The organism is Halosimplex rubrum (assembly GCF_013415885.1).
Taxonomy (GTDB): Archaea; Halobacteriota; Halobacteria; order Halobacteriales; family Haloarculaceae; genus Halosimplex; species Halosimplex rubrum.
Window position 1 is genome coordinate 1,790,208 of sequence record NZ_CP058910.1, and the last position, 109,174, is coordinate 1,899,381.

126 protein-coding genes (2 of these 126 only partly in view) are annotated in these 109,174 nt (G+C 68.4%); 48 read left to right on the forward strand and 78 right to left on the reverse strand.

Features of this window, described 5'->3' with window-relative positions; all coding sequences use genetic code 11:
* Together HZS55_RS08780 and HZS55_RS08785 are read right to left on the reverse strand one after the other, a co-directional pair.
* Positions 1-1,681, reverse strand: the 5' portion of a protein-coding gene (locus tag HZS55_RS08780; protein ID WP_179911309.1) for a DNA topoisomerase I. 920 nt of this gene lie to the left of the window's left edge; the window shows 1,681 of its 2,601 coding nt (coding positions 1-1,681); it begins with the start codon at positions 1,679-1,681; its stop codon lies off the left edge, out of view.
* 208 nt (positions 1,682-1,889) lie between these two features.
* Complete coding sequence (locus HZS55_RS08785; RefSeq protein ID WP_179911310.1) at positions 1,890-3,026, reverse strand: hypothetical protein; 1,137 nt, start codon at positions 3,024-3,026, stop codon at positions 1,890-1,892.
* Positions 3,027-3,268: 242 nt separating this feature from the next.
* Between HZS55_RS08785 and HZS55_RS08790 the strand changes: the two genes are divergently transcribed.
* Complete coding sequence (locus HZS55_RS08790; RefSeq protein ID WP_179911311.1) at positions 3,269-3,754, forward strand: hypothetical protein; 486 nt, start codon at positions 3,269-3,271, stop codon at positions 3,752-3,754.
* 64 nt (positions 3,755-3,818) lie between these two features.
* On the opposite strand, the gene gatB is transcribed toward HZS55_RS08790, so the two are convergent.
* The gene (gatB, locus tag HZS55_RS08795; RefSeq protein ID WP_179911312.1) at positions 3,819-5,309 is read right to left on the reverse strand and encodes an Asp-tRNA(Asn)/Glu-tRNA(Gln) amidotransferase subunit GatB; all 1,491 of its coding nucleotides are present in this window, start codon (positions 5,307-5,309) and stop codon (positions 3,819-3,821) included.
* A 162-nt stretch (positions 5,310-5,471) separates the two neighbouring features.
* Here gatB and HZS55_RS08800 point away from each other — a divergent pair, with 162 nt between their 5' ends.
* From HZS55_RS08800 to ppsA, 6 genes are all read left to right on the forward strand, one after another.
* Positions 5,472-5,738: a DUF7518 family protein gene (locus tag HZS55_RS08800; protein ID WP_179911313.1), complete on the forward strand. Its 267-nt coding sequence runs from the start codon at positions 5,472-5,474 to the stop codon at positions 5,736-5,738.
* 23 nt (positions 5,739-5,761) lie between these two features.
* Complete coding sequence (smc, locus tag HZS55_RS08805) at positions 5,762-9,334, forward strand: chromosome segregation protein SMC (RefSeq protein ID WP_179911314.1); 3,573 nt, start codon at positions 5,762-5,764, stop codon at positions 9,332-9,334.
* Complete coding sequence (locus tag HZS55_RS08810) at positions 9,327-10,463, forward strand: segregation and condensation protein A (RefSeq protein ID WP_179911315.1); 1,137 nt, start codon at positions 9,327-9,329, stop codon at positions 10,461-10,463. The genes smc and HZS55_RS08810 overlap by 8 nt, the downstream gene beginning before the upstream one ends.
* Positions 10,464-10,632: 169 nt before the next feature.
* Entirely contained in the window at positions 10,633-11,814 is a 1,182-nt protein-coding gene (locus HZS55_RS08815) for a tubulin/FtsZ family protein (protein WP_179911316.1), read from the forward strand.
* Between the two features lie 165 nt (positions 11,815-11,979).
* Positions 11,980-12,897: a PhzF family phenazine biosynthesis protein gene (locus HZS55_RS08820; RefSeq protein WP_179911317.1), complete on the forward strand. Its 918-nt coding sequence runs from the start codon at positions 11,980-11,982 to the stop codon at positions 12,895-12,897.
* Positions 12,898-13,091: 194 nt separating this feature from the next.
* On the forward strand, positions 13,092-15,413 hold the full coding sequence (ppsA, locus tag HZS55_RS08825) for a phosphoenolpyruvate synthase (protein ID WP_179911318.1): 2,322 nt from the start codon (positions 13,092-13,094) through the stop codon (positions 15,411-15,413).
* On the opposite strand, the gene HZS55_RS08830 is transcribed toward ppsA, so the two are convergent.
* From HZS55_RS08830 to HZS55_RS08840, 3 genes are all read right to left on the reverse strand, one after another.
* Positions 15,414-15,839 carry a type II toxin-antitoxin system VapC family toxin gene (locus tag HZS55_RS08830; protein WP_179911319.1) on the reverse strand — a complete coding sequence of 142 codons (426 nt, stop codon included), beginning with the start codon at positions 15,837-15,839 and terminating at the stop codon, positions 15,414-15,416. It abuts the gene before it with no gap.
* A complete protein-coding gene (locus HZS55_RS08835) occupies positions 15,836-16,105 on the reverse strand; it encodes an AbrB/MazE/SpoVT family DNA-binding domain-containing protein (protein ID WP_179911320.1) in 270 nt (89 codons plus the stop codon). The genes HZS55_RS08830 and HZS55_RS08835 overlap by 4 nt, the downstream gene beginning before the upstream one ends.
* A gap of 76 nt (positions 16,106-16,181) precedes the next feature.
* Complete coding sequence (locus HZS55_RS08840) at positions 16,182-16,925, reverse strand: SDR family oxidoreductase (RefSeq protein WP_179911321.1); 744 nt, start codon at positions 16,923-16,925, stop codon at positions 16,182-16,184.
* Between the two features lie 192 nt (positions 16,926-17,117).
* Here HZS55_RS08840 and HZS55_RS08845 point away from each other — a divergent pair, with 192 nt between their 5' ends.
* The 6 genes from HZS55_RS08845 to HZS55_RS08870 all read left to right on the forward strand — a co-directional run bounded on the left by HZS55_RS08845 (position 17,118) and on the right by HZS55_RS08870 (position 20,866).
* On the forward strand, positions 17,118-17,519 hold the full coding sequence (locus HZS55_RS08845; protein WP_179911322.1) for a DUF7344 domain-containing protein: 402 nt from the start codon (positions 17,118-17,120) through the stop codon (positions 17,517-17,519).
* Positions 17,509-18,249 carry a DICT sensory domain-containing protein gene (locus HZS55_RS08850; protein ID WP_179911323.1) on the forward strand — a complete coding sequence of 247 codons (741 nt, stop codon included), beginning with the start codon at positions 17,509-17,511 and terminating at the stop codon, positions 18,247-18,249. The genes HZS55_RS08845 and HZS55_RS08850 overlap by 11 nt, the downstream gene beginning before the upstream one ends.
* A gap of 54 nt (positions 18,250-18,303) precedes the next feature.
* Positions 18,304-19,353 (forward strand): tyrosine decarboxylase MfnA, encoded by a 1,050-nt coding sequence (gene mfnA / locus HZS55_RS08855; RefSeq protein WP_179911324.1) that lies wholly within the window; start codon positions 18,304-18,306, stop codon positions 19,351-19,353.
* Between the two features lie 53 nt (positions 19,354-19,406).
* Positions 19,407-19,976, forward strand: coding sequence for a YqaA family protein (locus HZS55_RS08860; RefSeq protein WP_179911325.1), 570 nt, complete (start codon positions 19,407-19,409; stop codon positions 19,974-19,976).
* Between the two features lie 103 nt (positions 19,977-20,079).
* Entirely contained in the window at positions 20,080-20,367 is a 288-nt protein-coding gene (locus HZS55_RS08865; RefSeq protein ID WP_179911326.1) for a winged helix-turn-helix domain-containing protein, read from the forward strand.
* 196 nt (positions 20,368-20,563) lie between these two features.
* A complete protein-coding gene (locus tag HZS55_RS08870; RefSeq protein WP_179911327.1) occupies positions 20,564-20,866 on the forward strand; it encodes a hypothetical protein in 303 nt (100 codons plus the stop codon).
* A gap of 26 nt (positions 20,867-20,892) precedes the next feature.
* Here HZS55_RS08870 and HZS55_RS08875 read toward each other — a convergent pair whose 3' ends face one another.
* Positions 20,893-21,030, reverse strand: coding sequence for a hypothetical protein (locus tag HZS55_RS08875; protein WP_179911328.1), 138 nt, complete (start codon positions 21,028-21,030; stop codon positions 20,893-20,895).
* 484 nt (positions 21,031-21,514) lie between these two features.
* On the opposite strand from HZS55_RS08875, the gene metG reads away from it, so the two are divergent.
* Positions 21,515-23,632: a methionine--tRNA ligase gene (gene metG / locus HZS55_RS08880; protein ID WP_179911329.1), complete on the forward strand. Its 2,118-nt coding sequence runs from the start codon at positions 21,515-21,517 to the stop codon at positions 23,630-23,632.
* Positions 23,633-23,671: 39 nt separating this feature from the next.
* Here metG and HZS55_RS08885 read toward each other — a convergent pair whose 3' ends face one another.
* Positions 23,672-25,300: a hypothetical protein gene (locus HZS55_RS08885; RefSeq protein WP_179911330.1), complete on the reverse strand. Its 1,629-nt coding sequence runs from the start codon at positions 25,298-25,300 to the stop codon at positions 23,672-23,674.
* 103 nt (positions 25,301-25,403) lie between these two features.
* Positions 25,404-26,168 (reverse strand): ABC transporter ATP-binding protein, encoded by a 765-nt coding sequence (locus HZS55_RS08890; RefSeq protein ID WP_179911331.1) that lies wholly within the window; start codon positions 26,166-26,168, stop codon positions 25,404-25,406.
* 271 nt (positions 26,169-26,439) lie between these two features.
* Here HZS55_RS08890 and HZS55_RS08895 point away from each other — a divergent pair, with 271 nt between their 5' ends.
* The 4 genes from HZS55_RS08895 (at position 26,440) to HZS55_RS08910 (ending at position 29,771) form a co-directional block, all read left to right on the forward strand.
* Positions 26,440-26,886 carry a DUF7312 domain-containing protein gene (locus HZS55_RS08895; protein WP_179911332.1) on the forward strand — a complete coding sequence of 149 codons (447 nt, stop codon included), beginning with the start codon at positions 26,440-26,442 and terminating at the stop codon, positions 26,884-26,886.
* A gap of 74 nt (positions 26,887-26,960) precedes the next feature.
* Positions 26,961-27,611, forward strand: a complete 651-nt coding sequence (locus HZS55_RS08900; protein ID WP_179911333.1) for an NfeD family protein — start codon at positions 26,961-26,963, stop codon at positions 27,609-27,611.
* 124 nt (positions 27,612-27,735) lie between these two features.
* Positions 27,736-28,953 carry an SPFH domain-containing protein gene (locus HZS55_RS08905; protein WP_179911334.1) on the forward strand — a complete coding sequence of 406 codons (1,218 nt, stop codon included), beginning with the start codon at positions 27,736-27,738 and terminating at the stop codon, positions 28,951-28,953.
* A gap of 215 nt (positions 28,954-29,168) precedes the next feature.
* Entirely contained in the window at positions 29,169-29,771 is a 603-nt protein-coding gene (locus HZS55_RS08910; protein WP_179911335.1) for a winged helix-turn-helix transcriptional regulator, read from the forward strand.
* Positions 29,772-29,868: 97 nt separating this feature from the next.
* On the opposite strand, the gene HZS55_RS08915 is transcribed toward HZS55_RS08910, so the two are convergent.
* From HZS55_RS08915 to HZS55_RS08930, 4 genes are all read right to left on the reverse strand, one after another.
* Positions 29,869-30,120 (reverse strand): DUF7123 family protein, encoded by a 252-nt coding sequence (locus tag HZS55_RS08915; protein WP_179911336.1) that lies wholly within the window; start codon positions 30,118-30,120, stop codon positions 29,869-29,871.
* A 219-nt stretch (positions 30,121-30,339) separates the two neighbouring features.
* Positions 30,340-30,735, reverse strand: coding sequence for a TRAM domain-containing protein (locus HZS55_RS08920; protein WP_179911337.1), 396 nt, complete (start codon positions 30,733-30,735; stop codon positions 30,340-30,342).
* 105 nt (positions 30,736-30,840) lie between these two features.
* Positions 30,841-31,575, reverse strand: coding sequence for a YkgJ family cysteine cluster protein (locus tag HZS55_RS08925; RefSeq protein WP_179911338.1), 735 nt, complete (start codon positions 31,573-31,575; stop codon positions 30,841-30,843).
* A 64-nt stretch (positions 31,576-31,639) separates the two neighbouring features.
* Positions 31,640-32,434 carry an MBL fold metallo-hydrolase gene (locus HZS55_RS08930; protein ID WP_179911339.1) on the reverse strand — a complete coding sequence of 265 codons (795 nt, stop codon included), beginning with the start codon at positions 32,432-32,434 and terminating at the stop codon, positions 31,640-31,642.
* A gap of 126 nt (positions 32,435-32,560) precedes the next feature.
* Here HZS55_RS08930 and HZS55_RS08935 point away from each other — a divergent pair, with 126 nt between their 5' ends.
* The 3 genes from HZS55_RS08935 to HZS55_RS08945 all read left to right on the forward strand — a co-directional run bounded on the left by HZS55_RS08935 (position 32,561) and on the right by HZS55_RS08945 (position 35,438).
* A complete protein-coding gene (locus HZS55_RS08935) occupies positions 32,561-33,085 on the forward strand; it encodes a hypothetical protein (protein WP_179911340.1) in 525 nt (174 codons plus the stop codon).
* Between the two features lie 95 nt (positions 33,086-33,180).
* Positions 33,181-34,611, forward strand: coding sequence for a tRNA pseudouridine(13) synthase TruD (gene truD, locus HZS55_RS08940; RefSeq protein WP_179911341.1), 1,431 nt, complete (start codon positions 33,181-33,183; stop codon positions 34,609-34,611).
* A 101-nt stretch (positions 34,612-34,712) separates the two neighbouring features.
* Complete coding sequence (locus HZS55_RS08945) at positions 34,713-35,438, forward strand: DUF2103 domain-containing protein (RefSeq protein ID WP_179911342.1); 726 nt, start codon at positions 34,713-34,715, stop codon at positions 35,436-35,438.
* A gap of 23 nt (positions 35,439-35,461) precedes the next feature.
* Here HZS55_RS08945 and HZS55_RS08950 read toward each other — a convergent pair whose 3' ends face one another.
* On the reverse strand, positions 35,462-36,001 hold the full coding sequence (locus HZS55_RS08950; protein WP_281373087.1) for an NUDIX hydrolase: 540 nt from the start codon (positions 35,999-36,001) through the stop codon (positions 35,462-35,464).
* Positions 36,002-36,148: 147 nt separating this feature from the next.
* Between HZS55_RS08950 and HZS55_RS08955 the strand changes: the two genes are divergently transcribed.
* The 6 genes from HZS55_RS08955 to HZS55_RS08980 all read left to right on the forward strand — a co-directional run bounded on the left by HZS55_RS08955 (position 36,149) and on the right by HZS55_RS08980 (position 41,587).
* Positions 36,149-36,427, forward strand: coding sequence for a 50S ribosomal protein L37ae (locus tag HZS55_RS08955; RefSeq protein WP_179911343.1), 279 nt, complete (start codon positions 36,149-36,151; stop codon positions 36,425-36,427).
* Positions 36,424-36,558, forward strand: a complete 135-nt coding sequence (locus HZS55_RS08960; RefSeq protein WP_015408900.1) for a DNA-directed RNA polymerase subunit P — start codon at positions 36,424-36,426, stop codon at positions 36,556-36,558. The genes HZS55_RS08955 and HZS55_RS08960 overlap by 4 nt, the downstream gene beginning before the upstream one ends.
* A gap of 10 nt (positions 36,559-36,568) precedes the next feature.
* A complete protein-coding gene (locus tag HZS55_RS08965) occupies positions 36,569-36,820 on the forward strand; it encodes a KEOPS complex subunit Pcc1 (RefSeq protein ID WP_179911344.1) in 252 nt (83 codons plus the stop codon).
* A 115-nt stretch (positions 36,821-36,935) separates the two neighbouring features.
* A complete protein-coding gene (locus HZS55_RS08970; protein ID WP_179911345.1) occupies positions 36,936-39,602 on the forward strand; it encodes a bacterio-opsin activator domain-containing protein in 2,667 nt (888 codons plus the stop codon).
* A 131-nt stretch (positions 39,603-39,733) separates the two neighbouring features.
* Entirely contained in the window at positions 39,734-40,138 is a 405-nt protein-coding gene (locus HZS55_RS08975; RefSeq protein WP_179911346.1) for a DUF7344 domain-containing protein, read from the forward strand.
* Between the two features lie 135 nt (positions 40,139-40,273).
* Positions 40,274-41,587, forward strand: a complete 1,314-nt coding sequence (locus tag HZS55_RS08980) for a site-specific integrase (RefSeq protein ID WP_179911347.1) — start codon at positions 40,274-40,276, stop codon at positions 41,585-41,587.
* Here the strand turns inward: HZS55_RS08980 and HZS55_RS08985 are convergent.
* From HZS55_RS08985 to HZS55_RS22930, 8 genes are all read right to left on the reverse strand, one after another.
* The gene (locus HZS55_RS08985) at positions 41,506-41,715 is read right to left on the reverse strand and encodes a hypothetical protein (RefSeq protein WP_179911348.1); all 210 of its coding nucleotides are present in this window, start codon (positions 41,713-41,715) and stop codon (positions 41,506-41,508) included. The genes HZS55_RS08980 and HZS55_RS08985 overlap by 82 nt on opposite strands.
* Positions 41,712-42,122, reverse strand: coding sequence for a hypothetical protein (locus tag HZS55_RS08990; protein WP_179911349.1), 411 nt, complete (start codon positions 42,120-42,122; stop codon positions 41,712-41,714). The genes HZS55_RS08985 and HZS55_RS08990 overlap by 4 nt, the downstream gene beginning before the upstream one ends.
* Positions 42,115-43,656 (reverse strand): hypothetical protein, encoded by a 1,542-nt coding sequence (locus HZS55_RS08995; RefSeq protein ID WP_179911350.1) that lies wholly within the window; start codon positions 43,654-43,656, stop codon positions 42,115-42,117. Before HZS55_RS08995 ends, HZS55_RS08990 begins: the two co-directional genes overlap by 8 nt.
* 403 nt (positions 43,657-44,059) lie before the next feature.
* Positions 44,060-44,287 carry a hypothetical protein gene (locus HZS55_RS09000; RefSeq protein WP_179911351.1) on the reverse strand — a complete coding sequence of 76 codons (228 nt, stop codon included), beginning with the start codon at positions 44,285-44,287 and terminating at the stop codon, positions 44,060-44,062.
* Positions 44,280-45,158 carry a hypothetical protein gene (locus HZS55_RS09005; protein ID WP_179907708.1) on the reverse strand — a complete coding sequence of 293 codons (879 nt, stop codon included), beginning with the start codon at positions 45,156-45,158 and terminating at the stop codon, positions 44,280-44,282. Before HZS55_RS09005 ends, HZS55_RS09000 begins: the two co-directional genes overlap by 8 nt.
* Complete coding sequence (locus HZS55_RS09010; RefSeq protein WP_179911352.1) at positions 45,155-45,613, reverse strand: hypothetical protein; 459 nt, start codon at positions 45,611-45,613, stop codon at positions 45,155-45,157. Before HZS55_RS09010 ends, HZS55_RS09005 begins: the two co-directional genes overlap by 4 nt.
* The gene (locus HZS55_RS09015) at positions 45,610-46,983 is read right to left on the reverse strand and encodes a DUF7344 domain-containing protein (RefSeq protein ID WP_179911353.1); all 1,374 of its coding nucleotides are present in this window, start codon (positions 46,981-46,983) and stop codon (positions 45,610-45,612) included. The genes HZS55_RS09010 and HZS55_RS09015 overlap by 4 nt, the downstream gene beginning before the upstream one ends.
* A complete protein-coding gene (locus tag HZS55_RS22930; protein WP_343063156.1) occupies positions 46,983-47,510 on the reverse strand; it encodes a hypothetical protein in 528 nt (175 codons plus the stop codon). Before HZS55_RS22930 ends, HZS55_RS09015 begins: the two co-directional genes overlap by 1 nt.
* 258 nt (positions 47,511-47,768) lie before the next feature.
* Here HZS55_RS22930 and HZS55_RS09025 point away from each other — a divergent pair, with 258 nt between their 5' ends.
* Entirely contained in the window at positions 47,769-48,011 is a 243-nt protein-coding gene (locus tag HZS55_RS09025; protein WP_179911834.1) for a winged helix DNA-binding protein, read from the forward strand.
* Positions 48,012-48,016: 5 nt separating this feature from the next.
* Here HZS55_RS09025 and HZS55_RS09030 read toward each other — a convergent pair whose 3' ends face one another.
* A complete protein-coding gene (locus HZS55_RS09030) occupies positions 48,017-48,265 on the reverse strand; it encodes a hypothetical protein (protein ID WP_179911354.1) in 249 nt (82 codons plus the stop codon).
* A gap of 56 nt (positions 48,266-48,321) precedes the next feature.
* Entirely contained in the window at positions 48,322-49,350 is a 1,029-nt protein-coding gene (locus tag HZS55_RS09035; protein ID WP_179911355.1) for a Cdc6/Cdc18 family protein, read from the reverse strand.
* Positions 49,351-49,531: 181 nt separating this feature from the next.
* Here HZS55_RS09035 and HZS55_RS09040 point away from each other — a divergent pair, with 181 nt between their 5' ends.
* Positions 49,532-49,993, forward strand: coding sequence for a hypothetical protein (locus HZS55_RS09040; protein WP_179911356.1), 462 nt, complete (start codon positions 49,532-49,534; stop codon positions 49,991-49,993).
* 2 nt (positions 49,994-49,995) lie between these two features.
* On the opposite strand, the gene HZS55_RS09045 is transcribed toward HZS55_RS09040, so the two are convergent.
* Genes HZS55_RS09045 through HZS55_RS09075 form a run of 8 tightly spaced genes read right to left on the reverse strand, consistent with a single transcriptional unit; the run spans position 49,996 to position 52,837 of the window.
* Positions 49,996-50,802 (reverse strand): hypothetical protein, encoded by an 807-nt coding sequence (locus tag HZS55_RS09045; protein ID WP_179911357.1) that lies wholly within the window; start codon positions 50,800-50,802, stop codon positions 49,996-49,998.
* A 53-nt stretch (positions 50,803-50,855) separates the two neighbouring features.
* On the reverse strand, positions 50,856-51,314 hold the full coding sequence (locus HZS55_RS09050) for a hypothetical protein (protein ID WP_179911358.1): 459 nt from the start codon (positions 51,312-51,314) through the stop codon (positions 50,856-50,858).
* Positions 51,311-51,577: a hypothetical protein gene (locus HZS55_RS09055; protein WP_179911359.1), complete on the reverse strand. Its 267-nt coding sequence runs from the start codon at positions 51,575-51,577 to the stop codon at positions 51,311-51,313. The genes HZS55_RS09050 and HZS55_RS09055 overlap by 4 nt, the downstream gene beginning before the upstream one ends.
* Positions 51,570-51,875: a hypothetical protein gene (locus HZS55_RS09060; protein ID WP_179911360.1), complete on the reverse strand. Its 306-nt coding sequence runs from the start codon at positions 51,873-51,875 to the stop codon at positions 51,570-51,572. The genes HZS55_RS09055 and HZS55_RS09060 overlap by 8 nt, the downstream gene beginning before the upstream one ends.
* Positions 51,872-52,006, reverse strand: coding sequence for a hypothetical protein (locus tag HZS55_RS22805; RefSeq protein WP_281373091.1), 135 nt, complete (start codon positions 52,004-52,006; stop codon positions 51,872-51,874). The genes HZS55_RS09060 and HZS55_RS22805 overlap by 4 nt, the downstream gene beginning before the upstream one ends.
* Entirely contained in the window at positions 52,006-52,149 is a 144-nt protein-coding gene (locus tag HZS55_RS09065) for a glycyl radical enzyme family protein (protein WP_179911361.1), read from the reverse strand. The genes HZS55_RS22805 and HZS55_RS09065 overlap by 1 nt, the downstream gene beginning before the upstream one ends.
* Positions 52,149-52,457: a hypothetical protein gene (locus HZS55_RS09070; RefSeq protein WP_179911362.1), complete on the reverse strand. Its 309-nt coding sequence runs from the start codon at positions 52,455-52,457 to the stop codon at positions 52,149-52,151. The genes HZS55_RS09065 and HZS55_RS09070 overlap by 1 nt, the downstream gene beginning before the upstream one ends.
* Positions 52,457-52,837, reverse strand: coding sequence for a hypothetical protein (locus tag HZS55_RS09075; protein WP_179911363.1), 381 nt, complete (start codon positions 52,835-52,837; stop codon positions 52,457-52,459). Before HZS55_RS09075 ends, HZS55_RS09070 begins: the two co-directional genes overlap by 1 nt.
* A 207-nt stretch (positions 52,838-53,044) precedes the next feature.
* Between HZS55_RS09075 and HZS55_RS09080 the strand changes: the two genes are divergently transcribed.
* The gene (locus tag HZS55_RS09080) at positions 53,045-53,296 is read left to right on the forward strand and encodes a MarR family transcriptional regulator (RefSeq protein ID WP_179911364.1); all 252 of its coding nucleotides are present in this window, start codon (positions 53,045-53,047) and stop codon (positions 53,294-53,296) included.
* Positions 53,296-53,472 carry a hypothetical protein gene (locus HZS55_RS09085; RefSeq protein WP_179911365.1) on the forward strand — a complete coding sequence of 59 codons (177 nt, stop codon included), beginning with the start codon at positions 53,296-53,298 and terminating at the stop codon, positions 53,470-53,472. Before HZS55_RS09080 ends, HZS55_RS09085 begins: the two co-directional genes overlap by 1 nt.
* A 435-nt stretch (positions 53,473-53,907) precedes the next feature.
* On the opposite strand, the gene HZS55_RS09090 is transcribed toward HZS55_RS09085, so the two are convergent.
* From HZS55_RS09090 to HZS55_RS09135, 10 genes are all read right to left on the reverse strand, one after another.
* Complete coding sequence (locus HZS55_RS09090; protein WP_179911366.1) at positions 53,908-55,104, reverse strand: PQQ-binding-like beta-propeller repeat protein; 1,197 nt, start codon at positions 55,102-55,104, stop codon at positions 53,908-53,910.
* A 3-nt stretch (positions 55,105-55,107) separates the two neighbouring features.
* On the reverse strand, positions 55,108-55,608 hold the full coding sequence (locus HZS55_RS09095) for a hypothetical protein (RefSeq protein WP_179911367.1): 501 nt from the start codon (positions 55,606-55,608) through the stop codon (positions 55,108-55,110).
* 71 nt (positions 55,609-55,679) lie between these two features.
* Positions 55,680-57,167 carry a hypothetical protein gene (locus tag HZS55_RS09100; RefSeq protein WP_179911368.1) on the reverse strand — a complete coding sequence of 496 codons (1,488 nt, stop codon included), beginning with the start codon at positions 57,165-57,167 and terminating at the stop codon, positions 55,680-55,682.
* Positions 57,168-57,169: 2 nt separating this feature from the next.
* Positions 57,170-58,609, reverse strand: a complete 1,440-nt coding sequence (locus HZS55_RS09105; RefSeq protein WP_179911369.1) for a hypothetical protein — start codon at positions 58,607-58,609, stop codon at positions 57,170-57,172.
* Position 58,610: 1 nt separating this feature from the next.
* Positions 58,611-58,868 carry a hypothetical protein gene (locus HZS55_RS09110; protein ID WP_179911370.1) on the reverse strand — a complete coding sequence of 86 codons (258 nt, stop codon included), beginning with the start codon at positions 58,866-58,868 and terminating at the stop codon, positions 58,611-58,613.
* A 26-nt stretch (positions 58,869-58,894) separates the two neighbouring features.
* Positions 58,895-59,248 (reverse strand): hypothetical protein, encoded by a 354-nt coding sequence (locus tag HZS55_RS09115; protein ID WP_179911371.1) that lies wholly within the window; start codon positions 59,246-59,248, stop codon positions 58,895-58,897.
* Between the two features lie 16 nt (positions 59,249-59,264).
* Positions 59,265-60,539: a hypothetical protein gene (locus HZS55_RS09120; protein ID WP_179911372.1), complete on the reverse strand. Its 1,275-nt coding sequence runs from the start codon at positions 60,537-60,539 to the stop codon at positions 59,265-59,267.
* Positions 60,540-60,603: 64 nt separating this feature from the next.
* Positions 60,604-60,942, reverse strand: coding sequence for a hypothetical protein (locus HZS55_RS09125; RefSeq protein ID WP_179911373.1), 339 nt, complete (start codon positions 60,940-60,942; stop codon positions 60,604-60,606).
* Positions 60,932-61,087 (reverse strand): hypothetical protein, encoded by a 156-nt coding sequence (locus HZS55_RS09130; protein ID WP_179911374.1) that lies wholly within the window; start codon positions 61,085-61,087, stop codon positions 60,932-60,934. The genes HZS55_RS09125 and HZS55_RS09130 overlap by 11 nt, the downstream gene beginning before the upstream one ends.
* A 2-nt stretch (positions 61,088-61,089) precedes the next feature.
* Positions 61,090-62,049 carry a hypothetical protein gene (locus HZS55_RS09135; protein WP_179911375.1) on the reverse strand — a complete coding sequence of 320 codons (960 nt, stop codon included), beginning with the start codon at positions 62,047-62,049 and terminating at the stop codon, positions 61,090-61,092.
* A gap of 138 nt (positions 62,050-62,187) precedes the next feature.
* On the opposite strand from HZS55_RS09135, the gene HZS55_RS09140 reads away from it, so the two are divergent.
* Entirely contained in the window at positions 62,188-62,934 is a 747-nt protein-coding gene (locus HZS55_RS09140) for a site-specific integrase (protein ID WP_179911376.1), read from the forward strand.
* Positions 62,935-63,066: 132 nt separating this feature from the next.
* On the opposite strand, the gene HZS55_RS09145 is transcribed toward HZS55_RS09140, so the two are convergent.
* The 25 genes from HZS55_RS09145 to HZS55_RS09260 all read right to left on the reverse strand — a co-directional run bounded on the left by HZS55_RS09145 (position 63,067) and on the right by HZS55_RS09260 (position 83,361).
* Positions 63,067-64,197, reverse strand: a complete 1,131-nt coding sequence (locus HZS55_RS09145) for a sulfatase-like hydrolase/transferase (RefSeq protein WP_179911377.1) — start codon at positions 64,195-64,197, stop codon at positions 63,067-63,069.
* Positions 64,198-64,245: 48 nt separating this feature from the next.
* Positions 64,246-66,120 (reverse strand): polysaccharide deacetylase family protein, encoded by a 1,875-nt coding sequence (locus HZS55_RS09150; RefSeq protein WP_179911378.1) that lies wholly within the window; start codon positions 66,118-66,120, stop codon positions 64,246-64,248.
* A gap of 8 nt (positions 66,121-66,128) precedes the next feature.
* Entirely contained in the window at positions 66,129-66,572 is a 444-nt protein-coding gene (locus HZS55_RS09155) for a hypothetical protein (protein WP_179911379.1), read from the reverse strand.
* Positions 66,573-66,599: 27 nt separating this feature from the next.
* Positions 66,600-67,133: a hypothetical protein gene (locus tag HZS55_RS09160; protein ID WP_179911380.1), complete on the reverse strand. Its 534-nt coding sequence runs from the start codon at positions 67,131-67,133 to the stop codon at positions 66,600-66,602.
* A 119-nt stretch (positions 67,134-67,252) separates the two neighbouring features.
* Complete coding sequence (locus HZS55_RS09165; RefSeq protein ID WP_179911381.1) at positions 67,253-67,648, reverse strand: hypothetical protein; 396 nt, start codon at positions 67,646-67,648, stop codon at positions 67,253-67,255.
* A complete protein-coding gene (locus HZS55_RS09170) occupies positions 67,641-68,096 on the reverse strand; it encodes an HK97-gp10 family putative phage morphogenesis protein (RefSeq protein ID WP_179911382.1) in 456 nt (151 codons plus the stop codon). The genes HZS55_RS09165 and HZS55_RS09170 overlap by 8 nt, the downstream gene beginning before the upstream one ends.
* A complete protein-coding gene (locus tag HZS55_RS09175) occupies positions 68,093-68,458 on the reverse strand; it encodes a hypothetical protein (protein ID WP_179911383.1) in 366 nt (121 codons plus the stop codon). The genes HZS55_RS09170 and HZS55_RS09175 overlap by 4 nt, the downstream gene beginning before the upstream one ends.
* A 6-nt stretch (positions 68,459-68,464) precedes the next feature.
* A complete protein-coding gene (locus HZS55_RS09180) occupies positions 68,465-68,830 on the reverse strand; it encodes a hypothetical protein (protein ID WP_179911384.1) in 366 nt (121 codons plus the stop codon).
* Between the two features lie 2 nt (positions 68,831-68,832).
* On the reverse strand, positions 68,833-69,699 hold the full coding sequence (locus HZS55_RS09185) for a phage major capsid protein (protein ID WP_179911385.1): 867 nt from the start codon (positions 69,697-69,699) through the stop codon (positions 68,833-68,835).
* Between the two features lie 11 nt (positions 69,700-69,710).
* Positions 69,711-70,106 carry a hypothetical protein gene (locus tag HZS55_RS09190; protein ID WP_179911386.1) on the reverse strand — a complete coding sequence of 132 codons (396 nt, stop codon included), beginning with the start codon at positions 70,104-70,106 and terminating at the stop codon, positions 69,711-69,713.
* A 2-nt stretch (positions 70,107-70,108) separates the two neighbouring features.
* The gene (locus tag HZS55_RS09195) at positions 70,109-71,647 is read right to left on the reverse strand and encodes a hypothetical protein (RefSeq protein ID WP_179911387.1); all 1,539 of its coding nucleotides are present in this window, start codon (positions 71,645-71,647) and stop codon (positions 70,109-70,111) included.
* A gap of 21 nt (positions 71,648-71,668) precedes the next feature.
* Positions 71,669-72,598: a phage head morphogenesis protein gene (locus tag HZS55_RS09200; RefSeq protein ID WP_218927292.1), complete on the reverse strand. Its 930-nt coding sequence runs from the start codon at positions 72,596-72,598 to the stop codon at positions 71,669-71,671.
* A 2-nt stretch (positions 72,599-72,600) separates the two neighbouring features.
* Positions 72,601-74,145 carry a hypothetical protein gene (locus HZS55_RS09205; protein WP_179911389.1) on the reverse strand — a complete coding sequence of 515 codons (1,545 nt, stop codon included), beginning with the start codon at positions 74,143-74,145 and terminating at the stop codon, positions 72,601-72,603.
* Positions 74,146-74,147: 2 nt separating this feature from the next.
* On the reverse strand, positions 74,148-75,791 hold the full coding sequence (locus HZS55_RS09210; protein ID WP_179911390.1) for a hypothetical protein: 1,644 nt from the start codon (positions 75,789-75,791) through the stop codon (positions 74,148-74,150).
* Positions 75,788-76,549, reverse strand: a complete 762-nt coding sequence (locus HZS55_RS09215; RefSeq protein ID WP_179907710.1) for a hypothetical protein — start codon at positions 76,547-76,549, stop codon at positions 75,788-75,790. Before HZS55_RS09215 ends, HZS55_RS09210 begins: the two co-directional genes overlap by 4 nt.
* Before the next feature lie 16 nt (positions 76,550-76,565).
* Positions 76,566-76,961 carry a hypothetical protein gene (locus tag HZS55_RS09220; protein ID WP_179911391.1) on the reverse strand — a complete coding sequence of 132 codons (396 nt, stop codon included), beginning with the start codon at positions 76,959-76,961 and terminating at the stop codon, positions 76,566-76,568.
* Positions 76,954-77,088: a hypothetical protein gene (locus HZS55_RS22810; protein ID WP_281373093.1), complete on the reverse strand. Its 135-nt coding sequence runs from the start codon at positions 77,086-77,088 to the stop codon at positions 76,954-76,956. The genes HZS55_RS09220 and HZS55_RS22810 overlap by 8 nt, the downstream gene beginning before the upstream one ends.
* Complete coding sequence (locus HZS55_RS09225; protein WP_179908564.1) at positions 77,085-77,255, reverse strand: hypothetical protein; 171 nt, start codon at positions 77,253-77,255, stop codon at positions 77,085-77,087. Before HZS55_RS09225 ends, HZS55_RS22810 begins: the two co-directional genes overlap by 4 nt.
* Positions 77,252-77,524, reverse strand: a complete 273-nt coding sequence (locus tag HZS55_RS09230) for a hypothetical protein (protein WP_179911392.1) — start codon at positions 77,522-77,524, stop codon at positions 77,252-77,254. The genes HZS55_RS09225 and HZS55_RS09230 overlap by 4 nt, the downstream gene beginning before the upstream one ends.
* Before the next feature lie 2 nt (positions 77,525-77,526).
* Positions 77,527-77,700, reverse strand: a complete 174-nt coding sequence (locus tag HZS55_RS09235) for a hypothetical protein (RefSeq protein ID WP_179911393.1) — start codon at positions 77,698-77,700, stop codon at positions 77,527-77,529.
* Positions 77,701-78,075: 375 nt separating this feature from the next.
* On the reverse strand, positions 78,076-78,621 hold the full coding sequence (locus HZS55_RS09240) for a hypothetical protein (RefSeq protein ID WP_179911394.1): 546 nt from the start codon (positions 78,619-78,621) through the stop codon (positions 78,076-78,078).
* Between the two features lie 93 nt (positions 78,622-78,714).
* Positions 78,715-78,966, reverse strand: coding sequence for a helix-turn-helix domain-containing protein (locus HZS55_RS09245; protein ID WP_179911395.1), 252 nt, complete (start codon positions 78,964-78,966; stop codon positions 78,715-78,717).
* A complete protein-coding gene (locus tag HZS55_RS09250; protein WP_179911396.1) occupies positions 78,963-82,754 on the reverse strand; it encodes a bifunctional DNA primase/polymerase in 3,792 nt (1,263 codons plus the stop codon). Before HZS55_RS09250 ends, HZS55_RS09245 begins: the two co-directional genes overlap by 4 nt.
* Positions 82,751-83,146, reverse strand: a complete 396-nt coding sequence (locus tag HZS55_RS09255) for a hypothetical protein (RefSeq protein WP_179911397.1) — start codon at positions 83,144-83,146, stop codon at positions 82,751-82,753. Before HZS55_RS09255 ends, HZS55_RS09250 begins: the two co-directional genes overlap by 4 nt.
* On the reverse strand, positions 83,143-83,361 hold the full coding sequence (locus HZS55_RS09260) for a hypothetical protein (protein WP_179911398.1): 219 nt from the start codon (positions 83,359-83,361) through the stop codon (positions 83,143-83,145). Before HZS55_RS09260 ends, HZS55_RS09255 begins: the two co-directional genes overlap by 4 nt.
* 154 nt (positions 83,362-83,515) lie before the next feature.
* Here HZS55_RS09260 and HZS55_RS09265 point away from each other — a divergent pair, with 154 nt between their 5' ends.
* Positions 83,516-83,911: a prefoldin subunit beta gene (locus tag HZS55_RS09265; protein ID WP_179911399.1), complete on the forward strand. Its 396-nt coding sequence runs from the start codon at positions 83,516-83,518 to the stop codon at positions 83,909-83,911.
* Positions 83,912-84,196 carry a DUF3194 domain-containing protein gene (locus tag HZS55_RS09270; protein ID WP_179911400.1) on the forward strand — a complete coding sequence of 95 codons (285 nt, stop codon included), beginning with the start codon at positions 83,912-83,914 and terminating at the stop codon, positions 84,194-84,196. It begins immediately after the preceding gene.
* A gap of 88 nt (positions 84,197-84,284) precedes the next feature.
* Here HZS55_RS09270 and HZS55_RS09275 read toward each other — a convergent pair whose 3' ends face one another.
* Positions 84,285-84,533, reverse strand: a complete 249-nt coding sequence (locus HZS55_RS09275; protein WP_179911401.1) for a hypothetical protein — start codon at positions 84,531-84,533, stop codon at positions 84,285-84,287.
* A 128-nt stretch (positions 84,534-84,661) separates the two neighbouring features.
* Between HZS55_RS09275 and HZS55_RS09280 the strand changes: the two genes are divergently transcribed.
* The 7 genes from HZS55_RS09280 (at position 84,662) to HZS55_RS09310 (ending at position 90,933) form a co-directional block, all read left to right on the forward strand.
* Positions 84,662-86,143 carry a hypothetical protein gene (locus HZS55_RS09280; RefSeq protein ID WP_246308398.1) on the forward strand — a complete coding sequence of 494 codons (1,482 nt, stop codon included), beginning with the start codon at positions 84,662-84,664 and terminating at the stop codon, positions 86,141-86,143.
* 4 nt (positions 86,144-86,147) lie between these two features.
* Positions 86,148-86,477: a DUF7410 domain-containing protein gene (locus tag HZS55_RS09285; RefSeq protein WP_246308399.1), complete on the forward strand. Its 330-nt coding sequence runs from the start codon at positions 86,148-86,150 to the stop codon at positions 86,475-86,477.
* 123 nt (positions 86,478-86,600) lie between these two features.
* Positions 86,601-87,434, forward strand: coding sequence for an indole-3-glycerol phosphate synthase (trpC, locus tag HZS55_RS09290; RefSeq protein WP_179911402.1), 834 nt, complete (start codon positions 86,601-86,603; stop codon positions 87,432-87,434).
* Positions 87,431-88,687 carry a tryptophan synthase subunit beta gene (gene trpB / locus HZS55_RS09295; protein ID WP_179911403.1) on the forward strand — a complete coding sequence of 419 codons (1,257 nt, stop codon included), beginning with the start codon at positions 87,431-87,433 and terminating at the stop codon, positions 88,685-88,687. Before trpC ends, trpB begins: the two co-directional genes overlap by 4 nt.
* Positions 88,688-88,748: 61 nt before the next feature.
* A complete protein-coding gene (gene trpA, locus HZS55_RS09300) occupies positions 88,749-89,597 on the forward strand; it encodes a tryptophan synthase subunit alpha (protein WP_179911404.1) in 849 nt (282 codons plus the stop codon).
* Between the two features lie 60 nt (positions 89,598-89,657).
* Entirely contained in the window at positions 89,658-90,464 is an 807-nt protein-coding gene (locus tag HZS55_RS09305; protein WP_179911405.1) for a 2-amino-3,7-dideoxy-D-threo-hept-6-ulosonate synthase, read from the forward strand.
* Between the two features lie 70 nt (positions 90,465-90,534).
* Positions 90,535-90,933, forward strand: a complete 399-nt coding sequence (locus HZS55_RS09310) for a hypothetical protein (RefSeq protein ID WP_179911406.1) — start codon at positions 90,535-90,537, stop codon at positions 90,931-90,933.
* Here HZS55_RS09310 and HZS55_RS09315 read toward each other — a convergent pair.
* Positions 90,881-91,066, reverse strand: coding sequence for a DUF7836 family putative zinc-binding protein (locus HZS55_RS09315; protein ID WP_179911407.1), 186 nt, complete (start codon positions 91,064-91,066; stop codon positions 90,881-90,883). The two genes, HZS55_RS09310 and HZS55_RS09315, sit on opposite strands and share 53 nt — an antisense overlap.
* A gap of 222 nt (positions 91,067-91,288) precedes the next feature.
* On the opposite strand from HZS55_RS09315, the gene HZS55_RS09320 reads away from it, so the two are divergent.
* The 4 genes from HZS55_RS09320 (at position 91,289) to HZS55_RS09335 (ending at position 94,334) form a co-directional block, all read left to right on the forward strand.
* A complete protein-coding gene (locus tag HZS55_RS09320) occupies positions 91,289-91,444 on the forward strand; it encodes a hypothetical protein (RefSeq protein ID WP_179911408.1) in 156 nt (51 codons plus the stop codon).
* Between the two features lie 99 nt (positions 91,445-91,543).
* A complete protein-coding gene (locus HZS55_RS09325) occupies positions 91,544-91,771 on the forward strand; it encodes a hypothetical protein (protein ID WP_179911409.1) in 228 nt (75 codons plus the stop codon).
* A gap of 310 nt (positions 91,772-92,081) precedes the next feature.
* Complete coding sequence (locus HZS55_RS09330) at positions 92,082-93,257, forward strand: 3-dehydroquinate synthase II (protein ID WP_179911410.1); 1,176 nt, start codon at positions 92,082-92,084, stop codon at positions 93,255-93,257.
* 36 nt (positions 93,258-93,293) lie between these two features.
* Positions 93,294-94,334, forward strand: a complete 1,041-nt coding sequence (locus HZS55_RS09335; RefSeq protein WP_179911411.1) for a glycosyltransferase family 4 protein — start codon at positions 93,294-93,296, stop codon at positions 94,332-94,334.
* Between the two features lie 24 nt (positions 94,335-94,358).
* On the opposite strand, the gene HZS55_RS09340 is transcribed toward HZS55_RS09335, so the two are convergent.
* The 4 genes from HZS55_RS09340 to HZS55_RS09355 all read right to left on the reverse strand — a co-directional run bounded on the left by HZS55_RS09340 (position 94,359) and on the right by HZS55_RS09355 (position 97,710).
* Complete coding sequence (locus HZS55_RS09340) at positions 94,359-94,775, reverse strand: zinc ribbon domain-containing protein (protein ID WP_246308400.1); 417 nt, start codon at positions 94,773-94,775, stop codon at positions 94,359-94,361.
* 100 nt (positions 94,776-94,875) lie between these two features.
* Positions 94,876-95,559, reverse strand: a complete 684-nt coding sequence (locus HZS55_RS09345; protein ID WP_179911413.1) for a type I 3-dehydroquinate dehydratase — start codon at positions 95,557-95,559, stop codon at positions 94,876-94,878.
* A 110-nt stretch (positions 95,560-95,669) separates the two neighbouring features.
* Positions 95,670-96,578, reverse strand: coding sequence for a methyl-accepting chemotaxis protein (locus tag HZS55_RS09350; RefSeq protein WP_179911414.1), 909 nt, complete (start codon positions 96,576-96,578; stop codon positions 95,670-95,672).
* Positions 96,579-96,741: 163 nt separating this feature from the next.
* Positions 96,742-97,710, reverse strand: a complete 969-nt coding sequence (locus HZS55_RS09355) for a transcription initiation factor IIB (protein WP_179911415.1) — start codon at positions 97,708-97,710, stop codon at positions 96,742-96,744.
* Positions 97,711-97,954: 244 nt separating this feature from the next.
* Between HZS55_RS09355 and yjjX the strand changes: the two genes are divergently transcribed.
* Complete coding sequence (yjjX, locus tag HZS55_RS09360; protein WP_179911416.1) at positions 97,955-98,482, forward strand: inosine/xanthosine triphosphatase; 528 nt, start codon at positions 97,955-97,957, stop codon at positions 98,480-98,482.
* 42 nt (positions 98,483-98,524) lie between these two features.
* Here the strand turns inward: yjjX and HZS55_RS09365 are convergent, their stop codons facing one another.
* Positions 98,525-99,682: an ABC transporter substrate-binding protein gene (locus tag HZS55_RS09365; protein WP_179911417.1), complete on the reverse strand. Its 1,158-nt coding sequence runs from the start codon at positions 99,680-99,682 to the stop codon at positions 98,525-98,527.
* A gap of 88 nt (positions 99,683-99,770) precedes the next feature.
* On the reverse strand, positions 99,771-100,961 hold the full coding sequence (locus tag HZS55_RS09370; protein ID WP_179911418.1) for an MFS transporter: 1,191 nt from the start codon (positions 100,959-100,961) through the stop codon (positions 99,771-99,773).
* 88 nt (positions 100,962-101,049) lie between these two features.
* On the opposite strand from HZS55_RS09370, the gene HZS55_RS09375 reads away from it, so the two are divergent.
* The gene (locus HZS55_RS09375; RefSeq protein ID WP_179911419.1) at positions 101,050-103,137 is read left to right on the forward strand and encodes an IucA/IucC family protein; all 2,088 of its coding nucleotides are present in this window, start codon (positions 101,050-101,052) and stop codon (positions 103,135-103,137) included.
* Positions 103,134-105,167, forward strand: a complete 2,034-nt coding sequence (locus HZS55_RS09380; protein WP_246308401.1) for an IucA/IucC family protein — start codon at positions 103,134-103,136, stop codon at positions 105,165-105,167. The genes HZS55_RS09375 and HZS55_RS09380 overlap by 4 nt, the downstream gene beginning before the upstream one ends.
* Positions 105,168-105,171: 4 nt before the next feature.
* Here the strand turns inward: HZS55_RS09380 and HZS55_RS09385 are convergent, their stop codons facing one another.
* The 3 genes from HZS55_RS09385 to HZS55_RS09395 form a co-directional block, all read right to left on the reverse strand.
* Positions 105,172-107,022, reverse strand: coding sequence for a flippase-like domain-containing protein (locus HZS55_RS09385; RefSeq protein WP_179911420.1), 1,851 nt, complete (start codon positions 107,020-107,022; stop codon positions 105,172-105,174).
* Positions 107,023-107,139: 117 nt separating this feature from the next.
* Complete coding sequence (locus tag HZS55_RS09390) at positions 107,140-108,870, reverse strand: radical SAM protein (protein ID WP_179911421.1); 1,731 nt, start codon at positions 108,868-108,870, stop codon at positions 107,140-107,142.
* A 116-nt stretch (positions 108,871-108,986) separates the two neighbouring features.
* A protein-coding gene (locus HZS55_RS09395; RefSeq protein WP_179911422.1) for an AI-2E family transporter crosses the window boundary here: on the reverse strand, positions 108,987-109,174 show its 3' end. The gene runs 913 nt beyond the window's last position; the window shows 188 of its 1,101 coding nt (coding positions 914-1,101); the start codon falls outside the window, past its right edge — the gene reads right to left on this strand; it ends in the stop codon at positions 108,987-108,989.

The following is a 109,174-nucleotide window of genomic DNA, read 5'->3' on the forward strand; positions in this document are numbered from 1 at the left end:
CGGTCACGTCGTCGAGCGTCGCCTCGCCGTTGGCGATGGCGGACATGTCCGCCTCCAGCCGGGCGGTCATGTCCTCGCTGACGACCAGGTCGGCGAACTCCTCGGCGGCCTCGACGACCGCCTCCGCCAGCGACGTCGGCCGCGGCGGGTCCGACTCGATGTACCCGCGGTCGTAGAGCTTCTCGATGACGTTGTGCCGGGTGGCCTTCGTCCCGATGCCCATCTCCTCCATCTGCTGGATGAGCCGCGACTGGCCGTACCGGCGGGGCGGCTGGGTCTGCTTGGCCTCGAGTTCCACGTCGGTCACGTCGAGCGCGTCGCCCTCCTCGACGGCGGGGAGGAACGACTCGCTGGCCGACGAGTAGGGGTAGACGTCGTGGTAGCCGGCTTCGAGCAGGCGCTTGCCGGTCGCCTTCAGCTGGCAGTCGTTGGCCGCGGCGACGACGCGCAGGTGCTCCCACGTCGCGGCCTCGGCGACCGTCGCGAAAAACCGGCGGACGACGAGTTCGTACACCTCCCACTCGTCCTCGTCGAGTTCGTCGCGGTCGGGCACCGCGCCGGTCGGGTGGATCGGCGGGTGGTCGGTCGTCTCGTCGTCGCCCTCGGTGGCCTCGATCTCGTCGAGTTCGAGCAGCGACTCGGCGTCGTCGCCGAACTCGTGGGTCATCGTGAACTCGTCGAGCAACTCCTCGGGCTCTAAGTCCTCGGGGTAGACCGTGTTGTCCGTCCGCGGATAGGTGATGTAGCCCGTCGTGTACAGCTCCTCGGCGATGGACATCGCGCGCTGGGCCGAATACCCGAGCGACCCCGCGGCGGAGATGAACGCGGTGGTGTTGAACGGCGCCGGCGGGTTGTCCGTCCGGGTGCGCCGGCGGACCGACGTGACTTCTGCACTCTGGGCCTCCTGCAGGCGCTCGTGGGCCTCGTTCGCGTCGCTCTCGTCCCAGACCCGATCGGCCTCGCTGCCGTCGTCGTCGTAGAAGTACTGCGCCTCGAACGCCTCTCCGTTCTTCGCGAGGTCGGCGAACAGCTCCCAGTAGTCCTCGGGGTCGAACGCCTGGATCTCGCGCTCGCGGTCGACGATGAGCTTCAGCGTGGGCGACTGCACCCGCCCGACGGAGATGAAGTCCTCGCCGAGCTGGCGGGCCGACAGCGAGAGAAAGCGGGTCAGCGCCGCGCCCCAGACGAGGTCGATGACCTGCCGAGCCTCCCCCGCGGCGGCCAGGTCGAAGTCGATGTCGTCGGGCTCGTCGAAGGCGCTTTTCACTTCGCGCTCGGTGATCGAGGAGAAGCGCACCCGCTTGACCGGCGCGTCGGTCTCCTCGCGGATGAGCTCGTAGGCCTCCTTGCCGATGAGTTCGCCCTCGCGGTCGTAGTCGGTCGCGATGACCGCCTCGTCGGCCTCGCGGGCCAGCTGGCGCAGCGTCCGGACGATGTTCTCCTGGGTCGGCGACTTGACGATGTCGGCGTCGATGAGCTCGACCGGTTCCACGTCCCGCCAGTCCGAATACTCCTCGGGGAAGTCGACGCCGACGACGTGGCCCGAGAGGCCGACGCAGGTGGTCAGCCCCCACTCGTAGACGTTGACGCCGTTGCGCTGGGTCGTCGTCGCGTCCCCGCCGCTCAGGATCTCCGCGATGCGCCGCGCGGCGTTGTTCTTCTCCGTGATTATCAGTTCCACCGGACGCCACCTCCGGCTCCGCGGCAGTCGGTCATGGGAGTCGATAGGGAAGTCCTCGTCCTAAAGGTTTCGGGCGAAATCCGCCGACAGCGGGCGTGTACGTGCGATCGAGCGCCCGCGAGCGAGAGCGCCTGCAGGTGCGTGCGAGCGGGTGCGTCGCGCGTGGGCACGTGCGGAGGACTTGCTCGGGGGCGCTCCGCTCGCGGGCCTACGCCGCCCGTTCGGCCGCGCCGCTGGACTCCGATTCCCGGGGGATCGCGCAGGCGGGGTCGTGGCTCGCCCGGACCGCGCTCCCGGTCAGGATCAGGACGCTCGCGGCGAAGAAGAGCCCGCCGACGGGCGAGGAGGGGTCCATGAAGGCCCAGTAGACCGGCGTCGCGGCCGCACCGAACAGCGCGCCCGCGGCACCGTAGACGGCCGGGGCGCAGCAGCCGCAGGCGGTCGCCCCGGCGGTCGTGACCGTCCCGACGACCGCCCGCGGCGAGTCGACGCTCCCGCCGGTCGTGAGCTGGCGCGCCGCCAGCGCGGCGTTGCTCGCCACCAGCCCCCCGAGGATCCCCACCAGCAGCAGCGACCCCAGCGAGACGTACCCCGACAGCGGGATCGCGGGGACGTAAAACTCCAGGGCCGGCCAGTAGACCAGCGGCGAGGCGACCTGATACGGCGTGACGAACCCCTGGCCCGCGATGTCGGCGGTCAGGTCGGGGTTCATCGAGAGCGTCCCCGCAGAGAACAGGTAGAAGACGCCGAACAGCGCGAAGGTGACGACCGCGGTGAGCGCGGGGATCCGCGCGGTCAACACGCGCGGGAACGCCGTGTCGGCGTCGCGGTAGAAGACGTAGAGCACGGCCGCCGGCACCGCCGCGGCGAGGCAGTACCCGAGCGGGTTCGTCAGCCCTTCCTGGGGCAGCAGCGTCGGGTAGGCGATCCACGCCGCCAGCAGGAGGCCGAGCCCGACGTAGCGGGGGCGCTCGGGCCACTTCCAGCGGACGACGACGAGGCTCCCCAGCGCGACGACGATGGCCGAGACGGCGTTTATCACCGGGAACCACTCCGTCCAGTCGGGGGTCGCTTCCGGCGCGATCTGGATCTCGACGAGCCCGATAGTCCCCGCGATGACCGCCACCGCACCCAGCGAGAGGAGCGCGGCGCCGACCCGGTCGCTCCGCCCCCCCTCGCGAAGGACTCGAAACCCGACGATCCCACCGACGATTCCGAGCACGGTGAGCGCGCCGAGCAGCCAGTGGGGCGTTCCGGCGTGGGTCGTCCCCGCGTGGGCGACGACGGCGTCGAGGTTCGCCGCGGCTCCGACGGCGGCCGCGGCGACCGCGTGGCCGAGAGTCATTGTCGAACCTCCGAACCGGACGACAAAGGACGTTCTGATACGCGCGTCGAAAGTGCGATGACAGCGTCTGGTCGCGTTAGGTCCAAGTCAGGAGTTCGGAGAGAATTAAAGTCAACGCGCTCACCCCGCTGTTCGCAATAAGTGGGGATCCACGGATGGTATCCAGATTGGAGAATCACTAAAGCGAGTGCCAACAAGGGATACAGTAATAGGCCAAAAGTGACAACTCCGACGTATCCAAGATGGGGCCGTCGCTAGCACACGCGGATATCGATTCATTCGTTCAGGGGTTAGAGCCAGAAAGCTTCGATCCATCATCGCCACCCGAGAACGAGCTGTGGGTAAATGAGAACGCTCGGCAATTTATCTATGAGGTCAGAGAATATAGAAACCGATACGTTCACGCCGACTTCGAATGGTTATCCGATCAGCTAGGAGTTCCTCCGTCAGAGATCCAAGAAAATCCCGAGACTATCACAGAACATCTCACGGAGAAATATTTTGATGTCCACTTCTCCTTCGATAGGGATGAGACTGAACCATCAGAGGAACAAATAGAAAACTGGGGATACGTGCAGTGTGTTGCCTTTTCGTTGAATACTGCTTTCTATTTAGTCGATAGCTATCTGGAGAGAAATAGATTGGAAACGACTGTAGGTGAGATTAAACAGCGGTACTGGGTGCTTGTTTTGGCGATGACGATTCTCGAAATAACGAAAACGGTGTGAGGAATCCAGAATAAGATTTGCGAAAGCTAACTAACCGGTCTGTTTCCGTAAATCGAGCTCACGCCTACCCGTCCAGTTCCTCGCGGAGCAACTGGTTCACGTCGCCGGGGTCGGCGCTCCCGCCGGTCTTGCCCATGACCTGCCCGACGAGGAAGTTGATGGCGCCGTCGTCGCCGTCGCGGTAGTCGGCGACGGCGTCGGGGTTCTCGTCGATGGCTTCCTCGACGGCCCCCTGGACCTCGTCGCCGCTGGTCTTGCCCAGGTCCTCGCGCTCGACGATCTCGCCGGGCGCGTCGCCGTCGTCGAGCATGTCGCGGAGGACGGTCTCGCGGGCGTTTTTCGTCGTGATCTCGTCGGTGGCGACGAGTTCGACGAGGCGCTCGATCTCGTCGAACCGGTCGGACACGTCGGTGATCGCCATGTCGCGGTAGTTCAGCTCGCCCAGCAGCTCGTCGGCGACCCACGTCGCGGCCAGGTCCGGGTCGAACCGCTCGGCCACGTCCTCGAAGAAGTCGGCGACCTCCTTCGTGCTCGTCAGCTTGTCGGCGGCCTCCTCGCCGAGCCCGTACTCCGACTTGAAGCGCTCGCGGCGGGCGTCCGGCAGCTCGGGGATCTCCAGCCGTTCCTTCCAGTCGCTCACTTTCAGCGGCGGGAGGTCCGCCTCGCGGAAGTACCGATAATCCTTCTCCTCCTCCTTCGAGCGCATCGAGAGGGTGACGCCCTTGGACTCGTCCCAGTGGCGGGTCTCCTGCTCGACGACGCGGCCGCGCTGGATGGCGTTTTTCTGGCGCGTCTCCTCGTAGGCCAGGGCCTTCTCCGCGCCCTTGTGGCTGGAGATGTTCTTGACCTCCGTGCGGTTCGGGTCGGCCTCGTCGAGGACCGACGCGTCTATCTCGTCGGCGTCCACGTCGCTCATGTCGACGATGGAGAGGTTGGCGTCGACCCTGAGAGACCCGTCGCGGGTGGCGTCGAAGATGCCGAGGTATTCGAGGACCTCCGTCAGCTTGGCCAGAAAAGAACGCACCTCGCCGGGCGACCGGAAGTCCGGTCGGGTGACGATCTCCATCAGGGGCGTGCCCGCGCGGTTGTAATCGACGAGCGTGTAGTCCGCCGTATCGATCGAGCCGCCCTTGTGCTGGAGGCTCCCCGGGTCCTCCTCCAGGTGGGCGCGACGAACGGACACGGAGCGCCGTTCGCCCTCGACGGAGAACTCGAGTTCGCCGTCCTGGCAGATCGGCGCGTCGTACTGGGTGATCTGGAAGTTCTTCGGGAGGTCGGGGTAGTAGTAGTTCTTCCGGTGGAAGGTCGTCGCCTCGGGGATGTCGGCGTCGATGGCCTTGCCGACCTTGACGGCGGCCTCGACGGCGCCCTCGTTGACGACCGGGAGCGCACCGGGCAGGCCCAGACACACCGGGCAGGTGTGGGTGTTGGGCTCGTCGTCGCCCACGTCGGTCGAACAGCCGCAGAATATCTTGGTGTCCGTCTCCAGCTGGACGTGGACCTCCAGCCCGATGACGGTCGCCAGATCCTCCGACTCGACGGCTTGTGCGGTCATTACCCGCGGTTCGGTACCGCGGGGCTAAAGGCTAACGACCAGCGTCCGTTCGGCCGTGGCCCGTCCGGTCGCCGACCGCGGGGGCGCGGGTAGGCGAGACCTATCACGCTCGGTGCGAATGTCTGACGTAGGTTTATGACGGGGGAAGCCACTCGTAGTGATATGTGCGGTAACCGAGTCGAGGAGCTCGAATCACGCGTCAAGGAACTCGAGGCGTCCGTCGAGGGGCTGACGGACGAACTCGTCGAGTGCAAGGTCCGCCTCCGCGAGCTGGAGAACGCGGTCGACGAGGACATCGGGTTCACCCCCGACGAGGCCGTCGAATCGTCGGAATCTCCAGACGAAGTCGAGGCCGATAGGACTAAAACCGAGGCTACCGAGGAAGACGATAGCACGGAGAGCGGTCCCGGCGACATCATCATCGCCTAGACCGGCGCTCCACCGCGAGCACCATGCACATCAAAGAGCTCGTCCTTGACAACTTCAAGAGTTTCGGCCGGAAGACTCGCATCCCCTTCTACGAGGATTTCACTACTGTCAGCGGCCCCAACGGCTCCGGTAAGTCCAACATAATCGACGCCGTCCTCTTCGCGCTGGGGCTGGCGCGGACATCCGGCATCCGCGCCGAGAAGCTCACCGACCTGATCTACAACCCCGGCCACGCCGACGACGACGCCGACACCGGCGGCGAACGTGAGGCAAGCGTCGAGGTCATCCTCGACAACGAAGACGGCACGCTCTCGCGGTCGCAGGTCGTCACCGCCGCCGGCACCGAGAACGTCGGCGACGTGGACGAGATCTCGATCCGCCGCCGCGTCAAGGAGACCGACGACAACTACTACTCGTACTACTACATCAACGGCCGCTCGGTCAACCTCTCGGACATCCGCGATCTCCTCGCGCAGGCCGGCGTCACCCCCGAGGGCTACAACGTCGTCATGCAGGGCGACGTGACCGAGATCATCAACATGACCCCCGGCGCCCGCCGGGAGATCATCGACGAGATCGCCGGCGTCGCCGAGTTCGACCAGAAGAAAGAATCGGCCTTCGAGGAACTCGAAGTCGTCGAGGAACGCATCGAGGAGGCCGAGCTCCGCATCGAGGAGAAGGAGACCCGCCTCGACCAGCTCTCCGAGGAACGCGAGACCGCTCTGGAGTACCAGGACCTGCGCGACGAGAAAGGCGAGTACGAGAGCTACCGCAAGGCCGCCGAGCTGGAGGACAAGCGCGAGGAGCTCGCCGCGGCGACCGACGCCGTCGAGGACCTGCAAGCGGAACTCGAGGACCTCCAGCTCGAACTCGACGAGCGTCAGGGCCGCGTCGTGCGGCTGGACGAGGAGCTCGACGAACTCAACGCCGAGATCGAGCGCAAGGGCGAGGACGAGCAGCTCGCCATCAAACGGGAGATGGAGGAGGTCAAAGGCGACATCTCCCGGCTGGAGGACAAGATCGAGTCGGCCGAGGAGACCATCGAGGACGCCGAGAACGAGCGCCGCCAGGCGTTCGTCGAGATCGACCGCAAACAGGAGACCATCGACGACCTCGAATCGGACATCCGCGAGAGCAAAGTCTCGAAATCATCGCTGAAGGCCGACGTACAGGAGAAGGAGTCCGAACTCGAGGACGTGCAGGCCCGGATCGACGAGGTCGGCGAGGAGTTCGAGGAGGTCAAAGACGAACTGGAGGACAAACGCGAGCGGCTGGAGGCGCTGAAATCCGAGAAGAACGACCTCCAGCGCGAGCAGGACCGCCTGCTCGACGAGGCCCGCCGGCGGTCGAACGAGCAACGGGAGACCGAGTCCGAGATCGAAGAGCTAGAGGAGCGGATCCCCGAGATCGAAGCGGAGATCGACGACCTCGAGAGCGAACTGGACAAGGCGAAGAAGAACCAGTCGACCATCGCCGAGGTGGTCTCGGACCTCAAAGACGAGCGCCGCGAGTTGCAGGACGACCTCGACGATATCGAGGACGAACTCACGGCCAAACAGCAGGAGTACGCCGAACTCGAAGCGAAGGCCGGCCAGGACGGCGACTCCTCGTACGGGCGCGCGGTGACGACGATCCTCAACGGTGGCATCGATGGCGTCCACGGGACGGTCGGCCAGCTCGGCGGCGTCGACCCGGAGTACGCTGTGGCCTGCGAGACCGCCGCCGGCGGCCGCCTGGCCCACGTCGTCGTCGACGACGACGGGGTCGGCCAGCGGTGTATCGACTACCTCAAGTCGAGAGGTGCGGGCCGGGCGACGTTCCTGCCGATCACGCAGATGCAGAACCGCTCGCTCCCGAGCCTGCCGAGCCACGACGGCGTCGTCGACTTCGCGGCCAACCTCGTCGACTTCGACCGCGACTACGCGGGCGTGTTCTCCTACGTGCTGGGCGACACCCTCGTCGTCGACGACATGGAGACCGCACGGGACCTGATGGGCGACTTCCGGATGGTCACCCTGGAGGGCGACCTCGTCGAGAAGTCGGGCGCCATGACCGGCGGTTCCTCGAAGGGCACCCGCTACTCCTTCTCGGGCGGCCAGGGCCAGCTCGAACGGATCGCCGCGAACATCAACGACCTCGAAGACGAACGCCAGTCCGTCCGCGAGGACCTGCGGGACGTGGAGGACCGACTCGACGACGCCCGCGACAAGGAGAGCGAGGCCGCCGAGCAGGTTCGCGATATCGAGACCGACATCGAACGGCGCGAGACCGAGCGCGAGGAGACTCGCGAGAAGATCGCCGACCTCGAAGACCGCCTCGAGGAGATCGAGGGCGAACGCGACGAGGTCTCCGAGGACATGGACGCCATCGAGGCCGACATCGAGGCCAAGACCGCCGAGATCGACGAGCTCGAGGCCGAGATCGACGAGCTCGAGGCGGAGGTCGAGGACTCCGAGCTGCCGGACCTGACGAGTCGGGCAGACGACATAAACGACGAGATCGACGACCTGGTGGCCCAGATCGACGATCTGGACGGCGAACTCAACGAGCTGCAGCTGGAGAAGGAGTACGCCGAGGACGCCATCGACGACCTCCAGGAGAAAATCGAGAGCGCGCAGAACCGCAAGGCGACACACCAGGAGCACATCGAGGGCTTCGAGAGCGAGATCGCCGAGAAGGAGGAGACTCTCGAGGAGAAGGAAGCGGCGGTCGCCGAACTCGAATCGGAGCTGGCCGACCTCAAGGACGAGCGCGAGGACCTCAAGGAGGACCTCAAGGCGGCCCGCGCCGAGCGCGACGAGAAGAAGGAGGCGGTCGGTGCGGTCGAGAGCGACCTCGACGAACGGCGCGACGAGGCCGAGCGTCTGGAGTGGGAGGTCGACGAACTCGAAGCGGCGGTGGGCGACTACGACCCCGAGGAGATCCCCGACCACGACGAGGTCGAGTCGGAGATCGCCCGCCTCGAAGGCGAGATGGAGGCGCTCGAACCGGTGAACATGCTCGCGATCGAGGAGTACGACCGCGTCGAGGACGAACTCGACGACCTGCGGGACAAGAAGGGGACGCTCGTCGAGGAGGCCGAGGGCATCCGCGACCGGATCGACCGCTACGAGCAGAACAAGAGGGAGACGTTCATGGAGTCCTACGACGCCATCGACGAGCAGTTCCGCGACATCTTCGAGCGCCTCTCCAACGGTAGCGGCCACCTCCACCTGGAGAACGAGGACGACCCCTTCGAGGGCGGCCTGACGATGAAGGCCCAGCCGGCCGACAAGCCGATCCAGCGGCTCAACGCCATGTCCGGCGGGGAGAAGTCCCTGACCGCCCTGGCGTTTATCTTCGCCATCCAGCGCCACAACCCCGCGCCGTTCTACGCGCTCGACGAGGTCGACGCCTTCCTCGACGCGAAAAACGCCGACCTCGTCGGCGAGATGGTCGACGAACTCGCCGGGAAGGCGCAGTTCGTCGTGGTTTCCCACCGCTCGGCCATGCTCGAACGCTCCGAGCGCGCCATCGGCGTGACGATGCAGGGCGACAACATCTCCGCCGTGACGGGCATCGACCTCAGTTCCGAGGGGGTGCCAGCGGATGACTAGCGAGGGCTCCGAGACGCGCGAGTCGCGGAGCGACTCGGACGGTTCGACCGGGGAGCGAAGCGACCCGGGAGAAGCGGAGGCGTCGACGGAGACCTCGGACACGCGAGCGGGGAGCGAAGCGACCCGCGAGCAGAGCGACCCGCGAGACAGCGAGGACGACATCCCGCTGAACATCGCCGGCCACGAGGAGCGCGAGGCGCCGAGCGCCGACGACGAAGCCCAAACGGGCGCCGAGACGGGTGGACTCGTCACCGGCGACCCCTCGGTGGACGGCCAGCCGGATCCGACGGTCGACCCCGAGGCCGACGCGGCCGCCTCGACCGCGGGGGACGACGAGGACGAGAACGTCGAGCCGGTCGAAGTGCTCGTCAACCTCGCGGAGGACGGCGAGATCGACCCGTGGGACATCGACATTGTCGCGGTGACGGACAAGTTCCTCGACCGCCTCGACGAGGGCGACCTGCGCACGTCGGGCCGGGCGCTGTTCTACGCGAGCGTCCTCCTGCGGATGAAGAGCGACGCGATGCTCGACGACGGGAGCGAGGAGGAGGAGGAACCGTGGGAAGAGCCCTGGGAACAGGGCGGCGAGATGGCCGACGACGGCTTCGAGGGGCCCGATCCCTTCGCCGCGCTGGAGTCGGAGATGGACCGCCGGCTCGAACGGCGCCGCGCCCGCGGGATGCCCCAGACGCTGGACGAACTCGTCCGGGACCTGCGGGAGGCCGAGCGGGACAACTGGTGGAAGGAATCGCGGGAGTACGACACCAGCGACTCGCCGGGCGGCTTCGACCGGGGGACCCAGGAGTTGGACTACCGCAGCGGCGACGACTTCCGGATGGACGAGGAGCCCAGCGCCGCCGACGTGACCGACACCGCCCACGAGGAACACGTCGACGAGATCATCGACGACGTCCACGACGCGCTACGCGAACAGTACGACAAGGGCCGCGAGGAAGTGCTCTACCGCGAGATATCCGACACCGGCGGCTCGCGCGTGCTCACGTTCCTCGGTCTGCTCTTCCTGGCCCACCGCGGCCACGTCCGACTCACGCAGGACGAGATGTTCGGCGATCTGTGGGTGCAGGACCCGGGGGCCGCCACCGGCTCCGAGGAAGCCGTCGCCGACTGATCGTGTGGCGGTCGTCCGGCGGTTACCGAACGGTCACAGGTTCCCTGCGTATACTTTGCGAGTCCGCCCGGAGTCGGGTGGTTCACGAGCGCGAGTAAGCCGACGTTGCGGTCTCGTCGGGGCGAGAAGGTGGCTCATAGTTAACGAAACCCACGCCGGACGAGCGTACATGAATCTCGCCGTGATCGGCTTCGGTAACGCCGGGGGGAAGGTCGTGGACAAACTGCTCGCGTTCGAGTCGAACACGGGCCGCTCGCTGTGTCGGTTCGCGCTCGCGGTCAACTCCGCGGAGATCGACCTCGCCAAGCTCGACTACGTCCCGCGGGACAACCGCATCCTCATCGGCCAGACCGACCAGCGCGTCAAGGGCCGCGGCGCCGGCGCCGACCCCGAGGTCGGCGCGACCATCGCGCGCCAGGACCACCACGAGATCGAACGCGCCATGGACGGCGTCCCGATCCACGACATCGACGGCTTCCTCGTCGTCGCCGGCCTCGGCGGCGGCACCGGGTCCGGCGGTGCGCCCGTCCTCGCCGAGACCTTGAGCGACCGCTACGCCGAACCCGTCTACGGCCTGGGTGTCCTCCCCAGCGCCGACGAGGGCGGCCGCCCCGCGTTCAACGCCGCGCGCTCGCTGACCTCGTTCACCGAGGCCACCGAGAACCTCGTCCTGTTCGACAACGACACCTGGCGCCAGCACGGCGACTCCGTCGAGATGGGCTACGACCGCACCAACGAGGAAATCGCCCGCCGCGTCGTCACCCTGCTGGCCGCCGGCGAACTCGACGGCTCGCAGATCTCCGAGGCCGCCATGGACTCCTCGGACGTGAAACGCACCCTGGCCACCGGCGGCGTCAGCTCCATCGCCTTCGCCTCCTCCAGCCTCGAATCGGGCACCCGGGAAGGGAAGGGCCTCATCAGCCGGTTCACCAACGGTCACGACGAGGACCGCGACGAGAGCGACCTCACCATGAAGGTCCACGGCCTCGTCCGCAAGGCCGTCAAGTCCCGACTGACGATCCCAGCGGAGATCGACTCCGCCGAACGGTCGCTGATCGTCGTCTCCGGCCCGCCCTCGGAGTTCTCCCAGAAGGGCATGCGCCGCGCCCGCGAGTGGCTCGAACGCGAGACCGACAGCGTCGAGATCCTGGCGGGCGACGACCCCCGCGAGAGGGCCGACAGGCTGTCGGTCGCGGTGCTGCTCTCGAACGTCACCCGCGTCGACCGCATCGACGCCCTCCAGGACCAGGCGGTCGACGCGAAGTCCAACATCCAGAACCAGGCCGACACCCGCGAGGACGAGATCGACGACCTCATCACCGACGACTCGGGCGAACTCGACCCGATCTGATAGACCTGGTCTCTGAGCCTCCGGGGGCTTTCACGCTGTTGTCGGCAGTACCGAGAGCGCGGTGCGGTGCAGTTGCGGTCGCCGCGCCGTCGGCGTCCGCCATACGAACGTCCCCACCACGCACACCCGGCTCTTTATTGCGGACGTGACCGACAGGGTGAGCACATGACCGAGACCCGTCGCGTCCAGCTCGTCGACGCGTTCACGACGGAACCGATGGCCGGCAACCCGGCGGGGGTCGTCCCCGAGGCGGCCGACTTGGCCGACGACCAGATGGCAGCCATCGCGTCGGAACTCGGCGCGAGCGAGACGGCGTTCGTCCGTCCGAGCGACGAGGCCGACCACCGGCTGCGCTACTTCACGCCCGAACGGGAGGTCGACCTCTGCGGCCACGCCACCGTCGCGGCGTTCGCGTCGCTGTTCGACCGCGACGAGCTCGCCGACGGCACCTACGCCGTCGAGACCGAGGTCGGAGTCCTCGACGTGGAGGTCGAAGCCGACGGCACCGTCTGGCTCACGCAGTCGCCGCCGGAGATCCGTGAGGTCGACGTGGAGATCGAAACGGCGGCCGACGCCCTGGGTCTCGACACCGCGGCGCTGTCGGAGGTCGGCGAGGACCTGCCCATCGCCCGCGCCTCGACCGGCCTCCCGTTCCTCGTCGTTCCGGTGGGGTACTTCGAGCAGCTCTCGGCGGTCGACCCCGACCTGGCCGCTATCGAGGCGCTCTGCGAGGAGACGGACACCGAAGGGCTGTACGCGTTCACCTTCGACACGCTGGAGGGCGAGGCGACCCTGCACGGACGGTCGTTCGCGCCGCTGGCCGGCATCCCCGAGGACCCCGTCACCGGCACGGCGAGCGGCGCGGTGGGCGCCTATCTGCGCTACCAGGCCGCCCTCGACGCCGAGGACCCGCTGGTCTTCGAACAGGGCCACTTCCTCGACCGCCCGGGCCGGGTGCTGGTCGACACCCGCGAGGGCGAGGAGGGCTCGACCGCACCGCGGGTCGGCGGCCGCGCGGTCACGACGCTCGACGGCGACCTCACCGTCCCGGAGAGCGACGACGACGACATCATCGAGGCCTGATCCGGGCCGGTGAGGCGACCGACCGTGGGACGACCGACGGCGTGCGACCGCCGCCCGTGGGAGGGCGTCACGGGTACTCGGAAGCGAAACAATTTTCCATAGAACGGCGTCGTTACCGCCTCTAGCGCAAGATACTTATCGGCACCAGTGCCGGAAAGTTCTTGGGTATCCTCGGCGACACTGTGGGTACGGTCATGGCATTACTCTGGCTGGACGACGTTACGGCCGAGGACTTCGACTCGGTCGGTGGCAAAGGCGCATCCCTGGGGGAGCTGACATCGGCGGGTCTGCCCGTTCCACCCGGGTTCGTCGTGACGGCCGAGACGTACCGGTCGTTCATCGAGGAGACCGGCATCGACGAGGAACTGTTCGAGGCCGTCGACGTCTCCGTCGACGACTCCCAGGCGCTGGCGCGGGCCGCGGAACGCGCCCAGGAGCTCATTCAGGAGACCGAGATGCCCGACTCGATCCGCGAGGAGATCCTCGCGGCCTACGACTCCGTCGAGGACGGCGAGGCCTCCGTGGCGGTCCGCTCGTCGGCGACGGCCGAGGACCTGCCCGACGCGTCCTTCGCCGGCCAGCAGGAGACGTTCCTCAACGTCACTCGCTCGGACCTGCTCGACAAGGTCCGGGACTGCTGGGCCTCTCTTTTCACCCAGCGCGCTATCTACTACCGTCAGGAACAGGGCTTCTCCCACGACGTGGTCAACATCGCCGTCGTCGTCCAGCTGATGGTCGACGCCGAGAAGAGCGGTGTCATGTTCACGAGCCACCCAACCACCGGCGCCCCGCAGGCGATCATCGAGTCCGCGTGGGGCCTGGGCGAGGCCGTGGTTTCGGGCGCCGTCTCCCCCGACAAGTACGTCCTCGACCGCGAGACGGGCCAGCTTCGCGACGCCACCGTCGCCACCAAGAAGGTCATGCACGTCCGCGACGAGGAGACCGGCGAGACCATCGAGCGTCCGGTCCCCGAGGACAAGCGCGACGAGCAGGTCCTCTCCGAGGAAGAGCTGGACCGGCTGGTCGGCCTCGGCGACGAGATCGAGTCCTACTACGGCGACCCCCAGGACGTGGAGTGGGCCATCGCCGACGGGGAGCTGTACGTCCTGCAGTCCCGACCGATCACCACCATCGACGAGGACGCCGAGGAAGTCGAAGGCGCCTCCAACGGCGTCGGTGACGTGGCGGGCGTCGCCGACGGCGGCGCGGCCGCCGACTCCGGCGGTGGCGGGAGCGCCGGCGACGGCAACGTCGTCTTCTCCGGCATCGGCGCCAGCCCCGGCCGCGTCTCCGGGCCGGCCCGGATCGTGCGGAAGCTCGACCACCTCGACAAGGTCGAGGAGGGCGACGTCATCGTCGCCGAGATGACCACCCCCGATATGGTGCCGGCGATGAAACGCGCCACCGGCATCGTCACCGACGAGGGCGGCATGACCAGCCACGCCGCCATCGTCTCCCGCGAACTCGGCGTCCCCGCCATCGTCGGCACCGAGCAGGGCTCGGAGACGCTCCACGACGGCCAGGTCGTCACCATCGACGGCGACAAGGGCACCGTCGAGCAGGGCGACGCCACCGGCGGCGACGAGCGCGAACCCGTCGAGGAGGTCCGCCCGCAGGCGCCGGTCAAGCCGATGACCGCGACGGAGGTCAAGGTCAACGTCTCCATCCCGGACGCGGCCGAGCGCGCGGCCGCCACCGGCGCCGACGGCGTCGGGCTCCTGCGGATGGAGCACATGATCCTCTCGACGAACAAGACGCCCGAACGGTACATCGCCGACCACAGCGCCGACGAGTACGTCTCCGAGATCGTCGACGGGGTGCGCGGCGTCGCTGAGGCGTTCTACCCCCGGCCCGTCCGCGTGCGCACGCTCGACGCGCCCACCGACGAGTTCCGACAGCTCGAGGGCGGCGCCGACGAGCCCGCCGAACACAACCCGATGCTGGGCTACCGGGGCATCCGCCGCAGCCTCGACCGCCCCGATCTCTTCGCCCACGAACTCGCCGCCTTCCGCCGGCTGTTCGAGCTGGGCTACGACAACGTCGAGATCATGTTCCCGCTGGTCAACGACGCCGAGGACGTGCTGCGGGCCCGCCGGCTCATGGAGCAGGAGGGCATCGACCCAGACAAGCAGGACTGGGGCGTGATGATCGAGACGCCCGCCGCCGCGCTCGGCGTCGAGGCGATGGCCGACGCGGGCATCGACTTCGTCTCCTTCGGCACGAACGACCTCACGCAGTACACCCTCGCCGTCGACCGCAACAACGGCCGGGTCGCCGACCGCTTCGACGAACTGCACCCCTCGGTGCTGAAGCTCATCAGCGAAACCATCGAGACCTGCCGCGAGGCCGGCGTCGCCACGAGCATCTGCGGCCAGGCCGCCTCGAAACCCGAGATGGTCGACCACCTCGTCAACGAGGGCGTCACCTCCATCTCCGCGAACATCGACGCCGTCCGCGACGTGCAACACGAGGTCAAGCGCGTCGAGCAGAAGCTGCTGCTCGACAACGTGCGCTGATCAGAACGGGTCGTCGGGCGTCGCCAGCCGGGTGACCCCCTCCACCGCGTCGAAGTCGTCGTCGAAGGAGTAGAGGTACTCGATCCCCTCCCGTTGCATGTACGCGACGATCGTCGCATCACCGAACGCCAGCCCGTCGTACGTCTCGAAGAGGTCGACCGCCCGGTCGTAGTCTTTGCGCGGCGCGTGGTGGATCTCGAACCCCGCCGATTCGTTCAACGCGGTGTACAGCGCCGTCGCCGCCCCGTGTCGTCGGCGCCCGTGAATCCAGTTCAGTGTCTCCAGCACGACGTAGTTCGTGACGCGCCCAACCGGGAGCGTCTCGCGGTCGATACCGTCGACGATCGCGGTCGCAGTGTCGTGGTGCTGGTCGTCCGCGTCGGCTCGCCCGACGAGCACGCTCGTGTCGACGGCGGCGGTCCTCACGCGTCCTCCGAGAACTCGTGGTCGCCCTCGTGACCCGCGACATCGTGCGTTTCGAGGCCGTCACCGCCCATCGGGACGGCTTCGAAATCGTCGAACGCCCCGCGTCGCTGCTTGACGACCTCGACGACGAGTTCTCCCCCCTCGTCGACGTCCCACCGCAGTTTGTCACCCGCTTCGATGTCGAGCCGCCGACGGAGCGATGCCGGCACCGTGACCATCCCCCGGTCGTTCACCTTCGTCTCTTCCGGGGCGTCACCAGTCGCCATATCCGTCGGTAGTAGCTCCGAGCGAATACATGTTCCGCCACATGTGTTTCACGGTCCGTCCGACCGCGGCGATGTATTAGAAGAACGTCAGCTTGTCCCGGCGATACAGATCCATCTCGGAGACCATCGAGGGGTCCTGCTTCGCGGCGAAGCGGACGGCGTCTGCGATCTCGGTCGGTTCGGAGGCCTCGCCCGCCTCGAAGCGCTCCTCGAAGGACTCGCCGCTCTCGCTGGCGAACTCGCTGCGGACCTCGGCGGGGTTGATGGTCGTGACGGCCACGTCGTCGGCACCCACATCGGCGGAGACGCTCTTGGCGAACCCGCGGACCCACCACTTCGAGGCGGCGTAGACGGGGTTGAACGGTCGGGGGTACTGCCCGGCGAAGCTACCGATGAAGACCACCGTGCCGGACGACTCCCGCAGGTGGGGCAGCGCCGCGCGCGTCGCGAAGAAGTAGCCGTCGACGTTGACCTCCATCATCGTGCGGTAGTCCTCCGTCGAGAGGTCGTCGACGCCGTCGCCGGCGACGACGCCGACGTTGTTGACCAGCAGGTCGAGGCGGCCGAACTCCGTGACCGTCTTCTCGACCAGCGCGTCGACGGCGTCCTCGCTGCGGACGTTCGTCGGGACGACCAGCGTCTCGACGCCGTAGGCGTCTTCCAGATCGGCGGCGATCGATTCGAGACGCTCCTCGCGGCGGGCCGCCAGGGCCACGTCGGCACCGTCTTCGGCCAGCGCGTGGGCCGTCGCTTCGCCGATGCCGGAGCTGGCGCCGGTAACGATCACCGCCTGTCCGTCCAGGGACTGCTCGGTCGACATAGCGCCCGCTAGGAGGGCCGCCGTTATAAGTGTCGGTAGTCGGGTCGACCGGCGGCACCGTCGCTGGGCCCCCGGAACCGACCGACAACTCGGGGCAGTGCGAGACTCTGGATCAACCATACGTAGCCGTTACAGAGCCTGATGGGAGGGTTCCCCAATAGATATTTCACTGCGGGGGGCGGAAACGTAACTATGAGAAATGATGATGGGGGAGACGCATCTCGCCTGTTCGGGGCGCTCGCCGACCGGAACAGACGCGTCGTCCTGTACTACCTGCGGGAACACGAGTCGGCGTCGCTCGAAACCTTCGCGGATCTGGTGACCGGCTGGACCGAGGCGGGGCCGGGGCCCGACCGGTCGGTCGCTCACGACGACGTGCGGATCGGGCTCCACCACGTCCACCTGCCGGCGCTCGACGCGGCGGGACTCCTCGAGTACGACCCGGACGGGGGCCGGGTCGCGCTCGCCGAACTCTCGGCGGCCGAAGCGGCGGTCCTCGACGCGGCGATGCGGGCCGACGCGACCGACGCGGCCGTCGACCTCGAACGCCTGCTCGCTGCGGCCGGCGGCGCGGGAGCCGACGATGGCGGCTGACGACGGCCCGCCGCTCCGCGAGTTGCGCGACCGCGCGCGCGGCCCGCCGAAGACGGTCACGACCTTCGGTCCGGAGCCGTCCGACGACCTGGCGGCCGTCCTCGACCGGTTCGACGCCGAGCTGGTCCACGAGTCGCTACCGATCCCCGAGAGGTCGGGCTACCTCGTGGTCAAACGCGGCGAGGAGTACCTCGGCGCCGTCTCCGCGGCGGCGTTCGACGAACTCCGTGACCCGTCTGACGACCCGCCCTGGAACGCCGGCGACTCGGCGTCGGCGTACCGCGACCTGGTCGCGCTGCTCTCGGGGGCGTCCTACGAGATGGACGACAGGGGCCGACTGGTCGCGACCGCCCGCGAGATCGAGGACCGCGCCTGGCGGACCGGTCGCGGGGTCCTCTACGTGACCTTCCAGTCGCTGTCGGCCTTCGAGGGCCAGGTCTCGATGTACGAGCAGCTCGTGGGGACGACGGAGCTCGCGGTCGCGGTGTACGGCGACCCGGACTGGGAGCCGCCGGCCATCGACGGCGTCGAGATCCGGCGCGACGAGACGGGGGAACTCAGCGACTTCTGGGTCGTCGCCTTCGACGGCGCCGGCGCGGACGACGCGAAGTGCGCGATGATCGCCGAGGAGGAGTCGCCGGGGACCTACGCCGGCGTCGTGACGTACGACCCGGCAGTCGTCGACGACCTGACGGCGTACCTCGGCGACGTGGCCGCCTCGGACCCCTGAACGACCGGTTCCGACACCGCAGGAGCTAAACGAGTCGCTCCCCTGATAGCGGGTATGCAGCTGGCCGAGCCGCAGGATTTCGAGCGCGTCCTGTCGTCGATGTGTACCGAACCCCACCCCGCGGCTCGGGAGGCGGCCGAACGATTCCTCGCGACCAACCCCGGCGACCCCGGCACCTACGAGAGCGTCGCCGCCCTGGAGGAGCGCGCCGTCGACCTGCTGGGCGAGGTGACCGGCCACCCCGACCCCGAGGGCTACGTCGCCAGCGGCGGCACCGAGGCCAACATCCAGGCCGTCCGCATCGCCCGCAACCGCGGCGATACCGACGACCCCAACGTCGTCGCCCCCGCGAGCGCGCACTTCTCTTTCACCAAGGCCGCCGACGTGCTCGACGTGGAGTACCGGACCGCACCGACGACCGACCACCGCGCCGACCCCGCGGCGATGGCCGAACTCGTCGACGACGACACCGTCTGCGTCGTCGGCGTCGCCGGGTCGACGGAGTACGGCTACGTCGACCCGATCCCCGAACTCGCCGAACTCGCCCACGAAGTCGACGCGCTGTGTCACGTCGACGCCGCCTGGGGCGGGTTCGTCCTCCCCTTTACCGACCACGTGTGGGGCTTCGACGACACCGCTGTGGACACGCTGACGATCGACCCGCACAAGATGGGCCAGGCCGCCATCCCAGCCGGCGGGCTCCTGGTGCGGGACCGGTCGCTGCTGGACGAACTCGCTATCCGGACCCCCTACCTGGAGTCCACGTCGCAGGTGACGCTCACCGGGACGCGCAGCGGCGCGGGGGTGGCGAGCGCCGTCGCGGCGATGGAGACGCTGTGGCCGGAGGGCTACCGCGAGCAGTACGACCGGTCGATGGACAACGCCGAGTGGCTGGCCGACCAGCTCGCCGCGCGCGGACACGACGTGGTCGAACCGGACCTGCCGCTGGTGGCCGCCGACCTGTCGGTACCGATGACCGAGGAGCTGCGCTCGCGGGGCTGGCGGGTCGCCAAGACCGGCGCCGACGAGATGCGCGTCGTCTGCATGCCCCACGTCACCCGCTCGATGCTGCGCTCGTTCGTCGCGGATCTGGACTGGTACTGAGCTACGTAGTGCAAATATGAAAGTTTACGATACCCCGCGCGTTACCGGCGGTCGTGTTCCCCGCCGAGGTCCCCGCGCTCCTGCTGGGTAGTACCTGTAGCGATCCCTCCGGGACCCTCGTCGAGGCCGTCTGCACCGCGACGGGACCCCCGGGTCTGCTCATCGTCCTGGTCTACTCGTTCCTGATCACGTTCATCCTCCCGCTGCCCTCGGAGATCGTCCTCCCGCTGGCCGACCAGCTCCGGCTGGGGCTGCCGCTGTGGGCGAACCTGACGGTGGTCGTCCTCGTCGCCAGTATCGGGAAGGCCGGCGGGAGCGTCTTCGCGTTCCACATCGGTCAGGAGGCCAAAGAGTCCGGCCCCGTCATCCGGTGGCTGCGGCGCTCGCGGTTCGACGTCATCGAGTGGTCCCAGACGAAGGTCGTCCAGCTCTCGAAGAAGTACGGCTACGCCGGCCTCGCGCTCGCGCTGTCGGTCCCCGCCTTCCCGGACACCCTCTCCGTCTACGCCTTCTCCGTCCTCGAAGACGACTACCTGAAGTTCGCCGCGGCCACCTTCGTCGGGAGCGTCGGCCGATTCCTCGTCTGGATCGTCGTCGTCCGTGGCGGCGTCGCGAGCCTGTGAACCGGCTCCGAGGACCCCGAACGAGGGCCCTCCGAACCGGCCGTCGTCGCCGTCCCTCGCCGCCGCCGGTGCGCTTACAAGGGGTCCGGGCCACCTTCGGGTAATGGAAGGGGTGCTGTGGTACGTGTTCGCCAGCACCCGCGGGGGAGAGAACCGCGCGCGCATCCTCCGTGCGATAGACGAGCGACCGCGCAACGCCAACCAGCTCGCCGAGGATCTGGACCTCGACTACACCACCGTCCGACACCATCTGGAGGTACTGGAGGACAACAACGTCGTCGAGGCCAGCGGCGACGACTACGGCGCCGTCTACCTCCCGACCGACCAGTGTCGGGCCAACTGGGACACCGTCGAGGAGGTCCTCGCGACCGTTCTGGAGGACGACTCATGAGCCACCGACAGCAAGACAGCCGACCGACCGACCCGCCGACCGACCGATCGCGAGCCGACGATCCGCCGACCGGCGGCCCGCCGGACGACCGACCGCCGGCTCCGGAGGCGCCAGCGACCCGACGGCCGGCCGGGCCGCGGAGTCGGGAGACAATTTGGACAGGGTATTTCCCGGCCCATCGCAAAGGGAGTCAGCAATGACGCTGTGGTTCGAGGCCGCCCGGCTCGCCGTGGTCGGCAACGTCGCGCTGCTGGTCGGCCTGACCGCGGTCTGGGGGCGCAACTACCGCGCCTACGGCGCCAACCACACGCTCGGACTGCTCGTCTTCGCCGGCTTCCTCCTCGCGGAGAACCTCCTCGCGGTCTACCTGCTGTACTTCCACGGCACCTTCCACGGCTGGGTCTACTCGGCCGCGCCCGTCGCCCAGCGCGGCATGATGGCGCTCAACGTCCTCGAACTGTTCGCGCTCGCCTTCCTCGCGAAGATAACCTGGGAGTGAGCGAGAGGGGTTGTCGTACTCGCTTCTCAGTCCCGCTCGATAGTAGACTCGACCGCAGGCAACAGCGGGCGATGAAAGCCCTCGGCCCGCTCGCGGTCGCTGAGCGGCATATCAGCGCTCTCTGCACCGCCCGCGCGGATAGTGGCCCGCTCAGGCGACTGCATAAACGCGAGCGGGCCTCGCCCTTTCAGTCCACCAGGACAGCACCGCGACCACTCCGCACGGCACCGCAGACGGCCACACACCTCCCCAGCCGATTCGGTGCTCGTCGCGTCGCTCCTGCGCGCCTCATCCCTCGCACGGCTTCGTCGCGGCACGGAGGCCGCGACAGCGCGCGCCACCGCACCTGATCGGGAGGTTCCGAACCGACACGGCAAGATTTTTGCCGCGAGGGGGCGGAGAGGGGAGTGAGATGGCAGTTCCGTCCACCCGCCGTATGCGTATGCGCACCTCCTTCTAGCGCCGGGTGGACCCTTCGCACCGCCGCGGGCTCATACCCCCAGTCGGGCCGACCTGCCCGACCGGTGCAACGGGGAAGGCCGGTCTCCGACCGCACCGTCAGTCCACCAGTGATCGGACCCCGAACGACACGATCCACGATGACAGCGAACCACCGCGTTAAAGAGCCGACTGGAGGTATCGCATAGTATGAGCCACGACGACTTCCCCACGGAGGATCCCGCGGTCGTGACCTGCGGGTTGCCCTACGCCAACGGCGACCTGCACATCGGCCACCTGCGGACGTACGTCGGCGGCGACGTGCTCTCGCGGGCGCTGCGAACGCTCGGCCAGGAGACCGCCTTCGTCTCCGGGTCGGACATGCACGGCACGCCCATCGCCGTCCAGGCCGCCGAACAGGGCGTCGACCCCGAGGAGCTGGCGCTGGGCTATCACGAACAGTACGAGGAGACGTTCCCGCGGTTCGACGTCGAGTTCGACAACTACGGCCACACCCACGACGAGACGAACCGGGCGATGACGAAGTCGTTCGTCGAGTCGTGGATCGACGGCGACCACGTCCACGAGAAGGAGATCAAGGTCGCCTACGACCCCGACGCCGACCAGTGGCTGCCCGACCGCTTCGTCGAGGGGACCTGCCCTCACTGCGGCGCGAACGCCCGCGGCGACGAGTGCGACGACGGCTGTCAGCGCCACCTCGAACCGGGCGAGATCGAAGACCCCGTCAGCGCGATCACCGGCAACCCCGCCGAGTACCGCACTCGCGAACACAAATTCCTGGCACTCTCGGACTTCCAGGAGTACCTGCAGGGCTTTATCGACCGCCTCGAGGGCACCGACAACGCGCGCAACCAGCCCCGCGAGTGGATCGAGGGCGAACTCGAGGACCTGTGTATCACCCGCGATCTGGACTGGGGCGTCGACTACCCCGGCGACGACGGCGGCCAGGACCTCGTGCTGTACGTCTGGGTCGACGCGCCCATCGAGTACGTCTCCTCGACCAAGCAGTACACCGAACGGGTCGGGAGCGACGAGTACGACTGGGAGGCCGTCTGGAAGAACCACGGCACCGACGACCGCCCCGACGGCGGCGAAATCGTCCACATCATCGGCCAGGACATCATCCAGCACCACACCGTCTTCTGGCCGGCCATGCTGCGGGGCGCCGACTTCAACGAGCCGCGCGCCGTGGTCGCCAGCGGGTTCATGAACCTCGACGGCGACGCCTTCTCGACCAGCCGAAATCGTGCCATCTGGGCCCGGGAGTTCCTCGATGAAGGGTTCCACCCCGACACGCTGCGGTACTACCTCACCACGGTCGGGGGCTTCCAGGACGAGATCGACTTCTCCTGGGACCGCTTCCGCGAGCGGGTCAACGGCGAACTGGTGGGGAACGTCGGCAACTTCGCCTACCGCTCGCTCCTCTTCGCGGAGCGCAACTTCGGCGGCACGCCCGAGACCGACGTGTCGAGCGAGGTCCGCGAGCGTATCGAGGAGGCCGTCGACGAGTTCGAAGCGGCCATCAACGACTACTCGGTGCGCAAGGCCACCCAGGCCGCCGTCGACCTGGCCGGCTTCGGTAACGAGTACATCCAGCGCCACGAGCCGTGGAACTTAGACGAGGACGAGGCCGCGCCGGTCGTCCGCGACTGCGTCCAGGTCGCCAAGGCCGTCGCCGTCCTCGTCTCCCCGGCCACGCCCGACACCGCCGAACGTCTCTGGGACCAGCTCGAGGAGGACGGGTCGGTCGCCGAGGCCACGCTCGACGCCGCGCTGGAAGCGCCGCCCGCCGACTTCGGCGAGCCAACCGAGCTGTTCGAGAAGATCGACGAGGAGCGCGTCGAGGAACTCAACCGGAAACTCGACGAGCGCGTCGAGGCGGTCGCGGCGGAGACCGACGACGGCGACGCCGACGGTGACGCCGGAACCGAAACCGACGAGGCCGCCGAGAGCGAGGAGGAAAGTATGGACGTAGAAGCCCTCGCCGAGGAACGCATCGGCTTCGACGATTTCGAGGAGATCGACATCCGCGTCGGACGGGTCGAATCGGCCGAGCCCATCGAGGACTCGGACAAGCTCGCCCGGCTGGAGGTCGACATCGGCCTGGAGACCCGACAGGTCGTCGCCGGCATCAAACAGTTGCACGACCTCGGCGAACTCCCCGGGACGAAGGTCGTCCTGCTGGCGAACATGGAGAAGGCGGAGCTGTTCGGCGTCGAGTCCAACGGCATGGTGCTCGCGGCGGGCGAGGAGGCCGACCTGCTGACCACCCACGGCGACGCCGAGCCCGGGACGAAGATCCGGTAGAGAGCGGCAGGCGGTCGCCTCGTTTTCGTCTCTCGTTTCTCACTCGACGTGGTAGCCGCTCACCCGTCGCACCGCGAGGAGGTACGCCGCCGGCACGGCCGCGGCGAGGACGACGGCGACGCCCAGCGCGACCCGTTCGAGCCCGGCGACCGACAGCGAGAGGCCGAAGGGGAGCCGGGGGGCGAGCAGCGAGTGGATCACCAGCCGGTAGAGTTCGTCGGAGAGGACGCCGGCGGCGCTGACGCCGAGGGTGGCCAGGATCGAGTACAGCGCGAAGGCGGCCTTGCTCGGCGGCGTCGCCGTCCGGTCGGCGGTCACGTCGATGCCGTCGAACCGGGGGAACCGCGCGCCGATGGCGGCCGCGACGACAGCGCCGGCGGCGACGACGACGAGCGCGAGCGCCGCGAAGCCGACGGCTTCGCCCGTCGAGCGCCCGCTGGCTCGGGCGGCCACGCCGGTCAGCACCGCCACGGCGGGTGCGACCGGAGCCACGGCCGCGAGGACGTGCCCGTGGACGACCTCGCGGCCGCTCGCGCGGGAGGTCAGGAGACCGGGCAGGGTCGCCCCCTGGTTGCCGAGGAGGTTGAGCGGCGCGGCGACGCCGGCCGCCCACGCGCCGTACAGCATCGCGAACCACGGCGCGTACGACGGGACCGTCCCGGTCGCGAGCGCCCCTTCGACCATCGGCAGCGCGAACAACAGCGGGACCGCCGCGAACAGCAACTGCAGCGGCGCCCGGTAGGCCCGCACGAGCGTCGTCGCCGCGACGCCGACGGTCCCCTGGCGGCGACAGACGAGCCCCAGAACGTCGCCGAGTCGACTCGACCCAGTGACGGGAGCCGGCCGTCCGGCGACGGACGCCGACTCCGGACCGGGTTCGGTCTCGTCGGCGGTGTCGCGCTGGTCGTCGGCGAACCACGCGAACTCGGCCGCGCGGACCGTCGCGAGGACGCCCACGGGGACGACGGCGACCGCGAGGCCGAGCGCGGCCGCGGCGCCGACGAGCGAGGCGCCGGCGCCCGGCGTCGTGACCAGCGCGAGGTCGCCCAGCCAGGCGAGTGGCGGGCCGCGCAACACGGGCGAGAGGGCGTCGACGACCGCGGGGAGGTGCCCGGCGAACGAGACCCAGAAGTACGCGACCACGACGACCGCACCGATGACGGGTTTGAGCCGCGAGAGCCACTTCGATCGGCGGATGACCCCCTTCAGCGCCAGTCCGGTGGGGTAGCCGATCGCCATCGCGCTGGCCAGCAGGGCGACGGTCGCGCCGGCGCCGCCGACCAGCACCAGCGGCGTGCCGGCGCCGACGGCCAGGCCGGCGAACCCGACCCCGAACGGGATGGCCACGTACGGGACGTAGCCGACGGCGTTCATCAGGAGCAGCCCGCCCGCGACGTCTTTCGGCGGTCGGATCGTCAACATCCCGGCGGGCTCGTCGATCTCGCCGTAGGAGCCGACGCCGGCGACGACGCCCATCGCGAGGACGAACACCCAGCCGCTGGCGACGAGCAGGGTGACCGTCGCGGCCGGTCCGGCGTCGCCGCCCGCGAGCGTCGCGCCCCAGCCGCTCGCCGCGTCGAACGCGATCGGGAGCACCGCCAGGATGGCGAGCGCCCCCAGCGCGACCATCGCGAGCCACACGTCCTGGGCGCGGATCCGCCGGACCATCCGCCGCAACTCGACCCGCGCGATCGTCGCGCTGACCGACGGCGACGGGAACCGTCCGCGCCGACTCGCCGACGCGGGTCGCGCTCCCGCCGACGGCGTCGACTCAGGCCTCGACTCGTTCGTCTGGGACATCCTCGTCCTCCGTAATGTCGAGGAACGCGGTTTCGAGGTCCGTCTCGCCGTCGTCGCGGGCGCGCCGTTTCAGTTCGTCCGTGGGCCCCTCGGCGACGAGCTCCCCGTCGTCGATGACGCCGACGGTGTCGGCCAGCTCGTCGACGACCGAGAGGACGTGCGACGAGAGGAAGACGGTCACGTCGCGCTCGGCGACCGCCGCGACCGTGTCGCGCATCGTCCGCGCGGCCCGGGGGTCGAGCCCGCTCGTCGGCTCGTCGAGAAAGACCACCTCGGGGTCGCCCAGGAGCGCGGCGATGGCGCCGACCTTCTTGCCCATCCCCGTCGAGTAGGTGCCGATCCGGCGGTCGGCGTCGTCCGCCAGGTCGAACCGCGCGAGCAGGTCGTCGATGCGTTCGCCGGCCTCGTCGGGCTGGAGCTCGTGGAGTCGCGCTACGTATCTCAGGTGTTCGCGGCCGGTCAGCTCGTCGAACACCGGCGGGTCCGCCGGCAGGTAGCCGATCCGATCGGTCAGCGCGGGGCGGTCGTCGACGGCGGCGCCCGCGACCGTCGCGGTCCCCTCGGTCGGTCGGGTGAGCCCGGTCAGCATCCGCATCGTCGTCGTCTTTCCGGCCCCGTTGGGGCCGAGGAAGCCGTACACGTCGCCCGCGGGGATCGACAGCGACAGGTCCGAGACCGCCAGCTCCTCGCCGTAGCGCTTCGTCAGCCCGTCGGCCACGACGGCCGGGTCGGTCACCGTCGGTCACCTCCGGGACTCGCGGTCCGGGTCCGACCCGGTTCGCGTCCGGTCGACTCGCGTTCGGCTCTCGACTGCGGTGGGGTAGACGGCGGAGCGCGCCGCGGCCACCGCGGTTCTGCTGGAGGGCAGGTTCGCATACCTCGGATCCGGGCCTCCGAAAGCAAAAAGTATTGGCGAACGACGTTTCTGTTCGAAGTCCGACAGTATCGGCTGTCTCGGGCGTCGGGCGACGACAAGCCCTATTGGCCGCCGGCCGTTACGGGCGGCCATGGCAGACGACGCCGGGACCGAGGACGACGAGGAGGAGTGGCGGTTCTCCGTCGACGAGGTGGGCGACGACACCGGCGACGTGGACGAGGCCGACGCGCTCGACGACGGGAGCGACGGCTGGGACGTGACCGTCGGCGACGAAGACGACGACGGCCCGACGGTCGCGTTCGGCGGAACCGAGTCCGAGTCCGAGTCCGAGTCCGAACGTGGCGGTCAGGGAGAGGGCGAGGGCGGCAACGTCGCCGGGTCGGTGACGCCGGATCTGCCGGTCGAGTCGGACACGCCTAGCCTGGAGAGCGCAGTGTTCGTCGCCGCCGGCGCCCTGCTGGTCCTGCTGGTGTTCGCCAGCGTCGTCACGCCGCTGACGCCGCCGACGGTCGGCGGGATCACGCTGGGCGTCGCCGCCGTGACGGCGGTCCTCTACGCGGTGTTCGTGCGGTTCTGACCGCGTCCCGACCGACCGGACGCCGAGACCGGTGCGAGGGGAAGTGTTTTCGGGTAGGCGACCGAATCTCCGATATGATCGAGTGGATCGGGCAGACCTCGGTCCTGTCGTGGATCGGGGCGAACCTCCCACTGTTCCTCCTGCTCGCGGGCGCGGCGCTGACCATCGCGGAGGCGTTCGCCCCCGGAGCGCACTTCATGGTCCTCGGCGTGGCCCTGTTGGTCGCCGGACTCGTCGGCCTGCTGCTCCCGCCCGGACTGGGCGTGCTCGCGCCGCTGATCCTCGCCGGACTGGTCGTCGCGGCGGGAGCGGGCACCTTCTACGTCTACCGCCAGTTCGACTTCTACGGCGGCAAGGGCGGCCCCCAGACCAGCGACTCCGACTCGCTGCGCGGCGAGACCGGTCGGGTCACCGAGCGGATCACCGAGACCGAAGGCGAGGTGAAACTCGACGAGGGCGGGTTCAACCCCTACTACCGCGCCAAGAGCGTCGACGGCGAGATCGAGGAGGGCACCGAGGTGATGGTCGTCGACCCCGGCGGCGGCAACGTCGTCACCGTCGAACCCCTCACCGGCGGGACCGACGAGATCGACCGCGAACTCGCCCGCGAACGCCGACGGAGTTCGAGCCCGTCGCCGGACGGCGACGGGAGCGAAGACCGCGACGGGATCCAGGCGGACCGCGACACCGACGACGAACGCGAGTTCGAGACCGACCCGGCCTGAGCCGACCCGGACGTTCCGAACCGAGTCGACCCGCGGCCCCGCCGTTCGCGACCGCCGTACCGCGGCCCGGCATCTGTGGTCGCTCACCCAACACTTTTGACGGGGTGGGACGAAGTTTGATCGCATGATCCCCGTACCAGTGTTGCAGAGTCTCGGTGGCGCCCTTCCGATCGTGGCGGTCATCCTGCTGTTGCTCGCGGTCGTGATGGTGTACCAGATGGTGGAGATCGTCAACGCCTACGAGAAGCGGGCGCTGACGGTGTTCGGCGAGTACCGCAAGCTCCTCGAACCCGGCATCAACTTCGTGCCGCCGTTCGTCTCGAAGACCTACGCCTTCGACATGCGGACCCAGACGCTGGACGTGCCGCGCCAGGAAGCGATCACCCGTGACAACTCCCCCGTCACGGCGGACGCCGTCGTCTACATCAAGGTGATGGACGCCAAGAAGGCGTTCCTCGAAGTGGACAACTACAAGAAGGCCGTCTCCAACCTCGCCCAGACGACGCTGCGGGCGGTGCTGGGTGACATGGAACTCGACGACACGCTCAACAAGCGCCAGGAGATCAACGCGAAGATCCGCAAGGAACTGGACGAACCCACCGACGAGTGGGGGATCCGCGTCGAGAGCGTCGAGGTCCGCGAGGTCAACCCCTCGAAGGACGTCCAGCAGGCCATGGAGCAACAGACCTCCGCCGAGCGCAAACGCCGCGCCATGATCCTCGAAGCGCAGGGTGAACGGCGCTCGGCCATCGAGCAGGCCCAGGGTGAGAAACAGTCCGACATCGTCCGCGCACAGGGGAAAAAGCAGAGCCAGATCCTCGAAGCGCAGGGCGACGCTATCTCGACGGTCCTCCGGGCGAAGTCCGCCGAGTCGATGGGCGAACGGGCCATCATCGACAAGGGCATGGAGACCCTGGAGAACATCGGTCAGGGCGAATCGACGACGTTTGTCATGCCCCAGGAACTCACCTCGCTGGTGGGCCGGTACGGCAAGCACCTCTCGGGCAGCGACGTGAACGAGATGGCGAAGGCCAACGGCGAGAACGAACTCGACAGCCTGAACTTCGACGCCGAGACGCGCGAACTCATCGGCCTCGACAACATCGAGGAGATCCTCGGCCAGATCGACGAGGAGGCCGAGGTCGACGTCGACGCGATGGAACAGGAGGCCCAGGCCATCAAGGAAGGCAAAGACGCGGCGAACATCCGCGACCCCGACGAAGTCATCGAGGAGATGGACGCCGAACAGGACCCGACCGGAAGTCCCGTCGGCGGTCCCGGCGGCGACGGGAGCGCTGCCAACACCGACGGCGAGCGCGAGCCCGAGACCGAGACGGAGTAAGTCCTCCCTGTCGGTTCGGATTCGGGGCCCGTACCACCTCCCGCTTCGGGTTCCGATCGCTTCCGAACCGGATACGTACCGGTATCTACTCCGTTAGTTCACCGCTAGCGACTCGTTCGTCGGAATTCGGCTCTCCGGGTGGCTCTCGGCGGTCCGAAGGCCGACGCCCCCGGTAGCCGAAGCCGTTTTACCACCCCACCGCCAAAAGACCCATAATGGCGCGAGAGGGGGACGTCGACGAGAGCAAGCGGGCGACGCTCCGTCGCTTCGCTGCCCTGGGGGCGACCAGTCCCTTCGTCGGGTTCGCGAAAGAGAGCGACAGCGACGCGCCCGACGCGCTGGTCGGGTACGTCGCCGCGACGCCCGGCGCGCACTTCTCGAAGATCCGCGACGACCTGCAACTGGGCACGGGGGAGACTCAGCACCACCTCCGCCGGCTGGAACGGGACGGTGCCGTCGAGAGCCGCGAGGACGGGGAGTACCGACGGTTCTTCCCCGCCGACCGCTTCTCCGAGTTCGAGCAGGTAGCGCTCGGTTACCTCCGGCGCGAGACCCCGCGAGGGATGGTCGTCGCGCTCCTGCGCGACCCCGAGGTGTCGGGCACCGCCCTCGCCGAGGAGCTCGGCGTCTCGGCGCCCACCGTCAGCAAGTACGCCAGCCAGCTGGAGGCGGCCGGGCTGCTCTCCCGCGAGGACGGCTACGCGCTGGAACGGCCCGAGACGCTCCTTCTGCTGCTCGTCCAGCACGCCGACTCCTTCGGTCCGGAGGCCGCCGACCTGGCCGCCGACGCCGACGACATCGTCACCTACGACCCCTGAGCGACTCGGGCAGACGAGCCCGGTCCGGGGTAGAACCGCCACCCGCCCAGCCACAGCCGTCGCTGGCGGGTGTGATAAAGCGCGAGAGTGAGTCCGCTCAGGCGGTGACTTTCCAGGTGGTCGACGAGGAGTAGCCCCACTTCTCCACGTCGAGGTCGGTGTCGCTGTTCTGGATGGTCGTCATGTTCGACCCGACCTCCTTGGCCGAGAGGTCGAGTTCGTCCCCGATGAGCCGCGACTTGAAGTACGTCTGCTGGTCGGCGTTGTCCCGGAGGTATCCCAGGATCCGGCGCTGTTTCTCGGTGAGGGTGAGTTGCTCGCCCGTCGCGCTCGCGGTGGTCGCGCTCATACTCACAGGGAGGTACCGTTCCCCTAAAGCGGGTTTGGTACGATCGGTAAACCCCGCCGCATTCTTGCGGTTGTCCGGCTCGACCGCGGCCGTAACGGGAGCCTACGGTGGGCTTCGAGGGGCGCGTTGGTGCCGTTGGTTAACCGGCCGTACCAGCCGCGGGGTCGCGACGGCCGTCGCTGTCGCGGCGGGAGACGACGGGGCGGTGGCCCCGGAGAACTACAGGTCCTCGTCGATGATCTCGCCGACGGCGAAGTTGGACTTGACCTCGGTGACCTCGACCTTGACGCGCTCGCCCACGTCGGCGCCGGGGACGATGATGACGTATCCGCGCTCGACGCGCGCGATGCCGTCGCCCTGTTTGCCGATGTCTTCGATCTCGACGTAACGGATCTCGCCGGCCTCGACCGGCGGCTGTGGCTCCGAGGGGACGTTGTCCTCGTCCGTGTCTTCGGCCCGTTCCACCTCCGAGGAGATGAGCGCGACGCGGTAGGTCTCCCCCGGATCGACTGCCCCCGTCTCGATCTCCCGTTTCGGCACCTCTACGACGTACCGGTCGCCGTCGTCCGACACGTCCGCACTGAACAGACACAGCAGCTTATCTGAGATTTCCACGATGTAGACCTCCGGGTGAGTCATAGACCCCCTGTTTTATGAAAGTATGCCAGCCCGATCCCGCCAGATCGGTCCGCGGAACCCGATCTGCGACGATCCCCGCGCTCACTCGATCTCCGACCCGTCCGAGCGCTTCGGGCCCTCCGAGTCGAAGACCACCACCTCGCCGGGGCCGCGCTCGATCGGTCGGTAGCTGTCCCGGACGGCGACCGCTTCCTCCAGCTCCCGGACCGCCCGCTGCTTGAGCGCCCGGGCCAGTTCCTCGGCCTCGTCGCGCGAGATGTCCCGACCCAGCCCCTCGCACTCGTGGGCGCGGACCATCCCCGCCTCGTCGACGGCCTCGCCCATCGGCTGGCTCGTCCCGCCGAGCGCGACGCTGAACGGGTAGGTCCGACAGACCAGCGGGCGGTCGCCGTGGACCGTGCAGGCGCCGACGCCCTCGTCGTCCTCGGCGTAGAACGTGCAGTCGCCGCAGTCGTCGGTCTGGAGCGCCCACTCGAAGGTCTCGCCCTGCGGGCCGTCCTCGCCCTCGACGAGCCCGTAGGGCATCGGCCGCGCCACGTCCCGCCAGTCGTAGTCGTCGGTCTCCTGTAGCTCGCGCACTTCGTCGGGGAACACGGTCGCGGTGTGGTCGTGGCCCTCGGCGTCTTCGCCCGCGGATCCGTCTCCCCGCTCGGCGGCGTCGCCCCCACCGTCTCCGCCGTCGCCCCCACAGCCCTCGACGGCCTTGCAGCAGGCGCCACAGCGGGTACACTCGAAGCCGATCGTCTCGATGGCGTCGGCCAGCTCGGACACGTCCAGGGCCTCGGCTCGCTCGCGCTCGGCTTCGAGACTCTCCATGGGCGAGCTACCGGGTCGACGGGCAAAAGCGCGTCGCGAGCGCGGCGTCGAACGGCGCCCTCCGCTACGCCGGTCGCGCTCGCTCGCCGTCCCACCGGACCGATCCCTCGACGGCGAGCGTTTCGAGGTGCGCGCGGACGGTCGCTTCGGCGAGGTCCCGGACTCCGGACAGGTCCTTCTCGTAGGCGGCGCTCGTGATGTCGGAGACGGTCTCGGCGCCCTCTTCGACCGCGTCGCGGACGCGACGCTCGCGATCCAGGCGATGACCGATCAGCCGCGCCGCGGTGTCGCGGACGGCCGCCCCCTCGACCGGCGGGCCGTGGCCCGGCAGGAGGCGGTCGGGGTTCATCGCGTGGACCCGTCGGAGGGAAGCGAGATACGCGCGCACGTCGCCCTCCGGTGCGCCGACGACGACGCTCCCCTCTGCGACCGCCAGGTCGCCGCCGAGCAGCACCGACTCGTCGCCGTCTTCGGTCGCGAACGCGGCGTGTTCGGGCGCGTGTCCGGGCGTGTCGACGACCCGGACGGGGCCGTCGCCGGTCTCGATCCGGGCCCCCTCGGCGACGGTCCGGTCGGGTTCGACGCCGGTCGCGGCTTCGAAGGCGTCCGCGCGACCGGTCCGGGCCCAGACGGTCGCGTCGCGTGCCTCGGCGTAGTCGGCGACTCGCCCCACGTGGTCCGGGTGATGATGCGTGACCGCGACGTGGCCGACGCCGCGGTCGGCCGCCAACTCGTCCAGCCGGTCGGTTCGAGCGGCGGGGTCGACGAGGAGCGCCGGGTCCGACCCGAGCACGTAGGCGTTCGTCTGCCCCGTTGGTGCGCGCGTCTCGACGGCGACCCCGACCCGGGTGACGTTCATCGTCCCCATCGAGGGACGCCCGCCACCTGTCCGTTTCGGGACCGTCCCCGGGGGAGGCCCCCGATATAAGCTTTCTGTCCCGGTGGATGCGACGCATTTACCAGTGGGGATCACTTCGTCGGGAGCGTGAAACGCACCTTGATCGCGGTCGCGCTGGTGGCGATGGTCGCACTGGCGGGCTGTTCGGCGCTGATCGGTAGCGATGCCGACACCGACCAGCCCGGAGCGACGGTGACCGACGACGGGGTGGCGCTCGAAGACGACAGCGCGGGCGCGACCGACGTGAACCAGACGCTTCGGCTGACGGTCGACGAGACGACGAACGGGAGCGAGTGGACCGCAATCGGCGCGACGTACCCGCGCGAGAACTTCACGGTCGACTCCGCCCAGCACGAGGAGATAATCCTCGGCGTGGACACCGACGCCGACGGCGAGTCGGAGCGCGAGTTCAACGAGAGCCACGTTAGCGGCGTCAACAACAACGCCTACTCCTTCGACGCGACGCTGGACACCGACTACACCCTCTCGGAGGGCGACGTGGTCGTCGTCGGCTACCCCGCCGTCGACAACCCCGACGAGCCCGGCGAGTACGAGGTCGACGTGCGCGTGAACGACGCGCAGAACGCGACGGCCACCGTCACCATCGAGTGACGGCCGCCGAGCGGTGACCGCTCGCGGGTCACGGCGAACCGGCGACCCGCGAGGGTCGACAGGCATTTACTCGCGCCCGGGCGACTCTCCGACAGATGCGCGAGGCACACCCCGTCGAGCGGGCGGTCGGGATGGCACACTACGTCAGCGACGCGCCCGGGGTCGGGGGGCGCCTCCGCGAGGCGCCCGAGGACTTCCGGGTCACCGAAGTCGAGGCGTTCGACGCCGAACCGCTCGACGCCGACGCCGGCGCCTACCCCAACGTGCTCGCGCGGGTCACCCTGCGGGGGTGGGACACCAACGACTTCGCGTCGGACCTCTCGGACCGGCTCGGGATCTCCCGCGAACGTGTCTCCTGGGCGGGCACGAAGGACAAACACGCCGTCACGACCCAGCTGTTCTCCGTCGGGAAGGGCGACCCCGAGGAGCTGCGAGCGGTCGAGATTCGCGACGCCGAGGTGGAACTGCTCGGCCGGACCGGCCGCCCCGTCCTGTTCGGCGACCTGGCCGGCAACGCCTTCGAGATCACCGTCTGCGGGGTCGACGAACCCGAGCACGCCGACGCGACCACCGCGGATCTGGTGGCGTTCGCGAGCGGGGGCGACACGCGGGAGCCGGCCGCCGAAACCGACGCCGACGAGCCCGCGACCGTCGGCGTCCCGAACTACTTCGGCCAGCAGCGCTTCGGCAGCAAGCGCCCGGTCACTCACGAGGTGGGCCTCGAAATCCTCCGCGGGAACTGGAAGGGCGCGGTGCTGGCCTACGTCGGCAATCCCGCCGAGCGCGAACCCGAGTCGACCCAGGAGGCCCGCCGCTACGTTCAGGAGACCGAGGACTGGGCGGGCGCGCTCGATAGGCTGCCGAAGCGGCTCGGATTCGAGCGGTCGATGTGTCACCGACTCGTCGAACGGCGGGACCGGCTGGGGAGCGAGGACGGCGACCTCGGCGACGAGGACTACCGCGCCGCGCTCGAAGCGGTCCCCTCCAATCTCCAGCGGCTGTTCGTCAACGCCGCCCAGTCGTACGCGTTCAACCGGATGCTCTCCGAGCGGCTGGAGCGAGGCCTGCCGTTCCACGAACCCGTCGCGGGCGACGTGGTGTGTTTCGCCGATCCGGACGCGCCGGAGGGCGTCGCGCTGCCCGACACCGACCGCACCCAGCGCGTGACCGAGGACCGGGTCCGGACGGTCCGTCGCCACTGCGAGCGCGGCCGCGCGTTCGTGACCGCGCCGCTGGTCGGCACCGAGACCGACCTCGCCGACGGCGAGGTGGGAGAGATCGAACGCGAGGTACTGGACGAGCTGGATCTGGACCCCGGCGACTTCGACCTGCCGGGCGAGTTCGAGTCGACCGGGACGCGGCGGGCGATCCTGGTGCGGACGGACCTGTCCGTCGACCGCGCCGCCCCCGACCGGGACGGCGACGACGCGAGCGACGCGCTCACCTTCGAGTTCACGCTCCCGAAGGGGAGCTACGCGACGGTCGTGCTGCGCGAGTACCTCAAGCGCGACCCCGACGACCTCTGAGAGCGGTCGACGGGGGCGCGTCGGACGCGCTCGGCTGTGACGGACTCCCACGGGGCGGGATTTCCGCGCCGCTTTTGACGCTCGCACGGGACCGATCCGATATGGAGTGTCGGCGTTGCGGCTCCGCGCTGGACCGACCGGGCGATTACTGTCTGGTCTGTCGCTCGGAGAACGCCGACGCCGTCGTACTGGAACTCGACCGCGATCGGGCCCGCGTGACGACACTCGTCGACGAGGAGGTCGCCGGCGTCCGCGAGGTGACGACCACCCCCGAGGACGGCGAGGAGACCGGAGTGATCGAGCTGCGGAACTTCGCCGGGCTCGTCGCCGACGAGGTGCGCCGCAAGCGCCCGGAGGAGGTGTACGCGACGGGGGACCGGGAAGTGTTGCGGGCGGTGCGGGGCCAGTTGCACCACGACTTCTACCGGGTCGGCGACGACGAGGACCCCGTCGAGTCGGTGCTCTCCCGCCGGGGCGACGCGCCGCTAGAGGTCGTCGAGGCGGCGCCCAGGGAGAAGATCGGCGGCTCCCACTCGACGCTCGTCGGCGGCCGGGCGGGCCAGCGCGCCATCCAGACCGTCGCCGGCCACCCCCACGTCAAGAAGATAATTCCGGGTCCGATCGACGCCGGCGGCTCGGGCTCGCGGTCGGGCGTCCGCGCGAAAGCCACCCGCGCCGGCGAGAACGGCAACGTCCGCCTGCTCATCCGCGACGGTTCGTCCGTCCAGGAGAACCGCGTCGTCACGACCGCCCGGGAGCGCGATCTGGGGGAAGTGGTTCGGGAGGACCTCAACGAGGCGCTGCGCGAGGCCGACCTGCAGGAGTGAGCCCCTCCCGAACGGGACCCACTCTACCCGTCGCCGAGGGCGTCGAGCGCGGCCAGCAGTTGGTCGCGGCCGGAGGCACGGAACGGGGCGTCGATCTCGCGCAGTTCCGCCCGGGAGACGAACCGCGCGGCGGCGGCGTCGGAGGCCGCCGCGACGGTCCCCGACGCCGCGTCGGCGGGCGCGGCGTAGTTGAACGACACCATCGTCGTCGCGTCGAACTCCAGAAAGCCGTCGCCGACGAGCTGTAGGTCGTCGGGCGCCACCGCCAGCCCCGTCTCCTCTTCGAGTTCGCGCGCGGCGCCGGCGCGGGGCGGTTCGCCGTGTTCGATCCGGCCGCCGGGGAGCGCCCACTCGCCGGCGTCCTCGCCGACCCCCAAGCGGACCACCAGGAGTTCGTCGCCGTCGACGACCGTCGCTCGCGCCATCGGGACCGGGTTCCGGTAGATCGTCAGGTCGCAGGCCGCGCAGTGCGGGCGGGGCCCGTCCGATGTCTCGCGCTCGCCGAGGTCGTCGCCGCAGGTCGGGCAGTTCGCGACGGCGTCGGTCTCGACAGTCCATCCCATGGGCGGCTCGTCGAACGGCGACGACAAACGAGTTGCGCCCCCGGCGTGAGCAGACGCGACAGCGCCGACGCCGTGCGAGGGGGCGGCCGACGGCGTCGGATGTGACTCGCAGGGTTTATACGGCCCACTGCCGGACGATACGTTACTATGGCTGAACAGCAGGGACGAACCGGAAGCGCGGGTCGGTTCGGCGCGCGGTACGGCCGCGTCGCTCGCCGCCGCGTCGCCGAGATCGAGGGCGAGATGAACGAGGACCACACGTGCCCCGACTGCGGCGAGGACCGCGTCGACCGCCAGGGCACCGGCATCTGGGAGTGCGGCTACTGCGGTCACACCTTCACCGGTGGCGCGTACACCCCGACGACCCCCGGCGGCCGGACGGTCACCCGGTCGATCCGCGCCGCACTCGCCGACGACGACGAATGAGCTACAAGTGTTCCCGCTGCAAGCGCGACGTCGAACTGGACGAGTACGGCGGCGTCCGCTGTCCGTACTGCGGCCACCGCGTGCTCCTCAAGGAGCGCAGCCGCGACATCAAAGAAGTCGACGTGCAGTAACGCGCGAGCCGTGGACCACGAGGCCGTTTTCGACTGGGAGTATCCCGACGCCGAGCGCGCTCGCCGCGTCGAGCGAGCCGTCGCCGTCGAGGTCGGCGACATCGAGGGCGACCGCACGACCGCGACCCTCGACCGCGACGGCGCGACCCTGACCGTCACCGTGACCGCCGCCGACCTGGTGGCGCTCCGCGCCGGCTGTAACACCTGGCTGTCGCTCGTCTCGGTCGCCGAGGACTGCGGGGCCGCCGCGGCGGCGGACTGACGCGGTGGCGGCCGACGGGCCGTCGCACGTGAACCAGGCCCACAAGTTATGAGCCTCGACGTGGTACCGTTCTCCCAGTAACCATGGGTAGCCAGCACGCGCGGGTGGGGACGGCGTGAGCGAGCGAGTGGAAGGGCCGGGGGCGGTGACCGACCCCGTCGTCGCCGAGCTGCTCGACGCCGTCGAAGACCCGGCCGTCGTCTGCGACCCGGACGGGACCGTCCGCGCCTGGAACGGGCCGTTCGCCGAGCGGATTGAGGCGGACCCGCGGGACTCGTCGGTTCCGGCGGTCGTCGACTGCCCGAGCGACCCGCTGGGGCGGGCGGTCGAGACCGGTGAGCGGACGATCGGGAGCGGGCCGGTCCGGTCGAGCGGTCGGGAGGTGACCGTCGCCGTCCGGCCGGTCGAGCGCGACGGGGCGGTCACGGCCGCCGTCGTGACGCTGTCGGACGCGGCGGACCCCTTCGAGACGGAGCGGGCGCTCTACGAGGCCAGCGTCGACGCGGCGGCCGACGCCGTCTACGTCGTCGACCGCTCGCACACGATCCGGGCGGCCAGTGACGGGTTCCGGCGCTTTACGGGTATCCCGACCGACCGCGTCGTGGGGCGGGACGTGGACTGCCTGCGCGAACTCGGGATCATCGACGGCGACATCTTCCACGAGGGGATGCGGGCGCTGCGGGAGCTGTTCGCGGGCGCGGTCGACAGCCACACCATCACCTCGCACGTCCGGCTCGACGGCGGGATGGGGTACGTCGAGAACCGGCTGTCGCCGATCGAGCGCGACGGCGAGGTGGTCGCGGTGGTCAACGTCGTCCGCGACGTGACCGAGCGCGAGCGCCGCCGGGAGGCGCTGGCGGCCAACCGCGAGCGGCTGTCGACCATCATGGAGGACCTGCCGGTCATGATGGTCGTGGTCGACGGCGAGGGGCGGATCGACCACTGTCAGGGGCTGGACTTCGACGCGCTGGTCTGCGACCGGTCGGAGTTCCTCGGCGAGCCCGTCGAGGCGTTCGAGCCGGTGTGTCCGGGCCTGGTCGAGGGGTTCCACCGGGCGCTCGACGGGGAGACGGGGGACGCGACGGCGGCGATCGGCGACCGGACCTACAAGGCGTGTTTCGAGCCGCTGACCGAGTCCGAGCCCGGCGCGGACGACGCGGCGCCCGCGGGTGCCATCGCCGTCGCCATCGACATCACCGACCGCACGCGCCGGGAGGCGGAACGGCAGGCCCGCGAGCAGGAACTGCGCGCGGTCATCGAGAGCAGCGCGGACCCGATCGCGATGCAGGACGTCGACGGTCGCTACCGGGTCGTCAACGAGGCGATGGTCGAGACCATCGACGACGACCGGGACTCGATCGTCGGCTCGACGCCGGCGGCGGTGTTCGACGACCGGTTCGCGACGCGCGTCGAGGCCCACCGCCGCGCGGTGCTGGACACCGGGCGGGCCCGGGTCGTCGAGGAGACGGTGGCCGGCGAGCCGACCGACGAGACCATCCAGTTGACCTTCGCGCCGTACCACGGGCCGGACGGCGAGGTGCAGGGGACCGTCAGCATCGCCAGGAACATCACCGAACTGGAGCGCCAGCGCGGCGAACTGGAGACGCTGGCGGAGATCCAGGAGCTCGTCCAGGAGAGCGTCCGGGCGCTGACGGGCGCGACGACCAGCGAGGCGATCAAGGAGAGCGTCTGCGAGCGCCTGGCCGACTCGGAGTACTACGAGTTCGCCTGGATCGGCCAGCGGGAGGCCTCCAAGCGGGAGGTGACGCCGACCCACTGGACGGGGATCGCCGACGACTACCTCGAGGAGATCACGGTCACGGTCGCGGCCGACGACCGGGGCGGGGGGCCGGCCGGCGAGGCGTACCGGACCGGCGAGGTGCAGGTCGTCCACGACGTGACGAGCGACCCGGTCTTCGAGCCGTGGCGCGAGGCCGCCGTCGAGAGCGGGGTCGGGTCGATGGTCGCGGTGCCGCTGACCCACGGGTCGACGACGCACGGCCTGCTCGCGGTGTACGCCGACCGCCCGAACGCCTTCAGCAGGCGGGAGCTCTCGGGCTTCGAGACGCTCGGCGAGGCGGTCGGCTTCGCGCTCGCGGCCGCCCAGTACCGCCGGCTCGTCGAATCCGACTCCGTCCTCGAACTGGAGTTCGAGGTCCACAGCGGGACGCCGCTGTTCGCCGCCAGCCGCGAGCACGACTGCCGGTTCGAGATCGACCACGCGGTCCGGACCGGCGACGACCGCGTCGTCAACTACCTCACCGTCGAGGGCGCCGACCCCGAGGTCGGCGCGGCGGCGGCCAAAGAGCTGTCCAACCTCGAGGAGATCCGCGAACTCGACCGCGAGGACGGCCCGCACTTCGAGATGACGCTGACCGACTCGGTGTTCCGGTTCCTCGCCGACGCCGGCGCGCGCGGCAAGCGCGGCATCGTCGAGGACGGCGTCGGTCACATGCTCGTCGAGGCGCCGGCGGATCTGGACGTACGGCGGGTCACCGAGGCGATGGACGCCCGCTTTCCCGACGTGAGCCTGGCCGCCAAGCGCGAGCGCCACCGGACCGACGCCCCCTGGTGGCCGGGCCACGGCGACATCGGCGCCCGACTGACCGACCGCCAGCGCGCGGTCCTCAAGACGGCCTACTACAACGGCTACTACGAGTGGCCCCGCGACGCGGACTCCGAGACGCTCGCCGACTCGCTCGACATCGCCTCGACGACTTTCCTCCAGCACCTCCGCAAGGGCCACCGCCGCGTCCTCGAAGCCATGTTCGACTCGCAGTAGCCCCCGATCCCCCGGAGATAGCCGCCGCGTGAAACGTCAGCGCCCCGAACAGGTGAGCGGAGTAACAGGTACCCTAGGCTTCTAGGGCCGATATTCTTTATGGAGAGCGAGCAACGGTAGGGTAGACGGGTATGAGTGAACGGAGCGGGTCAAACGACGGAGGACGCGGTCGCACGAAGCCTGCGGTCGACGACCTGGAGGGGGATCGACCGTTCATCGACACGGTGTTCGAAGCGCTCTCGGACTGGCGGCGCCGCGAGGTCTGTCAGTTCTTCCGCGAGGGTGACGTGAGCACGGCGACGGTGGACGAACTGGCGATGCTGCTCGCGGCCAGCGAGCCGGCGGGGCTCGGGGAGCCCCGCGGCCGCAGCCACGACGAGTTCGCGACCGAGCTGATCGAGACGCATCTCCCGCGGCTCGACGCGGCGGGCGTCGTCGACTACGACGACCGCTCGGACACGGTCCGCTACTGGGGCCAGCCGACCGTCGAGAAGTGGCTCGAACACGTCACCGAGGTCGACGGCCGAAACAACTGACGGGCGCGCCGGCGCCGCGACCGACGGCGGCCGCGCGGGTGGGGTCGGTCCGCCGGCGGTCGACTCTCCCCGGTCCGACCGGAAAGCGGTTTTTCGCACCATTGCTTTATGAAAGAGGACTCTCTTTGACCGCTCATGCCGACCGACGACTTCAGTGGCTTCCGCCGTCGGTACGACAACGCACTCGAACGCCTCGCCGAGGCGGACATCCACCCCGACGACCACGACGCCATCCGCTCGTGGCTCCGCGCCCGTGACGGCGACCTCGCCGTCTCCTCGCTCGGCCAGTACGCCAACCGGCTCCGGCGCCTCGCCGAGTGGAGCGACGTGCCGCTGATCGACCTCGACCTCGACGACGCCCAGGAACTGTTCTTTCGCGTCCGTCGCGACGACTCCATCGGCCGCGGCGGCCAGCCCAGCGACGCCACCGTCTACAACTACCAGGCCGCCCTGTCGACCTGGGCGACCGACCGCGGCGAGGAGTGGGTCGCGAACTTCGACCCCGACAAGCCCGACGACCAGGAGCACACCGTCGACGAGGCGGACATGCTCTCGCAGGACGACGTCGGCGACCTCGTCGAGGCCGCCCGCCGACCGCGCAACCAGGCGCTCGTCGAGTTCCTCGCCGACACGGGCGCCCGGCTCACACTCGCCGGGTCGCTCCGGGTCAAGGACGTCGACCTGGAAGGCGAGCGCGCGACCTACACGCCGAACCGAAACGCGATCGGGCTGAAGGGCGCGACCATCCAGCCCTACCCCATCATCGACGCGAAGGCGTCGCTGCGGGTGTACCTGAACCACTCCCACCCCCGGCCCGACGAGCCCGAGGCGGCGCTGTTCCACACCTTCGACGAGTGCGGCCCCGTCGCTGAAGAGGACGGAGCCCTCTCGCCGTCGCGGTTCAAAAGCATCCTGACGACGCTCGCCGACCGTGCGGAGGTCGACAAACCTGTCAACCCCCACAACTTCAGACATTCGGCGGTCACCCGGATGTGGCGCGAAGGGTACGATAAACAGGAGATCCAGCACCGCGTCCAGTGGTCGCTGGACACGGACATGTGGCAGCGCTACGTCCACGTCACGGCCGAGCAGATGAACGAGGAGATCTTCGCCGGCGCCGGGATCGTCGACGACGACGACAGCCTCTCGCGGGAGCGCCAGCGCTGCGGGAACTGCCGCGAGCCCGTCTCCCCGTCGGCGCGCTGGTGCCCCAACTGCGGCGAGGCGGTCACGAAAGAGGCGCGCGAGCGCCAGCAGGCCGGTCGCCAATCGATGATGTCCGGGATCGAGGACGTCCGCGCCCCCCAGCGTGTCTCGCTCCGAACCCAGGGCGTCGGCATCCTCGATGTCGACCCCAGCCGCCTCGGTCAAGCCGAGACACCTCCCTCGTCGTCGGTCTCGTCCGACTCGTCGTCCTCGCCGTCGTCGATCGAGTCGAGGAACGACTGAAACACCCAGGCGTCCGGGGCGTCGCTGTTGGCCTCGCGCTCGATGAGCTCGCGATGGTCGCGGATCCACTGGTCGATGTCCGTTTCGCCCGGGACGAACTCGCGGACTCGCTGTTCGGTTTGGCTCATGCGGAATCGGTCTCCTCGAACGTCTCGTGGCAGTACAGCCGCCAGCCCTCGCCGTAGCCGCCGTTGCGCTCGACGTGGACCTCGCCGGCGATGGCGTCGAAGTTCCCCGTGCCGACCGACTGCACGTCGACGACGACCGGCGCCGCCTCACCGCAGTCGGGACACTCGCGACTCTCGGTGTCCAGCTCGTCCTCGGGCCAGTACCAGTCGAGTTCGGCGCCGTCCTCGGTCTCGACCAGCGACGCCAGCCCCTCGTTGGTCAGCTGGCCGTACGCGAACAACGTGGGCGTGAACCCGGGTCCGAGGTCATGTCGGATCTCCCCGACTTTCGCGTAGGCCCGCTGGAGCTTCGAGCGCCGGCGCCGGACTCGCCAGCGTCGGTAGGCGTCGCGAAGCCGGTCAATCATCGGCGGCGGCCACCTCCTGGTCGTCGTCGACGACGTCGTCGAGGCACTCGTGGGCCTCCAGCACGGTCCGGGCGTAGTCCACCGAGACCTCGAAGTTCTCGGCAGCCTCGTCGACGGACTCGGACGCCTCGGCGACGCTGTGGATCTCTCCTTCGGTCATCTTGCCCGGCGCCGCGAGCCGCGCACACCACATCTGGCCGCTGACACCGACGGGCCTGACCTTGACGACCTCACGTCGGTCCTCCACCAGATCGTTGAGCACGTCGACGACATCGTTGCCCGGCTCGTCGAGCGCGAAGGCGATGTCCTCCGGCTTGAAAAACCGGTCGCCGTCGCGAGCGTGGCCCAGAAGGTACTCCAGGACACGCTCGCGAAGGACGCGATCGAGGCTGCGTTCGGGCCGGTCGGGCCCGCCGTTCTCGATGACGTCCGCCTCGGCCGGGTGCTCGCTCAGGACGACGGGCTCGCCGGGGTGGTCCTCCCGGCCGTGGTGGTCGCGAACGTCGGCCTGACTCGATTCCGGGCCGGCGCCGCAGTGACCGCACCAGAACTCGATCGGCGGCGCGTCCGACTCGTCGGCCTCGGTGGGGTCGTCCGCCTCCGAGTCCTCCTCGGCGGTCTCCTCCTCGGGTTCCGAATGGGGCTCTGGGGTGTCCTCGCCGTTGTCCTCCGGCTGGGGCTCGGAGACCGTCTCGGGGTCGTGCTCAGGCACGTCCTCGTCGTCCTGCTGGTCCTCGTCCTCGTCGTCGTCCTCCTCGACGGCGCCGTCGACGGGCTCCAGTCGCACGGAGTCGCCGTCGGCGATCGCCCGGATCTCCTCCTCGACGTCGACACCGATCTCGCGCCGTCCCGGGTCGCCCAGCTGGACCTTGTTGCGCCCGACGGCGTAGTCCGGCCCCTCGGCGTCGGTCCCGGGGATCAGGTCGGCGCCGTAGGGCTGGTCGACGACGGTCACCCGGTCGGTGTCGAAGTGGTCGGCGACCGTCCCGTTGAGGGTGGTGCCGTAGGACTTCGCCGTCGCGATGCCGAGCATGTCTTCGGTCTCGTCGCCGGTGTCGTCTTCGCCGCCGTCGGACCCCTCCGTTTCCGGTGCGGGTTCGGCGCCGGCGTCACCCTCGCCCCCGTCCGGGTCGTCGTCGGGGGCGTCGCTCTCGTCCTCGTCGACGAGCTCGTCGAACGTCGGGAGGACCTCGTCGTCGCGACCGTCCTGGTCGGCGTCGTCCCCGTCCTCGTCGTCGACGATCGACTCGGTCAGCTCGTCGACATCGTCGGTCGCTCCGGAGTCGGCTTCGACCTGCTCGACCTCGGCGGCGACATCGTCGTCGGTCGCCGGGCCCTGGTCGGCCTCGTCCTCGCTGGCAGCGTCCTCGCCCTCGAGGGAGAGCCCGATCGGCGCCGTGACCGAGAAGGTCGCGCGGACGTGGTCGCCGTCGACGGTCGTCGCGATGTCACTGGCGTCCTCGACGTCGACGCCGTGGTCCTCCAGAAGGCCGACGATGTCGGCGGCCGTCAGCATGCCCTCGTCGAGCGACATCACGCGTCACCTCCCGACACTGCAGTCACGTTTTTGAACGAAAAGCGCGCCCTTTGGAGTATGGACATCGACCCCATCGGGATCATCCTGTTCACCCTCGGCGTGCTCGTCGCGGCCTTCGCCACTCTCGCCGTCCTCGACGTACTCTCTGCGACAGCGTGAACAGGTCCGCTGCTGCACACACCGCCGTCGGTCGCGACGGGCCGTCCGCTGGACGATAGCCCGAGGTCTTCCGGACCGTGCTCGGCGGCCAGGTGGACCGCGAACTTGTTGTAGTCCTCGCCGCGGGTCGCGCCGCAGTGGGGAATCGGACACGCGACCATCCGAAGCCATTCGCCCTTGTGCCCCTCACTGTCCACCCGGACGAGGTAGTCCTCGTGTCGGTCGGTGTTGGACGGCATCGTCACCGCACCTCCTCGATATCGCGGACGGTGTCGGAGCTGATCCACGCCTCGCCCTCGCGGTCGGCCCGCAGCTCGCCGTCGCGACGGACGAGAGCGACATCGTCGAGTGGGCAGAACAGCGCGTTCCCGCCGACGGTCTTGATGCACGCGACATCGGGATCCTCGGGGCCGCGCGACCGGGCCGCGTAGCTCTCGATCGCCTCGGCGACGTGGTCGCCCTCAGACATCGCGACCACCTCCGTCGGCGTCGACGAGCTCTGCCAGCGGTCGGCAGTCGTGGTCCCGGAGCTTGGCGAGCTCGTCGAAGACGCGCAGACAGATATCGCACTTGTGCGGGGCCTCGTCGGTCGCGAAGGCGCCATCCCGCGGGACCTGCGCGCCGGCGCTCGCGGCGCCGGGTGGGTTCCCGCCGTCGGTGACCGCCGCCGGAGCATCGCCGCCGTCGTCCTCGTCGAGGACCTCCTGCAGTTCGTCCCACGCCTGGAAGGTCGCGTCGGTCAGCGGATCGGCACCGCTCGCGTCGACACCGCGCTTGTCGGCGATCCCGTCGATGGCCGCCAGCGCGTACCCACGAGCGTGCTCGTCGAGGCCGGGCTCGGCGGCAACGGCCTCACGAACCGCGGCGAGTGGCGAACACGCCTCGTCGGCGCCGACACCGGGGCCCCCGGTGCGCTCGATGGCGGCCTCGACCTCCAGGAGGGCGGCGCGGGCGGTTTCGGTGGAGACAGTCACCACCTCCTCCGAGTCGCCGTGCTCGTGGTCGTCGGGGTCGAAGTCGTCCGCGGTGATCGAGAACGTCCGGAGCGCGCCGTTCGGGTCCAGATAGGTGGCAGCCAGTTCGACCAGCGTCAGGTCGATGTCCCCGGGCTCTTCGAAGATGGCGATCGTCTTGGCCTCGTCCTCGGCGATCTCCGCGAACTCGTCGATCGTCGCGTCCTCGTCGACGGACAGGCCGTCGATGTCGACGCCGCCGTCGGTCGCGGCGCGCTTGACCTGCACCGCGTGGAACTGGTCGTGGTCCTCGGCGGCGTCTCCGACCTCCTCGAACTCGCCGCGTTCGAGGACACCGCACTGCTCGCACTCGGCGACGTAGCTCACGCCGACTCACCTCCCGGCAGCAGGTCGGTCTCGTCGGCCGTCGCGACCATCGGGGCGTTCCCGAGGATGTCCTTTACCGACCGGCGACTCCCGTGCTCGACGAACGTCGGGTCGTTGCCGAGCTTGTTGTCGAGCTCGGAGTAGCCGGCGATCTCGTAGCGCCCCTCGTCGGGGTCCCACCGGATGGCCGTCGCGCCGATGTTGGTCCACGTGACGATGGCGAGCTCGCCGTCGGCGTGCTTGGCGGCCCGGAGGTAGTCGTTGGCGTCGGCGGTGCGGGGCGGCGCCTCGCCGCTGACCTCCGCGCGGACGCGCCGGACGGTCGCCCGCTGGTCGGGCTTGCACTCGTCGAGGACCGCCAGGGCCGCCTCGCTGACCCGCTGGCCAACCGGGAGCGGCAGGCGGTCGAGATCCCAGTCGATGTCGGCCTGGACGCGCTCGGGGTTGACCGTCATCGGTCGTCACCTCCCGAAACCTCGTCGTCGGGTTCGGGCACCGGCATGAGGATGGCCTTCCCTCCGTCAGTATTGATGTTCGCGAGGTACCAGCGGTGGGTCTCCATCAAGTTGGTGAACGTGTGGTCCTCAGTCCCCTGGATGCTGACTCGGAGCCCGAGACCACACGGCTCGATAGCTGAGACGAACGGCTTTTGCTCCAATCGTTCCTCGACGTAGTCCCGCGACGATGGGGTCTTCACGTCAGTCCCACCGTCGGTCATCGGGACGGGGTCCTCATCCTCTGTGTCAGTGTGCCGGTCGAGCAGGGTCTGGAGTTCGTCGGCCGGGACGTGCTCGCCGTCGGTGTCCTGCCCCCCGTCGGTTATCACGACCGGCTGCTGGAGCGAGACGACGAGCATCGTATAGTCGCCAGCACCGTCGGTCTTCGCGTAGGGGACACTACCGTTCGTGGACCCGCCGTCCGTGTATTCGACGGTCGCGCCGGACAGCCCCCGTAGCAGGTCCTTCTCCGCATCCTCTTCGAGGTCGCTGTGGTCGACAACGATCTCGGTCGCGATGTAGTCCCCGCCGTCGGTGAGCCCATTTGCGACCTCGGCGAGCGCCTCAGCATGAAGCGTGCGGTCACGGCCGTCAGCGATGATGTGGATCGTCACCGACGCGATCTCGTCGGTCACGTCCGTTCGGGTGATGTCTGATGGGCGCGAATCGGCCATCACCATGCCCCCGTCGGCTCGGATGCCCGCCCCGGGGTTACGGATCTGCCACGTCGTCCCGTTGCTGGACTTGCGACCGGACCAGCGCTCGACGACGCCGCGGTCGGCCAGCTGGGCGAGTCGTTTCCCGATGGACTTGCACGTCGACGGGTCGGCATCGAGGCCGAGTTCCGCAGCGACGTGGCGGGACTTGATGTGCGTGCGGCCGCGCTCGTCGAGCGAGCGAACGGCGTCGCGCACGTCCACGCGGTCGACGCTCGTCATCGCTGGTCCCCCGTGACTTCGACGGCGGTCGCGAGTAGCTCGACGGCGGCCTCGGTGGCCGCGGTCGCCTGGACCTCCTGGTCGTCGGCCACGTCGACGATCCCCAGCTGGTCGAGCTTCGGGCAGGTGCGTCTGGTACAGCGAAACGTAGACGCGCTTGCGCTCCTGGTGGGTCAGGTCGGCGATTGCGCAGTCGTACTCCTCGCTCGCGACGACCTCCGTCAGGTCGCCCAGGTCGACCGTCTCGAGCTCGGCGACCGCGCGAACGACGCGCCGGCGCCGGTCACTCCGCAGCGCCTCGAACAGGTCGTCGGCGTCGATGTCGGTCGTGACCGGCTCGGGGGCGGTCTCGACCTCGCTTTCGTCGGCGAACAGCTTGAGCCCGAACATCAGGCCCCACCTCGTGCGAGTTCGCGGCCGGTGTTGCGCTCGATCGTCTCGCCCCAGTCGTCGATGATGTCCGATCCGTTGTCGCTCAGGGCGTAGACGCGCCCCTTCTTGACATCGTCGTCGACCAGCAGCTCCACCACGTTGTCTTCGCGGAGGTTCCCGAGTGCGCGGGAGACATGGGCGATGCCGACATCCTCCTCGTCGGCGATCGTCGACGGCGTCGCCGGCCCGCTGGATAGGCAGGCGACGACAGCCATCCGGTAGGTCGACGAGAGCAGCGACGCAGCCGCGGGGGGCATGGTCTGCCCGCCGTCGGCAACTATCCGGCGACCGTCGGCGGCCATCTGGCCGCTATCCTCATGGGCGTGCCCGCTCGACTGTTCGACTGCAGGAGCCCCAACCCCTGCCGAAGTTTTCCGCGTGGACTCGGTCGGCGAGTCCTGACTATCACGATCGTTCGCACGATCGGCGGTTCTGCTCGTGTTGTGGGCCGTATTCTTAAGGCCCGTGTACTCTTTCTGTCGCATGGGTCGTTCGAAACCTCGTGGTGAGGTGACCGCTGACCCACCCGGCGTGTTGGCGCACGTCGGACCTTTTCAGGCCCGAAAGGGCGGGTCATAAGACTGTATTACCGCCTGCTACAAATAGGTTGGTGCTAAGTAAGCACCATATGCGAATGAGTGGGGCGTAGATATAAATGAGAAAGCACCGAATAACGCATTATCGGTAGGAATATGAGTTGTAGACCGGACTCTGCGCGCGTGGTGAGACAGCGAGCCGACTGGATGCGACCCGTCGACGAGCGCATCCTCGAAACGATGCGCGACGAGGGGAACATGACGCCCCGAGCGCTCGCTGACTTCGATGTCACTTCCCAGAGCCACGGTAGCGATCGCCTGTCCACCCTTGCGCGCGCTGGCTTGGTTGAGAAGATCTCTCGCGGCCTCTACCGCCTTACCGACGAGGGGGAGGCGTTCCTCAACGAGGATCTCGACGCCAGCACGCTCCCCGACCCGACCGACGACTGACATCGTCACGCGGGCTGGGCCATCCTCGCGAGGTTGTCTTCGAGCCACTCGGGCGTCTCCAGATCGGCAGGCTCGCCGTCGCGACGGCTTACTTCGACGCTGAACTCGCCGCCTGGCACCTCCAGGTGGACGATCCACTCGCGGTCCTCTGGCCCCGAAATCTTGAATCGGCGACCCTCGGCGGTGTCTTCGAGGTGGATCACGTCGGCGTCTTCGCCGCCGTACGTTCGGATCGTGGTTGTCTGTCCCGACATACACACTTGCGTACGCAGGGGGTATAAAAACAGATTCCGAGGGGGGTTCTCGAAAGCTACGGGAACCCGGGGGCGGCGTACCCGCTGTCGTCGATGCGGTAGGTCTTGCCCCGCGTCGCGCCCTCGGCGACCAGCAACCCGTAGGAGACCATCTTCCGCAGGTAGTTACTGGCCGTTTTCGAACTCCGTGGGTCGGCCACGCGGTCGGCGTATCGGTCGTGCGCCCCGGCCGGTGAGATCTCGCCCGCATCTCGCACGACCTCGTAGAGCGTCCGCTGGTGGTGGGTAAGCCGCGCCAGCGTCTCCTCGTGTAACTCGCGACTGGCCGTCTCCACAGCGCTGGCGATGTGGCCGTCAGTGATCGACTCGGCGTCGCCCTCGTATGCGTGCTCGGCGGCCGCCCGCAGGATGCAGATGCCCAGTCGCGCGTCCCCGTCGGCGGCCTCCGCGATGTGTTCGATCTGCAGGTCCGAGAGCGGCGTTCCGGCAAGGGCGTGCTCGGCCCGCCGTGCGAGGATCCGCGTCAGCTGGGTGACTGAGTAGTCGCCGAACTGCAGGTACCGACTCTCACCCAGCTGACCCCAGACCGCCCCGACGGTGTCGTCGAGCTCGTCGCGGTCGTTGACGATCCCGACAACCGTGAGGTTCGGCGCGGCGGCGAGCGCGTCGAGTGGCGCGGGGTCCTGCACCATCTCCAGTTCGTCGAGGACGACCACGCGCGACCGGTCGGTCTCGGCCTGAAGCGCGTCGACAAGCGTGGACTGCGGCGTCGAGTTTTCGTGGACAACGCGCAGCGAGAGTTCGTCGACGACATCCGAGAGGAGGTGGTACTCGTCGTAGTCTCGCCAGCAGTCGACGTAGGCGGTGACCACGTCGTCTCGGGAGTCGTACCGCCGGAGCGTGTGCCGGGCGACCATCGTCTTCCCGGTGCCGGGCGGACCGTGGAGGATGAACGGATCCGCCGCGCGGCCGTGGATGAGGTCCTGTACGGCCTGCTCGACATCGCTTAAGTGGTGCCCGCGGTAGACGATTAGCTCCTGATCCGGCACCTCGTTGTGGTTCAGGGCCCGCGGACTTCGGATCACGATCCGACATGTGATAGAAGTGGTTATAAAAGCAACGTGGGGGGTTCTGGAAAGCATCCGGGACGTTCGGGACCGTCTTATGTAACAGTCGTCCCTTCAGACAAGGCTATTCGTTACATAAGACGGGCACGGCGCCGGGTGGCCCCCGAGATTTATCCGGCCAGTCCGCGGAGTCTGGGGCATGTTCCGCCAGCTGGTCGAGCGGATGTTCGGCGGCGACGCTTACGATGAGCTGGATCACGACGCGGTGCGCGAGGGCCTGGAGCGCGACCGGGCCAAGCGCGAGCCGGCGTTCGACCGCCGCGACGAGTACGAGTACGACCACTTCACCGACGCGATGGAGGACATTCGGGAACTGAAACGCGAGCGGCGCCACGACGAGGTCGAGGACCTTCTGCTGTGGTGTATCGACTACGCAGAGGCCGAGGCCGAGCGGTCGGTGGAGCTGGACGGTTTCGGCGCAGCGCCGCCGGCCTACTACCGGCATCTGGCGATCGTCTACCGGAAGGAAAACCGGTACGGCGATGAGGTCGCGCTTCTCGATCGGTATGTAGAGTTTCACCGGCAACTTGACGACCACGTCGGCGACGATCTCCTGGGGCGCCGAGAGCGGGCCCGGAAGCTGGCTGCAGATCCGAGCTAACCTCACTCGGGCGTCTCTCGAAGTGAGACAGACCACTCCCTGTCGAACCGGGGTTCGAGGAACACGTACCCGTCGTAATCGATTATCTGGTCCCCGCGGTACAGCAGATCAAAATCGTTCCAGTTCCAGTCCCGAATGTATCCACGGCGGTCGGAATCGGTATCGACCGAAACGGTCGTTCTTCCGGATACCTCGATTGGCCCCAGTACGTCGTAGCTCGACCCAGACTCTGAGAAGGGGAGCGACGTGGCGGTCTCTGGATTCCGTTCAGGTGGGCGGATCGTCACTGACCAGTCTCCCCCAGTGCGGATCTGGTACCTGTGGGGGCGGTCCGGGACAACGACCGAGCACGTGCCGGTCGACACGCCGTCGATGTTGGCGAACGTGACGGTCCTGGCCGCTCCCTGGGTGGTTGTGTAGGACAGTTGCAGCTTCCCGCCTGCGAAATCGAATTCGAATAGGAGTGCGGTGTCGGTGAGGACCAGCTCTTTCGTTTCGTAGGCATCCTCGCCGGATAGCTCAAGCGGGAATGTGATCCCGGGAGTCGTGGTCGGTGTCGGTGAGTGGGTCGGTGACTTGGTCGCTGTCGGGGACGGTTTCTCTGTGGGTTTCGCTGTCGGTGGAAGCGCCTCCGGGGTTGAACCTGACCTTGTAGTACGAACCTGCGCATCAGTATTCGTCTGCGTTTGTGGGTCCGCATCGGTCCTATTCGGACCGCTCGTGTCAGTTCTGGTCCTCTCGTCGGAGGAACAACCTGCTATCAGTCCCGCCGTGATCCCAAACCCCTGTAAAAAACGCCGCCTGTCCATACCCGCGGCTATTGACACGCAACTAAGAGAAACTACCGGCGAAAACAGGTCCGTTAGTCCATCGGCGGCGACACCGGCACGTCGCTGTGGTCGGTCAACGGGTCCTCGGTCTCGTCGGCGATCCCGCACGCTTGGTCGTGGACGACCTCGAACACATCCTCGTCGAGATTCCCGCAGTGGCACATGAACGCGAGAACCTCGCCCTCGTGGAGTCCGCCGCGACCCTCGGTCTCGGCGAACTCGACGACCGTGATCGGATGGGCCTCGTCGAACTCCGGCGTCGACCGCCCCGGCACGTCGGGGACCAGCTCGTCGTAGTGGTCGCGGCCGTGCTCGCCGGCGAGGCTGCAGTCTTCGTCGTGCCAGATCTGGTCGAGCGTCTCGTCGGCCTGCATGCACTCGGGGCAGAGGTAGCCCGCGCACTCGCCGACGTAGTGGTCCGTCTCGCGCGGCTCCGTAACGACGAGGCGCTGGATCTGCGTCCCGTCGAGGTCCTCGCGGGTCACCCTCATCGGTCCGCGGCCTCCGGACCCGTGATGGACATCGCCGCCCCGTCCCCTGGCGGCACGAGCTCGACGGCGTCGGCAGCCGCGGCGTCGATCGTGACCTCCAGGTCGGCCGCGGTCTCGCCACCGAGCGGCCGCCACTCGCCGTCGTCGAGCTGCTCCTCGACGCGCGACCAGCCGCCCGGGCTCTCCCGGACGAACCGCACGCGCCGGCGCCGCGAGGACTGGTCGACGAACTCGAAGGTGACCTCGGGCCCCTCCTCAGACATCGGCCACCTCGCTGTGGAGCTGCGCGGTCCGCCGCAACCGCGACCGCGGGTAGGCGTAGCGCGTCAGGTGGTCCACGTCGGCGGTCGTTCGCCCGGGGAAGACCGCCTCGACAACGCGGTCGTCGGCGGGGAACTCGGGATTGACATCGGCGACGGTCAGGTCGTCGTCGACCGCGACCTCGTCGGCGCGCTCGGCCGGCGTACCGACCACGAGCATGGTCGCGGCCTCGTCGGGGTCGTCCTCTTGGCGGTCCTGGACGTGGTCGCCGACGTGGAGCTGCGGGCGGTCGTCGGTCATGCGCCCCTCCCGTCGTCAGCTCGCGACCCGCGGCGCAGGTACTCCAGCGCGTCGACGTCGTCCGGGCCGTGGGACTGGACGACCAGCCCCTCCCAGATGCGTTGCTCGTCGACATCGGACCACTTGCTCATCACGCATCACGCTCCAGAGTCGGGAGGTCGCGACCGCCACACTCGGGACAGCACCCGTCGACGGTCAGCCAGTCACCGGTGAACCCACAGTCCCGGCAGTCCCAGACGAACCCGTTGGCGGTCGGGTACGCGGCGTCGGCCATCAGGCACCCCCCTCCGCGTACCGCCCGACCACGTCACGCTCGACCGCGCGGATACTGGCGCCACCCGGACGGTCGTTCCGGGCGATCGCCGACTCGACTCGCTCGCGGACGAACTCGACGGAGACGGACCGCGAACGGCTGTGGCCGCACTTCTGAAACTGCCAGCCACACTGCTCGTCGGCGAAGTAGTACTGCGTCGCGCTCGGCGCCGGCGGCTGGACGCGTAGCGCGAGGTCGCCGTCGAGGGCGGCCGCGTTGGCCTCGTCGGTCGATGCGATCGTGTCGCCGGGCTGGACGTCGTCGGCCATCACTCGCCCCTCCAGTCGATCGGGCCGCCGCCGTGGCGCTCGCGGTCGTCGGGCATCTCGAAGTCGGCGTCGGGGTGGGCGTCGATGAACGCCAGCGCGGCGTCGCGAGCGGTCTGTTTGCCGACGAGCGTGTGCGAGAGGTCGGCGCCGACGTCGTCGCGAACGCGGGCGACGTAGCCCGACTCGTCGGTCGCGGTCATCGGGTCGGCCATCTGGGTCGGCCGAGACATCGACTCGATCGTGACGCGTAAGCCCGAGTCGTGCTCGAAGGCCTCGGTGTAGCCGTGGGGCAGCTGGTCGTCGTCGAGGCGCTCCCAGCCCGCGGGGAGGTCGTCGGTCTGTTCGATACCGTTAACAGCGGTGGATGCGTTGGTTGCCATTGCTTGGTTCTCCAAGCAGGTCGGGCGTGCTGGAACACGCGCCGGCCATCTTCTGACCGGGGCTCCCTGCTTACCCTACAGTACACACCCAGTCTACTTAACCGTTACGTTGTAACAACTACTGTCCAGTACACCAAAAAGTACAATAGCACGGGCACGCACAGTTACACTTGAGGGATAGCAGTGAGAGCATCCACACGACCAAACGTGGCGAACAAGAATTTCGAGCCGACGGGGCAGCAGCGACAGGTCCTCAACGTCTTCCGCGACGAGTACCAGGTAAACCCGCGACTGATCCGTGACGTGACAGGGCTGGAGCGCCAGCGAGTCAACGACGCGCTGTCGGCGCTGGGGAACGCCGGCTGGATCGAGAAGCGAACGCGGGGGCTGTACCGACTTGTCTACGACGGCGAAGGGTACGTGACTGTCGAACTCCGGCACAAGGAGCGCGATCGGTGATGCCGACCAGTGACCGCGAGGCCCGCGACGTGCTGGCCGAGCTCGAACGCGAGCACCGACAGTTCCGCGCCTACCTCGCGGGCGTCCGCGTCGGGACACGCATCCCAGCGGATTGCGACCGCGACGAGTTCCGCGAGCGCATCCTCGACGGCTTCTCCGACCACGTCGAGGACTGACGGGTTAGTTTTTTCGCCGATCGAAGATGCATACTTAGATCCGCCTTGCCCATGGCGGTGTTTCTCCCTCTACGAATCGATCGAGGTGTTCACGGCACAACAACATCTGGTCTGGTGTGCGCACTGAGCCAACCGGTTCGGCACTCCCAGGTTTGCGCTCCCGCTCAAGTGCTCCGGTCCCACACGTCGCTTCGTTAGAACAGGGCGAGTCTGCTGGAAATCCGCACCCCATCGAATCTGGTTTGCGCGACGCCAGTTCACGAACACAGCGTCGGCAAATCGTCCCGTGGCTCTCTACACTTCCGTCAAACTCGAAAATTGAGCCAACAGTCGGCCCACTATCTCCGCAGATGATACATCCCATCTTAGATCAAACTGTACATCGGTTGGTGTATAAAATCTGGCACTGCTGGCAACGCCGGGGTCGCGATGGAGTCACTCCAGCGCGTACAGGACCCCGTCGTTGCACCCGCAGTAGACGGCTCCATCGACGACCGCAGGCGAGGAGTCCACCCAGTCGCCGACCGAGAACGTCCAGTTCTCCGAGCCGTCGATCGCGTTGACCGCGTGGATCGTCGAGTCCCAGGCGCCGATATAGACGACGCCGTCGGCGTAGGCTGGCGAGGAGCTGTAGACCACGTCCCCAGTCGTATACGTCCATTCGTTCGAGCCGTCGCTGGCACTGACCGCCCGTAGTGCGCCGTTCGATGACCCACAGAAGACCGTTCCATTCGCGACCGCTGGCGAGGAGTAGATCCCATAATACCCCGAGAAACTCGTGTTGACCCACTCTTCCGAGCCATCACTGGCGTTTAGCGCGTATAGATTGTTGCCAGTATCGCCGACGTAGACCGTGCCTCCAACTACGGAGGGGGAGGCCTCAATTCTATTCCCCGTATTATATGTCCACTGCTCGGAACCGTCACCGGCGTTCAGTGCATATATCGTCCCATCATTGGACCCACAGTAAACCGTCCCGCCGACGACAGCGGGTGATGAGCGCGCATCTGCTCCAGTTTGCCAGAGAATCGACCCATCCGACGCGTCGATGGCACTGATATGGTCTCCCCCACCGACATAAACGGATCCGTTCACGACCGCTGGTGATGAGACGCCCCCACTGCTCGAAGGAGATTGCGACCACTGTTCGGTCCCATCGTCCGTGTCGAAAGCGTGGACATTTGATCCGACTCTGGCGTACAGAGTCCCGTTAACGACCGCGGGGGTTGCATCTGTAGGACCACCAGGAGATGCTGACCACTCGGCAGTGCCATCACCGGAGTTGATTGCGGCGATAGTGCCGCCGCCACCGACGCCGTACACTATCCCATCGACCACAACCGGCGACGCAACGACTTCCCCGGAGAACGAATACGTCCACATCTCCGTGGCGGATCCGGCCGGCCCGGCCGCGTCGGCGACCCCCGTGTGCCTTGGGTCGTGTCGGTACATCGGCCAGTTGACCGATGGGGTGCCCGTGCCCCGGGTCACTTGATCCGAGATCAGTGCGCCGTCGTCCGAGGTTCCGATCGGGTTGGGGATGGCGTCGCTCTGGATGCGTTCCTCAACGCCGTCGATGCGACGCTTCAGGTGGCGGAGGATCGCCGCCGACCGCTCTGGTGGAGATGGCATGAGTTAGAGCGCCTGATGGAAGATCGAGGCGTTGATCGTCACCTCGATGTCGCTGGTCTTCTCGACTGGGTTGATCAGCGTCCGGTTGATGAACGTGTTCGTGGCGTCGTCGACGAGGCCGGCCTCCCGGAGCGTGTTCCCGTTCGCGCTGTTCGCGCCGATGAGCGTCGTCGTCGCCAAGTCCTGCCCGTTGTCGGTCGTCGAGCCGACGCTGGTCCGGAAGACTTCACTCCCGAGGGCCGTGTTCGACGGGACGGGCTCGGTGTCGGCGGTCCCGACCGCGAGGTGGCTCGCCGAGATGTTCGTCGCGGAGTTGTTCGGATCCACGTAGTCGGTCAGGTTCTGCAGGTACGTGACGAGTATCTGGTTGGTCGTCGTCTGGGTGTATCTCGGGTCGACGGTGCCGTTCCGCAGTCGCTGGAGCCGTCCGTAGTCCGAGAGCGAGCCCCAGGCGGGCCAGCGCTGTCGGAGTCGGTTGGCGTCGTACACGTCGACGGAGTACACACCCCGGATGGCGAGTCGGCCGTCCCGATCGCTGTCGCTACCTCGGCCGAGGATGCGTCTGATAAGCTGTTTCATGTTGGCGTGCCGGTGATGTTCGCGGCGATTGATCCGAGGTTCGTCGTGTCGAACTCGGTGGTCAGCTGGTTGGCTTCGAACTCGTGCTTGACGCGTGTGACGACGTGCGTCCCGTCGGCATCGAGATAGGGCAACCCGATATTGATGGCGTCGAGCGGTGTTAGGTTGTGTGCCCGCGGAGAGTCGGCCTCGAAGTCGCCTTCGCGTGTCGCGACGCGTGCCGTCTGGAGCAACGTCGTCGCCAGATCCTTCGCGGCAGTGACGGTGTCGATATCGTTCGCGGGGACTTTCCGGTCAACGCGATTCCGGCGGCCGATCTCGTACTGGTTGGTCGCTTCCGCGGAGATGGGATAACTCTCGAATAGCTGGTAGGTGAGCGACTCATCCGGCTGGTATGTCCCGTCGCCACTGGTGTCCTGATACCCGACCTCCTGGCCGTTGGACTGGCTGGACTCGACGATCATCCAGCACGGGTCGGGCACATCATCGGCGCCGACGCGGAAGGTGGTCCAGTCGCCGTCAGCCAGGTCTGTCGCAGGCACGGTCGCCCGGCCGATATCGGCCGTCCGGTCGTCCGGCGCGACGGGCTGACCGCCATCGCCCGGCTGGATCCGGACGGTGAGGCTCTCGTTGGTCCCGGTCGTTCGTGTCCAGAGGTCGACACGGGGGACCGAGGGGTACTTCGGCGACAGCTCTTGTGAGAGAAACGCCGCGTCGGTCGCGAGGACGTATCCGTCCTGTGCGGTCTGACCGACCGACGCGCGGGCCCCGCGCCCGCCACGGATGATGACGCGGTTGGCGTAGTCGTCCTTCGAGACGGGGAGCGACACCGGCAGAACAACGTCGTCGACGCCGAGGGTCATCGTCGAGGTGAACTCCGACCGGTACTTCACGAGCAACTTGAGCCCATCGCTGCCGATGACCGCGCCGACGAGATCCGCAGCTTCCTTGACCGCTTCGAGGAGGTTCGTGTGGTTGAACTGAGCGGATCGCTCGTCGTTGGTCGTGTTCGACAGCGCCGAGATGTCAATCTCGGGTGCCTCGTTGCCGACGATCGTGTCGATGATGGCCGTTGGCGAGCCGGCGACAGGCATGTCGTCGAACGCGTCGGCGATCGTCCGGTCGCCCAGGATCCCACAGACCCAGTCCTCCAGCTCGAGCCGAAGGACCCGCCGGAGGTTCGTCTCGACGGTCGGTTCGGCTCGCTTGACGAGGCCCGTGAACCGACGGGACATCGACGACTCGCCGACCAGCCGCGCCCACAACTCGACGCGGGAGTTCAGACCGATATCGAGGTCGTCACGGTAGGCGGCCTCCTGGTCGTATATCTCGACGACTCCCGAGTCGCGAGATGGGCCGGCGTTGCGAGCGAACTGTGCCGACCGCACGTGGTCGAACGGGACCGTCGCGTCAGGGGACGAGGTGGTATTTCCGGCAGCGTAGATCCGGAGTTCGAGCTCTCCCTGGTAGATCTGTTTCGTCATGGCTATCGGCCGCTGGAGGTGTCGCGGACGTTCTCTGACTCAGTCTCGCGCAGGAATGCCGCTGCGGCCTGCTGACCGCCGCGGCGGCTACCCGCGTAGATCTCCAGATTCTCGACGGTTCTGCTGTTATCCGTCTGTTGGACCTCTGTGCGTTGGGTCCGGGCTGTCGCGTCGGCGATCGTCTGGTCCATCTGCGAGACGCCGCCGAAAAAGCCCTGGTCGTCGTTGGGGTTGGCGAGTGCGGAGACGCCAGCACCGAGCCGGAAAAACTGTCTGGTCGCCGGGTTCTTGGCTGCTGTTGAGACCGCCCGGTCGGCCCGCTCACCACCGATGTTTTCGCGGGTGTCCTGTCCAGATTGATTGATGGCGTCCATCACGCCAGTCTGGTGAAGCACGCGGACGATCCCAACACCGATGGCGCCCCCGATCGCCCCACCGAGGGCGGTCGCCCCGGCCGCCGAGCCGATCGAGGCGCCGACGCCCGACAACCCCGACCCGGCGAAGATGTTGCCGAGCCCGCCGATCGCCGACATCGCGCCGTGGATCTTCCAGATGGCGGGGCCCAGCGCGATAGCGGCCGCCGTGGCATCCTGAAGCGGGCCCGGAAGCGCCGCCCAGGTCTCCAGACCAGCATCGGTAAGCCGGAGGAGGGCAGTCAGCGGTGGCAGGAGAGTGTCGGCGACGGCCGTCCCGAACTCCAGCGCATCCGGACCCAGGTCGGCGACCACCTGGCCGAAGGTGATGAGCTCCGGTTTCAGTTCGTTCGTCGTCGACTGGATCGCCTCGAAGGCGCCGGGCCCGTTCGCGAGCAACCAGTTGACGCCGGCGCGGAGATCGTCCTGGTAGGCACGAGCGAGATCGAACGCTGCGCCCGTGGCCGCTGGCAGCACGTCCATCGCGATACCGCCGTAGCCACGGAGCGACTCCTTGAACTCCTCAGTCGACCCGACGGCGGCGACCATCTCCTCGGTCAGGTCCGGGACGGCGTCGATCCCAGTCTGGAGCAGCGGGTAGAACTCGTCGCCCAGCGGCTCGATGATCTGCATGACCTCCAGGCGCGTCCGGGCGAACTCTCGCTTGAGCTGGCGCATGTGCGTCACGGCGCCGACACCCAGCAGTAGCCCGAGGGCGCCACCCGCCGCGCCGAGGCCGGCCGTGAGGCCACCGACGGCGACGGTCGCCGCACCGGCGCCGGCCGTCAGCGCGGCGAGTGCCGGAATGAGACTGCCCGATAACCCAGCCGAGACGGCGCCGATCGAGAGCCGTGCGCTTTGGGCCGAGGCCCCGGCCGCAGTCATCGCTGCCGACGTCCTTGACAGCGCGCCCGATGCCTCGTCGGCCTCGTCGGCCGTCTCGTCGAGCTTCATGTTGACCCGCGTCAGGCCGGCCGTGGCGTCGCTGACCCGGGCGCCGACGTTGATACTTAGTCGTTCGAGAGCCATGTCATGATCCGTTGATGTTGTTCCACTGATCGCGCCACTCACGGCGCGAGCGTTCCTTATCGTAGAACTGCGTGGACAGGTCGCGATCGCTCGACTGGTCGCCGCGAGCGCCGCCCCGACCGTCCACCTGCTCCTCTTGGATGTACGCCTCGGCCTGCTCGGCCAGGGCAATCTCCTGCACCTGCCGCGGCGTCAGGTCGTCGATGAGCGGCGGCCACGTGTGCCGATAACCCCACTCGTGCAGCGTCTTCGTCGTCAACGCCTCCTCGGCTCGGTCGGGGATCTCTACTCCAGGTCCAGATCCACGTTTCCCGCGACGGATTCGAGCGCAGCCTCCATCTCGCTGGCGCCCTGCCACTCGCTCATCATCACCGAGAAGATGGCCCAGCCACGACGGATCGATGCCTCGTCGCGGATATCGTCACCACCGAGGTCGGGTTTGAGGAGGTAGTTCTCGAAGACCCAGCCGAGCAACTCGGCGTCGGTCATCTCCTCGTCGAGTTGCTCGATCCGCTCCATCTCGCTGATGGAGATGTCTTCGAACTTCAGCGGGAGTTCGCGCCCATCGCGCTCGAACTCCGTCTCGATCGTCTCCCGACTCGTCAGGAAGTCTCGCGTCGCGTCGTAGTTGTTACTCATGGGTGTCGTAGTGATTTTATCCGGCGTCCGAGTGAACTGCTGTGATCGCGTCGCCGCCGTCGGCGTGCGCCTCCAGCGTGATGCCGTAGATCATGTTCTCGTCGCCCTGTTCGCGATCGACGTCGTCGGTGTCGGCCGGCTGCGAGTTGTGCAGCGTCACGGCGCCGTCGGGGTACCCGTAGACGAGGTCGCCCGTCACCTCCCGGAAGTACCGCGAGTTCTGGATCGCACTTTCGTACGGCCCCGCGAGGTCGGCCTCGGCGGAGGCGGTCCGCGTCCCCATGTCGAGCGCCTGTCGACGCGTCCCCTGCTGGGCCTCTCGCGCCACCTCCACGTCGACGTTGAAGTCCAGCGCGTGGACGCGGTCGGCGTTCGCCGACTCGGCGAGTGCGCCTCCGCCGAACGTCGACGACGTGCCGAGGAACATGTAGGCGCCGGGGTCGGTGCCGATCTCGGAGCTGTGCGAGCCCGAGCCCGAGCCGAGCAGCGGGATACCGCGGTCGGCCTCGATGTTCTCGGGCTCTCCGGCGATCGGTGTCTCCAGCAGGTCGTTACCGTTGCCGTCGGTGACGGTGATGTCTCCGACGTGGTCGCCGTCGACCCAGATGGCGTCGATGTCTGAAAAGGAACTCGACGCCGCGACCGACGTTGTCCCGTCGAGGTCAACGGAGGCCGTCGTCGACGCGCCCTCGCTCTCGATCGTGACCGTCTGGGTAGTGTCGTCCGACGACGAGCTCTTGACCTCCGGCGTGATGCTCGTCACCGGCTGGTGGACGATGTACTGTCGAACCTTCTGCGCCGCGTAGCCAGCCTCCCCGACGATCGGTTCGTTCGCCGACGGGTCTCCCGGAGCCGACCCGCTGGTCGGCTTGCATCCGCTGCCGTAGACGAACTCCCGGAAGCCGGCGCCCTTCGCGCCGCCGTCGTCGACCTCCCGCCGGATGAGAACCTCGTGGGTCGGAAAGGCCGTCTGGTAGTCGTGCTCGATGATGGCGCCGATCGGGTCGTTCGGCTCACCCGATCCATCGACGTAGAACCGCTGCAGGTACCACGCGATGGCGAGGTCGTGCTCCTCGGCCCCTCGAAAGTGGGCCTCGAGGTCGCCCGACCCGGCGGTGGTTTGGCCTTCGACGCCGGCGTCGCCACTCCAGGCCGGGTAGCTGATGATCCAGTCTCCGAAGCGATTCCACTCGGCATCGGTCGGCGGGCGCGGGTAGGTGCCGGACGTGTCCGACGGAACCCACTCGGCCCGCACGTTCTGTAGTGCGTTCTCTGGGGGTGCGTCTGCCATGGTGATGTCCTCCTATCGAAACCGTGGCGGAAGACCTCGCTCCGCCGGGGTCATCAGTTCACTCTCACTCGATGAGGTCGCTCTTGATCGAGAGCGTCCCGCGGGTCAGCGTCGCGACGTTCCCACCGCTGTCGGTCTGCTGGAGTTCGATATCGTAGGCGCCGTCCAAGTCATCGGTATCTTCGGCGTCGAGGTCGACCACGGCGACGTTGTCGTCCGCGCCCGTGACCGAGATCCCGTCGCCCGTCGTCTTCGTGACGGCCGCCGAGCCGTCCTCGGCGAGCACGAACGTCAGGTCCGACGACGAGAGATCGACCGGGTCGCCGGCCTCGTCGGTGACCGTCGCCCGGATCGATTGGCTGTCGCCGCTGTACATCTCGCCGTACTGGTCTTCAGCAGTCATTGAGTGCGCCCTCCAGGTCGATGGTCGTGGGTGGTGCTCCGACGAGCTCGATCGGCGCTTGCTCGCCGGCGATACGGATCGGAGTCGGAAGCGAGCCCGCCAGCGCGATGGGCTGGGGCGGCTCGCCGCGTAGGTCACAGGGCATGGTCAACACGTCCGGTCGCCGTTGAGCTCGATGGGCGCGGGCGGCTCGCCGTTCAGGCAGATGGCGTGGGTCAACGGGACGAGGACGCTCGGGGAGAGCGCCGCCGTCGCGAGTGTCGCCGGCGACAGGTCGACGGTCTGGGTCCCCGCGCCCGTCAGCGCAGGTGCGTCCGCCTCTCCATCGAGCGTCACCGGCTCCAGCCGGATCGGTGCCGTGCCCGCGGCCGCCACGCCGGGCTCGCCTGCCGTGACCGTCGCCGCCGCGGCGGGGACATCGACGGTGAGCGTCCCCGCTCCACCAACCCCTGGCGCCGGCGCCGTCGTGGCGGGCGTCGCGACGGGCACCTCCAGTGCCGCGGTGCCAGCCGCCGACAGCCCGGGTTCGGGCGCCGCGCCGACCGCCGCCGCGGCCGGCGGAGCGACCGTCGACGAGCCGGTCGGCGCCACAGCGGGCGCCGGCGCCGTGGGCGAGAGTTCGAGCGCCGGCATAGAGACCGTCGCCACGCCCCCTCCGTCGACGGCCGGCGCTGGGGCGGTGACGGCCGCCGTCGCCGCCGGCGGGGAGACCGCCGCCGTCCCGGCGCCCGTGACGCCCGGCGCCGTCGTGGCGGGCGTGAGCGTCGCCTCGGCGGCCGTGACCGTCGCCGTTCCTGCGCCGGCGACGCCGGGCGCCGGCGCCGTCGTCGAGGCCGACGCCGTCGGCACCGACAGCGCGACCACTTCGGCGCCACCCTCGCCGATGGCGACCGTCCCGAGTGAGTCGTGGCCCACGAGCCCTGACGGTGCCGGCGTATCGCCGCCGATGGGCGCCTGGCCGAGCGGGCCGCCGAAGCCCGTGATCTCCGCCGACGGCCGCTGTCCGACCGGGGCGTGGCCAGTGGGAGCGTGCCCGACGGCGCCGCTCTCGGAGACGGTCCCCCCGAGCGAGGACTCGCCGACCGGTGTCTGGGCGATAGTGGTCATCGTTGATCTGATTACGTACTGTTAACGTACCAAAAAGTTATGCCGATAGACACAGATGGTTGACGGGAGCGCGGTGGGTCACGCAGGAAAGTGGCCCCGGTGGTGGAGACACCGGCACCGTGCTCTGTGGACCAGAGCATGTCGACCTACGACCACAACCACCAAAACGCTGGTGGCACGACTGCAGCATCGTTTCGCGCCGTAAACGACCAGACGCGTCACTGCAAAGAGGATGCGCTGTCCGACCGAGAGTTCGAACAGGCCGTCCGCGCGACCTACCGCCTCGATAACGGCTACTGGGCTCGTGAGTGTCGCCTGATCCTGTTCGCAGCCGGCCGCCTGGGCCTCCGCTCGGGCGAGATCTGCCATCTCCACGAAGATTGGATCGACTGGCGCAACAACATGATCGAGATCCCGCGTCACGAAACCTGCACGCTCGGGAAGGACGGCGGGATCTGCGGGACCTGTCGCCAGGCCGCGAAGCAGATGGTCGCGCACAACGAGGACCTCGACCAGACGACTGCCGAGTCGCTGATGTGGGGGCCGAAGACCGAGCACTCCGCCCGGGAGATCCCGCTCGACGCGACCGAGCGGGCGGCCATCGCGGTCGAGGAGTTCTTTGAGGACTACGACCACGTCGCCATCTCGCAGGGCACGATCGCCCGCCGCGTGACGACGATCGCCGAGGAGGCCGTCGGCCTTGACCCCGAGACGACCTACCCGCACTGCCTTCGGGCGACGGCGGCCAGCTACTGGGCGGCCAGGGGGCTGAACGCGGTGAATCTGAAGTCATTGATGGGGTGGTCGGACTTTCAGGTGGCGATGAACTATATCGAGGCCAGCGGTGAGCGGACCGCGCAGTCGCTCCGAGCGCTGACGGGCTGACGAGCATCGGTCTGTTTTTCGCGACCTTTCTTTCGTGTCGACACGGCTCGGAAGGCCTGTGTGGGCGCTCTCGCGAACGTTGCGGATGTTTCAGTGCTTTCAGTCGCGAAATAAGCGTTCAATCTGCACGTATCATGTATCGAGATAGCCGAGATCTTCGAGATGGTCTCGATCTATTTCGTCTCGCAACAGCGACTGAGAACCTTCTCCGAGGAGAGTCATTCCAAATTCCGATGCTTCATCAACATTAAAGTGCGGATCGCCGTAGATGACTGAGTCTGTTCGGAACCCACTGAACGACGTTTTTAGGAGCTGGAGTGGGTGCTGACGGTTAAGCGGACTGTAGGCGCCCCGAGAGAGCTGATACCCCCACCAGCCGAGGTGATACAGAAGCGAGCGATCCCGAAAGAGGATTCCTCCAGAGCCATCCCAAACACTCCACTCGTCATCATCCAGTTGATTGAAGATCATCCGTTTGTCGTCGCCTCCATTGAACAGATCCATTCCACCCCCTTCGTCGGCGAATTTGACCTCAGACGCAGCTGCCGAGGCGATCGTGGGAAGTATATCGATATGTGCCATCCAACCATCTTCGGGGGCCGTAACCGAGTCATTGTAGAAGACAGTTGGAACGTACACCACTTCGGGAGAGGTCACACTACCGTGGCCGTATACACCGCGATCACCGAGTAACTGCCCATGATCAGCGGTCAAACTGACGAGTGTGTCATCAAGCAGTCCCCGTTTTTCGAGCGCCTCCACACGACGTTTGAACTTCTCAAGACTCCGCTTGACGCCCCTCTGGTAATCCTCTCGCGCCTGGCTCTGGTTCGCTTTTGTATACTCTCGCACAGAATCTTCGAACTCATCGGGTTCGTAGCTATACGGTGCATGGGGGATGAGACAGCGCTCGAAATACAGAAACGGCGGTTCAAGTTCTTCAACCGGCTTGTGATCAACTGTATTCGTTGTTCCGAGAACCTTTCCTAATTCTTCCCCCTCGTGATAGAACGATGCTGTGTCGTAGAGGTCGAAAATTGTCGGAATATCGGAATCCAACCGATGGCTGAACTCCAGAACACCGTGCTCAGATGGGTCTCGGCCCGTGATAATCGAGGCGAACCCTGGGGGGCTGGAGATCCCGGAAGCGACTGTCTTTACCACAGTCTGATCCTCCAGCTCCTCGACTGCACTATCGTATCGAAGGGCGTCAGAAACGAAAATAAGGACGTTTTCGAACTCGTCTTTTCCTTCGAGTTTCATAAGTAGGGAGTTGCATAACTGAAACATAAAGGTAATCATCCGATAATCTCACGTGAAGGAGCCAGTATCAGGGTCGTTGACAGGCCTCCAAACATTGTTTGTGTCATCCCAGACGCAAGCTGTCCCCCGAATGGTTGTGTTCGTCCCGTCGTCGACTCGGATCTCTCCATCACGATTGCCAGTGACTCCTGAAAGATTGGTTGGTTGTGGGGCTGGGCCGCCGCCGTGCATCTCAAAATCCCCCGCCCCCCGTAATCTGTTCGTCCCGTTGTCGTGCTGCATTGCGATAGCTTCTCCGCCGTCAAATAGATAGAATAGATAATTGCCGTTTAAGCGGAAATACGAGCTGTCGCGGACCTCAACGTCAAAACCGCCGTCATCAAACCATCGGTGTAGCGCGTCCCCGTCGTTGTCAGTTACGATGGCCTGATCCCCATCAGAGGTGACTATGCGCGGACGGCCGTTTGAGTGCTCAAATGAGCCACCATCCTCGTTGCTGATTCTCCATGTGGAGTTTGAGTGGCGGAGAAGCTCTTTTGAGTTGGTCGCCCACTCGCCGCCGTTGTTTCTTACGTAGTCGATGAGGTGTTGGAGTTTTTCCGTCGAGACGGAATTTCCGTCCTCGTTAGCCTCAGTCTCAATTATCTCGTGGCCGTAGAGGACCAACCCAGTCTCAGACGAGATCGCGTTATCTATGGCATTTTCGAGGGTTGTTCGATCGGTCCCGTCCATACTTTCCCTGGGCAGGCCATACCGCGTGTCGTAGTCAATTATATCACCGCCAGTTCCCCAGCCAGCTCCATAGTAGTCGGAGACGACGCCTTTCCCAACTACCCCTCCAGTAGCCCCATTCGCGTAAACGTAGTGTCGGGCGAAAACACGGTTCTCGGCAAAGAGCCGTTGTGCCTCAACGACTTCCTTTTCGATTTCCTCGTCAGTGGAGGTGTCAAACCGCCCCCAATCTCCGTGTCCGTGGCTGTTTATCTCGTAGTCATATTCGTCCTGCAACTCCCGCGTTTGGTCCCATGTGAGACGATTCGTGTCCCCCATCTCACCAGGACGGACAGCAAACCCTGGCTTGACGTTTCTGTCCGCGAAAAAGTCCCGCTTCTCATAATGCGAAGAGAGTCCGTCGTCAAAATGCAGCATGAACGTCGGTTTCGTATACTTTCCTGTCTTGCTTTGGACCTCCGAACGGCTATCGATGCCGATGTCGGCCATATTCGCATGGCCGCTGCGAATGGGGGGGTTATCGCTCCCTAAGTCCTCTGTATCGATCAGGTCGGCCCCGACCGTCCCTGCCCCAGTGATGTCCTGGCCGTTCGCGTCGATGGCCGCGGCGAGGCGCTGGATCGTCGCCTCGTCGATCGTCGCCGACCGGGCATCGAGTACGGGCCCGTCCGAGGCGCGGGTATCCGAGCCCGGGCTGTCGGGATTCGTCTCGCCGAGCTTGACGCTCGGGTGGGGCGGCGCCGTCTCCCCAGACCCGTGGCGGAGGTAGATGTCGCCGGCCTCGACGCCGTCGACGATCGAGTCGAGGGCGTAGGCCAGCCAGACGGGGTTGGCCGTCCCCGACGAGACCGAGAGGTTCGCGGCGCCGGTCGGGAGCTCCAGCATGAGCGGGACCGGCCCCGACAGCTGGCGGTCGTAGCTGGGCGGCGCCGACCCGCCGAGTCCTGACTGCACGTCGACCGTGTCGACGTGGACGTACGCCCGGCCGGAGGCCACGTCGACCTCGTCGTTGCTCCCGTCGTGGTTCGTGAACGTCAGCCCGTGGTCGACGAAGGGTTGCTCGCCGACGGCGTTGGCGAGTCCGGCGAGATAGCCCGCCGAGGGCCAGGACTCGTGACCGTCGGCGATGCTCGCGGAGAGCCCCTCGTCCTGGGGGAAGCGAAGCGCGTCGGAGACGACTGTGTCTGGCATGGGTTAGGTCAGGAGATGTTGATGATGCCCTCGGCGGGCCAGCTGATCTGGATGTCCGAACCGTTGGTGTCGAGCGGGAGGTCCCCGACGGTGGCGTCGTCGTGGACCGCGAGGACGCGGTCGTCGCCCGGCGTGCTGTCATCGCCGCCGACCTGCTCGTAGACGACCACGGCCTGGATCGTCCCGGCGTCGATGTTCGAGATCGTCACGTCGTCGGCGTCGAAGACGCCCTCGTCGTCGGTGTCGTCGACGGTGACCGAGACGTTTTGCAGGGTCTGACGCGCGTAGCCCGAGCCGGACATCTCGGCGCCGGCGGCGAGCACGTCGTCGACGAAGTCGTGGTTGTCCACGTCGAAGCTGTACGCCTGCGAGTCGTCGAGGAGCAGCACGCGGATAGTCGCGTTGGACAGATACTCGTCCAGCAGCTCCCGCTTGGTGTCGTTCGGTATCATGATGAGGTACTGAAAAGAGGTATCGTGTCAGGGAGCCCGGTCCCAGCTGTAGGACACGGTACACTGGTCGATGAGCACGGTCGGGGTCTCGTCGTAGTCGTTCGGCGCGTCGGCGACGGGCTGGCTGCCGAGCGCGTTGAACTCGCTGGATCCACCGTTCGCGTTGCGGATGCACACGTCTTCGACCTCGTCGATGAGCGTCGCCACGATATCCTCGGCGTCGACTGCGGCGTACGTTGACGAGTCGCCGGTGTAGTTCTCGCCGCCCTGGTCTTCGGCGCGGGCGGTCACGAGCAGCTGCCCGTCGCGCATCTGCCCCGGGCCGTTGGTCGTCACGAAGTCGTACGTCGACGCGCCGCCCGAGGTCTCGGTCGACCCCTGGACGACCAGCGTCGGGAACGACTCGCCGGTCTTGTGGACCGAGGTCGCCAGGTCGACGAACGCCTCGGCGCCCGGCGACGCGGTCGTGTCGTAGCCGACGGCGCCCGCGGGATCCCAGTCCTGCAGGAGAAACTGGTCAATGAAGGCCTGGGCGGGCTTCTGCGGGAGTCGTGTGGGCATCTATGCGACCACCTGGTTGAACCTCACGGATCTCCAGCAACCCGGTACGACACAGTCGCAGTCGGTCGGCGTCTCGCCGCACACAGAGCAGATGTAAATGGTGAACTTGGTCGAGGCCATCACGACCACTCCGTGACTTCCAGTTCGACGAGGCCGTTGTGGGTGTCGACGACGCTCTCGACCTCGTAGCGAGTGCCGTCGGCCGTGTCCCGGAGGTGGGCGGGCGCCTCCTGTTCTTGGCCGAAGCCCGTCCACTGGCGACCGGTGTCGTCGCGGACCTTGACGACGGCGTCGATCTCCGAGGTCGTGCCGGAGCGCTCGCGTTCGGTGTCGGATTCGGGCGACTCGATGCGGGCGTCGTAGCTGTCGGCCGGCGTGTCCGGGTAGTTCGGGTACGTGACGGTCCACCCCTCGCCCTGGGTGTGAGAGATGTCGGGCTCGAACACCTCGACGGTCGTGTTCGCGAGCGCGTCCGAGTGGGCCCGACGAATCGCCGCCTCGACCGTGTCACGCATCGGCGCTCACCTCGACATCGGCGGTCGCGACGGCGTCGCCGGGGTCGACCTGGTCGGCGTCCGGGAGCCGCGTCGGGTTGTCGACGGCTTTCACACTCGCCCGCATCGTGCCCGTCTCGATGAGCCCCTTCGCCGTGATGATGCGCTTGATGCGACGTTCCAGTCCGAACGCGATCGTCTGGACGAGCTCCTCCGCGGAGTCGATATCGTCGAGTGTCTTTCGCGTGTCGGTGGCGATCGCCGCTTCGAGGTTGGACTGGTAGGCGTGGACTGCGGGCCGGACGAACGGCTTTGCGTCCATCTTTGAGGTTCCGAACTCGAGGAAGATCGCGTACTCGACGGCCGTCCCGACGAACCAGTTGTCGGGCTCGCGGTAGTCCTCCTGTAGTTCCTCGATACGCGTCTCCAGCGCATCGAGGCCGTCAAGTTCGAGGTCGATGTCGCTCATGTGGAGAAGGTGAAGTGGTCCGACGACTCATCGTCCTCACCGCCGCCGAGTTGACCGGTCGGGTCGAGATCCTGGGCGCGCTGGCCCTGGGTCGTGGCGTTAAGCCCCTCGCCGGTGTCGCCAGCGAACTTGACGTTCCCGTCGCCCTCTCCGGCGCTGTCGATCTGCCGTTCGGGACCGGTCGCGATGCCGTGGGCGGCCAGTCGCGTGATCACGAGATCCTTGAGGTCGGCATCGACGGCCTCGTTCCCGATGACCGCCTCGTACTCGGCGGTCGCCTCGGTGATGAACGCCTGGACTTCGCTGTCCGAGAGGTCGGTCGACCCGAGGACGCGCTTCACGTCGCTGGGGTCCGGGGCCATAGATGGCTACTCCCGCCGCTCGTCGACGGCGTCTTGGACGCCCTGGCGGCCAGCCGCCCCCTTGATCTCTTCGAGGTGTGCGTCGTAGTCACCAGACTCGATGTCCTCGACGACTTTCGACATGGGCGTCCGGTCGACGAACTCGCCGGCGTCGAAGGTGTCTGCAGCCGCACCGTCGCTTTCTTCCGACGCGCCATCCGGCGGCGGTCCCGAGTGATCGAGGTGTGCATGGAGTGCGACGAGCTGGTCCGCGGCATCGTCTCCGACTTCGGCGTACCCGTCGTCGTCCGTCTCCAGCGGCGAAGCGGAACCGAGCACCTGTTGGCACTTGATGACGGTCTCCTCGCCGCTGTCGTGTCGGATCCAGGCCATGATCAGGTGTTGATCTCGATGTTCGCCGACGGCTGGGTGGCGACCCAGTCCCACCGGCCGCGGATCTTCCACACGTCCTGGTCGTTGGAGTCCTCGCGGTACTGGTCGATCTCGGTGTCCCATCGAACCGACTCCCAGCCGAAGTTGCTGGTGTCGACCATGAACGCCTGGCCCTGGGAGAACGAGCCGGAGTTCGAGAGGTAGACCGGAACGTCACCGACGACACCGAGCAGCGCTTCCGTGCCGACGAGGTTGCCGCCGGGGAGAACGCCCTGGGTGATGACCTGGTCGCCGAGTTCGGACGCCTGCGTGAACTCGTCCATGTTGAGGAAGTCGGCCATGTTCTGACCGGCTGCGACGAGGACGGTGTCGCTCAGGCTGAGTTCGTCCGTGAACGCCTGCTGGCGAGCCTGGACGATGTCAGCGTACTCGATCGTGTTGTTGGAGTTGGAGTTGGCGTCGATCGGGCCCGCCGAGTTGGTGTTGCCCGAGAGGACGCCGAACGCGACGGTATCCATCCGCTTCTCCTCGGCGCGGACCATGTCCTCTTCGGCGTCCATCTCCACGTCGATGTACCCGTCGTCGACGGCCTCGTCGGAGATGGTGACCTCGACACCGTACTTGGTGTAGGCTGCCGAGACCTCGCTGTAGTCCTTCTCAGCCCGCGGGTAGTCCGCCCCCTCGGGGATCTCCACGGCCTCGCCATCGATGTCGGAGTTCGACACCGGGAAGTCGAAGCTGTTGGAGTTGATGTCGGTCGCGTCGTGCTCGCGGAACGGGCGACGCGCCTGGTAGTACTGGTTGCGGATCTCTTCGACGATCGCTCGAACGTCATCATCACTGACGACGTCGCTTGCGGTAATTCCCATGTAGTGTCACCTCAGAAGTAGACGGCCGCCTCGTTCGCACCCAGCGACGCCCCCTCCCACGTGCCGCCAGCGTCGGAGAGTGCCAGCGCCGGGCCACCGCTGGACGGGGCCAGCTGGCCGTCGGTGGCGCTCACGTCCAGTCGGTCGCCGCCGACCGTCGCCGACGCGACGTTCATGATGACGACACCCGATAGCGCGAGCGTCTCCTCGTCGCCATCGGCGCCGTGGTCTTCGGTCGCAGCGCCCGCGAACTCCTCGCCAGCGTCCGTGTCTCCGCTGTTTGCCTGTGTCTGCTTGCCGGTGCTCTGGTCGATCGCGACGGCGTCGCCGGCCGTCGGCGTGCCGTCGGTGGTCAGACCAGTCGTGTCCGCACCGGCCTGGCCGATGTGTCCGAGATCCTTGGGCATTGTCAGATCGCCTCCAGGGCCGCCTCGTAGTCGTCCGTGTCCGCGAGCTCGCACGCCTCCTCACGCAGTTCGGCCTCGCGAGAGTCCGGCAGCGAACTGCCGAGAGCGGCGAGCTTCTGATCGATCTCCTTGATGCGTTCGCGGCCCTCGTCTTCGAGCGCCGCAGTGTTGCCGCCACCCCCACCGCCACCAGACTGGACGTCCGGTGCAGGGTCGTCGGCGAGATCCTCGTCGAGGTCGTCGAAGCGCTCGCGAAGTTCTGCGAGCTCGAACCGACTGACGAAGTCGTCCTCGTCGAGGGTGGAGTTGTGGTCGGCGAGTCGGGCAGCGTAGGCCCGCTTGGCCTCTTCGACCTCTTCCTCCAGTTCCGCGACGGTCTCCTCTTTCGCCTCCAGCTCCGCCTGGAGGGACTCGATCTCTTCGTCCTTCTCGTCGACGCGCTCCAGCAGCGCTTCGACGTCGTGTCCGTTGCCGTCCCCGTTGTCGGGGTCGTTGGATCCGTTATTCATGTCTGTCGTGTCCGTAGGTTCGTCATCGGCCGATGCATCGGCGCCGGCGCCGCCCAGGACCTCGCCCTCGGGAGTGGATCCGTCAGCAGGGTCATCGGGGCCTGTGCCGGCCGCCAGTTCAGCGACCGCGCCGGCGACGGCCTTGACATCGAGGTCCGACGCCAACGCCGCCATCTCCGCCTCGGCGTCTGTCGCCAGCCTCTCCGGGTCGATCGGAGGCGTCGAGAAGGCGTCGTTGAGCGGGCGGAGTTTGCCGTGTAGGTCCTCGCGGGAGGCGCTTCCCCGCGGACCGACACTGTAGGCCGCGGCGACGTTGCCCCGCCGCAGGTAGCCGTCCGAATCGACTACCGGGTACGACGAGGCCGATTTCGTATCGGCGTCGAAGAGGTGGTGAGGTTCGTAGTCGTCATTCGGGATGGCGCTCTCGTCGAGCTTGCCGCCACGCGTCCCGCGATATCGGACGCCGGACTCGGTCGTGTAGGCGTTTAGCTCAGCCCCCGTGTCCAGCACGTCGACGATGTCGCCAGCCGAGAGGGCTGCGACGGCGGGGTTGGACTCGGCCGGCCCCGGCGCCGTGTAGTTGCCAGCGCTGGCGCCCTTCTCAGGCGTCGCGAGGCCCGTGTACTCGTAGCCGCGCATGATGACCGCGCCGGTGTCCTCATGCCGTTCGACATCCGATGCGTTCCCCGCCTCGATCGAAACCTCGCGATCGCCACGTGACAACTCCGTCGCGATCGTCTCGTCTTCGAGACCGGCCTCGTAGACTACACCAACACCGTCCTCGTAGGCGGCCCGTAGCACAGTCCCGATAGCCTCCCGGTCGCCGTCACCGTGCGACCGGAAGACGGTTCGGCCCTCGAGTGTTGCTGCGGCGGCTTCGACCTCCTCGGCCGGCCAGTACTTCGGACTGTTCTTGCCGATCGTGAGTTCGTCCTCGCCGTGAGCGACGCCGTGAACGATGTGCTCGTAGTCGTCGCGGTCGCTGTCGGCGAGGTGGGCGATGCGGCTCTGGGTCGTGGATGTAGTGGACATGTTGTGCTGGCCTCCAGTCGGTTATCCGATGACCGGCAGGATCGTACACCGGCAGTTCGGATGCGCCGGCGGAGATAGCCGGTACTCGCCGGCAAGGTGGTCCGGCTCGTCACCCGACGGCTCGAACGTGAACGTCCCAGTCCTGAACTCCGAGATGGAGTATTCGTCGCCGTCGAGCGTGGAGCAGATGGGGCAGACGCGACTGTCGTCGGCATCTGACCACTCGCCGTGGCGGACGGTGTCGGCGCCGGCGCGCTCGTATCGGTCGAGCGTCGCTTCCGTGTGACTGTGGATGACTTCCGTCCGGGCGAGCGTCCGAAGCCGAGTGTTCGTGATGGAGTCGATCTCATCGGTGAGCCGGGACGCCATCTGCCGTGGGTTCTCGCCGGCTTCCAGACCGCTGGCAAGTTCCTGGCGGATCGTCGTCGCCATGTCGTCGGTGACGCTGTCGAGGTTCTCGTAGGTCCGCATGTACAGCTTCCGGAGATGGCTGCGGGCGACTGGCAACTGTACGATCGCCTCGGGCTGACGCGTCTCCGTGCTGACGCCCTGCTGCTGGAGACGCCCGGTCGCCTGCTGCCAGGCTTTCAGATAGGCCCGGCGAATGTACTCCGCTGTCCAGTGGTCGCCGCCGCGGACCGACTGGGAGGACATGGCGACCAGTAGCTCATCCCGAAGCACCTCGCGGAACCACTGCTCGAACTCCCGGAGGAGCCCGTCGCGGTCTTGTCGGGGAAACGTCTCTCGGGGCTCGGCCAACTTGGCCTGGTCGCGCGCAGTCAGGCCGAGAGCGTCGTTTTTGTAGCCGACGGTCTTGCGAACCAGCCCGCGGACACGATCGGCGCGGCCGTAGGAGCTTGCCCTCCGACCGCCGATGGCAGCGAGGAAGTCCGCCTCGATCGAGTCAGTCCCAGACGGTTGGGCGAGGCGAGCGGACGTTGTCGTGGTCACGCTCACGCTTCCCCTCCCTCAACCTCTGCCGGGTCAGGCGGCTCGCTGCCGTACGCGTTCTCGAAGGACTCCCGGACGCGCGGGTCTGACTCGTCGAGTTGCCCGAGATCAGCACCACCGGCGCCGCCGAGGACTTCCTCAGCGTCGAGCCCGAGTACCGTGTCGAGTAGATACTCCGGCGGGAAGACAGACTGAGGCGACCCGCCGGCCCCGGCGTAGTGTTTGAGCCCCTGCATGAACGAGACGAACGCCTCGGCGTCGAAGCTCTCGCGCTCCAGCGGGTTGTCCGACTCGCGGGGCGCGATGACGAGTTCGACCGACGGGATGTCAGCCTCGTCGTCGAGCATCTCCTCGGCCTTGCGCTGCAGTACGCCCGTGATCTCCTGGGCGAGGTCAGTTCGCCAGTCCGAGAGTTCGCGCTGGTAGTCTTCGGACTGCTCGCTCGTCACGTCGCGGTTGATCTCTCCTTCGAAGCCGATGCGGTAGATGGGGACCGGGAACGCCGACAGCACGTACTCGATCTCCTGTTTGAGCGTGCTGTCGATATCGGGCATCGTCCCGCCGATGGCGGTCGCGTCCACGTCGTAGTTCACGACGTTGACCTTCTCCGGATTCGACGGGTCGAACCCGTTCAGCAGTTTCTGGGCTTCGTCCTCGTCGTCGGTCGCGACCTGGGCGACCCAGTGCTGGTAGGCCACGGCCGTCAGCGCCTGGTCGAGGTCCGCCCACTGCTGGCGGATCGAACTGGCCCGGTCGTAGACGCTGGCCGTCGCCGGAAGCCCGAACAGATCGCCGGTGTCCGCGTCGTGGGCTATCTTCAGCGCGTCGTCCTGGGCGAGCCGGACCTCGTTGTCGTCCCACGACCCGATTGCGTCGTCGTATTGCACGTAGCACGCCGTGTCCCCAGCCGCCGTCTCCGGCAGTGTGTCCCGGCTCTTGTCCGACGAGCGCCCAGGGAGCGCGAACGAGAATCCCGAGTCGTAATCGCTATCCTCGGATGTGTCGTCCGGCCGGAGGAGAATGTTCTTCCCTTCTCGCGTGTAGGCCGTGACCGTCTCGACCTTGATGGGACGGATGCCCATGATGCGCTCCTGCTCGACGCGGTCGTCGTAGACGATCTCCGTCATCCCGGTGCCACGCCGGCCGATGCAGTCCTTGATGAGCTTCTCCAGCACGTCGCTGAGGTCGTGACCGAACTCCCCGTTGACGATGCCCGCTCCGCCAAGCCATGCTTCGAGGGCGTCGTCGAGGTCCTCGCCACGGAGGTCCTCGTCGTAGTACTCCTCGCTGACGGTCGGGATCTCGTCGCCGTCGACGTTGACCCGCTGGCCCGGCTCCAGTACGTCCGAGGTGAACGTCTGAGTGGGGATGCGGATGAGCGGGTTCTCCTGGTACTCTGTGACCCAGTCCCCGATGTCCCCCCGCTCGGGCTCTTTCCGGTCGACGTCGAGCGTGGTCGCCCACGCGTCGAACTCACTGTCCCGCGCCTGCGGGTCCGGTTCGCCATCGCGAGCCAGTGCGGCCCTGATTGATTTCGTGAATTCCATTGTTACAGTTGGAACGCGAGAACGCCCGACGACGGCGTGCAGTCGCGGGCCCACACCGCCATGAGCGCGGCGTCGAGCAGGTCCGGCGAGTGGCCCAGTCGCTCCGTGACCTCGTCTTTTGAGTTGACGGTCACGACCTCGGCGCCGTGCTCGCCCCTGGAGTCCAGCGTCTGCGTGTCGAACTGGATCGTCCGGGCGCCGGTGACCAGCTCCTCGCGAAGGTCGCTGGACTGGTAGGCGAGCGCCGAGTCAAGCGCATCACCGAGCGCGGCCAGCCCCTCCGCGCGCTGGCTCTTGTAGTTGATTAGCCCGAACGGGTTGTCGTCGTCCGTGCCGTCGGTGAGCGGCTTCTTGTCGCTCCCGAAGCGGTGGAGGTTCGGGAGTCGATCGTCGAGGTAGTCCGCGAGCCCGGACCCTTCGCCGACGGCGTCGACGGCGACCGGGTGGGTGGGGTCGTTACCGAGTCGGCGATCGGCCATGAGTTCGGTTTCCTGGGTAGGGTAGTCCGTGCTCGTCGCCTTGTACCGGACCGTCAGTGCGCCGTTCGTCCAGAGAGTCACGAGGATCGTCCGGTCGCTGGCGCGGGCCACGTCGATACCGGAGCCGACCGGCTTCGCCCGCTGGGTCTCGATCGACGGCTGGTAGGCCGACTTGGCCGTGCCGGCGTCGTAAGGACGGAACGTGCTTGCCCCGCCCGGCGGGACGATCCCGCAACGCCGGCGGTACCACAGCGAGTGGAGGTCCTCCCGGAAGTCGTCGTTCGGGAGCTGGGTGCGGTCGTCCGGGAGGACGGCGCTGCGCTCCTCGGGAGCGGCGCCGAGCCAAGGATCCGACCAGCGGATGGCCTGCTCCAGGCCGGGCCACTCTTCGTCGTGGTACTCTCGCCAGTCCTTCCGTAGCTTGTGGACCGTCGCGAGACCGCCGATCTCGTCGCCATCCTCAAGCCCGCGGGCGAGGCGGACGTTGTGGCAGTCCCAGGTCGGGAACTGCAGGTGGTGCCACTCGTCGTTCTCGATGAGTCGGTGGACGACGTTGCCGCTGTCGTCCGGCGGGTTCGAGATGACCAGGATCCGGTCGTCGGCGTCGGTCCCAGTCGACCGGACGGCCTCGATGTGGTCGTCGGTGACGCCGGGCTTGTCCGCCTCCTCGATGATGTAGATGACGTGGTCGTTGTGCGGGCCCTGCAGGTCGTCCGGGTAGCGGGGACTGACGCACTCGAAGAACCACTCGTCGTCGAGGCCGGTCCGGATCTCCCGGTCGCCGTCCATCGTCCGCCCGCCGAACATTTCGGGGAGTGGGCTGTCACGATACAGCGACCGCGCCGGCTTCCAGATGTTCGTCTTCAGCGTCCCGCTGGTCCCGGCGGTGACGTTGACGATCGTGTCCGGGTTGCAGTGCAGCGCGGCGATGCCGCCCGCCGCAGCGATGTAGGACTTCCCGACGCCGTTGGCCGCCGACACGACCACCTGCTCGTGCTCGTGCAGGGTCGCGAGGATGTGGTCCTGGACGTACGTGCGCTGGAGACTCAGCAGGTCCTCGATGAACCGGGCGTACCGCTCAGGGCCGGTCGACGGCGCGTACTGCGCCATGACCTCCCGGATCGTATCGACGTCGACGCCGGCGTCGGAGCTGGTAGTCGTACTCATTGGAGCACCTCGCGCAGGGCGTCAGCGACGTCTTCCTGTGAGTCGGCAAGTTTGGAGTCGGGATCCTCCAGAAGGCCGAGGTCCTTCAGCCACATCCGCCGGTCGTTCGCGAGTTTCTTCTGTGCGGCCAGGACGACCGATTCGCGGTACCGGCGCTGGGTCTCGGTTACGCCATCGCCGATCGGGACGATCTCGGTCTCCTCGTCGACGAGCGGGTGGCCACTCTCCAGCCCGTTGGGCTTCTCGTCAGCCCAGCGGTCGAGCCCGATGTCCTTCGCGTGGGTCACCGAGATGCGGAAGAGCTCCGACTCGATCCCCAGCGGGATGTACTCGGTCGGATCCTCGCCATCGTCGAGCGAGCCGTCGCCGTGCAGCTCGTGGTACCGGAAGACGTAGTCGGCGAAGACGTCGTCGGCGAACTCCCGAAGGTCATCGTTGAGGACGGTTTGGTAGTAGGAGTTGCACTCGGCGTAGGCGCCGTGGGTGACGGCGTTCGTGTTCCCCTCCGGAGCGCCGCCGTCGTTGCCCTCAGCGTTGTCGTTGCCCTCGGGAGCGCCGCCGGCCCCGCCGTGCCTCGAACAGCGCCCCTCGCCGACGTCGTCGGTCCCCTTGCCCGGCCAAGCGCCGCAGTAGCCGAGGAAGACCGACTCGCCGTCCCGCTTCTCCGACCGCCGGCCCATGCAGGCCTCGTCGGTCGGATCCTGGTCGGGGACCTGGTCGAGCGGCTCGCCGACCAGCTCGTCTTCATTGACGTCCATGGGGTTGAGTTGTTTTTCAGTAGTCGATGTCGAGCGCAGCGAGGGCGCGCTCGCAGCGATTCGACGGTTCGTAGCCAGTGATGAACGCCCGACGAGTCGCGGCGTTCCACGGGACGGTCTCGCCGGCGACTGGGTCCGGCAGCGAGAGGTCGACGACGGCGTCGTCGTCGCGGAGGAACCAGTGCGTGCCCTCGTAGTCGGGATCGACGTCCGACCACGACAGGCAGTAGATGTCGAGCCCGGAGTCCGTGCCACCCAGCGCGTGGAAGTACGCCTCCGCGAGGACGTAGCAGCTCTCCCGGACGGGGTCCTCGGCGTCCCGGTAGTCCTCGTGGCGGACGTCCGGGTTGTCGCGGACGTACTCGCGGAGTCGGCGAGCGGTGTCGTCCGGCTCGACGACGACCTCAGTCATGGAGTCCCTCACTCACGAGTCTCGGGTCCGTCCCAGCAGGGAGCGCGGTCACACCGATTCGCACCCCGAGATCCGGATACGTCCAGATCTGTTGGTCAACGGGGACGGTTATCGCGTCGTCGGTCATCCGAGTAGTGCCTCCTCGATGATGAGGCGGGCGTGGCGCATCCCGGCCGCGTAGTCGCCGGTCTGGTCGCCGGCCTCGACATCGGCCTGCTCCAGCGCCCGCCGGATCTCCGCGTCGGAGTAGCCGGCGTCGGCGGGCTCGCGCTCAGGGTGCTCGGCGGTGGTCATGTGACGAGGGTGGTCGCGACGAGCCCGAGGAGGAACAGCCCGAGCGCGTACCAGGGCTCCCGGCGGATGTCTTCGAGTCGGCCGACCGACCCGAGCTTCGCGCCGAGCGCGACGAACGCGAACAGGCCGGCGAGCTCGTACGAGCCGGTCTTCGCGACGACCACGCCGACGGCCAGCCCGACGGTCGCCGCGTGGATCTCCCGGAGCGTCGAGAACGGGCCGTCGCGCTCGGTCTCGGACTCGTCGGTGCTGGAGGGGATCAGCGACATGGTCAGGCCTCGGCGTCGTTGATCAGGTACTCCAGCGCCTCGGGGCCGGAGATGATGATGGCGACGAGCGCGAACGCCGCCAGCGGCGGGGCGCCCAGACGCATCGCGTAGATCCCGGCGGCGGCGCCGACCAGTTGCGTCACGGCCTTGATCAGTTTGTAGGTCTTGAGCGTCATCCCGACTCGGGCCCTCAGAAAGCTGTCCAGCGTCTCGTTACAGTCTCGGAGCTCTTGCTTGAGCGATGGGCTGTTCGAGGTCGCCATAAGGTCATCCAGAAAGGTCGGCGTCCGGGAATCGAACCCGGGCACGCACGCCGGACCGTCCCGGGTTGTCCCCGAGCTTGTAGGTCCGACGCCGCTCACCAGTCGCCGACAGCTGCGGCCGGATGCGGTGACGTAGCGTCTGCACTCGCGGTCGTGACAGTAGAGCCGATCTCCCCACGAATCGAGGATCGAGTAGTGGCCGCTCGTGAGCCTCGCACCGTTGTGGTACGCCCCTCGTGCATCGGAAACGTGCTGTCCCTACCCAGGACAGGCGTCATCGGGGGTCGCTCAGAAGATCTCGAAGCGCTCGATCGCGTCGCCCTCGTCGTCGACGAACGCCCGGGTGTAGAGGTCAAGCAGCTCCGTCATGATCTCGTAGGTCCGCTGGGGCGAGTCGGCGCCGCACTTGGTCGCGCAGCGGGCGACGTCGAATCCCGTCGGCGAGGCTTCGTACTGGAGCCGGGACGAGCAGCGCGGGCACCGCGCCTCGACGTGCGAGAGCATCCACCCGGTGTCGTAGCCCTCGCGGTGGAGGTGCTCGGCCAGGCAGTACCACAGCCAGCAGTCCCACGGCGTCGGCGAGTCCTCGTCGCTGCGGAGCGCCTGGATCGCGTTCCAGGCGTCCAGATAGAGCTCCGAGTCGGCGTCGTGTCCCCGCTGGTGGCACTCCTTGAAGCGGGTCAGCAGCGCGGTCGCCTCGCGGGAGACGAGCTCGCCGTTCGTCAGCTCCCCGGAGCCGTCCAGCGCCTCCCGCAGCGGGATGGTCCCCGGGTACTCGCGTTCGTCGGAGAGTTCGGCGCCGCTCCTGGGCGAGAATTTGTGTTGGCCTTTCATCGTCGGAAGAGAATCACGGCTGGTCGCCGATCCCCTTCATCCCCACGTCCAGGGCGGCGGGCTATCCCGGAAAGTTGTGTCGCTGCCATTGTATCAGTCCCGGGAGGGGTTATACGTCCGCATAGTCCTCGTTTTGATGACTACCTCTCTGAGGTCCTCGGAATCGCGGGTCTTGTGGATAAAGTCCTCACTTTGAAGGCGATCGAGGGCCCGGTCGAGCGTCGGCTCGGGGAGTTTCTGCAGGAGCTCCTGGCGGGTGAGCGGGCCATCCCGGTCGACGAGTTCGTAGACGTACTTGGCACTGGGCGGGAGGTCCGCGAACCGTCCCGACTCAGTGCCGGTCACGCCCCCGAGCCACCCCCGCCGGAGGGTACCACCCCCGATTCGGAGTCACCGTGGAGGTCGAAGACATCGCGTGCCCAGGCCAACCAGCCGAGGCCTGAGCCGGAATCCTGCAGTAGCGCACGTAAACGCCGCGTTGCTGCTACTTTGAAACCGCCGTTACTGGATAGTACTGATAACGCGGATTTCAAAGTAGCAGGATCGACCGCGTAGGACACCCCAGCGTGCTGTTCGTACCGCTCGGGGGTGAGCAGCCCGACGTCCTCCAGGGCGTGAACCCAGCCGTACACCGTCCGCGGGGTGACATCCAGCCCGGACAGCTGGGCAAGGCGGTGGTAGCCGTCGACCTTGTTCGCGATGGAGCCGTCGTCGCGACGCTCGACGAGCTGCCCAGCGCGGAACCCGTCGGGCCCGGCGCCGTCGACGGCGTCGTGGACGGCCTCCAGGAGGTCGACCGCGCCCTCGGGGACCGGGAGCATCGCTTCGAGGGGGTCGGCGAGTTCCTCGAACGTCGCGAGTTCGTCGACAGGGATCTCCGTCGGGACGTTCGTCAGCAGGTAGGCGTGCTTGGTCGTGTCCGCCAGCAGCGGGCGGATCCGGTGGACGGCCTGGACGAGTTCCTTCTCACGGGTCTCCCGCCAGAGCTCGCCGACGAGGCCGGAGAAGTCCTTCGTCGCGATGGCCCGCCCGTCGCCGGCGTCGTCCTCGTAGCAGAGCTTGCGGTAGACCGGCGGCGCCGTCTCCCGGCGGGTCGAGTACTCCTCGCCGCCGGCACGCACGTCATGGGTCCCCTGGCCGAACAGCTCGGCGTCGCGCTGGAGATCGTCGACGGCGGGGTGCGGGGCACCGATACAGACGACCGCGTCACACTCGGCGCGGTTCAGACCCCGGGCGGCGTGGTAGTGCAGCGTCTCGCCGTTGTCGGGGAAGTCGAAGCGCTCCAGGAGCGCCTTCGGGCCGATGAACAGCGGCTGCTGGTGGAGGTCGCCGACCGTGTCGATCGTCCGCTGGATGCGCTCGGCGAGCTTGCGGTCCTCGTCGAGGGCCCGTCGGATGGTCCCGGCGTGGTACTGGCCGTCGAGGACCTGCGTGACGTGGAGGTTGCTCTCCAGGAGCTCGTCGCCGTCGACGACGACACGGTCCTGGGGGACGTCGAACAGGGCGGCGACCTTCGCCGGCGTCGCGGTCGCGTCGAGGACGAGCGGGCTCTCCGGAAGGTCGCTCGCGAGCGGGAGCGCGTAGTAGTCCAGGCCGGCGGGCGAGCCGTCGTCGGTGTCGAGCCGAGCGATGGCCCGGGCCTGCTCGCCCCCCTGGCGGGTCAGGTCCTGGTCGGCCTCGTGCCAGCTGCAGTCGGCGTCGGAGCAGACACGGGCCCCGTTGTCGTCGACGAGGTCCTCGCCGCACCACGGGCAGGACTCCAGAAGCGTCGGGACGGCGATGGCCTGCCGAGCAGCGTCGGGTTCGGCGCCGGCTTCGACCGCCGCAGCGAGCAGCGCGTCGAAGCATAGCGGCGCGCCGTCCCACTCGTCGCGACGCATCCGGCTGACGATCGTCTCGTTGTAGGCGAGCTTCGCCTGGGCGAACGTCTCCGCCGTTCGCGAGCGCTCGACGACGAACTCCTCGCGGGTCCGGTAGCCCTCGCCGGGCATCCCGACGTCCTCGCGGATGGTCCGCTGCTCGACATCGTCGGGGTCGACGTCGGCGGGGAGATCGTCGGGGTCGACGGGCTGGTAGTACGTCTCGCTCTCGACATCGGGCGGCGTGAGGTCTGCGAGACTGTCGGGCGTCTCGTCGCCGGCGAGCGCGTTCATGGCATCCCGGGCGAAGCGGGCGAACTCGTCGAGGGTGTCTGGCGTCCCCTGCAGGTCGGCGATCGCCTCCAGGGCGGTCGCGGTCCGAGCGATACCCTCGATGTCAAGGGTCCGCTCGGTCTTGAGGGCGCTCGGGCTCTCGTCGACGATGACGTCCCGGCCATCGCGAACGGTCTTCAACAGTTGGTACTCGTGGACGCCGACGACGCGGTTCGCGCTCTCCAGGTCATCGAACTGGTCGAGCCACTCGCAGCTGCCGTCGGTGTCGTGGTCGGGGAGGTCGAGGATCATGTGCGCCTGGACGGGGCCGAGCTCCTGGACGACCGCCTCGTAGCGCTGGCGAGCGTCCTCGTCCTTCGCGAGGTCGTAGATCGGGCACATGTGGGGGCACGACCCCTCGGGGTGGTCCGGACAGTCGACCTCGTCGCCGGCGTGGTCGGCGTCCATGCAGGTGTCGTGGAGCTTCTGGCTGCCGCCCTTGAGGTGGAAGTCGACGGCGGGCGTGGCCTCGTCGAGGACGAACTCCCGGGCTTTCTCGTGCTTGTCGAACAGCGCGACGAACTCCCGGTCGCGGTCGGCGGCGGCGCGGCCGGCGTTCGTGGTCTTCCCGGCGCCGGCGTGGTCGCCCCAGATGACGGGCCCGTGAGCGTCGACGTAGTCGTCGTAGCGGTCGCCCTGCAGCTCCTCCCATCGCTCCTCGCGGTCGAACTCCTCGAAGTCGACCGCTGGCGGCTCGCAGGTCTCCGGGCCGGGCGCACCGCCGCCGGCCGTGTCGCCTTCGCTCTCGTAGTGGTCGGGGTCGTAGTACCAGTCCTGGTAGCCGACCTCCGAAAGCACGGAGCCGCGGTAGCTGTCGTCCGGGCGCTCGGGCCACTTCTGCAGGTTCGCACGGTCCATCAACCGCCGGACAGTCGTCCGGTCGCCGCGAGCGACCCACGAGTCCAGCCGATTCGCCAACCAGAATTCCGCGGCGGACCGGTCGTCGAACCCAGCCGCTCGGTAGCGACCGTTCCAGACCTTCTGGATCCGGTCGCCGTCGTGGCTGTTCGCGAACGCGCGCTCCAGGCGTTCGTCGACGGTGTCGTCGTCCGGGCGATCCCCTTCGCCGTCGAGGTCCTGAACGGGCGACTCGCTTTCGTCGCGATCGTGGCGGCCACTCGCCGGCCGCATCGAATCGTCGAGGTCCTCGTCGGCGAGCGTCGCGATGTCGCGGTCCTCGACGACGTGGTAGACGCCGCCCGTCGGGTGGACCGAGCCGGGCGCGACGACGTACCAGTTCTCGGCCCGGATCTCCCCGAGGTTGTCTCCGACGCGTGCGTTCGCGACCGGATCCTCGGGGTCGTTGCGGTAGGTCTCGTGACCGTCAGCTCGCCCGGAGCCCGACATGATGCGCAGGGTCGGCTCTCCGGTCGGTGCCGGGAACTCATCCTCGTCGTGGTCGACGAAGACGACGTCGTCGGTGCCGTGGTCCCACTTCCCGGCGTAGAGCGCGAACCCACGGGCGCCTTCTTCCCGAATCTGTCGGATCGCTTCCTCGCCGTCGGCGAGGAACGACCGGCCTTCAGGACTGTCCAGGCGACACTTCCCCTGGATGATCGGCCCCTTCCCCTCGTCGTCGAGCGGCATCAACCGGGGCACCTGCCCGAACTCGTCGACGTACGCCTCCAGGTACTCGCGGAGCATCGCAGCCCGCTCCTCGTCGGTGACATCGGAGACGTCGATGGGGTTCTCGTGGTCGCCGCTGGTATCCCACTCCGATCCCGTATCGAGGTCTGACTGTGCCCGCGTACGCGACCCTCTCACGCGGTTCCCGGCATCTTCACTTAAACCCCCCACCTGATCCGGAAGGTCCTCGTCGAGGATCTCCGCGACCGCTGCGGGGTCGGCCCTGAGCGCGCCGGCGAGCTGCAACGGGCTGGCTTCCGGATGGCGTTTGAGCTCGCGAGCGACGCGCTTTTCGAGCGGGACTTCGTCGCTCACGCTCCCTCACCCCCTTCGGTCACTTCGTCGAAACGGATGATCCGGTCATCTCCGTCGAGATCGTCGGGTGTCCCCTCACAGAGGTAGCGGAACCATTCTCCAGGGGCCTCGTTCTGGTCCCAGGTTTCGAACGCGTCGATGAGGTGGCCGCGGTAGAGATCGACCGGTTTGACACCGGCTCGCTCACCGATTTCAGCGAGACAACGGTTGCACGTATAGACGGAGAAGTCCTCTGCGGTCGTGTACAGAGCGCCATCGCGATGAATGACAGGGTCGATCGACCGCATCTCTCGCCCGTGGCGGGCGCAGAACGCTTCGTCGCTGTCCGTATTCGGGAGAATCGAAAAGGCGCGCAACGAACCCGGGTCGGAGATATCCGACTCCACCGTCACGCTGACCCCTCCCAGTCCGCCCACGTCGACTGTCCATCGACATCCGGACGCTCCGCCCCACCGTCGGGCATCGGGACGTTCTCGGTCCGCTCCTCGCCGAGCTCGGAGTCGTCGACGACGTCGACGGTCTCGCCGTCGCCCTGCCAGTACGGCGCCTCCGAGATGTACTGGACGGACCCATCGATCGCGGGGCCGTCGTAGGACCGCCCGCTCATGCCGCTGCACCTCCGGATCCGTATACCGAAGTTTGATTTATTGGCCGCTCGTCACTCGAAACGTTCTCTACCGCGTTCTGCTCGCGTTTCGATTTGACACCGAATTTCGAGTAGAATGCGGGGGTTTTTCACCACGGGTCACCCACGGGGAGGTATGCAGGGTAATCTGCCGCCTGAAGCACAGGAGAAACTCGAGGAACTGCAGGATCTGCAGGAGAAGGCCCAGCAGGTCGCCGCGCAGAAACAGCAGGCCGAGACACAGCTCCAGGAGGCCCAGACGGCCCTCGACGAGCTCGAGGACATCGACGAGGACGCCGGCATGTACCGCCGCGTCGGCGAGCTGCTCGTCCAGACCGAGTACGACGAGGCCAACGACGACCTCGAAGAGAAGGTCGACAGCCTCGAAGTGCGCGTCGAGACGCTCGAGAAGCAGGAAGAGCGCGTCCAGGAGCAGTTCGAGGAACTCCAGACGGAGCTCCAGAACATGCTTCAGGGCGGCGGCGCGGGCGGTCCGGGCGGCATGGGCGGCCCGGGTGCCGGCGGCGCGTAGATGCCGACCGACGACGCGGCGGCCGACGGGGGCGCCGACGCCGGGTCCGCCGACCCCTCAGACGAGGAAGTCGTCGAGGCCGCGGCCGAGGCCGCCGATCGCGTCGTCTTCTCGCGACTCGACCGGTCGGCGGTCGACGACCTCGACGTGACCGTCACCTTCGAGGACGGCATCCTGGAGGTCGACGTGTACCTCAACGCGCCCGACGCGTCGGGCGACCCCGACCGCGTCGCCGACGACGCCGCCCTCGCGGCGCGCGGCGCCGTCGACGACCTGTTCGCGTAACCCGGCCGACGCTTCGGCCGGCGACGCTACTTCTCCAGCGGTAGCGCCGTCGCTCGATACGACGCGGACGGCCGGAGAATCGAGACGGTCAGTCGTGGTCGAGGTCGCCGACCGCGGGGTCGTCGTCGACGACGCGGTTACCGACGAGGCCCGAGCGGAAGGCGATCCAGGCGAGCACGCTCATGAAGAGGATGGGCGGGAGGATCATGAACCCCCACAGCGGGTTGATCCCCCACTGGAGCAGGAGGATGATGTCCGCCAGTCCGAGCAGGAGGAAGGGCAACACCGCCAGTGCCGCCCGTTTCCGGTTGTATCCGCCCTCGTCGCTCTCGGCCATGGTCGACCTTGGGTGTCGACCGGGAAAAACGGCCCGTTCCGTCCCGGTGTCCGGGTCGGGAGGCGCGGAGTCGTCCGGTCGCCCCACGGTAGCAGTTATCAGGCTCGGGTCGGAATGGTGGGCAACGCATGGATGGGAACCGACCGGGCAGCGCCGGGCGGTCGCTGGGTCGCCTCGTCGCGGCGGCCGTCGCGGTCGCGGCGCTGTCGGAGCGGGTCGCCGCCCACTCGGGGTCGCTCGGTGGGTCGGTCGCCTCGGCGACGGTACCGACGTGGTTGACCGTTCTGACGGGAGGCATCGTCGTCGGCGGTTCGTTCCTGTTCACGACGCTCCTCACGGACCACGACGCGATGCGCGGGGTGAACTGGTGGCGCCTCGCCCTCCCGACGCCGGCCGGGCTCCGCCGGGCGGTCGTCCCGCTCGTCCGCGCGCTCTCGGTGGGCGTCCTCCTGGTCGTGCTGGCGACCGGGTTCGTCGGCCCCCGTGAGGGCGTCCGGAACTTCGCGCTCCTCCTGGTGTGGGTCGGCTGGTGGGCGGGGTACACGGCGACGACGTATCTCGTCGGGGACACCTGGTCGGCGCTGAACCCCTGGCGCGCTCCCCTGGCAGCGGTTCGGTGGGTTCGCGAGCGCGGTGACGACGGCGGTGACGACAGCGGTGACGACAGCGGTGGCGACGCGGACCGCAGGGACGACTCGCTCGTCGGGGGCGCTTCCCTCCCGACCTCGTGGGGCGTCTGGCCGGCGGTGGCGGGCCTGCTCGCGCTGGTCTGGCTGGAGGTCGTCAGCCCGGTCGGGGAGAACCCCCGACTGCTCGCCGGCGTCGTGCTCGCGTACACGCTGGCGACCGTCGCCGGGTCGCTGCTCGTTGGTACGGCGTGGTTCGAGCGAGTCGACCCGGTGAGCCGCGTCTTCGCCGCCTACGGCCGCGTCGCGCCGCTCCGACGCGACGCCGACGGCTCGCTCTCCGTCCGGCTGCCGGGCACGGCCCTGACCGAGGACCCCCTGCCGGAGCGACCCGGCGAGGTCGCCTTCGTCGTCGCGCTGCTGTGGGTGACGACCTACGACGGCCTCGTCGCGACGCCGACGTGGGCGGCCGCGGTCCAGCCCCTCGTCGAAGCCGGCGTCCCCGCGCTCGCCGTCTACGCCGTCGTCCTCCTGGCCGGGTTCGCCCTCTTCCTCGCCGTCTACCGGCTGGCCGCCCGGCGAGTCCGGGAGACCGCCGACACCTACGTCACCGCGCGGGCCATCGAGCGGTGGTTCGCACCCGCCCTGTTGCCCATCGCCGCCGGCTACCACCTCGCGCACTTCCTCGGCTACTTCCTCGGGCTCGCCCCCGCGCTCGCGGCCGTCGCGACGAGCCCGTTCGCGCCGCCCGCCTCGCCGCTCGCGCTCGTCCTCCCGGGGTGGTTCGGCTCGGTGAAACTCCTGTTCGTCCTCGGCGGGCACGTGCTGGCCATCTGGGTCGCCCACTCGCTGGCGTTCGAGCTGTTCCCGGGCGTGCTGGCGGCCATCCGCAGCCAGTACCCCTCCGTGGTGGTGATGGTCTTTTACACGATGACCTCCCTATGGGTGATCACGCAACCGTACGCGCCGCCGCCGTACGTGTGAGACCATGCCCAGCGAGCCCACCCCCACCACCCCACCGCGCGCCGACCGCGCCCCCGCTCTCCGTCCGAGCCGCGACACCGCGGTGCCGGCCGACGAGACGCCCGCGGCGACCTGCCCCCACTGCGACTGCCCGTTCCGCAGCGAACACGCCAGGGACCTCCACGTCGGCGAGCGCCACGAGCCGACGCCGACCCAGCGCGAGCGCTACGAGGCCGCCCTGGAGACCGAGCGCGACGACCTGTGGCTGTTCCACGCCAAGGCCGTCGTCGCGCTGGGCGTCACCTACGCCGCGACCGTGATCCTCTACATGGCCGTCCTCGGCAGCTTCTTCTGAGCGACACGCTCCCGCGTCCGGACGGCGATCGGCGCCCGCGAGCTGCGGTTCACCCCTCCCGAACACCGCTCCCGTCCCGGTGACGCAAACCTTATGTACAACTCTGTCCGTTAGTGGACAGTAATGAGTACTGGTGACGATATCGCACCGAAGGTGCGGTCGATACTCGACGCGGCCCGGGAGCGCGCGACGGCGCGTGAGGAGGCGAGCGACGGGCGGGTCGACGTGGACGCCCGCTCGCTGACGGCGGCGTTCGAGGCCGCGGAGGCCGACGGGCGCGTGCCGCTGATCGCGGAGGTCAAGCCGACGAGTCCGACGACCGACGGCGAGCGGACGGACGACCCGGTCGAGCTGGCCGAGTCGATGGTCGCGGGCGGCGCGGCGGCGCTGTCGGTGTTGACCGAGCCCGAGCACTTCGGCGGGTCGACCGACGCGCTCGAACGGATCCGCGCGGCGGTCGACGTGCCCGTCCTCCGGAAGGACTTCGTCGTTCGCGAGTCCCAGCTCGACGCCGTCGAGGCGGACGTACTCTTGCTGATCGTCCGCTTTCTCGACGAGGAGGACACCGACGACCTGGCGGACCTGCTGGCGGCGGCGCGCGAGCGGGGCTTCCAGGTGCTCGTCGAGGCTCACACCGCCGCGGAGGTCGAGCGGGCGCTGGCGGCGGGCGCGGAGATCGTCGGCGTGAACAACCGCGACCTGGGGAAGCTGGAGGTCGACCTCGGGACGTTCGAGGACGTGGCTCCCGAGGTACCCGAAAACGTCACCCTGATTGCGGAGAGCGGCATAGCGACGACGACCGACGCGGTGCGGATGCGCGAGGCGGGCGCCGACGCCCTGCTGGTGGGGTCGGCGATCGTGGACGCGGCGGGCGGCAGCGACGTGGAAGCGAACACCCGCCGTCTCGTGACCGCGGAGACGGACCCCGAGCGAGCGGAGACGGAGACACACCAATGAGCACAGACAAGATGTTCGGCGAGTACGGTGGACAGTTCGTGCCGGAGTCGCTGATGCCGGCGATCGAGGAGTTGACCGACGCCTACGAGCGATACGTCCTCGACAACGAGGCCGGGTTCGTGGACGAGTTCCAGCGGCGGCTGGCCGACTTCGGCGGCCGACCGCTCCCGCTCCAGCACGCCGAGTCGCTGTCGGAGCGCTACGACACCGAGGTGTACCTGAAACGGGAGGACCTGCTCCACGGCGGGGCGCACAAGCTCAACAACGCGCTCGGGCAGGTGCTGCTGGCGAAGTACATGGGCAAAGAGCGGATCGTCGCGGAGACTGGCGCCGGCCAGCACGGGACGGCGACGGCGATGGCCGCGGCCCACCTCGACATGCCCTGCGAGATCTACATGGGCGAGACGGACATCCGGCGCCAGCGCCCCAACGTCTTCCGGATGAAGATCAACGGCGCCGAGATCACGCCCGTGACGACGGGTCGCGGGACGCTCAAGGAGGCCATCTCCGAGACGATGCGCGACTGGGCGACCACCGTCGAGACGACCCACTACGTCATCGGAAGCGTCGTCGGCCCCGCGCCGTTCCCGCGGATGGTCCGGGACTTCCAGGCGGTCATCTCGGAGGAGGCCCGGGAGCAGGTCCAGGAGAAGACCGGGCGCCTGCCCGACGCGGTGCTGGCCTGCGCCGGCGGCGGGTCGAACACGATGGGCGCGTTCCACCACTTCGTCGACGACGAGGACGTGGACCTGTACGCCGTCGAGGCGGGCGGTTCCTCCCTCGACGTGGACGAGGAGGCGGGCGTCGCGCCCAACTCGGCGTCGCTGTCGACCGGTGAGGAGGGCGTCCTCCACGGGGCGCGCACGAAGCTCCTGCAGGACTCGCACGGGCAGATCATGGAGTCCCATTCGGTCTCGGCGGGGCTGGACTACGCCGGGGTCGGCCCCGAGCTGGCCCACCTCGTCGACGAGGACCGGGTCGACGCGGTCAACGTCGACGACGACAGCGCGCTCGAAGCGTTCCACCGGCTCTCCCAGGACGAGGGCGTCATCCCGGCGCTGGAGACGGCCCACGCCTTCGGCTACCTCGAAGAGCACCACGACGAACTGGGCGATCTGGTGATCGTCAACGTCTCCGGCCGCGGCGACAAGGACCTGGAGACGGTGCTGGAGGAGACCGAGAAGCGCGACCTGGACGTGGCCCCGGACATGTCGGTGCTTCGCGCGGCCGCGGGCAGTGGAGGTGACCTCTGATGGCTACCGAAGCACGCTTCGTGCGCTTCGATGTCATCGGGCTCACCGGAGGTGAGCCCCGATGAGCCTGGAGCGCGTCTTCGCCGACGAACCGGCCTTCGTCCCCTACGTCGCCGCGGGCGACCCGACCTACGAGGAGTCCCTGGAGTACGTCGAGGCGCTCGAACGGGGCGGCGCCGACGTGATCGAACTGGGCCTGCCCTTCTCCGAGCCCATCGCCGAGGGGTCGACCATCCAGGAGGCGGTCGTCCGCTCGCTGGAGGGCGGGATGACGCCCGACCGCTACTTCGAGTTCGTCGAGGACCTGGACGTGGCGGTCCCGCTGGTCTGCATGACCTACTACAACCTGATCGCCCAGTACACCCACCCCGAGACGGGCGAGACGGGGCCGCGGGCGTTCGCCCGACGGGCCGACGAGGTGGGCATCGAGGGGTTCGTCGTCGTCGACCTCCCCGCCGAGGAGGCCGAGCCGCTCCGGGCGGCCTGCGACGAGTTCGGGCAGGACCTCGTCTTCATCATCGCGCCGACGACGAAGGGCGAGCGTTTGGAGCGGATGCAGGAGAACGTCTCTGGCTACGTCTACGTGCAGGCGCGCCTGGGCGTGACCGGCGCGCGCGACGACGTCTCCGACCAGACCGAGGAGTCGCTGGCCCGCGTCGACGACTGGGACGTGCCCAAGGCGGTCGGCTTCGGCATCAAGACCGGCGAGCACGCCGAGCGCATCGTCTCCGCCGGTGCGGACGGGATCATCGTCGGCTCCGCGCTGGTCGACATCATCGCCGAGGGGGCCGACCCCGAGGTGGACCAGCCCTTCGCCGAGACCGCCCAGCGCCTCGAATCGAAGGCCCGCGAGCTCAAGGAGGGCGCTCTCGCGGGCGCCGAGCGGGCCGCCGCGGAGCGTTCGGACTGACTCGCAGGACGGGCCGCAACCGGAAGGCAAATAACCGTACTTGCCACACCCTCACACAACATGACCGCAGGGAAAGACGCGCGCCTGGCCCGCATCGGGACAGGGGGCCGACACCTGATCGTCCCGATGGACCACGGGCTCACACTGGGGGCCGTCAAAGGCCTCGTCGACATCGAATCGACCGTCGACGCCGTCACGCGCGGCGGCGCCGACGCCGTGCTCACCCAGCGCGGCGTCGCCGACCGCGTCCACCCCAACGCGAACGGCGCCGGCTACATCGCCCACCTCAACGGCTCGACGAGCATCGGCCCGGACGAGAGCGACAAGCGACTGACCGGCACCGTCGAGGACGCCATCCGCGCGGGCGCCGACGCCGTCTCCTTCCACATCAACGTCGGCAGCGAGCACGAGCCCGACCAGATCACTCAGCTCGCCGAGGTCACCAGCGAGGCCGAGCGCTACGGCCTCCCCACGCTCGCGATGGCCTACGCCCGCGGCCACGACGTGCGCGACGACGACCCCGAGCTGTTCGCCGAGGACCTGGGCCACGCCGTCCGCCTCGCCGAGGAACTGGACGCCGACGTGGTCAAGACCGCCTACAGCGGCTCTGCCGAGACGTTCGGTCGCGTCGTCGAGTCCACCTCACTGCCGGTCGTCATCGCCGGCGGCTCCAAGGGCACGGATCGGGAGACCCTCTCGATGGTCCGCGGCGCCGTCGACGCCGGCGCGGACGGCGTCTCGATGGGCCGCTCCATCTTCCAGCACGACGACCCCGAGGCGATCACCGAAGCCGTCGCCGCCGTCCTCCACGACGACGCCTCCGCCGACGAGGCCATCGAAGCCGCCGGCCTCCCCGTCGAGGCCTGAGCGGCAGACGGGACCGCCCTTCTCACACTCGTTCGAGGACGACCAGCGCGGCGAGCCGATCCGGTTCGCGTTGACCAACGTCGCGACCGAGCGCGAGTCGACCGGTACTCGTCATCGATACGCGCTCCAGCGACGGACCGACGGGGCCTGGCGGACGGTCACGCTGTTCCCGGGCGGTCGAACGGGGTTCAACGCCACCGCCGTCTTCCACGACCCCGGCGAGGGCTTCGAGTGGTCGGTCCGAGCGAGCGCCACCGGCTTCTCCGCGGGGAAGTTCGTCGTCTGCGAGCGCCTCGCTGTCGGGGAGTACCGCTTCGTCTACGACGGGGCGCCCGCGCTCGCGGTGCGGTTCGAGGTCGTCGGCGCGAGCGACTCTCCGTCCGGCGCGAGCGGGCGACTATCGCGGTCGCGGCGCTCTAGCTCCCGTGGAACTCCTCCAGAATCTCGAAGTCGCGGGCGGTCTTGGTGAACTCCGAGAGGGGCCGCCGTTCCTCGCAGTTCTTGCAGCCGAACGCCTCGTCCGGCTCGTGGAGGTCGGCGGGGTTGGCTTCCCACTGTTCGTCGCATTCGGGACACTGGAGCTGGATCCAGGCCTCCTGCATACTCGTCCGTGGGGACGCCTCCCGAAAGAGCCTTGTGGCGATTCCCGGGGGCCGGCGCGACCCCCCGCCGACGGCGTCCCCGCCGGTGAGGTCTCCCACACGCCGACGGCGGCCGGCAGGTCGCCCGAGTCGCTCGCCGCGGCCGCCGGTCGCACGGCCGGTTCGTCCGTCGATACGTATCTGGAAAATAACTATATTTCTGCATGTGGTATATGGTACCACATGTCTCGATTTCCGCGGACGGACCGGAACGCTCGCATCGAGTGTGAATGCGGCGCGGCGGTCGTCAAGCGGGGGGACGACTACGTCTGCGTCGGTTGCGGGGCGCGCTCGGCCGTCGAACCCACGGCGGACGGGGCACAGAACGCCGGTCGCTGACCGGTCGCGTGGCCTCCGACGCGACGCCTCTGGCCCGACACTTCGTCGGCGACGACGGAGCCAGTGACCCCTGCATCGCCCGCGTGAGCGGCGGGCGGCGTGAACGTCGGAGAGTCGATCGTCCTTCGGATCCGCGCCGCCGCGCGTATCACCGCGGGTGTGGTGGTCGGCAGCGCCGGTCCCGTCTTGGTCGGAGCAGGGGGAGTCGGCGGCGATGCGGTCCTCGCCAGCGTCGTACTGTGGGTCGTCGCCCTCTTCGTCGGGCTCGTGGTCGGTCTCCAGGGCGTCATCGTGTTGCTCGAAGGCGTGGTCGATTCGACCGACTGACGAGGGCACAGCCCGTCGTATCGAACGGATCCGCGGTCGGGCGCCGTCGATCCGGGCGGGCGTCCACTCCGGACGGCGACTACTGACAGCAACCACAAGACATATTCCCGCCGTCCGTCCATTCGTGGGTACCTCGGTGGACAGCGGGTAGGGGTACTCGCGCATTCTGTCCACCGTAATCCCGCACGGCCAGCGACGGCCGTCACCGGGCGTATCGGCGGTGAGGCCGTCCGCGACGCGCTCCGAGCGGCCGTCGACCGATAGCGCCGCTTCCGCCACGTTCAAATCGGACGGGGGCGAGCGTGGATACATGACACGGCAAGTGTGGCTGAAGGCCGACGACGAAGTCGGCGACTGGGAGGCGCGAAAGCGCCGGATCACGGCGGGGCTGGAGGCGGGGGTCGACTGGGTCCTCGTCGACGAGTCCGACGTGGCCCGCGTGCGCGACCTCGGCGCCGTCAATATCGCGGCGTTCACCAACGGCGACGTACACGTGATGGACGCCGAGGCCGACGAGGACGGGGAACCGGACGCCGCCGTCGTCGGCAAGGACGGCGAGGGCGACGGCTCGATGGAGATCCCCGGCGACCTGTCGGGGTCGGCCGACCTCTCGGTGCTCCGCCAGGACGGGAAGGCGAGTGCGGGCTACGTCCGCATCTTCGACGAGCGCTACGAGGAGTTCGCCGAGGCGGTCGCCACGGCGGCCGACTACACCATCGTCGTCGGCGAGGACTGGCAGATCATCCCCCTCGAAAATCTCATCGCGCGCATCGGCGACGAGACGAGCCTCGTCGCGGGCGTCACCACCGCCGAGGAGGCCCGCACCGCCTACGAGACCCTGGAGATCGGCGCCGACTCGGTCCTGCTCGACACGGACAACGTCGACGAGATCCGCGAGACCGTCGAGGTCCGCGACGAGATGAGCCGCGAACAGCTCGACCTCACCACGGCCGAGATCACCGAGATCGAGCGGACCGGCTCCGCCGACCGCGTCTGCATCGACACGGGCAACCTCATGGAACACGACGAGGGGATGCTCGTCGGCTCGATGAGTCGGGGTCTCTTCTTCGTCCACGCCGAGACCGCCGAATCGCCGTACGTCGCCTCGCGACCGTTCCGCGTCAACGCCGGCGCGGTCCACGCCTACGTCCGCACGCCCGACGGCGGCACGAAGTACCTCTCGGAGCTGCGCAGCGGCGACGAGGTGCAGGTCGTCGACACCGAGGGCCGCACCCGCGAGGCCATCGTCGGTCGCGTCAAGATCGAGAAGCGACCGATGTTCCGGATCAGCGCGAAAGTGGAGACCGACGACGGCGTCGACCGCATCGAGACGCTGCTGCAGAACGCCGAGACGATCAAGGTCGCCACCGCCGACGGCCGGAAGGCGGTCACGGATCTCTCGGAAGGCGACGAGGTGCGCGTCTGCTACGGCGACAAGGCCCGCCACTTCGGCGAGGCCATCGAAGAGAGCATCATCGAGAAGTAGGGCCGTCGCCGCGCGGACCGCGATACGGAGTTCCACATGAGAGTCAGCCACTACTTCGAGGGCGAGGGCGTCGTCACCGGCGGGTTCGCCCAGTCGGTCAACAACCAGCGCGAGGTCATGGACCGCCACGGCATCGACTACACGACCGAGCCGACGCTGGACTGTGACCTGCTGCATCTCAACAACGCCGGGCCGCAGTCGATCTACTACGCCAAGCGCGCCCGCCGGCGGGGGATCCCCGTCCTCTTTCACACCCACAACACCGCCGCCGACTTCCGGGACAGCTTCGTCTTCTCGAACGCGCTCGCCCGGCCGCTGAAACCGTTCCTCGCCTACACCTACGGACTGGCCGACCACCTGGTCTGTCCCTCCGAACACAACCGGGACGTGATCGCGGGCTACACCGACACGCCGTCGACGGTCATCTCCAACGGGTTCGACGGCGGCCGTTTCGACGGCTGGGACGACCCCGACCTGCGCGCGGAGTATCTGGAGCGCTACGATCTGGAGCCGCCGGTCGTGTTCATGTTCGGCCACGTGATCAAGCGCAAGGGACTCGATACGTTCGTCGAGGTCGCCCGCCGGCTCCCCGAGTACGACTTCGCCTGGTTCGGCTATCTGAATCCCACCGGCGGAACGCTCGACAGGTTCCTCCAGCCCCGCGAGACCCGCAAACTCGTCGCGGACTCGCCCGACAACTGCACCTTCACGGGGTACATCGAGGACCCCCGCGGGGCGCCCGCGGCGGGCGACGTGTTCTTCTGGCCTTCCCGCAACGAGAACGAGGGGATGGCGCTGCTGGAGGCGATGCACTGCGGCAAGCCGCCGGTCGTCCGGTCGATTCCGACCTACGAGTGGCTGGACGACGGCGGAGACTGCCGGAAAGCCGAGACGGCCGACGAGTTCGTCGACGCGATCACCGACCTCTGCGAGGACGAGGCCGAACGCGAGCGTATCGGCGCCAACGCCGCCGAGACGACCGAGCGGTTCACCCTGGAGGCCGTCGGCGAGCAGCTCGTCACGCTCTACGACGAACTCGTGAGCGGACCGACGAACGAGCGGACGCCGACGGGGTGACCACCTTCCTGCCGGCGCCCGCGCTCAGGCGTTCGCGCCGGCGTCGTCGGATTCGGACTCGGACTCGGATTCGGGGTTCAGCCGCTCGGTACACCAGTGACAGAACTCCAGGTCGGGGTCGACGTCGCGGCCGCAGTTGGGGCAGGTCGTGCCCTCGTCGACTTCGGGCTCGGTCTCGGTGTTCTGGCGCTTGGCCATCCAGTAGGCGTCGACCATGCTGAAGACAGTGATCGCGGCGAGCGCCAGCGCCGCCTCCGGCGTGACGTTCTCGGCGGCGGCGACCAGCTCCGACCAGCCGAACGACTCGGGGACGGCGTCGGGAGGCATCAGCAGGGTGAAGCTCGTCACGTTGAGGAAGAACCAGACGAGCGCGCGGAGCCACTCGCGCAGGTAGACGTGCCCGAGCCCGGGATAGAGAAACGCGAGGGCGACTGCCAGCAACGGCCGCGTTCGGTTCCGTGAACTCACTGTTAGTTGTGCGGTTTCGGTCGTCGCCCGTTGTTAAGCTTCCGACTCCCGGGAATTCGTCGCCGGGGGACCGTCACTCGCCGCCCAGTCGCTCGACCAGCCCGGAGAGCGTCGCCAGGTCGTACTGGCCGGGCGCGGTCGCGTCGGCGGGGTCGACCGGCGCGTAGCCGATCCGCGAGCCGTACAGCGGCGCGACCGCTCGGGAGTGGCGGCCGGCCTCGCCCATCGCCATCGTCGCGACCGTCTCGCCGGCCGTGGCCGCGTCCCAGGTCGCACCCAGCAGGTCCAGCACGTCGCCGCTCCCCTCGGCGGTCACCGCCAGCTTCGCCACGTCGCCCCAGCGGCTCGCCTCGGCGAGCGTCTCCCGCATCGCCGCCCGGTGGGGCGTCCCCTCGAAGTCGTGCGTCGAGACGACCACGGCGGTCCCGTGGTCGCGAGCGTGTTCGGCGACGGCGGCGGCGTCGCCGCTCTCCAGCGCGGCCAGTTCCAGGTCGACGGCGCCGACCGCGTCGTGCTCGGCGGCGACTTCGAGGGCGTCGAGGCGCGCCGCGTCGTCGGGCGCCTCGCCGCCCTCCCAGGTGGGGCGGTTGGTCGCGATCAGCGGCGACTCGCCGTCGTAGCCCGCGAGCGCGTCCAGCGGGTCGCTCGCGAAGTCCATGCGAAACTCGACGGCGTCCGCGTGGTCGCGCGCGGCGGGTTCGTCGGCTAGATCCGCGGTCGCGGCCGCGAGGACGAACGACGAGAAGTCGATCTGCATACCGGTCCTATCGCGAGGGGCGGAAAAAAGCGACCGGATCGGCGCCCGCGGTCGCCGCTCGTTCGGCCCGCCGACCGCGCGGCCGGTTCGGCCGCGAACGGTCGAGCGCGCTACCGCTGCAGGTCCTCGATGAGGCTCTGGATCTCGTTGATCTGGGCGGTCTGTTGCTGGTTGGCGGCCGCGATACGTTCGATCTCGCCGGCGACCTCCTCGGCGCTCTCGGCGGTGGAGTCGACCATCGAGGCGACCTCCTCGGTGGAGGCGGCCTGTTCGTCGGTGGCGCTGGCGACCTCCTGGGCGCCCTGGGCCGCCTCCTCGACGGCGGCGTCGATCTCCCGGAGCACGTCGACGGTGTCGTCGACCTGATCGATGCCCTCCTCGACCTGCTCGTTGGCGTGCTCGATGCTGTCGACGGTGCTCTCGGTGTCGCTCTTGATGTTCGAGACGAGCTGTTCGATCTCGGTGGCGTTCTGCTGGGACTCCTCGGCGAGGCTCTTGACCTCGTCGGCGACGACGGCGAAGCCCTCGCCGGCCTCGCCGGCGCGAGCGGCCTCGATCGAGGCGTTGAGCGCGAGCATGTTCGTCTGGTCGGCGATGTCGTTGATCACCTCGACGATCTCGTCGATCTCGTCGATGCGGTCGCGAAGCTGGCGCACGTCCTCGGACACTTCGCTGTTGGCCTCGTCGACGGACTCCATGGCGTCGATGGCGTCGTCGGCCATCTCGCGGCCGTCGTCGGCGAGGTCGCGGGCCTCGGTGCTGACCTGTCGGACCTGGCTCGCGCTGGAGGCGACCTCCTCGACGGTCGCGCTGAGGTTGGACACCTCGCTGGCGACCTCGCGCATGTTCTCGGACTGTTCGTTGGCGAGGTCGCTGATCTGCTGGGAGCTCTGGGAGACGCTCTCGGAAGCGCGGAGCAACTCGTCGATCGCGGTCCCCAGCTCGTCGACGGTCATGTCCCCTGCCTCGGAGTGTACGTCGAGTGCCTCGGTGCCGAGGTCACCGGAATCGGAAGCCATACGCCGATCGGCGTGAGCGACCGAATTAAACGTACTCCCGCGGTTATCAGGCGTGATTTTCGTCGGCGGCGAACACGGGTCGAGAGGGCGCTCTCGGCGGGAGTCGGGAGTCGCGGCCGCGAGGGCTCGCCGGCCGGTGGAAGCGCGAGGGCGTCGGGGTCGGTCAGACCGCGGGGAGGCCCTGCTCGGCCTCGAGCAGTTCGTGGTAGCGATTCCGGATGGTCACTTCGGAGATGTCGGCGACCTCGCTGACGGCGGCCTGGGTGGTCTTCTCGTTGGTCAGCAGGGCGGCGGCGTAGACGGCCGCGGCGGCCAGACCCACGGGGGACTTCCCGGAGTGGACGCCCTGCTCCTTGGCGTTCTGGAGGAGCTTGCGCGCGCGGTGTTCGGCCTCGTCGGAGAGTTCGAGCGCGGAGGCGAACCGTGGCACGTAGCTCTCGGGGTCGGCCGGCGCGACCTCCAGGCCGAGTTCGCGGATGACGTAACGGTAGGTGCGGGCGATCTCCGACTTCTCGACGCGGGAGACCTCGTTGATCTCGTCGAGGCTGCGCGGGACGCCGGCCTGCCGGGCGGCGGCGTAGACGGCGGCCGTCGAGACGCCCTCGATGGAGCGGCCCGGGAGGAGGTTCTCGTCGAGCGCGCGGCGGTAGATGACCGAGGCGGTCTCGCGGACGTTCTCGGGCAGGCCCAGGGCCGAGGCCATGCGGTCGATCTCGCCCAGCGCCTGCTTGAGGTTGCGCTCCTTGGAGTCGCGAGTTCTGAACCGCTCGTTCCACTTGCGCAGGCGCTGCATCTTCTGGCGCTGGTTCGACGACAGGGAGTTGCCGTAGGCGTCCTTGTCGCGCCAGTCGATGTTGGTCGAGAGGCCCTTGTCGTGCATCATGTTCGTCGTCGGCGCGCCGACGCGGGACTTCTCGTCTTTCTCGCTGGCGTCGAAGGCGCGCCACTCGGGCCCGCGGTCGATCTCGTCGGTCTCGACGACCAGCCCGCACTCCTCGCAGACCGTCTCGCCGCGCTCCTCGTCCATCACGAGGTGACCGGAACATTCGGGGCAGGCCTCGTCGGTCCGCTCCTCGGTCGATTCGTCTTCCTGTACGTCTGTTCGCTGGGTTCTGAGTCGAGAGTCGCTCATTGCTGGGGGCGTGTCGGTCCGGAGAGGACGCGTCGAGAATCCCGGACTCGTTCGGTGGTGGGACAACCATACGGAGATACTTTTATAAATCTTTCGCTACTAGGTGTTTGGTCTCGCGGAAACGGCCCGCAGACGGGATTTCGCTCGGTGTGTGAACGTGTTCCACACGTTACTATCTCGCATTTATATACTCGTACTCGACGAGAACGAAACGAGCAAGCGGGCGGCGGATCAGGGTCGCGGTATGTCACGGATCGCCGTCGGGAGCGAGAACCGAGTGAAGGTCGCCGCGACGGAGCGAGTCGCGGGCGAACTGTTCGACGGCGGGGCCGAAACGGTGGCCGTCGCCGTCGAATCGGGCGTGCCCGAGCAGCCGCGGGGTCGCACGGAGACGGTGACCGGTGCGGAGAACCGCGCGGCGCGGGCGCTCGAGACCGACTCGAACGCCGACTACGGCGTCGGGATCGAGGGCGGCGTCGCGGGTCTGGACGAGCGACCAGGGCTGTACGTGATCATGTGGGCCGCTGTGTCGGACGGCGACGGTCTCGAACGGGGCGGCGGTCCCGCGCTCCGGCTCCCCGACCATATCGCCGAGCGAGTGCGTGCGGGCGAGGAACTGGGGCCGGTGCTCGACGACGTACTGGGGACCGAGAACCTCAAGGGGCGTGCGGGCGCGGCGGGCGTGCTCACCGGTGGTGCCATCGACCGCGAGTCGGCGCTCGTCCACGCTGTGGCGGGGGCGTTCGGGCCGTTCGCGACGGGGCTGTACTGACCCCGCGGAGGCCACCGGTACAGCGGCGTCGATTATCCGGGGTCAGGTCTCCCCGGTGATGATGTTCGCGAGGCGCTGGCGGTCGAACAGTCGGTCCTCGGAGAACTCGTCGGCGAAGATCCGCTGGGCGGCCAGTTCGGTCTGGAAGAGGTTGATGATCGGACCCTGGTCGAGGTAGCCCCCCTGATAGACCGAACCGTTCCGGACGGCGGTCAGTTCGCTCCCGAGCGCGTGGTCGGCCAGCGGCTCGACGACGTGTTCCTCGAAGGCCGCGCGGTCACGCTCCTCCTGGCCGCGGATCAACAGCACGTCCGGGTCGATGTCCAGCAGCGTCTCGAAGTCCACCTCCAGGCTCGTGTCGCCCGAGTAGTGGCCCACGTCGGTCCCCTCGAAGGCGTCCCGCAGCCGCAGATCGCGCCACTGCTTCTTGCCGACGCCGCCGTCGTAGAGCTGATAGGGGTAGAACGTCTCCGGCGGCTCGTCGGCCGGGTACAGGAGCGCCGCCTCCGGGGTCTCCTCGGGCAGCCGCTCCTGTACGTCCGTCAGGAACTCGTCGTGGAACGACTTGAACTGTCGGTAGCGCTCCTCGCGGTCGAACACCTTCGCGATCTTCCGGAACGCGCCGTACAGCGAGTAGTAGGGGTAGTCGTGCCACGCGTCGCTGCGCCGCCGGATGAAGTTCCCGAAGAACGGGCCGACGTTGCTCGCTATCTCTTCGACGTCCCCCTCGTCCCAGCCGTACCAGTGGATCAGCTGGTTGGGTTCCATGAAGTGGACGTCGGCGTCGAGTTCGTAGATCCGCTCCTTGTCGACCCCGTCCTGATACAGTGTCGTCACTGCGTCGGGGTCGTACTCGACGCCGGGGAGTTCATCGTAGAAGTGGCTGGCGTACCGGTAGGGTAACTGGATACCGAGCGTCTGCCCGGCGTCCAGCGCTATCCCCATATCGGCGTAACTCGGCAGCAACGCCACCCAGTCCTCCGGCGGCCCGTCGAAGGTGACCGGTCCCATCGGTTCCATCGAGACGGTGTAGCCGTCCTCGGCCTGAGTCGCTGACTCGCCGCCGTCGCCCTCGACGGCGTCGGTCCCGCCGCTGGTCTCCGTGTTCGTCGCCGCCGTTTCGGACCCGGCTTCGGTCTCGGTCGGTGCCTCGCCGCTATCACCGGTGCAGCCGGCGAGGAGTCCGATCGTCGTTCCCATACCGCTCGCGATGAACGTTCTACGTCGCATCATTTTTTAGGCCGACCTAAAAATATAAAAACCTATTGAAACGACTCCGAGACCGCGCTCAGTCCGCGCCGGGCGTCGGTTCGAACGTGGGGCGACCGCCGTCGAACGAGGCGGCGACCGCGACCGTTCCGACGACGACGGCGGCGGTCGCGTAGAAGACTGCGTGGACGCTCGCGGCGTCGTGGAGGGCACCGGCGAGGACGGGCGCGACGATCGAACCCGGTTTCCAGAGGAGGCTCCGGAGCGACAGCGAGGTGACGGCTCGCGAGGCGGTCTCGGCCTCGGTGAACAGTGCGACGCTCGCGGGGACCCGACAGGCGTCCGAGAGACCGAACAGGAACGCGCAGGCGGTCAGGCTCTCCAGCGATCCGGCGAGCGGGACGGCCGCCGCCGCGGCGACGTAGCCGACCGCGGCCGCACCCAGAAGCGGTCGTCGACCGACGCGGTCGGCCAGTGCGCCGGCGTACCCCTGACAGACGGTGCGGGCGACTCGCGGAGCGGTGAGGACGACGCCGACGGCCGCCGGCGACAGCGACACCGCGAGGTACGCGTAGATTGGCAGGTACACTCTGACCGCCGTCTTGGCGAAGGCGAATCCCACGCGGAACGCGGCGATCCCGTGGACCGCGGGACGCCCGACCAGCCGACGGTAGGCGCTGACGCCGCCGGCCGCCTCGAAGTCGTCGACGCCCAGGTCGGTCCGCGCCAGCGCCCAGACGCTGACCAGGCTCACTGCCGCGAGCAGGAGGTAACCGGGTGCGAACCCCCCCGTCTGGTAGATCACGCCGGCGCTGGCGGTCCCGAGGCCGCCGGCCAGCGCGCCGACCTGATTGAACAGACCCACCTGCCGACCGCGGTCGTCCGCCGACGCGCGGCCGGAGACGGCGGCCGTCCCGAGCACGAACAGCACGCTCACCGTGACTCCCTGAGCGACCCGCGCCGCGACCAGCGTCAGTTCGTCGACGACGAACACGAACCCGACGTAGGTCGCCGCGCTGGCGAGCACGGCACCGACGAGCAGTCGCCGGACTCGATCGCCGTCGGCCCACGCCCCCAGCGCCGCCGTCGTCACGGTCTGTGCGACCGCGAAGGCGGTCGTGAACGCCCCGATCCAGAGTCCGGACGCGTCGAACGCCGCCGCATAGAACGACAGGTACGTCGCCGTGAGCGCGTAGCCGTAGGCGCGGACCACGGACGTGGACGACAGCGCCGCGAACGCGGCACTGGGCCGTCGGACGAGCGGTGTCATACCCCCGCTGGTTTCGCCCCTCACTTATGTTTTTAGGTCTACCTAAACTAGGAAAAAGTTATTTTAGGTTGCCCTAAACACAGGGGCGATGACACGATCGTTGACAGGGCCGGCGGTCGCCGGCCGGCCGGCGGTGACACACGTGGAACTGACCGAGCGCGAGCGAGCGGGGCTGGCCGCGGCGTTCCGGTACGCACAGCGCCACGACCTCTCCTCGCCGCCCGACGAGGCGTACCGACGCGAACTCTCGGCCGCGCGGTGGGGGGTGCTCGCCCGGCTGCTCGGGGGACTCGCTCGCGACCTGCCGGACGCGCTTCCGGAGCCGCTGGTCGTCGACGCGACGGACCCCGACCTCCCGGAGACGAACGCCGACCCGCTGGCGTCGCTCGACGGAGACGCGCTCACCGCCCGGCTCCCCGAGACCGACGGGGCCGAGGACGTGCTCCTGCTTCGGTTCCCCGCCTCCGAGGCGGTCGTCGCCGCGTCCGTCGCAGACCGGCGAGCGTTCGGGCGGTTCGCGTTCGTCTCGCCCGCGGTCAGTTGCCGGATCGAGGCGACGGAACCGGTCGGGTCCCCGGAGTCACTGGTCCCGCTCCTCGACCGCGAACGCGCCTTCGACGCGCCGGAAGCGCCCGAGCGGTTCCGCGCCGAGCTCGGAGAGAGCGTCGCGAACCTCGCGCTCGCACGGTTGGCACGGCGAGTGCGGTGGGCCGACAGCGAATCGACGCCGACCCCGGCCGGCCCGCCCGACCGGTCGAGTGTCGACGCCTCGGCCGCGTTCGACGGGCTGGTTACGGGTGGCCACCCCTTCCACCCCGGCGCGAAGATCAGGCGCGGCATGTCGCCGACCGAGTCGCTGTCGTTCGCGCCCGAGTTCGCCGACTCGCTACCGTTGCGGTTCGCCGCGATCCACCGCGACCGGGCGCTGGCAGCCAGCGTCGACGACCGGTCGCTCACCGAACGGCTCTACGCGACGTTCTCGAACCTCCGGATGGCGGTCGGGACGGCGCTCCCGTCGGGACGGCCGGTCTCGGAGTACGCCGTCGTCCCCGTCCATCCGTGGCAGTTCCGTCACGTCCTCCCGGACCGCTACGCGGCGGCGCGCGAGGACGGAGTCGTCGTCCCCGTCCCGTCGTACACCGTCCCGGTGACGCCGCTGCTGTCGCTCCGAACGGTCGTCCCCGAACCCGGGTCGACGGCGGCGGACCGGCCGCCACACCTGAAGCTCGCTATCGGCGTCCAGACGACCAACGCCGTCCGGACGCTCTCGCCCAACGCCGTCACGAACGGGCCGCAGTTGAGCGGCGCGCTGACGGCGGCCTGCGACGCGCTGTCCGTTTCGGGGTTCGGCGTCCTCTCCGAACCGGCGGCGACCTGTTACGACCCACCTGGTGGTCCCCACACCGACGGCCCGGGCTACGACGACGCTCGCCACCTCTCGGCGCTCGCTCGACGCCACCCCGCGACCCACTCCGTCGTCGAGGACGACCGGCGTGCGGTGACGGCCGCCGGTCTGTTGGCACGGGCACCCCCGGGCCGCCGGTCGGTCCTCGCTGCCACGCTCGACTCGTTCGCCGACGGCCGGTCCGCGTCGGACCGCTCGGAGACCGTCGAGTCGTTCCTCGCGGCGTACCTCGGCGCGGTGGTTCCGGGACCGCTACGCCTGCTCGTCGCCCGCGGCGTCGCGCTCGAAGCCCACCTCCAGAACACGCACGTGGTGTTCGAGGACGGGCGACCGACGGGCGCGCTCGTCGGCGACTTCGGCGGTGTCCGCGTCCACGAGGGACGGTTCGACGGCGCTGAGGTATCGCCCCATCCCGACTCCGAGGTGTTCACCGACGACGCGGCGGCGGCCCGGGAGAAGCTCTGGTACTCGCTGTTCCAGAACCACCTCGGGGAACTGATCGGCCGGCTCTGCGCGACCGAACCGGTGGCTGCCGCCGACTGCTGGCGACTGGTCCGGCGGCGGTGCGAGGAGACGTTCGACGCCCTCGCGGCCGACGACGCGGTGCCCGACCGGCGCGTCTCGGCCGACCGCGAGTCGCTGTTCGACGACCGCGTGGTCCACAAGGCGCTGACCGCGATGCGGCTCCGCGACGCTACCCACGACTACAGCCGGACGACCGTCGCGAACCCGCTCGCGAGACACGCTCGACCGCGGGCGAGGGGGCGATGACGATGTCGGTCCTCGACCCCGCCGAGGGCGGCGGCGTCGACCTCTCGGAGGCCGAGCGCCGCCTCGCGGACGCCGTCTCGCTACTCCCGCGGGGCGACGGGGGTTGCCTCTACGACCGCTACCGCGCGGCGGTCCCCCCGGCACGGCGCGCGATCACCCACCGCCTGCTCGCCGGCGTCGTCCGGGAGAACGTCGGTGGCCTGGGCGAGGAGGCCCGGACCGTTCCGCTGTCGAACGCCGACCGATCGATGACGGTCCCGCCGGGCCAGTCCCTGGCGACCGTCGTCGACCGACTCCGGCCGCTCCCGCCCGCCGCCGAGCGCGCGCTCGTGGTGCCGCTACCGTCGATAGACGCCGCACTCGCGGTCCCCGTCGCGGGGATGCGGGCGTTCAGACGGCCCGACCCGGTCGGCGACGCCGTCCGCTGCGACGCGGACGCGACCCGTCGACTCGCCCGTCCCGAGCAGGTCCTGCGGACGCTCTGGTCGGCCGGTCGACTCGGCGGCGTGACCCACGACGAGGTCGAGCGCGTGGCCGCGGAACTGGCCGACAGCGCGGCCAACCTCGCGCTGTCGTACACGCGCCGCGACCGCAAGGAAGCGTCGGTCCACGAGCGGGCCGCCGAGGCCGACTGGAGCGACGACCGGGCGTACCTCCGGGCGGCCGCGGACCCGCTGTTGCGCTCCGAGCGGCTGGTCGTCGAGGGCCACCCGCTGCACCCGGGAACGAAGCTCCGGCGGGGGTTCGGCCCGTCGGAGGTCGTCTCGTACGGGTCGGAGTACGACGCCGTTCCCGAGGTCAGGTTCGTCGCGGTCGCCGACGAGTACGCCAGCGGCGACGCCGTCGCCGGCGGGCCGTCGCTCTCCGAGCGGCTCTACGACCTGGTGCCCGGCCTCCGCGAGGGCGTCTCCGAGGCCGTGTCGACCGCGGGTCGCGACCCCGATGCGGTGACCGTCCTCCCGGTCCACCCCTGGCAGTACCGCCACGAGCTGCCGGAGCGGTACGCCCACGAGATCGACCGCGGCGTCGTCGTCCCCGTCCCGAACTGCGCCCTGCCCGCGGCCGCGACCGTCTCGCTCCGCACGCTCGTCCCGCGGACCGGCGACCCGACGCCGCCGCACCTGAAGGTCTCGCTGGGGATCCAGACGACCTCCTCGGTCCGAACGATCACGCCCCAGACGATCCACAACGGTCCCCGGGTCACCGACGCCCTCGACGGGGTGTTCGACGACGGCTCCTTCCGGTCGCTCCGGGGCATCCCCGAGACCGCCAGCGCCTGTTTCCACGACCCCGACGGGCCACACACCGACGGTCCCGGACACGTCCGGGCGAAACACCTCTCGGCGCTCGTCCGGCGGAACCCGCTCGAACTCGTCGACGACGGGTCGCTCCCGCTGACCGCCGCGGCGCTGCTCGCCCGCGGCCCGGTCGAGGGGCGACCGCTGCTCGACGCGCTGGCCCCCGACGGCGGGACGGACGCGACGGCGGCGTTCCTCCGGTCGTACGCCGAGACGGTCGTCCCCGACGCGCTCCGACTGCTGGTCGCGTACGGCATCGGGCTGGAGGCGCACCTCCAGAACTGCGTCGTCGTCTTCGACGACGGCGACCCGACGGGCGCGCTCGTTCGCGACTACGGGGGACTCCGGATCTGTCGGGAGCGCCTCGCCGCGAGCGGTCACGCCGTCGACCCGTATCCCGGGTCGGTGACCGTCGCCGACGAGATGGGACCGGCGTACGACAAATGCACCTACGCGCTGGTCCAGAACCACCTCGCGGAGCTGGTTCGGGTGCTCGTCCGCCACCGGAACATCTCGGAGTCGCGCTGCTGGGCCGTCCTCTCCGCGGTCGTCGCGGAGGCGCTCGCGGACCTCCGTCGCGAGGGCGTCCCCGAGGCGTGGGTCGACGACGCGGCCGACGTCCTGTTCGCGCCGACCTGGGAGTACAAGTGTCTGACCCGGATGCGCCTGACCGACCGGTCCCACAGCTACGTCTTCGAGTCGGTGCCGAACCCGCTGTCGCGGCCGGAGTGAACGGTCAGTCCTCGGTCACGGCGGCGGCCTCGACCTCGCTGGCCTCGCGGCTCTCCTCGACCGCGGTGGTCAGCGAGACGTTGAGCCAGCCCATCGAGACCAGCCCGCCGAGGATCGTGACGGCGTTTTTGACGACGTGGTCGACGATCGAGATGGCGAACGCGACCGGCGCGGCCACGTTCGTGAGTCCGAAGACGATGAGCGTGAACGCCCCCTCGTAGAGCCCGATGCCGCCCGGCGAGAGCGGGAGCACCTTCGCGAGGTTGCCGACGCTGACGGCGAAGAAGGCGGTCGCGACCAGCGCGGGGGTCAGCGCGATGTCGGGGAACGCCGCGAAGACGACCAGCGCCGTCGCCACGTCGACGACCCAGATGACGAGGCTGCCCAGGCCGACGCGGGCGAACGCACCTCTGTCGCTGACGACCGCCTGCACGTCGCCGACGAACTGCTCGATGACGCCGGAGACGTAGTTGGCGTAGGAGTCGTTGCTGACCGCCGTGACGACCCGGTGGACGTAGTCGCTCTCCATGCGGGCGCTGGCGAGGATGGCGAGGACGCCGAGGACCGCCGCGGCGCCCACGCCGGCGGCGACCCGCAGCGCCGTCCGGGCCGCCGCGCCCGCGTCGATGGTCTCCCCACCGATGGTGACCGGGGGAATCTCGGCGGCGATGGCCTCGGCGATCTGTTCGGTGCCGCCGGTCAGGACCAGCCCGACCAAGACCGTGCCGCCCAGCACCGTGATCGCGAGCAGGTCGAAGACGCGCTCGATGGCCAGCGACGCGAAGCCGCTGGGGTAAGGCACGTCGCGGCGGGCCTTCACGACGTAGGCGCGGACGCCGTCGCCCAGCCGCGCCGGGAAGACCAGATTCCCGGTCTGACTGATGAAGATCGCACCCGTCAGGAACCAGGTGTCCCCGGAGAAGCCGAGCCGGTCGAGGATGTCGCGGTAGCGCAGCCCCCGCAGCGGCCACGAGACCAGATACACGACGCCGGCCGCGGTGACCAGCGCCGGGTCGGCCCCGCTCATCGCGTCGAAGACGGTCTCGAGGTTGAAGACGACGCTCACGGCCACGATCAGCGCGAGCATCACGAGTATCGATCCGGCGGCCATGCTCACCCGCCGGGAGATCCGCGGGCTCACCGACAGCTGCCACCACGTCCGGAGGATCTGACTCCCCATGCCGAACACGTCCCGGACGAGGTCGACCTTCGTGTCGCCTTTCGGCTCCCAGTCGACCGGGAACTCCTTGACCCGGTACCCCCGTCGCTGGGAGAGGACCAGCACCTCGGTGTCCCAGAACCAGTGTTCGTCCTCGACCTCGCTCCGCAGGGCGTCGAAGGTCTCCCGCGAGATGGCCTTGAACCCGCACTGGTGGTCCTGCATGTCCGAGCGGAGAAAGAGCCGGACGAGCGTGTTGTAGCCGCGACTCGACACGGCCCGTTTGGCCGGCCGTTCGGCCTGGTTCTCGGGCATCCACCGCGAGCCGGTCGCCACGTCGTACTCGCCGGAACGGACGGTCTCGACCAGCTCTTCGAGGTGTTTCATGTCCGTGGCGAGGTCCGTGTCGAAGTAGACCAGCGTCTCTCCGCCGGCCCGCTCGAAGGCGTACTCCAGCGCGCCGCCCCGTCCCAGGCGCCGGTCGCTGTGGATGTGGCGAACGCGGTCGTCCTCCTCGGCCAGCCGCGTCGCGATCTCCGGCGTGCGGTCGTCGCAGCCGTCCTCGGCGACGATCACTTCGAAGGCGCCCGCGGGGAGAAAGGAGGCGAGCGTCTCCAGCGTGACCTCGACGGTCCGCTCGATGGTGGCCTCCTCGTTGTAGGCCGGGAGGACGACGCTCACCTCGACGTCACTCATTGGTCCAGCTACCGACGGGGACGGCCAAGAACCTTCTGTTCGCTGGTGCAGGCACCCCCTCGTGCCCCGGTTTCCGGACCGTGGACCGCGCTCGGTCGCGGCCGCCGGCCGTCGGCGTCAGTCGCCGGCTTCGGGCGTCTCGCCGTCGACGGTCGCGAACGACCGGAGGTCCGCGTCGGCGTCGACCGCGTCGACGGCGTCGTACGGCCGGTTGACGACCACATCGCCCGCGGTCGACCGCCCGATCCCCGGGACCGCGGTCAGCTCGTCCATCGACGCCGCGTTGAGATCGAGCGGGTAGGGGACGCCGGTCACCGAGCGGTAGCCGTGGTCGGTGACCGCCACGTCGACCGTCCGCCCGAGTTCACGCTCGCCCGGCACTGCCACGAGCAGGGCGTAGGTGCCCAGCTGACGCCCGAACGTCTTGCCGTCTTGGTGGTACTCCAGATGCACGTCCGGGAGGACGGTCCCCGGCGGCGCCACCCGCTGGAGCATCGCGTTGTCGATCTCTTCGCGCACTTCGCGTTTGTACTGCTTGAACTGCTGTTTGTGGTCGCGGGCGATCTCCGCGCCGGTCTCGCTCATCTCCGTCCCCTCGAAGGCCATCACCTGCCGGATGTTGATCCGGCGGACCATCAGCCCCTCCTCCAGCACGTCCCGCAGGAACTGCTTGTTGTGCTCGAAGGTCTCCGACCGCTCGCCGTCGAGGCCGTGGACGAGGTTGATCCCCGGGAGGAGTTTCGGCAGGCGCCGCGAGGCGTCGGACCCGAAGTTCGGGGCGGAGTCGCGGTCGCCGCCGGGCCGCCAGCCCGCTTCCTCGTTGACGATCCGGACCGCTTCGAGACACTCCTCGGCGGTGACCAGGAGGTTGTTCTCCTCCTGCACCACGGGGTCCGCGGATTCGAGGCCGAACGCGGCCGTGTCGCCGGGCGTGTTGTGCTCGGCGATGATCCGGATCCCCTCCCTCGATCTCTCGGGGTAGTCGGTGATCGTCACCGGGTTCATGTTGTCGAGGTGTAGCGTCCGCAGGTCGGGCGCCACCTCGCGGATGCCGCCGTACAGATCGCGCAGCGCGTCGGGGTTGGGCGCCTCGCCGTCGCCGCCAAAGGCGAGGATGTCGGCCTGGCGACCGAGTCGAAAGTCCCGCACCCCGTGGTCCGAGAGGGCGTCGACCTCGTCGACGACCGACTCGGCGGTGCGGAAGGCGGGGTCGCCGTACAGCGGTTCCGTGCAGAAGGAACACCGGTAGGCACAGCCCCGGGAGGTCTCCATCTCGGCGATGAGGTAGTCGGGGTGGTTGGGGTGTTGCTCGACGACGAACGCGCCGGCCCGCGCCCACCGAGATATCTCCTCGTTGTCGCGCATCCGGTCGGAAAACCCCTCCAGCCCTTCGCGGACGAGGTCGTGGGCCGCCGCCTCCACGTCGCCCTTCGCGACGAAGTCGTAGTCCAGATCGTCGCGTTCGGTCTCCTCGGCGCCCTTGTTCTCCTCGCCGACGCCGAAGCGGATCGGGCCGCCCAGCAGGGTGGTCCCGTCGGCCTCCCAGGTGAGCCGGCGGACCTCGTCGGGTTCGGCGGGGGTGCCGCCGACGTACTTGCCGGGGACGGTCATGCCGCCGACGTAGATCAGCAGGTCGGCGTCGGCCACGTCGGCCCAGCGGCGCTTGTCGTCGCGCAGGCCGTCGATGGTGTGGTAGGTGATCCGTTCGGCGGGCACGCCGGCGTCGACGAGCGCCCCCGCGGTGTACCGGGGGTACGTCGAGATGTAGGGCGGCACGCCGAAGTGCGCCGGCTCGTCGACGTACCCGTCGACGATGGTCACGTCCAGCGTCGCGGGGTCTCGGGTCATTGGCCCTCGGTACTGGCTCGACGGGGATAAAGGGTCTTTTTCGGTCGCTCGCCGGCGGCGGTCGCCTCCGAGCGGCTCCCGCCCGCGGCCGGGGCCGGTCACCGACGGCCGAGCGCTCACCCAGCGTCCGCCTTTCCCCCGGTGGCCCCGGTCCCGTCGTCGGTCTGGTCGACGCCCGCTTCGTCAGGCGGGGCGCCGGCGTGTTGACGGCCGAAACAGTCGAGTGCGAGCTTCGCGCCGCCGAGGACGACCGGGCCGATGAACAGGCCGACGGCGCCGAAGACGACGAGCCCGCCGAAGATGC

Bases quoted from the DNA above. Each gene is read 5' to 3' on its own strand.
- HZS55_RS09130 (WP_179911374.1), bottom strand. From the start codon at position 61,087: ATGCCCTGTGACCTACGCGGCGAGCCGCCCCAGCCCATCGCGCTGGCG.
- HZS55_RS09115 (WP_179911371.1), bottom strand. From the start codon at position 59,248: ATGAGTAACAACTACGACGCGACGCGAGACTTCCTGACGAGTCGGGAG.
- HZS55_RS09015 (WP_179911353.1), bottom strand. From the start codon at position 46,983: ATGTTCGGGCTCAAGCTGTTCGCCGACGAAAGCGAGGTCGAGACCGCC.
- HZS55_RS09050 (WP_179911358.1), bottom strand. From the start codon at position 51,314: ATGAGGGTGACCCGCGAGGACCTCGACGGGACGCAGATCCAGCGCCTC.
- HZS55_RS09065 (WP_179911361.1), bottom strand. From the start codon at position 52,149: ATGGCCGACGCCGCGTACCCGACCGCCAACGGGTTCGTCTGGGACTGC.
- HZS55_RS09350 (WP_179911414.1), bottom strand. From the start codon at position 96,578: ATGGCTTCCGATTCCGGTGACCTCGGCACCGAGGCACTCGACGTACAC.
- HZS55_RS22930 (WP_343063156.1), bottom strand. From the start codon at position 47,510: ATGCGACAGAAAGAGTACACGGGCCTTAAGAATACGGCCCACAACACG.
- HZS55_RS09230 (WP_179911392.1), bottom strand. From the start codon at position 77,524: ATGTCGCTGATCCCCTCCAGCACCGACGAGTCCGAGACCGAGCGCGAC.
- HZS55_RS08785 (WP_179911310.1), bottom strand. From the start codon at position 3,026: ATGACTCTCGGCCACGCGGTCGCCGCGGCCGCCGTCGGAGCCGCGGCG.
- HZS55_RS08910 (WP_179911335.1), top strand. From the start codon at position 29,169: ATGGCGCGAGAGGGGGACGTCGACGAGAGCAAGCGGGCGACGCTCCGT.
- trpC (WP_179911402.1), top strand. From the start codon at position 86,601: ATGAGTACTGGTGACGATATCGCACCGAAGGTGCGGTCGATACTCGAC.
- HZS55_RS08845 (WP_179911322.1), top strand. From the start codon at position 17,118: ATGAGAAATGATGATGGGGGAGACGCATCTCGCCTGTTCGGGGCGCTC.
- HZS55_RS08865 (WP_179911326.1), top strand. From the start codon at position 20,080: ATGGAAGGGGTGCTGTGGTACGTGTTCGCCAGCACCCGCGGGGGAGAG.
- HZS55_RS08930 (WP_179911339.1), bottom strand. From the start codon at position 32,434: ATGAACGTCACCCGGGTCGGGGTCGCCGTCGAGACGCGCGCACCAACG.
- trpB (WP_179911403.1), top strand. From the start codon at position 87,431: ATGAGCACAGACAAGATGTTCGGCGAGTACGGTGGACAGTTCGTGCCG.
- HZS55_RS09260 (WP_179911398.1), bottom strand. From the start codon at position 83,361: ATGAGCGGGCGGTCCTACGACGGCCCCGCGATCGATGGGTCCGTCCAG.
- HZS55_RS09330 (WP_179911410.1), top strand. From the start codon at position 92,082: ATGACACGGCAAGTGTGGCTGAAGGCCGACGACGAAGTCGGCGACTGG.
- HZS55_RS09125 (WP_179911373.1), bottom strand. From the start codon at position 60,942: ATGACTGCTGAAGACCAGTACGGCGAGATGTACAGCGGCGACAGCCAA.
- HZS55_RS09090 (WP_179911366.1), bottom strand. From the start codon at position 55,104: ATGCCATCTCCACCAGAGCGGTCGGCGGCGATCCTCCGCCACCTGAAG.
- HZS55_RS08980 (WP_179911347.1), top strand. From the start codon at position 40,274: ATGCCGACCGACGACTTCAGTGGCTTCCGCCGTCGGTACGACAACGCA.
- HZS55_RS09265 (WP_179911399.1), top strand. From the start codon at position 83,516: ATGCAGGGTAATCTGCCGCCTGAAGCACAGGAGAAACTCGAGGAACTG.
- HZS55_RS08810 (WP_179911315.1), top strand. From the start codon at position 9,327: ATGACTAGCGAGGGCTCCGAGACGCGCGAGTCGCGGAGCGACTCGGAC.
- HZS55_RS09175 (WP_179911383.1), bottom strand. From the start codon at position 68,458: ATGGCCCCGGACCCCAGCGACGTGAAGCGCGTCCTCGGGTCGACCGAC.
- HZS55_RS09305 (WP_179911405.1), top strand. From the start codon at position 89,658: ATGACCGCAGGGAAAGACGCGCGCCTGGCCCGCATCGGGACAGGGGGC.
- HZS55_RS09085 (WP_179911365.1), top strand. From the start codon at position 53,296: ATGCCGACCAGTGACCGCGAGGCCCGCGACGTGCTGGCCGAGCTCGAA.
- HZS55_RS09390 (WP_179911421.1), bottom strand. From the start codon at position 108,870: ATGACCCGAGACCCCGCGACGCTGGACGTGACCATCGTCGACGGGTAC.
- HZS55_RS08820 (WP_179911317.1), top strand. From the start codon at position 11,980: ATGACCGAGACCCGTCGCGTCCAGCTCGTCGACGCGTTCACGACGGAA.
- HZS55_RS09040 (WP_179911356.1), top strand. From the start codon at position 49,532: ATGTTCCGCCAGCTGGTCGAGCGGATGTTCGGCGGCGACGCTTACGAT.
- HZS55_RS09070 (WP_179911362.1), bottom strand. From the start codon at position 52,457: ATGGCCGACGACGTCCAGCCCGGCGACACGATCGCATCGACCGACGAG.
- HZS55_RS09205 (WP_179911389.1), bottom strand. From the start codon at position 74,145: ATGGAATTCACGAAATCAATCAGGGCCGCACTGGCTCGCGATGGCGAA.
- HZS55_RS08995 (WP_179911350.1), bottom strand. From the start codon at position 43,656: ATGTCGCTCGACGAGGGCATGCTGACGGCCGCCGACATCGTCGGCCTT.
- HZS55_RS09385 (WP_179911420.1), bottom strand. From the start codon at position 107,022: ATGAGTGACGTCGAGGTGAGCGTCGTCCTCCCGGCCTACAACGAGGAG.
- HZS55_RS09105 (WP_179911369.1), bottom strand. From the start codon at position 58,609: ATGGCTCTCGAACGACTAAGTATCAACGTCGGCGCCCGGGTCAGCGAC.
- HZS55_RS08895 (WP_179911332.1), top strand. From the start codon at position 26,440: ATGGCAGACGACGCCGGGACCGAGGACGACGAGGAGGAGTGGCGGTTC.
- HZS55_RS09315 (WP_179911407.1), bottom strand. From the start codon at position 91,066: ATGCAGGAGGCCTGGATCCAGCTCCAGTGTCCCGAATGCGACGAACAG.
- HZS55_RS08955 (WP_179911343.1), top strand. From the start codon at position 36,149: ATGGCTGAACAGCAGGGACGAACCGGAAGCGCGGGTCGGTTCGGCGCG.
- HZS55_RS08815 (WP_179911316.1), top strand. From the start codon at position 10,633: ATGAATCTCGCCGTGATCGGCTTCGGTAACGCCGGGGGGAAGGTCGTG.
- HZS55_RS09375 (WP_179911419.1), top strand. From the start codon at position 101,050: ATGACACGATCGTTGACAGGGCCGGCGGTCGCCGGCCGGCCGGCGGTG.
- HZS55_RS09370 (WP_179911418.1), bottom strand. From the start codon at position 100,961: ATGACACCGCTCGTCCGACGGCCCAGTGCCGCGTTCGCGGCGCTGTCG.
- HZS55_RS08800 (WP_179911313.1), top strand. From the start codon at position 5,472: ATGTGCGGTAACCGAGTCGAGGAGCTCGAATCACGCGTCAAGGAACTC.
- HZS55_RS09270 (WP_179911400.1), top strand. From the start codon at position 83,912: ATGCCGACCGACGACGCGGCGGCCGACGGGGGCGCCGACGCCGGGTCC.
- HZS55_RS09215 (WP_179907710.1), bottom strand. From the start codon at position 76,549: ATGGACGTCAATGAAGACGAGCTGGTCGGCGAGCCGCTCGACCAGGTC.
- HZS55_RS08960 (WP_015408900.1), top strand. From the start codon at position 36,424: ATGAGCTACAAGTGTTCCCGCTGCAAGCGCGACGTCGAACTGGACGAG.
- HZS55_RS22810 (WP_281373093.1), bottom strand. From the start codon at position 77,088: ATGACCGACGACGCGATAACCGTCCCCGTTGACCAACAGATCTGGACG.
- trpA (WP_179911404.1), top strand. From the start codon at position 88,749: ATGAGCCTGGAGCGCGTCTTCGCCGACGAACCGGCCTTCGTCCCCTAC.
- HZS55_RS09000 (WP_179911351.1), bottom strand. From the start codon at position 44,287: ATGTCTGAGGGCGACCACGTCGCCGAGGCGATCGAGAGCTACGCGGCC.
- HZS55_RS09140 (WP_179911376.1), top strand. From the start codon at position 62,188: ATGTCGACCTACGACCACAACCACCAAAACGCTGGTGGCACGACTGCA.
- HZS55_RS09195 (WP_179911387.1), bottom strand. From the start codon at position 71,647: ATGTCCACTACATCCACGACCCAGAGCCGCATCGCCCACCTCGCCGAC.
- HZS55_RS09120 (WP_179911372.1), bottom strand. From the start codon at position 60,539: ATGGCAGACGCACCCCCAGAGAACGCACTACAGAACGTGCGGGCCGAG.
- HZS55_RS09380 (WP_246308401.1), top strand. From the start codon at position 103,134: ATGACGATGTCGGTCCTCGACCCCGCCGAGGGCGGCGGCGTCGACCTC.
- HZS55_RS08950 (WP_281373087.1), bottom strand. From the start codon at position 36,001: ATGGGATGGACTGTCGAGACCGACGCCGTCGCGAACTGCCCGACCTGC.
- truD (WP_179911341.1), top strand. From the start codon at position 33,181: ATGCGCGAGGCACACCCCGTCGAGCGGGCGGTCGGGATGGCACACTAC.
- HZS55_RS09155 (WP_179911379.1), bottom strand. From the start codon at position 66,572: ATGATACCGAACGACACCAAGCGGGAGCTGCTGGACGAGTATCTGTCC.
- yjjX (WP_179911416.1), top strand. From the start codon at position 97,955: ATGTCACGGATCGCCGTCGGGAGCGAGAACCGAGTGAAGGTCGCCGCG.
- HZS55_RS08945 (WP_179911342.1), top strand. From the start codon at position 34,713: ATGGAGTGTCGGCGTTGCGGCTCCGCGCTGGACCGACCGGGCGATTAC.
- metG (WP_179911329.1), top strand. From the start codon at position 21,515: ATGAGCCACGACGACTTCCCCACGGAGGATCCCGCGGTCGTGACCTGC.
- HZS55_RS09075 (WP_179911363.1), bottom strand. From the start codon at position 52,837: ATGGCAACCAACGCATCCACCGCTGTTAACGGTATCGAACAGACCGAC.
- HZS55_RS09160 (WP_179911380.1), bottom strand. From the start codon at position 67,133: ATGCCCACACGACTCCCGCAGAAGCCCGCCCAGGCCTTCATTGACCAG.
- HZS55_RS09025 (WP_179911834.1), top strand. From the start codon at position 47,769: ATGCGACCCGTCGACGAGCGCATCCTCGAAACGATGCGCGACGAGGGG.
- HZS55_RS09010 (WP_179911352.1), bottom strand. From the start codon at position 45,613: ATGACGGTCAACCCCGAGCGCGTCCAGGCCGACATCGACTGGGATCTC.
- HZS55_RS08875 (WP_179911328.1), bottom strand. From the start codon at position 21,030: ATGCAGTCGCCTGAGCGGGCCACTATCCGCGCGGGCGGTGCAGAGAGC.
- HZS55_RS09030 (WP_179911354.1), bottom strand. From the start codon at position 48,265: ATGTCGGGACAGACAACCACGATCCGAACGTACGGCGGCGAAGACGCC.
- mfnA (WP_179911324.1), top strand. From the start codon at position 18,304: ATGCAGCTGGCCGAGCCGCAGGATTTCGAGCGCGTCCTGTCGTCGATG.
- HZS55_RS09170 (WP_179911382.1), bottom strand. From the start codon at position 68,096: ATGAGCGACATCGACCTCGAACTTGACGGCCTCGATGCGCTGGAGACG.
- HZS55_RS09345 (WP_179911413.1), bottom strand. From the start codon at position 95,559: ATGCAGATCGACTTCTCGTCGTTCGTCCTCGCGGCCGCGACCGCGGAT.
- HZS55_RS09060 (WP_179911360.1), bottom strand. From the start codon at position 51,875: ATGACCGACGACCGCCCGCAGCTCCACGTCGGCGACCACGTCCAGGAC.
- HZS55_RS08850 (WP_179911323.1), top strand. From the start codon at position 17,509: ATGGCGGCTGACGACGGCCCGCCGCTCCGCGAGTTGCGCGACCGCGCG.
- smc (WP_179911314.1), top strand. From the start codon at position 5,762: ATGCACATCAAAGAGCTCGTCCTTGACAACTTCAAGAGTTTCGGCCGG.
- HZS55_RS22805 (WP_281373091.1), bottom strand. From the start codon at position 52,006: ATGAGCAAGTGGTCCGATGTCGACGAGCAACGCATCTGGGAGGGGCTG.
- HZS55_RS09210 (WP_179911390.1), bottom strand. From the start codon at position 75,791: ATGAGTACGACTACCAGCTCCGACGCCGGCGTCGACGTCGATACGATC.
- HZS55_RS09190 (WP_179911386.1), bottom strand. From the start codon at position 70,106: ATGCCCAAGGATCTCGGACACATCGGCCAGGCCGGTGCGGACACGACT.
- HZS55_RS08870 (WP_179911327.1), top strand. From the start codon at position 20,564: ATGACGCTGTGGTTCGAGGCCGCCCGGCTCGCCGTGGTCGGCAACGTC.
- HZS55_RS08905 (WP_179911334.1), top strand. From the start codon at position 27,736: ATGATCCCCGTACCAGTGTTGCAGAGTCTCGGTGGCGCCCTTCCGATC.
- HZS55_RS09100 (WP_179911368.1), bottom strand. From the start codon at position 57,167: ATGACGAAACAGATCTACCAGGGAGAGCTCGAACTCCGGATCTACGCT.
- HZS55_RS09275 (WP_179911401.1), bottom strand. From the start codon at position 84,533: ATGGCCGAGAGCGACGAGGGCGGATACAACCGGAAACGGGCGGCACTG.
- HZS55_RS09135 (WP_179911375.1), bottom strand. From the start codon at position 62,049: ATGACCACTATCGCCCAGACACCGGTCGGCGAGTCCTCGCTCGGGGGG.
- HZS55_RS08790 (WP_179911311.1), top strand. From the start codon at position 3,269: ATGGGGCCGTCGCTAGCACACGCGGATATCGATTCATTCGTTCAGGGG.
- HZS55_RS09320 (WP_179911408.1), top strand. From the start codon at position 91,289: ATGTCTCGATTTCCGCGGACGGACCGGAACGCTCGCATCGAGTGTGAA.
- HZS55_RS09150 (WP_179911378.1), bottom strand. From the start codon at position 66,120: ATGCCAGACACAGTCGTCTCCGACGCGCTTCGCTTCCCCCAGGACGAG.
- HZS55_RS08900 (WP_179911333.1), top strand. From the start codon at position 26,961: ATGATCGAGTGGATCGGGCAGACCTCGGTCCTGTCGTGGATCGGGGCG.
- HZS55_RS09185 (WP_179911385.1), bottom strand. From the start codon at position 69,699: ATGGGAATTACCGCAAGCGACGTCGTCAGTGATGATGACGTTCGAGCG.
- HZS55_RS09240 (WP_179911394.1), bottom strand. From the start codon at position 78,621: ATGAAAGGCCAACACAAATTCTCGCCCAGGAGCGGCGCCGAACTCTCC.
- HZS55_RS08985 (WP_179911348.1), bottom strand. From the start codon at position 41,715: ATGAGCCAAACCGAACAGCGAGTCCGCGAGTTCGTCCCGGGCGAAACG.
- HZS55_RS08975 (WP_179911346.1), top strand. From the start codon at position 39,734: ATGAGTGAACGGAGCGGGTCAAACGACGGAGGACGCGGTCGCACGAAG.
- HZS55_RS09355 (WP_179911415.1), bottom strand. From the start codon at position 97,710: ATGAGCGACTCTCGACTCAGAACCCAGCGAACAGACGTACAGGAAGAC.
- HZS55_RS09055 (WP_179911359.1), bottom strand. From the start codon at position 51,577: ATGTCTGAGGAGGGGCCCGAGGTCACCTTCGAGTTCGTCGACCAGTCC.
- HZS55_RS09145 (WP_179911377.1), bottom strand. From the start codon at position 64,197: ATGAAACTCGAAGGAAAAGACGAGTTCGAAAACGTCCTTATTTTCGTT.
- HZS55_RS09335 (WP_179911411.1), top strand. From the start codon at position 93,294: ATGAGAGTCAGCCACTACTTCGAGGGCGAGGGCGTCGTCACCGGCGGG.
- HZS55_RS08835 (WP_179911320.1), bottom strand. From the start codon at position 16,105: ATGGCGACTGGTGACGCCCCGGAAGAGACGAAGGTGAACGACCGGGGG.
- HZS55_RS09235 (WP_179911393.1), bottom strand. From the start codon at position 77,700: ATGACGCTCAAGACCTACAAACTGATCAAGGCCGTGACGCAACTGGTC.
- ppsA (WP_179911318.1), top strand. From the start codon at position 13,092: ATGGCATTACTCTGGCTGGACGACGTTACGGCCGAGGACTTCGACTCG.
- HZS55_RS09365 (WP_179911417.1), bottom strand. From the start codon at position 99,682: ATGGGAACGACGATCGGACTCCTCGCCGGCTGCACCGGTGATAGCGGC.
- HZS55_RS08925 (WP_179911338.1), bottom strand. From the start codon at position 31,575: ATGGAGAGTCTCGAAGCCGAGCGCGAGCGAGCCGAGGCCCTGGACGTG.
- HZS55_RS09045 (WP_179911357.1), bottom strand. From the start codon at position 50,802: ATGGACAGGCGGCGTTTTTTACAGGGGTTTGGGATCACGGCGGGACTG.
- HZS55_RS09285 (WP_246308399.1), top strand. From the start codon at position 86,148: ATGCCCAGCGAGCCCACCCCCACCACCCCACCGCGCGCCGACCGCGCC.
- HZS55_RS09165 (WP_179911381.1), bottom strand. From the start codon at position 67,648: ATGCGTGACACGGTCGAGGCGGCGATTCGTCGGGCCCACTCGGACGCG.
- HZS55_RS08915 (WP_179911336.1), bottom strand. From the start codon at position 30,120: ATGAGCGCGACCACCGCGAGCGCGACGGGCGAGCAACTCACCCTCACC.
- HZS55_RS09225 (WP_179908564.1), bottom strand. From the start codon at position 77,255: ATGACCACCGCCGAGCACCCTGAGCGCGAGCCCGCCGACGCCGGCTAC.
- HZS55_RS09180 (WP_179911384.1), bottom strand. From the start codon at position 68,830: ATGGCCTGGATCCGACACGACAGCGGCGAGGAGACCGTCATCAAGTGC.
- HZS55_RS09220 (WP_179911391.1), bottom strand. From the start codon at position 76,961: ATGACTGAGGTCGTCGTCGAGCCGGACGACACCGCTCGCCGACTCCGC.
- HZS55_RS08885 (WP_179911330.1), bottom strand. From the start codon at position 25,300: ATGGTCCGGCGGATCCGCGCCCAGGACGTGTGGCTCGCGATGGTCGCG.
- HZS55_RS08840 (WP_179911321.1), bottom strand. From the start codon at position 16,925: ATGTCGACCGAGCAGTCCCTGGACGGACAGGCGGTGATCGTTACCGGC.
- gatB (WP_179911312.1), bottom strand. From the start codon at position 5,309: ATGACCGCACAAGCCGTCGAGTCGGAGGATCTGGCGACCGTCATCGGG.
- HZS55_RS08990 (WP_179911349.1), bottom strand. From the start codon at position 42,122: ATGATTGACCGGCTTCGCGACGCCTACCGACGCTGGCGAGTCCGGCGC.
- HZS55_RS09280 (WP_246308398.1), top strand. From the start codon at position 84,662: ATGGATGGGAACCGACCGGGCAGCGCCGGGCGGTCGCTGGGTCGCCTC.